This window comes from Luteibacter sp. KNZ12-1A (assembly GCF_056755675.1).
This window is the reverse complement of record NZ_JBPGXU010000001.1, coordinates 1-115343: the sequence shown is the minus strand read 5'-3', so window position 1 is coordinate 115343 and position 115343 is coordinate 1. Positions and strand designations below refer to the sequence as shown.

Genomic DNA, 115343 nt, shown 5'->3' with positions numbered 1-115343 from the left:
CCGGATCGCGCGGGGGCGTATGGCGATGGCCTGCCGCGATGGCCATGCTGACGCTCGCCGGCCTGTTCATGGCGTTACTAGGTAACAACGCGTTCTTTCGCATCGCGGCGTGGATCGCCCTGGCCGTGCCGATCGCCGTCATCGGCTGGAAACTGAGGGCAGGGCGGAAGTAACCACCGCCCATGAATTGGCCTACTATCGCGCGATGAATACATCGCAGTCACAGCGCGGAAGTCTCGCATGCGTCGGCATGGGCATGACCCTGGGCTCCCACCTGACGCCGCTGGCCCGCAGCCATATCGAGCAAGCGGACGTGGTGTTCGCGGCGCTGTCCGACGGCATCGTGGAGGCGTGGCTGCATCGCATGCACGGCGACGTGCGCAGCCTGCAGCCGTATTACGAGGAAGGCAAGTCGCGGATGACGACCTACCGCGAGTGGGTCGACCTGATGATGACCGAGGTACGAGCCGGCAAGCGTGTCTGCGGCGTCTTCTACGGTCATCCGGGCATCTTCGCCTGGTCGCCGCACAAGGCGGTCGAGGTCGCCCGCGCGGAGGGTTTCGTCGCGCACATGGAGCCCGGCATCTCCGCCGAGGACTGCCTGTATGCGGATCTCGGCATCGACCCGGGCCGCTTCGGCTGCCAGCACTTCGAGGCCAGCCAGTTGCTGTTCTATGAGCGCCGCATCGATCCCACGGCCTACCTCGTGCTATGGCAGGTGGGTGTCGTCGGCGACAGGTCGCTGGCACGGCTCCGCACGGACGGGTCTTACCGGCAGGTACTCGTGGACGTGTTGGGCCACGACTATCCACTGGACCACGAAATCATCGTCTACCGCGCAGCGACGCTCCCCATCCAGAAGCCGGGCATTCGCCGCGTCCTCTTGCGCGACCTGCCGCATGTTCCCCTGGCTCCCGAGGAAACGGTGGTCCTTCCACCGGCTGTCGCCTTGAAGGCGAACCTGGCCATCCGGAAGCGGCTGGCCGCCCTGGACGCGCTGGACACGTCGCCCGCGCGGTAAAGAAACGCCGGGGACTGCCGTCACAGTGTGAAAGCGCTCGCAGGGAGCAGGGAGAAGACCATGCCGGATACGATCGAATTGCTGGAGGCCATCGGCCGCGACGCGTCGTTGCGTCATATATCGGCCGAGGACCTGGCCAGCCTCCTGCGGCAGGTCCAGGCGAGCGAGGCTCTCACGAAGGCCGTGGTCTCGGGCGATCGTTCGTGGTTGTCCGGGGAATTCGGGTCGATCCTCATGCACACGACGCACATCTCCCAGTTCCCCGGCCACGAGGACGACGAGCCGGATCACGACGACGGTGACGAAGACGGCAACGAGGACGACGAGGGAGAGGGGCGCGGCGACGAGCCTTCCCGTCTCCCGGCGGTCGCCCGCGACGAACCGGGTCCGCAGCCGTAGCGATGTCGGCATGTCCCGGGCGATGAGCCGTCTCCGGTCACGCGCGACAGGCGTCGCGCTGGCCTGGTGCGTGCTGGTGTCGCCGGGACTCGCCACGGCATCCATAACCGACCCGGCGTCGTTCCTGGAGCAGACGGAAGCGCTGCGTACGAAGGACCATTCGCGATTCGTCGAGATGCTGCGGCAGATACGTCGTGAAGGCGCATCGCTGGGCAAGCCGCAGCAATGGCATCTGCGTTATCTCGATGCATGGGAAACCATGTTCGAGGGTGATTACACGCGGTCCGAGGCCCAGCTGCGCGACATCATCGACCATTCCGGCGATGTCACGCTCGCTGCCAAGGCGTCGGCATTGCTCCTGAGCAACCTGGGTGCCAATCGGCGCTACGACGAGGCTTTCGCGCTCGCCAATCGCCTGGTCGACGACCTGCCGCGGATCGACGATCCGCTGGCTCGCTCGATGCTGCTGATGAACCTGTCGCAGATGTTCAACCTGGCCGGCCAGACCGACCTCGCCATCCAGTATGCCGGCATGATGGAAAACGCCGTCCCTCCTGGCGAAACCCTGTGTTATCCCTTTTCCCTGCGGGCCGCGGCGCTGAACAACACCGGGCGGCTGACCTCGTCCAGCCCCGAGCTGACGAAGGCCATCGACACGTGTGTCGCGGCGCGGCAGCCTATCCTTGCCAACACCATGTGGCTCGTCCTCGGCGACCGCTTCATAGAGGAAGGGGAGCCGCGCAAGACCCTGGCCCTTCTGGAGCGTATCGGGCCGAGCATCCGCGCCAGCGATTACTACGCACACCTGCTTTCCTCGCAGGTGCAGCGGGCCAGGGCGAACGAGAAGCTCGGCAATGTGGACGATGCCAGGAAGGCGGCGCTCGCCGCCCTGGCGATGGGTGACGACGCCGAGATGAGCGAGTGGATACGGGACGCCTATGGCGTGCTTTACCGGATCGAGAAAAGGCAAGGCCACGCTGCGGCGGCATTGTCGTATTACGAGCGCTATGTCGCCCAGGACAAGGGTTATCTGGACGACATCACCGCGAGGGACCTCGCGTTCGAACTGAGCAAGCAACATCTGCTCACGCAAAAGCTCGAGACGGAGCGGCTCGCCCGGCAGAACAGCATGCTCCGCTTGCAGAAGGCGCTGGAGACCAAGGCGGTCGAGACCAGCCGGCTGTACATCGTCCTGCTGCTCCTGTTCCTGGCGTCCGTGGTGTTCTGGTTGTTGCGGACCAAGCGATCGCAGCTCCGCTTCAAGAAGCTGTCATGGCACGACGGCCTCACCGGCATCTTCAATCGCCAGCATTTCATGAGCGAGGCCGAGCGCATACTGCGCTTGCTGGAGAGGCGGTCTGGCGAGGCTTGCCTGGTCTTCATCGACCTGGATCATTTCAAGCAGATCAACGATACGCATGGCCATGCCATGGGCGATCTCGTGCTCAAGCACGCGGTGGCCATCTGTGGGCAGCAACTGCATCCGGGCGACGTGTTCGGCCGCCTGGGTGGCGAGGAATTCGGCATGTTGCTCGTCGGCTGTCCCAAGGAGCGGGGCATGCTCGTCGCCGATCGCATCCGCATGGCGATCGAAGCGTCGCCGGTCACCGAGGAAGGCTGTGTCGTGTCGTTCTCCACGAGCGCCGGCCTGGCCGCCACCGCGACGTGCGGCTACGACCTGCAACGGCTTTGCCGTGAAGCGGACATGGCCCTCTATAAGGCAAAGCGTGCCGGACGCAACCGCGTGATGGCGGATACGTCTGGCAGCTTTGCCGAATCCTAGGCGATCAGAGGTCGAACGACGCGGAGACGTAGAACGTACGCGGCGTGCCCTGGGTCAGGTAGCCGCCGTTGGCGGAGGCCCAGTAGCCCTTGTTGGTCACGTTCTGCACCGTGAAGCGGAAGGTCACCGGCACGCCTTCGAGGTGCGTCGTGGTGCGGGCGCCCAGGTCGTAGGTCGTCCACGCCGGTACGTCCAGCGTATTGGCGGTGTCCAGGTACTGCTTGCCCGTGCGTACGGCGCGGGCGCTGAGGGTGACGTCCGGCGTGTTCGGGATGTCCCACTCCACGCCCGCATTGGCCTGGAAGCGCGGTACGCCGATGCCATCGTTGCCGTCGTTCAGGCCACCCTGGGTCTTCACCAGCTCGGGCTTGATGTAGTTGGCCCCGCCAAGCACGCGCACGCCATCGACCGGCTGGCCGAAGAAGCTCCACTCGATGCCACGGTTACGCTGTTCGCCATCCACCACGAAGGTGTTGGCACCGTTGACATAGGCGCTGGGTTGCTTGATCTGGAACAGCCCGAGGCTGCTGCCGATCGTGCCCGCGTCCCACTTCACGCCGATCTCGTTCTGCTTGGACTTGTAGGGCGCGAAGACCTGGCCGGCATTGGTGACCGGCCGGTTGTTGAAGGTCTCCGGTGCCTGGTCGCCCTGGGTCAGCGCTTCGATATGGTTGGCGTAGATCGACCACTGGTCGGCAAGGCGGAAGTTCACGCCGGCGATGGGCGTGGTCGTGTACTGCTCGTATTCGGAGTTCTTCGCGCCATCCACGCCGTCGATCGCATAGGCATAGCCGATGGTATGCAGTTTCTGGCGCCGGGCGCCGAGCGTCACCTGCAGGCGGTCGTCCATGAAACCGAGCGTGTCGGACACGGCGAGGCTGCGCAGTTGCGTGCGGCCGGTGATGCCGGGGTCGCTGATCGGGCCGACGTCATAGGCGAAGTCGGGCACCGGCGCATAAGTGGGCGAATAGATGTTGGTATGGATCGGGTCGAGCGATCCGGCATAGGCGGCTTTCTTGCGGAAGCTCAGGGCCGAGAAGCCGATGTTCACCCGGTGGGTGACCTCGCCGGTGTCGAAGTGCGCGTTGAAGCCGGCTTCACCCGTGGCGGTGTCCGCGATGTACGGCACGGTGAAGCGCGATTCGGTCGCGTTGCCGGCGGTATCCACGAGCGTCGGGCTGACGTAGTCGCCGAACTCGTTGCCATGGTGCGCGCCCGCGGCCACGTATCCGGTGAGCCACGGGGTGAAATCATACTCGGCGCGGACCACGCCGAAGGTGTCTTCCAGCGAGGAATTGGACCAGGGCTGGGCATAGTTGGTCTTTGCGGACGGCGCACGCGGCACGCGATCGAGGCCGCTGGCGTAGACCACGGCGCGGCCGCCGGTGATGACCTGTTTCTGGTAGCCGATATCGGTGGTGACACGCAGCTTCTCGCCCTGGTAGTCGAACGCGACCGAAGCGGCCGTGACGCGACGCTGCTCGCCGTCGATGGCGGTGTTGCCATCACGATGGACGGCATTCACACGCACGCCGAAGGCATCGCCGGCGCCGAAGCGGCGACCGATATCCACGCTGCCGCCCACCTGGCTGTCGCTGCCCCAATCCAGGCCGACGCGGGTGATCGGCTGCGCTTCCGCGCGCTTGGGCGCGATGTTGATGTTGCCGCCGACGCCGGAGCCCCCGGGACTGATGCCGTTGAGGAATGCGCTGGCCCCCTTGAACACTTCCACGCGGCTGACCAGTTCCGGCGCGAGCAGTTGGCGGGGCAGCAGGCCGTAGAGTCCATCGAAAGCGATGTCGTCGCTATAGACCTGGAAGCCACGGATGGTGAAGGTCTGCGAGAAATTGCCATAACCGAAACCGGTGCGCACGGCGGGGTCGTTGGAGACCACGTCGCCGAGGGTGCGCGCCTGCTGGTTGCGGATCAGCGTGTCGGTGTAGCTGGTGATCGCGAAGGGGACATTCATCGAGTCCTGGTTGCCCAGCACGCCGAAACGTCCACCGCGGGCGACCTGCCCACCGGCGTATGCCGCGGTGGGCGCGGCGACGCTGGCCTCCACCTGCACGCCTGACAAGGTGGTGCTGTTGTCACGCGCCTTCTGCTGCGCGTCGGTGCCGTCGGCGGCATGGGCCGGGGGCGCCAGCAGCACGAGGCCGGCGAGGGCGGCCGAGACGGAAAGGGTGAGGACATGACGGCGGAACGGGACGGCGGACATGGAACTCCCAACGGACATCGAGTGTGTGAATGCGAATGTAAATGAGAACCGATCTCAATTATCGCGCATTCTTCACGTGCTGCAAAGCAACCCGATGTCGCGGGAGATTTTCAGAAGAACCTGTAGTTGAAGCTCACCGTGAAACTGCTCGGCGGGGCGTAGTAGAGGTTGCTGAACTCGTCGAGCACGAAGTACTTTCGATTCAGCAGGTTGTCCGCGTTGACCTGCACCGACGCCTGCTTGCCGATGGCGTAGCGGGCCATCGCGCCGAGCAGCATCACCGAGGACTGGTCGAGCCGTTGCGGGCCGTTCGGGCCGTCGACCTGGGCATGGCTGGCCGATTGCCAGTTGGCGCCCCCGCCGATCGTCAGGCGGTTCCATGCGCCGGGCAGGCGATAGGTGGTGAACAGGCGGATCAGGGTACGCGGCAACGCCGTGCGCAACGCGCCGCCGTTCTGGGGCGCCTTCACGTTGAAGTGCGACCAGCCGAACGTGCCGTTCCAGGATTCCGACATATCGCCCGAGGCTTCGAATTCATAGCCGCGTGACTTCGTCCCGTTCACCGCGTTGTATGCCTGCGTCCGCCCGTCGGGCAGGTACTCGCCCACCGCCGCCTCCGCCACGTTGTCCTGGCGCGTCTCGAACAGGGTCAGCGAGGTGTTCAACGCGCCGTCGAAATGCCGGCCCTTGATGCCCACCTCGCGGCTGCTGCCGAGCACGGGATCGAGGAAGCCGCCGTCGGCGCGGCGATTGCTTTGCGGGTCGAAGATCTGCGTGTAACTCGCGAACGCCGAGTAGGTGCCGTCGATGTCGTAGATCAGGCCGGCATACGGTACCGTCTTCGTATGTTCGTGGTGATACACGCCGCTGGTGCTGTCGTTGGTGTCGTTCTTCCAGCGGCTGTAGCGCGCGCCGAGGATCAGTTTCAACGGATCGGCCAACGACAGGCGCGCCGCCGTGTAGATACCGCCCTGGTCGGTATGCGTGGCGCTGTATGGCGTCTTGTCCACGGCGAAGTCGGGATAGGGATAGCTGCCGTTCCATTGCAGGAAGTTGCCGACGCCCGGCAGATCGCCGTGTTCGCGTTCCCACGAATCCTGCGTGTAGTGCGAGCCGCTGACGCCGACCACCAGTTCGTGCTCACGGCCCCAGGCCTGGAACGGCCCGGACGCGTAGACGTCGAGCAGGTTCTGCCTGCCGGCATCGGTACCCCGGTAGGCGAAGGGCGTGATGCCCTCGCCGGTTTCGCGGTTGGGAAACCCGTAGACGTAGAACAGCGCGTCGTCGCCATCGGTTTCGCGGCGGCTGGCCATGACACGCAACTGCCAGCCGTTGTCGAAGCTGTGCCTGAGGTCGGCGAAGGCGGTCCGCGTCGTGTTGTCCCAATAGGTCCAGTCGGCGGCGCTGGTGAAACCGCGCGGCCATTCGATGAATCCGCCGGTGTCGTCGAAGACGGGATAGGAGCCCCAGGTGACGCCCTTGGGCGTGGTGCGCTGGTAGTCGAAGCCGAGGCTGAGCACGGTATCGCTGCCCAGGTCAGCGTCGACGACGCCATAGAACACGCTCTTCTTGGTGCTGTAGCGGTCGAGGTACGAGTCGCCGTCCTCGTAGGCGGCCACCACGCGGCCACGCACGCTGCCGGAGGCGTTCAGGGGCGTGGATAGATCGAACGTGCCCCGGCGCGTGTCCCACGATCCATAGCTGAGGGAGGCATCCGCCTGGAGTGTACGGCTGTCGGCACGCTTGCGGACGAAGTTGATCATGGCCGACGGACTGCCCGCGCCGCTCATGAGGCCGGTGGCACCGCGTACCACCTCGACGCGTTCATAGATGGCGGTGTCCAGGCTGCCGTCGGCGGAGCTGGAGTTGAGTCCGGCAGCGATGGGCACGCCGTCGTACGCCATGTTCTCGATCTGGAAGCCGCGTGCATAGAACACCACGCGCTCGGTATCGTAGGCGCTCGACGAAACACCCGTGGTGTTGTCCAGCACGTCGCGCACGTTGGTGAGGTTCTGGTCCTCGATGCGTTGTTCGGTGACGATGCTGATCGATTGAGGCGTGTCCTGCGGCGTCAACGACAGGCGAGTGGCGGCGGAACTCTGTTCGGCGGCATAGGTGGGCGCGCGCTGGCCCTTGACGGCGACGGCATCGAGCGTGGTGGCGGCATCCGGGGCGGTGGTCGCCGATTGCGCGAATGCGCCGAAAGGCAATGCCGCGGACAGGCAAACGGCGAGCACGGTCGGCCGCGGCCGATGGGAGTGGGTCGGGAACATGATGGGTAGCCCCTAGGCGTTGGACGAAGGGCACCGATGGGGCCCGCGTGGTTCAGTCGACTGGCTCGCTAGGGGCTGGCTGGTCGTATCGCGGTGGTATTCTACATAATTCCCACAGGCTTCAACCCATGGCACTCAAATCCACGGTCTTCAAGGCCGACCTGCAGGTCAGCGACATGGACCGGCATTACTACCAGGCCCATGCGTTGACCATCGCCCAGCATCCGTCCGAGACCGACGAGCGGATGATGGTCCGGGTGCTGGCGTTCGCCCTGAATGCCGACGATGCCCTCGTGTTCGGCAAGGGGCTCAGTTCGGACGACGAGCCGGACCTGTGGCGCAAGGAACTGACCGGCGAGGTCGACCTGTGGATCGAGATCGGCCAGCCGGACGAACAACGCATCCGCCGCGCCGCTGGCCGCTCGAAGCGCGTGATCGTCTATACCTATAGCGGGCGCAGCGCCGAGGTGTGGTGGAAGAAGACATCCGCCGCCGTCGCACGCACGAAGAACGTCTCGGTGATCGACGTCGCGCCGTCCACCGTGGAAGCGCTGGCCGCGTTGACTCAGCGATCGATGCAGATCCAGTTCATGGTGCAGGACGGCCAGGCCCAGGTCATCGGCGGCGACGCGGTGGTTCCGGTGGAACTGAACACGCTGGCCTGACGCGATGCGCCGCGTCGAGCGGTGCGAACCCGGTATGACCCGCTAATACCTATGGGTGTAGTGCCTGGCCAAGAGGCCCTTGCTAAGCTCGCGAAGGCCGGCTGCCGCTCACGGACCAGCGGATCTCGAACCATGGAACCTGTCCATTCCCATTGCGTTCTCGCGATCGCGAAGAACCATCGGAGGAGTGTCGTCATGTCTTCAGAGTTCGCTTCATTCGGTCGTTGGCATTTCCTCACCGCGTCAGCCCTCCTCGGGGCGACAAGCATCATCCTTCCCTCCGTGACACACGCCGCCACGCCGCCTGCGGAAAGCGCGTCGATCCGGCCCTTCCCGAAAGTGCACATTCCCGATGAAACCCTCGCGGACCTGCGCCGGCGGATCGCCGCGACCAAGTGGCCCAGGAAGGAGACGGTGACGGACGCGACACAAGGCGTGCAACTGGCCACCATGCGGAAACTGGCCGCGTACTGGCAGTCCGATTACGACTGGCGCAAGGTGGAAGCGAGATTGAACGCCTTGCCGCAATTCGTGACCACCATCGACGGCGTGGACATCCACTTCATCCATGTCCGTTCGAAGAACAAGAACGCCTTGCCGATCATCATCACCCACGGCTGGCCGGGCTCGATCATCGAACAGCTGAAGATCATCGACCCGCTGGCCAATCCCACCGCGCATGGCGGCAGCGCATCGGATGCGTTCGACGTGGTGATTCCTTCGTTGCCTGGCTATGGTTTCTCCGGTCAACCCGAGACCACCGGCTGGGATCCCCAGCACATCGCGAGGGCATGGACCGTGCTGATGAAACGGCTGGGCTATAAGCATTTCGTCGCCCAGGGCGGCGACTGGGGCGACGCGGTGTCCGAGCAGATGGCGGTGCAGGCGCCTCCGGAACTGCTGGCCATCCACACCAACATGCCGGCCACCGTGCCGGATGACATCGCCAAGGCGCTTTCAGCGGGAGGGCCGCCGCCGGCGGGCCTGTCCGCGGATGAAAAGAACGCGTACGAGCAACTCGACTTCTTCTACAAGCATGGCCTCGGCTACGCCCAGGAGATGACGAACCGACCGCAAACCCTGTACGCCATCGAGGATTCCCCGGTGGGACTCGCCGCCTGGATGCTCGACCACGACGCGCGCAGCTACGAGTTGATCACACGCGTGTTCGACGGGCAGGCCGAAGGCCTGACGCGTGACGACATCCTCGACAATGTGACGCTTTACTGGGTCACGAACACGGCCGTGTCCTCGGCTCGCCTGTACTGGGAAAACAAGCTCGCCTTCTTCGAGCCGAAGCACCTGACGATCCCCGTGGCGGTGAGCGTCTTCCCCGACGAGATCTATGCCGCGCCGAAGAGTTGGGCGGAGAAGGCTTTCCCGAAGCTCATCCACTACAACCGGCTGGACAAGGGCGGGCATTTCGCCGCCTGGGAACAACCGGCGATGTTCGTCGAGGAACTGAGGGTGTCGTTCAAGGGCGTCCGCCAGGCCGGCGCGCGATGACGGCCAGCTGGCGGGACACCCAGGACAGCACCACGCAGGCGAGTCCCGCCAGCACCCAGCCCGACGCAGGCTCACCGGGCTGCTGGAATACCTGCCAGTAACGTGCACCATAGATCACGGCCGCGGCGACCAGCGCGACGGCGAACACGGCCAGGAGCACGCCGGAGAGCGGCCGCTCGATGCCTCCTTCATGGCGGGCGACGTGAGCCGCGGCCCGGGCGACGAAGTCGCCTGGCGGAGCGCCGACGGGATGGGATATCACGGCACGGGCCACCTTGCGGTACTCCAGCGCGAGAGGATCGAGATCGGCGGGGGCCTGTCCGCGTGCCGCGCGCATGCCGCGTTCCTGGGCTTCCCACTCTCGTTCGTCATTCATGCTCGTACTCCCATGCGCGATTCCAGTATCTCCCGCAGTATCCGGCGACTGCGGAAAAGATGGCTCTTGATGGTGCCCTCGGCCATGCCGGTCACCCGGGCGATCTCGCCGATCGGCATTTCTTCCAGATGGTAAAGCGTCAGCAGCGTGCGTTGCACCGGCGGCAGCGAGTCGATGGCCGCATGCAGTCGCGCACCCATCTCCTCATCGGCCACGGCGGCTTCCAGGTCGAACCCGTCGCCGACCCGTTCCGCCAGGGAGTTTCCTTCCTCGTCGCCCGAGGCCTCGACCAGGGGAATGCGCTTGCGCTCCAGATGCCGCTTGGCCACCGAGTACGCCACCTGCGCTATCCATGACTTCAATGCGCTTTCGCCACGGTACTGGTGAAGCGACTGGTGTATGCGCAGGAAGACGTCCTGGCAGAGCTCCCGGGTGTCGTCCGGGTGCCTGACCATGCGGTCCACCACGTGCCAGCACAGGTTCTGGTACTGGCGAACCAGCCGCTCGAACGCGCCGGGCTCGCCCGAAAGGACGGCGCCAACCAGGGCCAGGTCGGTGGCGATCGCATCGGCGAGGGGAGGGGGCTGGATGGACATTCCCCCATAGGGATACGTCGGGCAGGCCATCGGTTGCAATCGATTTACTGCAACCGGCGGCTTTCCCGCCGTATCTCCTTGGCTGTACCCATCCCACAGGACATCCGAACCATGGACTTCTCGCTACTTATCCCCATCACCATGTTCGTCTGCATCGCCTATTCGGTGAAGGTGGTCGTCGATGCCTACACCCGTCGCCGGATCGTCGAGTCGCGAGGCTCCGAAGACATGGTCCGCTCGCTGCTCGAAGGCGAAGCCGCGCGGCGGCGCCATGCCTCGTTGCATTGGGGCTGCGTCCTCGTCGCCCTGGCGCTCGGCTTCGGCCTCGTCGAGGCGACCGGCGTGGATCATGCGACGCCCGGCGTCATCGGCTTGCTGCTGGGTGCCACGGGCCTGGGCAACCTGGCCTATTACATCTTCGAGCGCCGCGGGGCCAAGGGCGGCGCATGAGACGCTTCCTGGCGCTCGGTTCCCTGTTGCTGGTCGCGACGCCATTCGCGTCGCTGGCAAGCCCGCCGCCCGATTTCGCCCCGTTGGCGACCCTCATCCAACAGACGAAAGACGCGACCGCGTTGCCCTCCGGAACGGCCATCGCCGTCATCAAGAACGGCAAGGTCATCTATGAAGGTTATTTCGGATATTCGGACATCGCGGCGCGAACACCGGTCACACGTGACACGGTGTTCTATATCGCCTCGGCGACCAAGCCGTTCTTCGCCTTGAACGCGCTGCTCCAGGAAGACGCCGGCCAGCTGGACACGCGCATGTCGTTGCACGACATGTTTCCCGCAGGACGCTTCACGGGCATCGACGCGAATGCGGTGACCATGAAGGATCTCCTGGTGCATACCACGGGAGTGGACAACCAGCCCCTGGTCTGGGCGACGGCGTACAGTGGCATCCATGATGCGCGTTCGCTTCCGGAACTGGTGTCCGCGTCGTATCCGGATGAGAAGGCGACACACGGGACCTTCAAGTACACCAACGTCGGCTACAACATCCTGAGTGTCTGGCTCGACCGCCATGGGCCGGTGCCCTGGCAGGAGCAGCTGGAACGCAGTGTCCTGCATCCACTGGGCATGCGGCGGACCTCGACCTCCATCGACAAGGCCCGGGCCGCGGGATGGACGCTGGCCAAGCCCTACTCGTTCGCCAGTGCCCGGCCGCGCCAGCCTTTGTATCTCGCCAAGTCGGACGCGACCATGCACGCGGCGGGCGGCCTGGTTTCCACCGCGCCGGACCTCGCGACGTTCCTGATCGCGGAACTCGCCTCGGGGCGGCGGCAGGCGATACCGGCGAAGGTGATCCGCCGTTCGCACGAATCGCAGGTCGCCTTGACCGCGAAGTACATGGATTTCCCGCGCACGGGCTACGCCTGGGGCTGGTACACCGGCGAGTACAAGGGCAGGACAATGCTGCACCACTTCGGCGGCTTCGCCGGCTTCCATGCGCATCTGTCCTTCATGCCGGACGAAGGCATAGCCCTGGTCGTGCTCAACAACGAGGATGTCCTCGGCGCTCAGCTGACCAGCCTCATCGCCGACTACGTCTACGGCAGCCTGCTAGGCGAGCCGGATGTCGCATCGACGGTGTCGCGGCGGTTCGATGCATTGCGGACGAAGGCGGCGGAGGTATCCCTCATGGCGGCTCGCCAGCGGGAGACGATCCAGGCGCGTGCGTGGGCGCTGTCCCGTCCGCGCATGGAGTACGCAGGGACCTATTCGAACGAGCTGCTCGGGGATATGACGGTCCATCTGGACGAAGGCCGCGGCATGGTGATCCGTTGGGGCAACGTGCAGGCCGTTGCCACCGGCGGTGAAGCACCGGATCGGGTCCGCGTGGAATTCGCGCCCAACTCGGGTGACTTCCTCGACTTCCGCACGGAGAACGGGGCGGTGACTGCCATCTCGTTCGAGCAGATGGTCTTCAAGAAGTCGTCAGGGGAAGGGTAGTCCCGTTACCCGGCGAATCCGCCACCATCGAGGTATGCCTGTTCCTCCGGCGTGGTTTCCCGCCCCAACTCACGATTGCGGTGCGGGAAGCGGCCGAAGCGTTCGATGATGTCGTGGTGGACCTGCGCATACGGCATGTAGGTACCACCCAGCGCGCCGAACAGTTGCAGGGACAGCCGCTGGTCGGCGGCGTCTTCGGAATGTTCGAAGGGCAGGTAGCAGAAGGCGCGCAGTTCCGCGTCGATGGCGCTGTCGAATCCGCGCTGTAGCATGTGCCGCGCCACGAATCGTGCGAGCGGGTCGGTGGCATACATATGCGCGCAACCGCGAAAGGCATTGCGTGGAAACTGGTCGAGCAGGATCAGCAGGGCGAGGCAGCCGTCGGCGCTGTCGAGCCAGGCATCCAGTTCACGCCGCGCCGCCGCCATGTGCGCCGCCAGGAAGTGATCGCGGAAAACCCGGTCGAAACCGGCATCGTTGGTGAACCAGCGATCGTAGCCGGCGTCGCGCCAGAAGCGCAGGACGCGTTCCGGTGTCTCCGGCGGGGCGAGGACGGGAAGGGGTTCGGTCATGTCGGTCACCTGCTCGTGGAACATGCAAGCTTACCGATAAATCGGCGAAGCCGGCGCCGGACTGTTGCGCCCCGGGCAACGCCATGTGTACGCTGGCGCATATACCGTGTCTTTCGTTGACGACCTAGCATCCCGGGGCCATGAACAAGCTGCCGGGAGAGACCGATGAACGAGTCGTTCGCCAAAGACATCGCACCACTTTTCACCGACGGCGATACCCGGTGCATGGGGGGCATGGGCGTCAGGCTGCGCGACTTCGATTATATGGCCGACCCGAGGGGCGATGCCGTGTATCCGGACCACGCGAATGCGCGCCATGTCCTTGCCCGTTTGAAGGGCACCGAGACGCCACGCATGCCGCCAGGGGGTGAACCGTGGAACGACGACAAGATCGAGCGGTTCGAGTCCTGGATGGTGGAATGGCTTCCTTGAGGAATACAGGTGACTGATACCGTCGTTTCCCAACCCGTCGCCGCGAAGCTCACCCACGCGGCGATCTTCCTGGTCGTGACGCTGGGCCCCGATCCGCGCGGTGACGAGGCCGTGCGCGAACTCTGCGGCGACATGGCCTCCCTGCTGCGCGGCATCGGTTTTCGCCATCCCGACCGCCGCCTTTCCTGCGTCATGGGCTTCGGCTCGACGGTGTGGGACCGGCTGTTCGGCACGCCCCGCCCCGCGTCGTTGCACCCCTTCCGGGAGCTCAAGGGCGTGCACCACGCACCATCGACACCCGGCGATCTCCTGTTCCATATCCGGGCGACGCATATGGATCTCTGCTTCGAACTGGCCAGCGAGGTGATGTCGAGGATCGGTTCCCATGTGACCACGGAAGACGAGGTGCACGGCTTCAAGTACTTCGACGAGCGCGACCTGCTGGGCTTCGTCGACGGCACGGAAAACCCCGTGGGCCACGACGCGGCCACCGCGACGATGATCGGCGAGGAAGATCCGGCGTTCACCGGCGGAAGCTACGTCATCGTGCAGAAATACCTGCACGACCTGAAGGCATGGAATGCGATCCCGGTGGAGCAACAGGAGAAGATCATCGGCCGCCGCAAGCTCTCCGATGTGGAACTCAGGGAGGCCGACAAGCCGCCCTACGCGCACAACGTGTTGACCAACATCGAGGAAAACGGCGAACAGTTGCAGATCGTGCGCGACAACATGCCTTTCGGCGAAGTGGGGAAGGGCGAGTTCGGCACCTATTTCATCGGCTACGCGCGTTCGCCCGCCCGCATCGAACGGATGCTGGTCAACATGTTCATCGGCAATCCGCCCGGCAACCACGACCGCATCCTGGATGTGAGCAAGGCGGTGACGGGCACCTTGTTCTTCGTGCCGTCGGCGACGTTCCTCGCGGGCGTCTAGGCCTGCGTCGTCGTGTCCTCTTTCCGGGCAACGTCACCATATCCTGACCCGTTGCTCCGGCGGAAGATATAAGGCCTGGCCTGGCTTTACATCGAACGCCTTGTACCAGGCGTCGATATTGCGCGATGTCCATACGCGTTGCGCCGCCGGCGCGTGGGGATTGGTCAACAGGCGTTTGCGCAAGTCGGCGTCGCGGTAGTTCAGGCGCCATATCTGCGCCCAGCCGAGGAAGAAGCGCTGGTCGCCGCTGAAGCCTTCGAGGATGGGCGCGGGCTTCCCCTGCAACGAGAGCCGCCAGGCGTCGTAGGCAATCACCAGTCCACCGAGATCGGCGATGTTCTCGCCCAGGGTGAGAGCGCCATTGACGTTCAGGTCCGGCAGTGGCCGGTACGCGTCGTACTGGCGCGCGAGGGCCTTCGTTCGCTTTTCGAATCCGCTCAGGTCCGATGGCGTCCACCAGGTGGCCAAGCGCCCGTGTTCGTCGTACTTCGAGCCCTGGTCGTCGAACTGATGGGTGATCTCATGCGCGATGGATGCGCCGATCCCTCCGTAGTTGATGGCGGGATCGGCATCGGGATCGAAGAACGGAGGTTGCAGGATCGCGGCGGGGATGACGATCTCGACGGCGGAAAAGTTGGCGAAGGCGTCGACCGTCATGGGCGTGACGCGCCACTCGTCACGGTCGAAGGGGTGGCCGAGCTTGTTCATCTCGCGGTCGAACGCGAAAGCGCGTGCCCTGAGCTGGTCGCCGAAGGCATCGTCGGCGCACATCTCCAGGCCGGCGTAGTCGCGCCACCGGTCGGGATAGCCGACCTTGGGATGGAATGCCGCGAGCTTCGCGCGAGCGCGGGCCTTGGTTTGTGGCGTCATCCAGTCGAGCGCCTCGATGCGCCGGTCCATGGCGGCGATCAGGTTGCGGACCAGTGCTTCGGCCGCCGCCTTGTGGCCCGCGGGGAAATAGCGTGCGACATATGCCTTGCCGACCTCGTCGGGAACGGAATCCACGGCGAAGGCCACGGCGCGTTTCCAACGCGGTTCCGGCTGCTCGGCACCGCTCAGGAGGCGTTCGTGGAACGCGAATCGCTCTTCCGAGAAGGCGCGTGGCAAGACATCGCCGTAGGCGTCGAGGACCGCGACGCGCATGGCGTCTTTCAGCACGGGCAGGGGCGTTGCACCGACCACGCCTGCGATGCCAGTGACGGCGCTGGGCTGGACGACGACCAGCTCGTTCGCCTGAGTGCCGATCCCGCCGAGGAAGGTATCCATGTCGAAGCCTGCGGCAAGGGACGCAAGCTGCGCGCGTGTCCGGCGGTTATACGTCTTGCCGGCGTCGCGACTGTCCACACGGTTCCAGCTGACTTTCGCGATATCGGCTTCCATGCGTAGCAGGGCATCTGCGCGGCGCGAGGCGTCCTGTGCGACAACGCCCGAGAGGACCAGCAGACGCGCGACATGGTCGCGATAGGCGAGGCGCGCCTGGGCCATCGATGCATCCGGCCGCAGGTAATAGTCCCGGTCGGGCAAGCCCAATCCCGCCTGGCCGAGTTTCAGTACGTAGGCATCCGGATCGCGGTCGTCCTGGGTGACGACGACGTCGAATGGTATGGCGACACCTTCGCGCGCGGCTCGCGCGGCGAGGCGCGCGTAGTCTTCACGCGTGGCGATGGCGTCGATGCGATCCAGCCAGGGACGAGCAGGCGCCAGGCCCTTGGCGTCGAGGGTCGCCTCGTCGAGGAAGGCGGCGTAGGCGGCGCCGGCCTTGCTACGCGGATCTTTCCGCGCTGCTTCGAGGATGCCCTTGACGCGCTCGCGGTTGAGGTCGTCGAGGCGCGTGAACATTCCGTAGTTGGATTTGTCCGCGGGAATAGGCGTGGCGTGCGCCCATGCGCCATTGGCATAACGGTAGAAGTCCATTCCCGGCGCGACCGTGCGGTCCATCCCGGCGATGTCGAAGCCGAACGGCCCGATCTCCGGTTGCCCGCGCGTCTGCGCATGAACCGAAGATGTCACGCAGGCCATGAGCAGCGTAGCGAAAACGACGACGTGGATTTTCGTCATGCGGGCCTCCCGGTTCAGCCTCTGGATGGTTATCGAGCGCCTGCGAAAGCGATAGGAAAGGGTGGTCCAGCGTAATCGGGCGCAACACAGGGTGCCAACCATGGAGTGATTTCCTTGAGCAAGCAACGCCTTTCCGTCATGACACTCAGCGCGACCCTCTGTATCGCCACCTTGGCCGCGTGCAACCAACGGCAGCCGGATAGCGTGACCGCGGCACCGTCGACCGCGCCGGCCCCCGCGGAGACCATCGCCCAGCCGCCGCAGGCACCCGCGTATACACCACCGACGGCCGATCAGCTCTACCAGCTGGTGGCACCTATCGCGCTGTTCCCGGACAAGCTGGTGGCCCAGGTGCTGGCCGGGTCCACATATCCCGACCAGATTGTCGCCGCCGACAACCTCGTTACCCAAAATCCGAAGCTCAAGGGCGCCTTGCTACAGACGGCGGTGGAGCCACAGCCATGGGATGCGAGCGTGAAAGGTCTTACTGCCTTTCCGTCGGTGCTGGAGCAGATGGCGAAGAACGTGGATTGGACGACCGCGCTCGGCCAGGCCTACGTCAACGATCCCACGGACGTGCTCAATGCGATCCAGGTGATGCGTGAGCGCGCCGCGCAACGCGGCAGCCTGCGTACATCGCCACAGCAACGCGTGACCACGCAGTCCGTCACCACCACGGAGGTGCGGCAGCAGGAGGACGATCCGATCGTGGTCCCGCCACCACGGCAGGTGATCGAGATCGAACCGGCGCAGGAAGACACCGTGTACGTGCCCAGCTATGACCCGGGGGTCGTGTACGGCGAGGAAGCCGTCTATCCCCGATACACCTATGTCCGTTCGTCCTATGGCACCGGCAACGTGGTCGCCGTGGGCGCGGTCAGCTTTGGCGTGGGTGTCCTGGTCGGCGCCTTGCTCGACCACCATGACGGCGGGTGGCATTCGTGGGGCGTGAATTGGCACGGTGGTTACGAGGACGGCGGCTACAACGGGGGTGGCTGGCATCGCCCCGCCGTGATCTACAACAACCAGACGTATGTCTCGCATTCCACGACCGTGGTGAACCGCTATACGACGAACAACATCAATAACGGCACCATCGTCAACAATCGCGATTCGTTCAACCGCGCGACCGCGACGGTGAACAACATCCACGACGGCCGGAACGTCACCAACAACGTCGACAATAGACGCTTCGACGGCCATGACAGTGTGCATCCCGCGCAGATGAGCGTTCCCGACTTCACCCGCGCCGGTTACCGGAGCGCGGCACCGGTTCCGGTGCCGCATCCCGGGCGGCCGGAGGGCGCCGGAGCAGCCCCCCGGCCGGAAGGCGCAGGAATAGCCGCACGGCCGGATGCCGGCTCGCGCTTCGCCGATCATGCCGCCGCGGAGAGGAAACCCCAGCCTGAAGCGCCGTCCGCGCCACCCCGCGCGTTCGAGGCCCGGCCACAAGAGATGCCGAGGGCGAGGGCGGCGAGCGAACCACCGCAACATGCCGGGGAAATGCAGCACGCCGTGAGAGAGCAGCCGCCGCAACCCAGGCCGGAGACGCCACCGCACCCGGCCGCACAACCGCGTGATGTCCAGGCGCGGCCTGAAGCGGAGCCGCGCCAGCCCCGGTTCGAGGAGCATCCGCCACGCGACGAGCGCCCGCGTCCCGAAGAACATGACATGTCCAGGGAAGCACGACCGGCACCGCAGGCGCACCCCCAGGTACACCGCCCGGAAGCGCCGCCACCGCATCGTCCCGAGCCGAAGAAAGACGAGAAAAACGACCGGTGAGCCTTATACCAAGCCTCACTTGAGCTTGACGACCACCTTGCCTTTCGCACGGCCCGATTCGACGTAAGCCAGTGCTTCGTTGGTCGACTCGAAAGGGAAGACGCGATCGAGGACGGGGCGGATGGCGCCCGCCTCGACCAGCGTGGCTATCTCGCGCAGTTGCGTGCCGTTGGCTCGCATGAAGAGGAACGAGTAGTTCAGGCGACGATGGACCGCCTTCTTCCTGACGCCAGCACTCAACAGCCGGATGATGAGCTGGACGAACCACGGCAGGCTCGTTTCCCGGGCGAAGGCGGGGTCGGGTGGACCGGAGATCGAGACGAGGGTGCCGCCCGGCTTGAGGATGCGCAGCGATTTGTCGAGTTCGGAGGGGCCCTGGCTATGCAGGACGGCATCGTAATCCTGCAGGATCGCCGCGAAGTCGTCTTTCTTGTAGTCGATGACGATGTCGGCGCCGAGGTTCTTCACCATGTCGATATTGGCGCCGCTCGTCGTCGTGGCGACCGTGGCGCCGAGGTGCTTGGCCAACTGGATGGCGAAGCTGCCGACACCGCCCGAACCTGCCTGGATAAAGACTTTCTCCCCCTTCTGGAGTTGCATGCGTTCCACCAGGGCCTGCCATGCCGTCAATCCCACCAGCGGCAATGACGCCGCCTCTTCCATGGTGGTGTTCCTGGGCTTGAGGGCGACATCGCTTTCGTTGACGGCAATGCATTCCGCGAACGTGCCGATGCGATGATCCGGTGGCCGCGAATAGACTTCGTCGCCGACCTTAAACTGCCGGACACGCGATCCCACGTCGGTTACGATCCCGGCCACGTCATGGCCGAGCACGAGCGGCAGCTGGTAGGGCAGGATCAGCTTGAACTCGCCGCTCTTGATCTTGGAATCCAGCAGGTTCACGCCAGCGGCATGGACCTCGATCACCACCTCGTTATCCCGTGGTTTGGGGCGCGCCGCGTCGCCAAGCCTCAGGTAGACGTTCTTGCCGTAACGGTCGATGAGGAATGCTTTCATGGCGGTCCCTTGGACGAGGAATTTCAGGCAGCCCGGGATGGGGTGACTATCATTATGATACTCATCATATATCATCCCGCCCAACGAGCGCCGCCCTCCGGCTATGCTTCCACCATGGTCACCCCCTTCCACGACGACGATCTGCTCCATCTCGCGGCGCATGGCGTTCCACCCCTTCCGGCGGAGGCCGTGAGCGGATATGTCGACAACGAGAACGCCCGCATCTGGTACGCCAGCATCGGCGTGGGGCCGCCGGTGGTCCTGTTGCACGGTGGCCTGGGGAACTCGGGTAATTGGGGATATCAGGTTCCAGCGCTGGTCGGGGCAGGGTACAAGGCCATCGTGATCGACAGCCGCGGCCAGGGCCGTTCGACCCGTGATGCAAGGCCCTACAGTTACGAACTCATGGCCTCCGACACCCGCGCCGTGATGGATGCGCTTGGCCTGACCAAGGCGGCCTTCGTCGGTTGGAGCGATGGCGCCGATACCGCGCTCGTCCTATCGCGGGAGACACCGGATCGCTCTTCCGGAGTGTTTTTCTTCGCCTGTAACGTCGACGGCACCGGTACCAAGCCGTTCCAGCCCACCCCCGCAATCGATCGCATCTACGGCCATCACGTCAAGGAGTATGCGGCGCTGTCGCCGCTCGTCGGCGGGTTCGAGGCGATGCGCGACGACCTGGGTGCGATGCAGGCCAACCAGCCGAACTATGCGGCCGGCCAGCTTCGGGAAGTCACCGTGCCGGTGTGGATCGTCCTGGGCGAGCGCGACGAGTTCATCGAACGCGAGCATGCCGAATACATAGCAAGGACCATTCCGGGCGCCAGGTTCGTCCTCCTGCCGGAGGTCGGCCACTTCGCGCCGCTGCAACGGCCGGAGGTCTTCAACCGCGAAGTGTTGGCGTTCTTGCGAGGGGTTCGGGGCAGTCCAACGGACGCTTGAGGCGACGGCCGGCTTTCGAGGTGTACGATGGCGGCAGCCCCTTTAAGACACTACTCCCATGCCCCGGAAAATGAAGATCGATTTTGTCTCGGATATCGCGTGCCCATGGTGCGCGATCGGCCTTGGTGGCCTCGACCGCGCGTTGGAGCGCCTGCACGGGGTGATCGAGCCGGAGATCGTTTTCCATCCGTTCGAGTTGAATCCCGGCATGCAGCCCGGCGGCGAAAATACGTTGGAACACGTGGTCGCCAAATATCGCATTCCTGTCGACGAGGCTCGCCAGAATCGCGAGCGCATCAAGGCACGTGCGGCGGCAGTGGGCTTCACCATGAACACGTCGGATGCGAGCCGCATCTACAACACCTTCGATGCGCATCGCCTGATCGCCTGGGCGGCGAAAGATGGAAAGCAACGCGAGCTTACCCGGCGATTGTTTGGTGTCTACTTCACGGATCAGACCGATCCCGGCGATCACGATGCGCTGATCGCGGCGGCGGAAGGTGTGGGGCTGGACCCTGCGGAAGCGCGCGAGGTGCTCGAATCCGACCGCTACGCCGACGAGGTACGCCGGGACGAGGCGCTCTGGCATGGCCGTGGAATCACGGGCGTGCCGGCCGTGATCGTCAACGACCAGTACCTGATTTCAGGAGGCCAGCCACCCGAGGAGTTCGAGCGGCAGTTGCGCGGGATCGCCGAGGCTATGTCCACGTAGCCCGCATCATTTCCATTTCAGGTTCACTCCCTGGCAGCCCGGCTCTCTTGAAACTGCTTCAGTGGCTCGTAGGTGGCCCGATAGCTGCGCGGCGTGATGAACGGCATGAGCAGGGTGCGAAGGGCGTGCGGAAGGCGCGCCGCCTTCGACAGCCGATCCGTCATCGCCTGCACATGGGCCACCCGGTCCCTCCGGGCTTGTTCGAAGCGCGGGCCGATCTTCGTCGCGTCATCGCTTTCGGCGACGATGGCGGCGAGTGCAAGGGCGTCTTCCATCGCCAATGCCGCACCTTCGGCCCATACCGGGGCCGTGGCGTGCGCCGCGTCTCCTACGAGGACGATCCGATCCTTCGCCCAGCTCGTCAGTCTCACTTCCTCGATGGGTGAATGGTAGACATCCTCCGGATGCGCCAGGGCCCAGTCCAATGCCTTGCGTACGCGCTCCGGGAACGTTCGGAAGGCTTCGCCCAGGTGGTGATGATCGTTGCCGGGAATACCTGTCGACCTGACGGAGACCCAGCCGTAGACCGTGGCATCGTCGACGGGAAGCAGGAGGATCATGCCGTGTTCGCCAGTCCATAGCGTCCAGCCGTCGATGCCACCGGGATTGGGCGCCATGAAGCGCCAACTCGCCGAAGCGAGCCGGGCCGTCATGACGCCCTGCGATCCCATCGCCATCTCGCGTACGGTGGAACGGACGCCATCGGCACCGACGAGCAGGCGGCCGGAGACCACGTCCCCACCTGTCAGGCCCACCTGCACGGCGTCGGTGTCCTGCCGAATGGCCGTGAGGGTGGTGCCGAGGCGGATGGCCGACGCGTCGAGCCCGGAGCCCAGCATCGCCATGAGATCCGCACGGCGCACGGCGCGTGGGCGCATGGTTTCGCCCCAGAAGGTGTCTTCGTCGATGGCGGCCAGGAGGCGGTCGCTGGCCGTACGATATTCACGCTTGCGCACGGGATGTCCCAGCCGCTCGATGGCGTCCGTCAGGCCCAGCCGCCGGAGCGCGGCGATGGCGTTGCCGGGAAGATTGATGGCAAGGCCGCCATCGGCCGCTTGCGGACTCCGTTCGAGCACCAGGGAATCGACCCCTCGCTGCCTGAGGGCGCGCGAGGTGGCCAGGCCGGCGATGCCACCACCTACGATGACGATCGGCTGCGAATCGTTGGACGCCATGGGAGGCTGCTTGCTGGGGACGACTCGCGATTCTGCCCCAACCATGCGCGACGGCACACACCCCTTTTGGGGCTGGACAAGCGGAAAGATCAGTACTGGTACTGCAAGGTCACCCCGATGGTCCGCGGCTGGTTGAGGGCGACGCGGCGCGTCGTCGGCAGGTCGGCCGAGATGGCGACCGGCAGGTCGGTCTCGCCGCGCTTGTCGAACAGGTTGGTGGCGTAGAACGAGATATCGAAGCCATTACGACCTTCCACGCCCACGCGGATGTTGGTGGTGGCGAAACCCTTGCGGCGGTAGAACGGGCTTTCCCGGTCGTACAGGAAGTTCGAATCGCCCACGTAGCTGACGTCTGCGCGCATGAAGCCATCGTATTGCGCGTTGACGCGACGGCGATATTCCGCCGCCAGCGAGCCGGTGAAGCGCGGCACGTTCACGAGGCGGTCGCCGTCCTTCGCCGAGGTGCCCGGCACGTCGTTCTTCAGGTGCGCGTCGTTGTAGCTGAAACCGGCACTCAACGTCACCGCGTTGATGGGCAGGAACTTCATTTCCAGCTCCGCGCCCTGGCTCACCGCCTTGCCGAAGTTGGCGGTGATGTTGTAGCCGCAACCGAGCACGATCTGCTGCTGAACGTGGTCCCAGTCGATGTGGTAAACGGATGCGTCGATGAGCAGGCGCCGGTCCAGCCACGCGCTCTTGAATCCCAACTCGTAGTTCCACAGCGTGTCGGGGTTGTACTTGTTCAACTGCGACTGGCTCAGGCCCAGCCCGGCCACTTCCGAGCCGCACAACGCGGCCGGCGCGGGATTGTTCGGGCCACCCGGCCGATAGCCTTCGGAGGCCGTGACATAGACCATGTTCTCGGGGCTGACCTGGTACTGCAGCGTGAACTTCGGCGTGCTGCCGTAATCCTTCGAGCTGCTGTGCACGGTGCTCGGGCCACCATTGAGCAGGCCGTCGCCACTTTGCGAAAAGCCCTGCTTGACCTCGAACGCGCGAATACCCGCGCTGGCCTTCAACTTGTCGGTGATGTTCCAGGACAACTCCCCGAACACGGCGTATTCCTTGAGGGTGGCGTTACGTGCCCCCTGGTAGATCGTCGAGTACGTGGGGAAGGGGTTGTCGAATGTCTGGTTGAACCCGCCGGGATACGGAATGGACGAGGCCAACGGCGCGCGGACATCGTGATAGAACGCACCGAGGATCGCCTGCACGGGACCGTCGAACTTGCTGGTCGCCCGCACTTCCTCGGTGAACTCCTTGTTCTTGTAGCTGCCGTACATCGTGGTCGGATAGACGCTGGGCAGGCCGAAGAAGTAGTTGATGACCTTGGAGCTGTCGTCCCGGATATTGACGTTGCGTGTGAAGTACGAACTGGACGACATCAGTTCGAACGCATCGAACTGCTTGTGGATGGCGATGTTCGAGATCGTCGATTCCTGCACGTTGGTTTCGTTGACGTCGCGCACCTGGTACGGGTTGTCGAGCGTCGCGGGAATCTTGTCGTAGGTGAACGGCGATCCCAGCTTGGAATGCTGGTAGATGACGCTGGGCGTGATCGTCAGCGTGTCGTCCGGCTTGATCAGCATCGCCACGCGCGCGCCATAGGTCGTGTATGTGTTGACGTTGTCCTTCTTCTTGCCGTCCGGATCGGCCTCGAGGTAGTTGGACGTCGAGATCGGGTAGCGGTCGATATAGCCGTCGTCGCGGCGGTAGTACGCGGACACGCGCAACGCGACCTTGTCCTTGAGCAGGGGGACGTTGAGCACGCCGTTGACGTTGGCGTTGGGGCCGCCATGATAGGTGCCCGATACATCGGTCTTGATGCGCGCCTCGACGAAATCCAAGTCCGGCTGATTGGTCACGTACTTGACCGTGCCACCCATGGAGCTGGAGCCGTAGATGGTGCCTTGCGGGCCGCGCAGCACTTCGACGCGCTCGATGTCGAACACCGAGGGATCGATGACACCTCGCGTCGACAGCAGCGCGGCGTTGCTCGATGCCGCGATGGGCACGTCGTCGAGGTAATAGCCGACCGTGGCGGCGGAGCCAGCGCTCGACGAGATGCCGCGGATGATCAGGTTATTCGAGCCGGGGCCCGAGGATGCGACGGTCAACGACGGCGCGATGCGCGCGAGGTCGACGAGGCTGGTCACGCCCTGGCGCTCCAGTTGTTCACCGGTCAGTGCCGTCATGCTGATGGGCACCTTCTGGATATCCTGTTCGCGCTTGGCGGCGGTGACCGTGATGCCTTCGAGCGTCTGCGGCGAATCCGAAGCCTGTGTCTTCTTCTTTTCGCTGGCCGGGACGGTCGCGTCCTGCGCATTCGCCAGGCCCGAGGTCAGGGCCACCGACAGCAGGGCCGTATAGAGAAGGCTGCGCTTGAGATCTTGGTTCATGGAGTTCCCCGGCCTGTGAAAACGTGCATACCCTTCGCGCACGCTCTCGAACGAGAGCGTGTTCTATGGTTCGTATGTGTTGCCCCCGGACGTCGAACCCACGGGTGAACCCCATGGGTGACGGTCCTTGCTCGGTTGATGCCAGATGTCCCTGACCGGCTGCGCCTTCGATCCCCTGGCACCGTATGTATAGCCGTCTGAACCGCGTTTGCCGCGGTGCACGCTTCCTGGTTTCGATGAGATCAAAAAGTTTTGATGGCGTCAAGCTTTTACGTTACGATCCGATGGCACCGCAAGATAGCTGCCTAAACGGGTCCCGCCGATACCGTCCGCTATGCTGGCCTTCCTCGGCGGAAGAGCGACTTCTCTCATGTTCCAGGGGTGTCATGAAAACCATGTCCGTGCTTTTCTGCGCATTGAGCGCAGTGGCGGCGACCGCCGCCGTGTCGGCTGAAACGCCCGCCGTGTCGGCCGCCCAGGCCATCAAGCAGACGCTCGACGCCAGCGCGGTGGCATGGTCGGCTGGCGACCTGAAGACGTTCATGGAGTGCTACGAGCGTGCCCCGGGTACGCGCTACGTCAGCGCGGGAGGCGTGGTCGAGGGTTACGAGGCGATCGAAGCGATGTATGCCTCGCGCTTCCAGAAGCCGGGTGCAAGCCTGGGCAAGCTCACCCTGGAACTGATCGACGTCAAGCCGCTGGGTACGCAGTACGCCTTCGTCATCGGCCGCTACCACCTGAAACCGGACACCGGCGCCGAGGTTTCGGGGCTCACGACGCTGCTCTTCCACAAGGTCGGCTCGCGTTGGCTGATCAGTAGCGACCACAGCTCGTAACCATGGCGGGCGCACAGGCGACGCCGGACAAGGCCGTCGGGCTGAGCATCGGGTCCGCGATTCGCGATCGACGCCGCGGCCTGGGACTCACCTTGCAATCCCTTGCCGACGCCTCGGGGCTTTCCATACCGTTCCTCTCGCAGGTCGAGAGGAATCTCGCCCACCCATCGTTGCTATCCCTGGAAGCCATCGCCAAGGCATTGGACGTGGATGTCGACTACTTCGTCGGTGTCCCCTCGCCGGGGCAGATTGTCTGCCGGGCGGGCGATCACGACCGGATCGACCTCGAGTCGCCGGTGGTCTACGAGCGCTTGAGCGGCCGGCATGCCGAACGCAAGATGGAGGCGCTTCGGCTGATCGTTCCGCCTGGCCTCTCGGCGCCGACGATCCATCGGGAAGGCGAGGGGTTCTGGTACATCCTGAGCGGCACGCTCGAAATGACGGTGGGCAGGAAGAAGTTCGTGCTGAACACCGGTGACAGCGCGCATTTCGACCAGAGGCATCCCTATAGCATGCGTAACGTGGGCAAGTCCGAAGTGCGCATGATCTGGGTCGGAACGCCGGCGATATTCAAGGACTGAGTCGTGCTTCACCCATGAGGCGCCGCCGTGTGAACGGCGGCGCCTCCACGAAGGCGTTTGCTTAGAAGATGCCCGGGTCCTCCGTCCGTGACGTGTCGGGCGAGCCATCCGGATGGGTGAACCACAGCAGCTGGTTCCGGTTCCCCGGGCAACCACCTCCATCGGTCGCCGCGGCCAGCACACCGGCACTGGTGCCGATGTCGCGACCGTAGCAGCTACCCAGGTTGTCCTTGAAGCGGAAGACCTGGGTGCTGCGCTGTCCGCTGTGTCCCGTCACCGCGCCACCACTGAAGGCCAACGTGTCCGCCGTATCGATGTTGTTGTCCACGTCGCTGCGGTAGAGAAGCAGGTTGCCGAGTTTCTTGGAGAACTGCCGCGAGAAGCCCTGGGTCACGGTGCTGGGAGCGGAAACGATGTTGCCTGCGTCGTCGAAGCTGTATTTGAAGCTGGCCAGCAGCGGGAAGTCGTAGTGCGTTTCCGTCGTTACCGCGAGGCCCAAGCGGCCCTGCCGGGTCTTTGTCGTGCTATCGACCGTCGACAGCTGGTCGATGGCTTGCTCGTAGCGCGTGGCGTCGATGGCGAAGGTCTGCGTGTTGCGGAAGGCGACCGTCTGCGTGATGTCGGTGACGATGCGGCCGTGCGATGTGTCCACGTAACCACTGGTGCGGAAGCTGCGCGATGCGCGGGTGGCGACCGCACCGCCGACCACGCCGGAGACGTCGGTCAGCGTGTTGTCGACGGTGGCGATGGCAGGCTGGTCCTTCAGCGTGTTGACGGTCACCGCACCGCTCAACACCTTGCGGCCACGATCGAGATAGACGAAAAGGTTGCCGGTCGCGGAAAAATAGCCATTCGCCCCGGTCACGCCAATGGATAGCGCATGCGGCCGGCCGTCATTGAGCAATGCGGCGAACGGGGTGATATCGACGCGGTAGGGCAGGAAGTTCAGCGTCTGCACGCCGGGCGTGGGTCGCCACATGTACGGATCGATGCCGCCGGTGAAGATCCACGGATACACCGGTGCGACGCCAGCCGGTTGTCCGTCGATCGACACCTGCACTTCGCGGTACGAACCGCCGCTACAACTCTGCGCCTCGTCGGCGACCTCGTTCGGGACGCACGAGTACCAGAACTCGTCACCGCCCTGGCCCTGGGCGAACACGTCGAGGTAGGCTCGTTCGATGTTGGTCGGCAGGGTGAACGTGCGGGTGAGCACGTCGGCACCCGTGTTGAGCGTCACCGTGCCGCCATCGGCCCCATCGGAAAGTGGGTAGACCGCGTCGGGCGCATCGGCCTTCGGTGCCAGGACGTTGGCGGGATAAAAGACCAGCCTGGCGGAGCCACTGATCACGCCCGTGTACGTCTCGTTGACGACGTTGCCCAGAATGGCCTGGCCGGTCTGCGGGTTGCCTAGCAGGCTGGCGAAGTCGCTGACGTCGCGTTCGACGTGCCAGTTCGGCGACACGGCGGAGGAGGGCTCCTGGGTAGTGCCGAAGTAGATGTTGGCGCCGCCCAGCCAGAGCGAAGCGGTGCGATCGAACTGACGTCCGGTCGTGACCGAGAAGTCCGCTTCGAGCACCACCTTCGACCACGACTTGCCGCAGCCCGCCGGTGGCGCATAGGTATAGGGATGATTCGAGAAATCGGTGAAGGTGAAACCCTTGAACAACTCGACCACGCAGGACTTGCCCGGTGGCCGGGGAGCGGACGGATCGGCAACCGCGACGTTCGCGGAACCTATGTCGAACCCCGGTGCCGCTGCCGCGAACGCCCCCTGTGCCGCGCACGCCGCGATACACCCAAGCAAACCCGACCGCAATTTCTTGCGGCCCACCCCATCGATGAAAGCCATGCGCACGTTCTCCCGTGACGTACCGTCCCCTGCGGCAGGGAACGTAGCATGAGAACGGTAGACTTCACCCTTCGACAGATCGAATGCGAATATGGCAGCAACGAAAGCACTCTTCTCGCTCCTTCTCGTCATGCCGTTTTCGGTGTTGAGCGATGACACGCCGCCCATGGTAACCAGCGAATTCGTCGCTGATCCCGCACCGACACCACAGAGCCACGCGGGCACGATCGTGGAAACCGATCATGGGCTGGTCGCGGCCTGGTTCGGTGGAAAAGAAGAACGCGATCCGGGCGTCGGTATCTGGGTGGCACGATACACCGAGGGACGCTGGTCGCCGCCGCGGGAAGTCGCCAATGGCGTACAAGCGGTTGGGGTGCGCCTGCCGACATGGAACCCCGTGTTGTTTCGATCCGCGTCCGGCACGCTCATGCTCTTCTACAAGGTCGGACCGGACCCCTCGCATTGGTGGGGCATGCTCATGACCTCCCGCGATGACGGCGGGCATTGGTCTGCGCCGCGCCGCTTGCCGCCGGGCATCCTTGGCCCTATCAAGAACAAGCCGGTGCAACTGGCCGACGGGACGATCGTCAGCCCGTCGAGTACGGAGGAAAGTGGCTGGCGTATTCATTTCGAGCGGTCCAGCGACGACGGCAAGACATGGTCGACAAGCGGAGACGTGCCGGCGAACGGCATCGATGCCATTCAACCGAGCGTGCTGGCCGGACCGCAAGGAGACCTGGTAGCTATCGGGCGCACTCGCCAGGGCAAGCTCTTCAAGACCCGATCTTCGGACGGAGGGCGCCATTGGTTACCGTTATATCTTTTGGATCTCGACAATCCCAACGCCGGCATCGATGCCGTATCGCTCGCGGACGGCCGTTATCTGCTGGTCTACAACCCGGGCCATCCCGGCCCGAACTGGTGGGACGGCCGGGGCACCCTGGCCATCGCGATCAGTGGTGATGGCGTGCGATGGAAGAGGGTACTCACGCTCGAAGACAAGCCGGGCAACGAGTATTCCTATCCCGCGGTGATCCAAACGAAGGATGGCCTCGTCCATGTTCTCTATACCTGGGAGCGAAAACGCATGCGGCATGTCGTTATCGACCCCATGAAACTCGGCCCATGACGCCCGGCTCGAAGTCGCAAGCCCCGGGCTGACTGTCCACTCGCCGGAAAGCCCGACGAAAGCCTGAATTCGTATTGCTTACGCCCACGAACACGCGTTTCCCGTTCGTGACGCGGCATTTGCTGCGGCGCAACTTGCATCGATCTTAATTCGGTTTATAAGGCTCTTTGTGACATATATGAACACATAGTTCGTATATGCACTTTCTTGCGAATCGAAGCTCCCGTGGGGGGAGACATACTCATGAACAGAATCCGTTTGCAGCGCGGAATGATCGCCAGTTCCGTCGCGCTCGCGCTTGTCGCGCCACATGTCTACGCGCAGTCGGCCACGCCCGGCAACGCCGATAAGGCCGTCGAGCTGAAGGAGGTCACGGTCACCGGTTCGATGATCCCGCGCGTGGAGATCGAGGGGCCCGCTCCCGTGATCACCATTACAGGCGAACAGATCAAACAACAGGGCTTCACCACGCTGTGGGAATTCCTCGATTCGTTGCCGCAGGTGGGCCAGCAGATATCGGATTCCGCGGCATGGGGTTCCAGTTCGGTCAATGCGCGCTCGGTCAACCTGCGCGGCCTGGGTCCGGGCTTCAGCCTGCTGATGATTGACGGACATCGTATCGTCGATTATCCGCAGCCGTTGAACAAACAGAGCAACTTCCAGAACTACAACAACCTCCCCACCGGCATGATCGACCATGTCGAGATCCTCGCCTCCGGTGCCTCGTCGATCTACGGATCGGACGCGGTGGCTGGCGTGGTGAACGTGATCCTGAAGAAGAACTACCAGGGTGACGATTTGCAGGTGACCGGTGGCGGCGCCACGCGCGGTGGCCGCGCGTATGGGGACATCAACTTCTTCGGCGGCAAGTCCGGCAGCAACTGGCATGTCGTCTATAACCTGGAGAAGTCCAATCGCACGGCGCTGTGGGGCATGGATCGTCCGTATCAGGATTCCGTGTCCGACGCCGGTTACGGCGCCTGGGGTCCGGCATCGCGCATGTTCGGCTACCAGTACGACGCGGCCGGCGCGGTGGCCCTTTCCGCCATGAATGGCAATGGCCAGTACATCACGCCGCCGGCGGGAACCTGCGGGAAGTTCACCAACTCGCAGTTGAGCCAGTCGCATACCGTCACCACCAATGGCACCCAGATCGCCAGCGTGACGAACAACGGCTATTACTGCTCGCAACCCGCGCTGTTCCAGAACTGGGTGCTGACGCCCGGTAGCCGTAGCAACAACGGTTACGTATCCGGCGAGTACGACTTCAAGAACGGTTTGCAGCTCTACGGTTCGGCGGCCCTGTACAGGACGGTGGGCATCTCCAACACCCAGTTGAATGTCTTCGGTACCGGCAAGTTCTACGACCAGACGACGGGGCAGGTCATCAGCCAGGCCATTCGCCAGTTGACCGCGCAGGAGATCGGCACGTCGGCCAATACCCACGATCGCGAGCAGAACTGGAACCTGCAGACCGGCTTGCGTGGCACGGTGTTCGACGGCGCCTTTCATTGGGACTTGAACCTCAATAGCCAGAAGTACACCGTCCGCGAAGACTTCACGGGCTATAACGCCCAGGCGATGAACAACTTCTTCCTCGGCAAGCAGCAGGGCACCACGGCCGATGGCTTGCCCATCTACGCCATGAACTGGCAGCAATGGTGGAATCCCATCACGCCGCAGCAATACAGCCAGTTCGCGGTGAACGGCGAGAACACCTCGTCGTCCTGGCTGGACCAGGCGCAGTTGCGCCTCAATGGCGACCTGTTCAAGTTCCCCTGGGTGGACGAGTCGGTGGGCTGGGCGGCCGTGCTGGAAGCGGCGCACAACGGCTTCAAGCTCTCGCCCGATCCGCGCGCCGCCGATCCCGACACCTTCCAGAATCCGTTCGGCGCGTATCTCACCGGTGGCGGTACCCGCCAGCGGTATTCGCTCGGTACGGAGTTCCGCGTGCCCTTGCTCAATACGGTGACCTGGACCATCTCCGGCCGCCTGGACAAGTACAACGACGCCAGCAGCGCCGACGTCGCCCGTACCTGGGGTTCGGGTATCGAGTGGCGCCCTTACGACGGTCTTCTGCTTCGGGGCAGCTACGGCACCAACTTCAAGGCGCCGGACATGCAGGCCATCTACCTGACCGGTTCCACCTCGCCGGTGGGTGATTACATCGATCCCCTGCAATGCGTGAACGCCATCAAGGCCGGGCAGAACAACAATACGTGGTGCAACCAGGTCCAGCGGCCAACGTCGCAGTACTACACGCTGTACACGAATGGCAGCCGCCTGCTGTTGCCGCAGACCGGTCATTCGTGGACTTACGGTTTCGTGTGGCAGGTTCCGGGCGTGCAGGGCTTGTCCGTATCCGCCGACTACTGGCACATGGGCGTGGACAACGCCATCCAGTATCTCGACCAGAACACCGTGCTGAACGACGAGGCGGGTTGTCTTACCGGCGTCAAGCCGAATGGTACCTCCGGGCTCTCACCGTATACGGCGCACGTACCGGATTCGGCGTATTGCCAGATGGTGACCCAGATGGTCAAGCGTAACGCCACCGGCCAGATCGTTTCGGTGCAATCCGGACCGATCAACGAGGCATCGCTCTACGTGGGTGGTATCGACGCGTCCCTGGATTACAAGTTCCATACCGACACGCACGGCGATTTCCGGGCGGGCATCAACTATACCGACAACCTGTCGTACAAGCAGCGCGTGCTGGCATCCGATGAACTGCAGAACACGCGTTACCAGAACGTGGCGAGCAGGGTCACCTGGATCGGTGACTGGAGCAAGGGCCCGTGGAACGTGTCGATTTCCGGCGTACGCGAAGGAAGCATGCGCGCGCCCAACTATGACGGCTGCAACGTGCTGCCAAACGGCATCCAGCCCGGCATGGTCACGGTGCCCAATGGTGGCCAGACGCTCGCCACCGGCATCTGCCAGGTGACGCTCGACGGTAACCAGGTCAACGTCGCCGACACGACGTACAAGGGCAGGACGCCGGTGTGGATCACCTGGAACGGCTCGGTCGGCTTGCAGATCAATGCGGAGACCCACCTGAAGTTCACGGTGTCGAACATCTTCAACAAGGTAGGGGCGATTCCTTATTACGCCGGTGGGTTCGAGTTCGTCACGACGGGGCAGACGGCGAGCGAATACAACGGCCGGGAGATGTTCGTTACGTTCGATTACAAGCTGGATTGATATCCGGTTTGTCGGTTGATGCAGGAAGCGCGGGGGGAGCGTTTGCTTCCCTTTGCTTCCTGCTTTCTTCTCAAGCATCGCAGGCTGAAAGGACGCCGGGCCGCGGTTCTTACCGAATTTGCCCATGCGCGCCTTCACGATTGCCTAATACTCGGGGAAGGGCAGGGGAACGGCCTTTCTGCAGTTCAGCGTCGGGTAGCGGGCAGCACCGTCACGTGAGCTATGTCTCGGCTTCATCGAGCCGGGCACGTGCGCCGTATTCCTCGTCAGACAAGCAACTACCGACGAAGGAAGGGCGGTTCGATGAAAGTGCGTGTGGTACTCGGAGACGACCATGCCATGTTGCGCGAGGGCTTGATCGCCCTGATGCAGCAGGAAACTGATATCGAAGTCGTGGGGCAGGCAAGCCATGGACTGGAATTGTTGAGGATGACTCGTCAGCTCATTCCCGACGTGGTGATCGCCGATGTCTCGATGCCCATGATGGGCGGTATCGAAGTGGCTCGGCGAGTGCGCGGCGAACTGCTGTCGAGCCGTGTGCTGTGCCTGTCCGCCGCGGCCTTGCATGGCCAGGTGCTGGAGGCACTCGAAGCCGGCGCCCTTGGCTATGTGCTGAAGAACAATGGCTACGGCGAATTGGCCCGTGCCATCCGGCACGCCTATCGACATCAGGTTTTCCTAAGCAGCGAACTGGTGGCTCCGGTGATGAACGCCTGCCGCGCGGGCCAGGCTTCCGCCAGCGATACGGCCGGCCAGCCCTTGACCTGGCGCGAACGGGAAGTCACGCGGTTGTTCGCCGAGGGTTGTTCGACCCGCGAAGTCGCGACCCGGTTGCATATCAGCGCCAAGACCGTGGCGACGCATCGCTCCCATGTGTTTCGCAAGCTCAATATCCACAGCGTGGCCGACCTGACCCGCTACGCGGTCAAGGAAGGCATGACTTCGCTTGGCTAGGAACGCGCCCTAAGAAAACGAAACCCCAATATCAGCATTCTGCTGATAGGGCGGCCGTCGCCGAAGGCGTAGCCTAGCACTTGACGTTTCGTTGGGAGCGTTCAAAGGGGCTGGACGCGTGATCGACCAGGTAATGGACCTGTTGGCTAGGCACCTCAACGGCCACCTGCGGCGCATGCTTCATGTGCCCGAAGATATGGTCGTCGTCTCCAACCTCCAGGAAATCGGCGGTGCGCCGGTCACCTCGTCGGCGAACAAGCTGGTCCTGTTTCTCAGTGGCATCGAGCGCGACACGCTGGCACACCGGCCGCGGGATGCATCCTGGGGCGGAGTCGGCGGCATCATGCAGCGCGCGGCGCCGGTTTACCTGAACCTCCTGGTGATGTGCGCCGCCAATTTCAGCGGCGCCTACTATCCCGAGGCGTTGAAATTCCTTTCGGTCGCCATCGCTTACTTCCAGGGAAACCCTTCGTTCGATCATCAGAATACGCCGGATATGGATGCGCGGCTGGAGGCATTGGCCTTGAACATGGAAAACCTCAGCAGTCATGAAATGCACAGCCTTTGGAGCATCCACGGTGGCCGCTACATGCCCTCCGTTCTCTTTCGGGTGCGCATGATCACGCTGCAGTCCGGCGCGGTGCGCGGTCGGGACGCCGCGATCTCCCAGGTCGACACCCAGGCACGGCCATGAATACGACGTCGCGCTTTCGCATGCTCATGCGCGTGGAAGTGCGGCACGACTTCTTCGCCGATGGCTACGCGCGCAACCTCGCCTTCAAGGCGCATGCCGGGACGGTGGCTTTCCTCAAAAAGTTCGGCGCGATCATCCGTCACGACGATGCCGCCCTGGCCATTGGCGTCGACGATGGCCGGATGGAAGGGATGTGGAGCGAACGCCTGGAGGACAACGAACCACGCCTGCTGCGCTTCGACCTGCATTGCGGCGATCCGGTGCACGGTTACTATACCGCGCCGGTGACGGCATCCTCCCCGGAAAAGGAAGACGACGGCGCCGTGGCGGCGGCCCTCGACCTTGCCGCCAACGAACCCGGACGCGTCAATCCACCGCTGGCCACGCTCACCTTGCCTCTCGTGCCGGACGGTGTCGATTGCCTCGACGCCTGGTCGTCCACGGCGGACACGCGCTACAGGTTGAGGTTGCGCAGCCCGCGCACCGTCTGGAAGTACGTGCTCACGGGCGACTGGCAGGATCGCACGTTGTCGATCGTGGACGCGAGCGGGGACGTGGAGTTCACCGCGGTGGAGCGAGAGCTCCTGCCTGACGGGCAAGCGGTCCTGGTGGCGCGTTCCATCTCGGCTATCGAACTGCAGGAGCGGCCGCCACAGCGCTTCCAGCTGCATGACGTTTCCACGTCGCCCGAACGAACCCTGATTTCCCGTTTACCAGGTGCCGCGCCACAGCGCCTGTGGCGCGAAACGGTGGAAGGCGAGCCGACCGTCGTGTCGGAAATCTTTGTCCATAGCTAGTTCACAGACAGGAGCCCGCGATGGGTGCAATGAAGACACCGGGTGTCTATATCGTCGAAAAGAATGCGTTTCCCAACTCGGTGGTGGAGGTCGCCACCGCCGTGCCCGCATTCATCGGCCATACCGAGATAGCCGATAACCGCAGCAAGCCGCTCGCATTCAAGCCCTGGCGCATCAGTTCGATGGCGGAGTACCACCAGTACTTCGGCTTCGGCCCGAGCCCGCGATTCAATATCGTCGAGAAAACCGATCCCTCGGTGCTGGCCGACTTCAAGGCGCTCGGCAAGGACAACAAGCCGACCGAGTACGTGCTCCAGCAGCCTGCCGGCAAGGAGGGGGGAGCCTATACGCTGTACAACGCCATGCGCCACTTCTTCCAGAACGGGGGTGGCCCGTGCTACATCGTCTCGGTGGGCGATTACGCCTCGGATCTCGACCCGGAAAAGTTCGCGCGAGGTATCGACGAACTGCTGAAGGAACAGGAGCCTACCATGCTCCTGATCCCCGAGGCCGTGCTGCTCAAGCAGCCGGAGTGCATCGGCCTCCAGCAGGCCATGCTGCAGCACTGCGGCGAGAAGATGAAGAACCGCATCGCCATCCTCGACGTGTGGGGCGGCGACAAGCCACGCAACGATCCGGCCGGCGATCCGGTGGATCTTTTTCGCAACGGCCTCGGCATCAACTTCCTCGCCTATTCGTCGGCCTACTACCCGTGGCTCAACACGACGGTGGTCGGCGACAAGGAGCTGAGCTACGAGAACATCGCCAGCGCCGACGTGCTGCAGATGCTGCTGCGCGGTGAACTGGGCCTGCCCGAGGCCGCGCCCGACGGCGCCTCGATGAAGGAGAAGGAACAGATCCAGGCCATCGCGGACATCACCAAGGACTGGAGCAAGGTCGATCCTGCCCCGGGCGCCGACGCCATCCTCGCCAACAAGGCCCTGCTCAACAAGACCCTGAGCACGATCAGCCCGCTGTTCGGCACGGTGATGGAACTGGTGAAGGGCAAGCTGAACCTGATGCCCCCGAGCCCGGCCATGGCCGGCATCTACACCATGGTCGACAACAGCCGCGGTGTGTGGAAGGCCCCGGCCAACGTCAGCCTCTCCGGCGTCGTATCGCCGTCGGTCTCGATCTCGGCGGTCGACCAGGAGGACCTGAACGTCACCACGCAGGGCAAGTCGATCAACGCGATCCGTTCGTTCATCGGCGAAGGCGTGCTGGTCTGGGGTGCGCGCACGCTCGACGGCAACAGCCTCGACTGGCGATACGTCAACGTGCGCCGGACCATGATCATGCTCGAGGAATCGTGCCGGCTGGCCGCCAAGGCCCTGGTGTTCGAGCCGAATGTCGCAAATACCTGGGTCACCATCAAGAGCATGATCCAGAACTTCCTCACCAGTATCTGGAAGCGCGGCGGACTCGCCGGCGCCGTACCCGACGACGCGTTCGGCGTGTATTGCGGCCTCGGCGAGACGATGACGCCGGACGACATCCTCGAGGGCATCTTGCGTGTCACCGTCATGGTCGCCATGGTGCGTCCCGCGGAATTCATCGAGATCACCTTCCAGCAGCAGATGCAGAAATCCTGATGCATTGATGGAGTATTCCCATGGCAGACGATGGTTCGCAGCAGTCAACAAGCATTTGGCCCTTGCCCAAGTTCTCCTTCCAGGTGAAGTGGGATTCGGCCGTGATGTCCTTCGAAGAAATATCCGGCCTGGATGTCGAGGCCCAGCCCATCGAGTACCGCCACGGCGACAGCCCGGCCTACACGACGATCAAGATGCCGGGGCTGAAGAAGTACAGCAACGTCACCATGAAGAAGGGCGTGTTCAAGGGTGATAACAAGTTCTGGGACTGGTTCAACAAGATCAAGATGAACACGATCCAGCGTGTTCCGGTGACGATCAGCCTGCTCGACGAGGCCGGGAAGCCCACGATGGTATGGACCCTCGCGAACGCGTGGCCGTCCAAGATCACAGGCACCGACCTGAAGGCACAAGGCAACGAAGTGGCGATCGAGACTATCGAGATCGTGCACGAGGGCCTGACGATCGCCAATGGGTGATCCCGCCGCATGGCCGGCCGATGTCCTGCAGGAAGACAAACTGGGAGCGCTGCTGCCGGCAGCGTTCCAGTTCACGGTCAGTATCGGCAGCGGTTCGGCCAGCGTCGACACGTCGTTCCAGGAAGTGTCCGGCCTGGAACTGGCCATGGAAGTGGACGAGCTGCGCGAGGGCGGCGAAAACCGCTTCATGCATCAGTTGCCCACCGGGGTGAAACAGACGCGATTGACGCTCAAGCGAGGCGTCGCGTCTACCGATTCACCGCTGGTCGGATGGTGCAAGAGCACCCTCGAAGGTGGCTTGTCGGTGGCGATCAAGCTGGCGCCCGTGACGGTGAAACTACTCGACGCGAAGGCCAACCCCCTGCGGACGTGGTCGTTCGCGAATGCTTATCCGGTCCGCTGGGAGATCGACAGTTTCAACTCGACGAAGAACGAGGTGGCGCTGGAAACCATTGAACTGGCGTACCAGTACGTGCAACGAAGTGATTGAGGCCGCATCGTGACGATCGAAATTCGACAGATGGTGATCAAGTCCAACGTGGGTTCGGCGGCGGAAAAGTCGCCGGCCAGGAGCGCGGGAAAAGCCAGGCCGGCGGCGGAAGACGACTGCGACTGCGGCGACGACTGCGCGGGCGGCGGTGGCCAGCAGGAGCGCCAGAAGATGCGCTCGGCGTTCGCCACGGAGTGGGAACGGATGCGGGAGCGGTAAATGGCGGCGAACCTTTCCTCCGGAAAATCCCAGCTCAAGATCACCATCTGCGACATCAGCGGCGATTCGCCCAAGGCGACCGGCGCCTCGATCTCGTTGTTGATCAACCCGTCGGAGATGACCTGGGTGCGCCAGACCGAGTTCGGCGGTTGCGTGCCGATGGGCGATACCGGCAGCGGACGCAACTTCGCGAAGATGCAGCCCGATACGCTGGATTTCTCCACGGTGTTCGACGGCACCGGCGCCGTGCCCATTCCCTCGAACATCCAGCTGCCCGCCGAGGTCGAGGACCAGCTCGCCGCGCTGGACAAGATCATCCACAAGTACAACGGTCCGCAGCACGAACCCAACGTGGTGCAGATCCTCTGGGGAACGCTGGTCTTCTATGGCCGGGCGACCAGTATCTCCACCGATTTCACGTTGTTCCGCCCCAGCGGCGCTCCGTTGCGCGCCAAGGTGACGATGTCGTTCCAGGGCTTCAAGAAGCCGCTCGAAGCGGCGCTCGAGGCCGACATGCAATCGCCCGACCTCAGTCATTCGGTGACAGTGCGGGATGGCGATACGCTGCCGCTGCTGTGCCATCGCATCTATGGCGACAGCCGGTACTACGTGGACGTGGCCAGGTTCAACGGCTTGCAGGCGTTTCGGGCGCTCGCGCCGGGCCTGACCCTGCATTTCCCTCCACTGGACTGATCCATGGCCGAGTCGCCCAACGCCCACGATCCCGGCCCGATCCGCCTGACAGTCGCGGTCGCCGGCAAGAAGCTGGCGAGCCTGCCTGTCGTCGGCGTGACGGTTCGCCGGGCGATCAACCGTATCCCGTGGGCGGAGATCGTGCTGAGCGACGGCGACATGCCCACGGGCAGTTTTGCGCTGAGCGATGCCGCCACCCTCGTGCCGGGCACGGCACTGACGATCAGCGCGGGATACGGGAACGACGAAGCCACGATCTTCAGCGGCATCGTCGTGCGCCATGGCGTGAAGATCGACGGCAGGGCCAGTTCGCGCCTGGTGCTGGAGTGTCGCGACGAGGCGACCAGGATGACCATCGGGCGCAACAACGCGAACTACCTGAACCAGAAGGACAGCGACATCATCAGCGGCCTGATCGGTGTCCATGGCCTGACGGCGTCGGTGACCGCGACCGATACGAGCTACGACGAGCTGGTGCAGTTCTACTGCAGCGACTGGGACTTCATGCTGGCACGTGCCGACGCCAACGGCCTGCTCGTGAATGTCGACGCCGGCACGGTGAACGTCAAGACCCCGACGACCTCGGGGGCGGCCGTGCTGACGGTTGGCTGGGGCACCGAACTCATCGCGTTCGAGGCGGACATGGATGCACGCAACCAGTACACGGCGGTGCAAGCCGTGTCGTGGGATCCCAAGCAACAGGCTATCGTCGAGGGCAGTCCGGCGGCCCCGGCAAGCCTCAACCCGCAGGGCAACCTGACCGGAGCCACCCTCGCGGAAGTCGCAAGTCCGGCGACATACATGCTGCAGACCAGCGCGGCGCAGCCCATGGCCAGCCTCACCGGATGGGCCAAGGCCACGCAGCAGAAGGCGGCGTTGGCGCGCATCCGCGGGCGCATGAGTTTCGTGGGCAGCGCGCTGGCGGTTCCCGACAGTCTCATCGAGGTGAGCGGGGTAGGGGCACGGTTCAGCGGTTCGGTCTACGCCACCGCCGTCGAACACACGATCGGCGGCGGACAGTGGACGACCCAGGTCGAATTCGGCATGCGACCCGAGTGGCACGTGGAACGCGAGGATGTCGCGGCGCCACTCAACGGCGGCCTGTTGCCTGGCGTGAGCGGGTTGCAGATCGGCGTCGTGATGAAGCTCGACGGCGATCCCATGGGCGAGCAACGGATACAGGTCAAGATTCCCGTGATGCAGGCGACGGCACCCGGCGTCTGGGCCCGGCTGTTGCAATTCCACGCCTCGAGCGGATTCGGTGCCTTCTTCCTGCCGGAAGTCGACGACGAAGTCCTGGTCGGCTATCTGAACGGCGATCCCAGCAGCCCGGTCGTACTGGGCTCGCTCTACAGCAGCTCGCACCAGCCGCCTTACACCATCGCGGCGGAGAACGACACCAAGGCGATCGTGACCAGGTGCATGCACAAGATCGAGTTCAACGAGAAGGACAAGATCATCACGGTGATCACGCCCGGCAACAACCAGATCGTACTCGACGACAAGAACCAGTCCATCACCGTCCTCGATCAGCACAACAACAGCGCCAGGTTTTCCAGCGCGGGTATCGCGTTGGACAGCAAGTCGGATATCGAGATCACGGCCACGGGCAACGTGACGATCACCGCGAACGGCACCATCGACATCAACGCCACGGCCGACCTCAATGCGACCGGCATGAACGTCACCTGCGAGGCGCAGGCGGCATTCACGGGGAAGGGCTCGGCTTCGGCCGAACTGTCCGCCGCCGCGACGACCACGGTCAAGGGCGCGATGGTCCTGATCAACTGAGGAGACCCGATGCCACCCGCCGCCCGCTTGACCGATATGCACACGTGCCCGATGGTGACGCCCGGTCTGCCGCCGATTCCCCATGTGGGCGGCCCGGTCGTCGGGCCTTGCGTGCCGACGGTGCTGATCGGCAAGCTGCCCGCCGCGGTGCTCGGCGACATGGCGACGTGCGTCGGGCCACCCGACAGCATCGTCAAGGGATCGTCCACGGTAATGATCGGCGGCAAGCCGGCGGCGCGTATCGGCGATACCACCGCGCACGGCGGCAGCATCGTCCTGGGCTGCTTCACCGTGATCATCGGAGGGTGAGCATGGCGAGTTTCCTGGGTAGGGGCTGGAGCTTTCCGCCACGGTTCGATCCACGGACCAAGGAAGCCGTGATGGTGGCCGACGCGACCGACATCGCCGAGAGCCTGCACATCCTTTTCTCCACCCACCCAGGGGAGCGGGTCATGCTGCCGAACTACGGCTGCGACCTGCGCCGCATGGTGTTCGAGGAAGCGAACGAGCAGACAGTCACGGAAATCAAGGAACTGATGCGCAAGGCCATCCTGTTCTACGAGCCGCGCATCGTCCTCGACAATATCGAAGCGCAACTCGTCGATCCGCTCAACGGCAAGCTGGAGATCCATCTCGACTACACGATTCGCGGCACCAACGCCCGGCACAACCTGGTGTATCCCTTCTACCTGCACCAGGCCACGCACCCGGTGGGAGCATGAACAAGGGAACGCAACAGGACGAACGCCTGGCCGACGCGCTCCGTCGAGGCTATGTCGTGCCCGACGAGTTCACGTTGGCCGAGCGCATCCACCTGATGCTCGGTTATGCCGCCCACGTGCGCTTCGCTACCGCCGACGGCAGCGACGCCGGGTGTTGGGACGACGCGCTGCTGCGCGATGAAAGCACCGTGCTCGCCGAGATGGCATCGTTCCCTCTGGCCCATGCGAAGCGGGCTTTCGCCGAGGTCTGGGCCTGGGCCGACGAACGGCACCTCTGGTGGCGCGTGCGCCAGGTGGTGTCGTGCGTGGACGGCTGGTGCCGCTGGCTGGCCCGGCATGACACACCGACCGCCGTGCACGTGTTGCAGGCGATCATGGCGGCGACCGGGGGCAACCTGCGCGCTCTATTGCACGATGCTGTTCGCAGTTTCGGAATCGACGAAGCCGCGGTGCGGGAGATGCATCCGGCCTGGCGGCTGGACACGGTGACCGCGCATGCGGGCGACGCGCCGCTGGACGCCGGCCGGCGCCGGTCGCTGCTTCGACGCCTGTGGGGTGCGCTGTGCGTGGCGCTTGCACGCCTGCAGCCGATCGCGCTTTCACAACTCCCGCTGAGCCTGGCCAACGCGAAGCACGAGCCGGCGATGGGCCTCCTCATGGCCGCCTTGCAGATATTCCAGGCCTCGCGGACCGAGGTGAACCGCTTTCCGGAACGCCTCACCGACTTCTATTTCCTCGACCTCCTGCGCATGCGTCCGAGGCGCCCCTCGCAGGAGCGGATTTACCTGCGCTTCACGCGGGACGCCACGTATGCCTCGCCGGTGCACCTGTCGCGCGGCACGCGTTTCGTCGGCGGGAAGGACAGGCAGGGGCAGGGCATCGAGTTCGCCGCGGAGCATGCGCTGGAGGTGACCGACAACGAGGTCGCCGCGCTTTACAGCGTGAGGATGGAGCACGACGCATTGATATCGCCGGAGCGCGAGTTCGGCTATGCCACCCGGGTTCTCACGCAGGAGATTCCCTTGCGGTCTCCCGACTCGGCCTATGCCGGCGAGCCGTCGTGGTGGCCGCTCATGGGCGGCGCGGCCAAGGGTTCCGCTGCCCAGGCGGCGCACGCCCGGATCGGCATGGCCCTGGTATCGCCGATGCTCGCACTGAAGGAAGGCAATCGCCGGGTGCGGGTGCTGCTTCGCCTGTCGCATCCTGCCGTGGACGACGACCACCTCGCTGCGATGCTGCGCCGCGATGCCGCTGCGCGCGATGCCGCTTGGCTGGCGGATGTGTTCCTCCGCCTCGACGATGCCGAGAAGCGCTTGCGCGCGAGCACCTTCGGACCGGCGTCCCGGTCCGTCGCCAGCCAACGCGCCGACGCGGCCTGGGCGCGCGCGCCACGTTCCGAGGGGGACGTGCGCCTGTGCTATCTGGTGGCCAACTGTCTCGCGCAGGACGACGCGGAACGCTTCAAGGCCAGCCTTGGCCGCCTCTTCGCCGTCTGGCTGATCGCCGGCAACGAAGCCTTGCTGCCGCAGGATACGGCCGCCTTGCGTGCCCATGCCGCCAGCCTGCTCGGCAATGGTGTCGCGCGGGCGGTCGAACTGGACGATCCTCTGATCCTGATCTACCCGCACGAGCACGACGACGGTCGTGGCGAGCCCGATCGCGAGCTGATCTTCAACAGAGTGTTTCGCGGCGTCTGGCAGGCCGAGTTCAGTGTCGCCGACGGCTGGCTGGTGCCGGGCGACGTGTTGATCGTTCGCCGGGCGAGCGAGGGATTCGGCTGGGGCGGATGCATCGAGCTGTCGATCCACCTGGGTCAGGAGCAGCCACCGATCGTGCCATGCAAGCCAGCCGTGCATGGGCCGGAATGTCCGGAGCATCCCGCGTTGCGCCTCACCTTGCAGACGCGCACGCGCCTGTATGCCTATAGCGCGCTGGAGCAGGTCGTCCTTCACGATCTCTCGCTGTCGACGCACGTCAGCGGGGTGCGCGGCCTCGTGATCTACAACCAGTTGGGACGGCTCGATGCCGGCAAACCCTTCCAGCCGTTCGGCCCGGTGCCGGCGGTGGGCGCCTATTGCCTGTTCGGCAACGAGGAACTGGCCGGCAAGCCGCTGCGCGAGCTTCGCCTCAATCTCCAATGGGGCGGGCTGCCCAGCGAGGAGGGCGGCTTCGCGGCCTGGTATCGCGGCTATCCGGGGTCCTGGCCGGCCGCCGGCTTTCAGGTGAAACCGGCGATCCTGCGCGACGGCCAGTGGCGAAGCGGGGAGGGCCTGCAGGGGCTGTTCCATGGCGAACGTCATCTGCGGCGGGACACGACGCTTTCGCTGCCGGAAGCCGATCTCTCGCTTTACCATCGCGCGCAGTCGTCGGTGCAGGAGCCATTCGTCTTCGGCACGGCCACACGCAACGGATTCTTCCGGCTCGAACTCGCCGGCCCTCCAGCCGCCTTCGGACACGCGTTGTATCCACGCCTGCTGTCGGAAACCCTCAGTACCAACGCGCGTTCGCGGCGTGTCGGCCTCATGCGGCCAATGCCGAACGAACCGTATACGCCGACGGTCGACCAGGTGTCGCTGGATTACGTGGCCAGCGAGCGGATCTCGCTGAAGCCGACGATGCCGTCGTCGCAGGGGAAGCTGCTGCATCTGCATCCCTTCGGATACGACACGCCGCGCGCCCGGCCCGGCATGGATGGCGTGCCCTTGCTGCCACGCTATGTCCACCAGGGCAATCTCTACATCGGCCTGTCTGGCTCCGATCCCTGCGGCGCGCTGAGTCTTTACTTCAGCTTGCGTGCCGAAAGTGCCGCCGAAAGCTGGCAGGCTCCGTTGCCGCCGACGGGCTGGGCCGTGTGGGGCGACGGCGAATGGCGCATGCTCGCATCCGAGCGCGTGCTGTCGGACGGCACCATGGGCTTCCTGCGCAGCGGCATCGTCGTCGTCGACCTGCCTGCGGGCATGACGCGCGACTGTCCGCAATGGCCGGGTGGGCTGTACTGGCTGCGCCTGAGCGCCGACGGCTGCCTGGAACGCCTGGCCGGCCTCTATGGCATCTACACCCAGGCCATGTCGGCCACGCGCGTGTATCCGCGCAGCATCGGGGAACCGACCGTGCCATTGCCGCCGGGAACCGTGCGCATGCCGCTGCATCCCATCGGCGGCCTCCTTTCCGTGCAGCAGATCGGCCCGTCGTTCGGCATCGCCCAGCCGGAGACGCCGGGCATGTTGCGCGTTCGCAGTGCCGAGCGATTGCGGCATAAGGATCGCGCGAGTACGCCGTGGGATTACGAACGGCTCCTGCTTGACGCGTTCCCGGACACCTTCAAGGCGAAGTGCTTCGTCAACGGCGAGGCCGACCACGCCGCGGTCTCGGGCACGCCCGGCGGTGTCCTCGTGGTGGTGGTGCCGAAGCCACAGCAGGGCATGCTGTTCCACAGCACGGAAGCACCCCATTTCGATGCGGCGGCGCTGGAAGAAATGATGGTTTACCTGCGCGAGCGCGGCGCTCCCGGATTGCGCATCGTCGTGCGCAACGCCGTCTACGAATACATCCAGGTGCGCTGCACGCTGCGCCTCGCAAACGGCGCGCATCCCGGCGCGGCGCTGTTCCGCGCGAACCGCGCGCTCGTGGAATACCTGTCGCCCTGGCACGAGGACGGATGCCGGCCCAGCTTCGACTGGGAAGTGCGCGCCGAAGCCATCGAAGCCCACCTGCGCAACCTGGACGACATTGAGGCGATCGGGTCGATGTCGCTCCTGCATATCGTCCGCCGCGACGACAATACCTACCGGCTTTACGACACCGGCCGCGTACGCACCGGCGCCCCGGTGCGCCTGGTACGGCCCGCGCAGTCCTGGAGCCTAGCCTTGCCCAGGCCACGGCACCTGATCGAGCTGGTCGGCGCCGGCGCCTCGCGCGACGAACAGCCCACGGGCGTGGGCAAGCTGGAAATCGGCGGCACGTTCATCATGGGCGAGGCCGCGCGATGACCATCCGCAACCGCGAATCACTGCGCAGCTACTTCACCGATGGGTCCTTGCCCACGCAGGCGCACTTCGCCGACCTGATCGACTCGATGCTCAACATGAGCGACGAGGGCTTCACCAAGTCGGTCGAGCGTGGCTTCGAGATCTCCGCCGCGTCGGGTTACGAGGCCTTGCTGAGCTTCTTCCGCGACCAGGACCCGGACGTGCCGCTATGGTCGGTCGGTTTCGGCGGCGCGCAAGGGCAGCTGCTCATCCGTTCCAGCCAGCCTCCCGCCGGCGACGTCGCGCCCGACGCGGTGCCGCCCCTGTGGACCCTCGACCCGACCGGCCGCGTGGGCATTCGCAATGCCCGGCCAGAAGCGGCGCTGGATGTCGACGGCGTGGTGCGCAGCAAGGGCCGTCGCGGCAGCTATGCGCGCTCGCCCGCCGTGCCTCTCCTCGCCGATGGACAGTGGCAGGACCTCACCGACGACCTGGACGGCTGCCAGGCTTTCGAAGTGACCGCGGGCGCCGGTCGGCAAGGCGAGGGTCATTTCGCCCTTGTCCACGCGATCGCGCTCAATACCTACAATCCCACCCTCGGCATCTTCGACTTCTTCAATCGCAAGCGTGGCATCAACGCCACCCATGCGTTCTATTCCCGCCGCTGCGACCGCCTGCAACTGCGTTGGCAGGGCACCCACGGACGGAACGCGGTGTACCGGCTGCAGGCCCGCACCGGTTGCGACTACGGGAAAGGTGTCGCCATCAATGCGCATGTCACCCAGCTCTGGTTCGATCCGCATATGGACGGGGAGCGGAAGTGAGTATCCCGGCCGAGGTTATCCCGCGACTTCGCGACGACGATCCGCTGGCGTACGACGCGCTGCGCGCACGCGCCCTCGATGCGTTGCAGGAACTCAGCGGCGAGCAGTGGACCGACTACAACTACCACGATCCCGGCGTCACCTTGCTCGACGCGTTCTGCTTCGCGCTGACCGAAGACATCTTCGGCGCGCGCCAGCCGCTCCTCGACCTGTTGACCGGTCCCGATGGGCGCATTCGTTATCGTGCCCTCGGGCTTCGCGCGGCCGAGGAGGTCCTGCCGTGCCGTCCCTGTACCGACATGGACTACACACGCTGGCTGCTCGATCGCGTACCCGGAGCGCTGCAGGCGCATGCCGAGTCGGCCACCGGTGACGGCTTGTGGCGGATCCAGCTGGAGGTCTCCACGCCAGACGACGCCGTCGCGACCGCGGCGCGGGCGTACTGGGCGCAGCGCAATTTGTGCGAGGACCTGGACGGGCTGCCCGGCGTGCTCGAGCCGCGCTGGTGCACCCTGAGCGTTGACCTTGGCATCGAGGGCACGCGCGCGCCGGAAGAGATCCTCGCCGAGCTGGTCGAGCGCTGTGCCAGGTACGTGGATGCCGCGCCGGAGCGTCGTTCGCTGTCCGCGCGACTGGCCGCGGAAGGGAATGATGTATCCCTTGCCGACGTACTCGACGGGCCACGCCTGCGCCAGGGCTGGATCGAGTCGGGGGACCTGGCGCTGGATCGCGACAGCCGGATCTATTTCGGCGACCTGGCGCGCATCGCGCTTTCGGTGGAGGGTGTCTTCGAAGTCGCCCGGATCAGCCTGGAAGCCGACGGCCTGGCGGGGTCCGGCGATGCCCTGCCGCGCAGGGGCGACGGCTGGGTACTGCGCCTGCGCTGGCCCGATCATCGCGAAGCCATGACGGACTGGAAGATCAACCGGCGCGGCAACCGCGTCTCGGTCGCGGCCGATGTTTTGCTGCAGCGGCTGGACGACCTGCGCCGCAACAGCCAAGGGCGTGCCACGGCCGACAGCGCGCCCGAGATGGCGGGATCGCCCCTGAGCCGGCCGCGGGGGAGATACGTGCCGCCGCGGACCTATGTGTCCCTGCACCGGCAGCTCCCGCATATCTATCGCGAGCGCTTCGATGCCGCGGCGACCGCGCAGTTCCATGCCTATGTGGCCCTGCTCGACCAATGGCTGGCCCATGGCGACGCGCAGACGTATTACCTGCGCGACCTTTACACGACGAAACCCCGGCCCCGCTCCAGCTACGCCTGGGACGTGCTCGGCGATGCCAACATTCCCGGGCTGGAGGCCTTGTACACGACCGACCGCGAACGCCTGCGCGAAAACGTCTTCGCGGCGGCCGACGACGCGATCGAACGGCGCGGCCGCGTGCTCGACCACCAGCTGGCGTTGTACGGGGAGGGTGTCTGGCAAGGCAGCATCCGTCCGTTCGGGTGGTACTTCAGCGCGGAAGCGTGGCGCCTGCACCTGTTCGAACAGAAGCGCCTGTTCCTCGTGCGCATCGCCACCCTGACGCGAGACCGCTATGGCGGCATCGACTACAGCCGGCGCTCGCTAGGGCGGCGCGGCAACACGCCGGCGTTGCAGCAGCGGGCAAGCCTGCTGCTCGGCTTCAAGTACCACCACAGCCGCCTGCTGATGACGCCCCTGGCGACAGCGGGCATCGCATTGGCGGCCAAAAGTGCGCCGTCGGCGTCCGTGCAGGAGGTTCCGGCTGAGGCGCATCCGCCCGTCATCTGGGGACCGGCGCGCCGTCGCGTGGTGGAAGCGATGGGTACCGACCTCGCGAGCGCCGCGCGTTCGCTGGCCCAGCATTTCCAGGCACTGGATCCGACCGCGCTGTCCCCGGCGTTGCTGCGCAGCGCGGTCCACGCCGAACGTTATCGTCACGCCGATGCCACGGCCATCTGGCTGGGCAGCGAGGAGCAGGGTCCCAGCTGGGTTCTTCCGCTGCGGTCACCGCGCGTGTCGCCGGAAGCCGCGGCGATCTGCCTGCATGAATTCGCCTGCCGTCTCCAGCTGGAATGCGAAGGTATGCACCTTGTCGAGCACACGTTGCTTCGGCCGCCCGCCGGCGCGGAAGCCGATCAGCCCGAGGATTTCTACCGCCACCGCCTGACGGCGGTATTCCCCGCCTGGACGGCGCGCGGGAAGCATCCGTCCTTTCGGCGCGTCGCCCTGGAGACGTTGACGTTGAATACCCCGGCACATCTCCGCATCGAGACGATCTGGCTCAACGCGCGATCGATGCAGCGCTTCGAACGGCGCTATGCGGCCTGGCTGGAAGCCGTGCAAACGTACTGCTCGCACCGGCTCGCCGGCTCGGAGCGGACCGATGCGAGCGCCCGTCGCGTGGAGCGCTGGGCGTGCAAGTTGCGCAAGCAGATCGCGAGGGAACGGCAGCGAGGCCAGGCGACATGAACGGCCACGTCATCGAGACCTTGCAGTGGTCCTGTCACGGCGACAGCCGGGAGCAGGCCGTCGTCGCGCAACAGCGGTTGCGGGACTTCATTCTTGGCGAGGGTTCGCGCCTGCTCGATCGCGCGCTCGATCGCCTCTCGTCGCGCGAGCACGTGTGGCGCATCGACCGGTTGGAAATCGACCTGGGCGATCTGCCCGTCGACGCGGACCAGGTCGTGTGGGGGCGACACCTGGAACTCGCGCTCGACACGGCGCTACGGCGAATCCGGCAGGACGACGAAGAAGGAACACCGGCGGGCAGCCCGGCGGGCGATCGCGACCTGGAAAATTTCCTGTACTACGTGCAACACGGCCGGCTGCACTGGTCGATGCCGTCGCTCGCCCATGCCTCGCTGGCCGACTGGCTGAGTCACCTGACACGGCGATGGGGGCCGCGTCTGTGGCCGGCCTTGCTCCGGCTGCCGCACCACGGGCGCGCGGTCCGTCGATTGAGCCAGATCACGCCACATCATGGCCTGCATGCCTTGCTGGCCGTGCGTCACGGCGAACTGGCAGGGGCCCTGGAAGACCTGGACGATACGTTGCTGGAGCCGCTGCGCGCGCAGGGACGCCTGAGCGCCTACCAGCTGGCGCAGATGCGGATGGCGTGGCGCGTGGCCGGGTTGCACGCGCTGTGGACCACCAACGGCAGCCATCTCGGCGTGATGCGGTTGCAACGCCTGATGGACGCGTTGCGCGACAGCCTGCTGACGATGGTGGGGAAGGGCGAAGCATCGGAATGGGCGCAGCGGCTGCGCTCGACCTCGTCGGCCCGGGATGCCACCGGACTGCGTCGAAGCCTCTTCCTTGGCCTGCAGCTGCGCTTCCTGGACGTCCAGTCCTCGCGGATCGACAAGGACATTGAAGGCTCGACGTCGCCCACCGACGGAGCGGAAGCACAGGACGGGAATCTCGCGGACACGCTGCCGGGTGCGTGGCATGAATCCTTGCGCCAGTTCGCCTTGCTCCATCAATCGGACCCCGGCGTACGCGATGCGGGACTCGGGTTGTCGGCGCTGCAGATCTACCTGTTCGACTACAGCCTGGCCTATCTCGGCGAAACCAGGCGCATCCCACAGGATCACGTCGCCTGGCACGGCGTCTGGCAAGAGGCGCTGGATGCCCTTGGCGTCGAGGAACAGGATCAGCCGTTCGTGGCGGAAGCGCAGTCAATGACCGCCGAGCGTGACCGGCCCCGGATCAACCGCGGCCGACGGGCCGACGGCACCGTGTCACCCGCCGACGATCATCCTGACAACGAAGCGATCTACATCGCCAACGCCGGCCTCGTGCTGCTGGCCAACTATGCGCCACGGCTCTTCGCGATGCTTGGCCTGACCAAGGACGACGCCTTCGTCGACGCGATCGCGCAGCAGCGCGCGGTGCATTGCCTCGTTTACCTCAGCGATGGACACACCGACAGCGAAGAGCACGAATGGGTGCTCAACAAGATGCTGTGCGGCCTGCCGATCGACGAGCCGGTACCGCCCGCGCCGCCGCTCGACACCTTGGTGCCTGTGCTCGACAGCCTGCCGCTCGCCGTCGTCGCGCACTGGCGCGCACTAGGCCAGACCTCACCGCATGGACTGCGCCAGACCTTCCTCCGCCGCATCGGCCGCCTGGTCGAGCACGAAACCTTCGATGGCGGTCACTGGCGCCTGAAAGTGCAACCGAACCCCTTCGACGTGCTGCTCGACCGCCTGCCGTGGTCGTACGGAACGATCCGCCTGCCATGGATGAAGGAGGTGATCCATGTCGAATGGCGATGACGATCGTCACGTGGTTCACGCGGCGGCGCTGGAGCAGGAACTGCTGTGGCTGGAAAGCATCATCAACCTTCGCCTGGAGCAGCACTTCCAGCAGCTGCCGGAAGGTTTCGAAGCGGCTGCCCCGCCGCCGGTCCTGCCACCGGAAAGCGCATTGGCGGCGCTGGTCGACGACCTCGGCCTGGAAGCGCGCGAACGCGCCGTGCTGGCCCTGGCGATCGCACCGCATGTGCGGCCGGGCGTGCTCGACCTGCTGTTCGTGCGCAACCAGAACCTCGATCGTGGCTTCACCGAGTTCGGCGGCTGGAAGGCCCAGCGCCACGGCGGCTTCCTGCCGACCGGCGAGACCGCGGCCTTCCTGGTCGCGGGGGATCGCCTGGTCGCACGCATCGCGCTGCTCGGCATGTTCGACCCGCACCATCCGCTCGTCGCGCGGGATATCCTGCGGCTGGACGGGGAGGGTACGGGCAACGAGCCGCAGTTGAGCGGAGCCCTCACGGTCAGTGCGGAATCGCTGCAACGCTTGCAGAACGGTGTCGCGGACAAGCCGGACTACAACATCCAGTTCCCGGCAAAGCGCATCACCACCGACCTCACCTGGTCGGACCTGGTGCTCTCGCCCGAGGTCATGGACGAGATCGACGTGATCCGCACGTGGTTGAATGAAGGGCCGCAGCTGATGCGCGACTGGGGCCTGGCCCGCGTGGTCAAGCCCGGCTACCGCAGCCTGTTCTATGGTCCGCCAGGCACGGGAAAGACACTCTCGGCCACGCTGCTCGGCCAGAGCACCGGCGTCGATGTCTACCGCATCGACCTGTCGATGGTGGTCTCGAAGTTCATCGGCGAAACCGAGAAGAACCTGGCCCGCGTCTTCGACCAGGCGCAGAGCAGGCGCTGGATCCTGTTCTTCGACGAAGCCGATGCCCTGTTCGGCAAACGCGCCGCGGTACAGAACAGCAACGATCGCCACGCCAACCAGGAAATCGCCTACCTGCTCCAGCGCGTCGAGGATTTCCCCGGCGTGGTGATCCTGGCCAGCAACCTGCGCGGGAACCTCGACGAGGCCTTTTCCCGCCGCTTCCAATCCATGGTGTATTTCCCCATGCCCGATGCCGGACAACGACTGCGGCTCTGGCAGAGCCTTCTTCCCCAGGTGGGCAGGGTGGCTCCGAATGTCGACATGGAAGCGCTGGCCGAGCGCTATGTGCTGTCGGGCGGCGCGATCGTCAACGCCTTGCGCTTCGCCGTGCTGCAGGCCGCGCGTACCGGCGCCGCGCAGATCGGTGCGACGCACTTGCGCATGGCCTTGGCGAAGGAACTGGGCAAGGAAGGGAGGACGCTCGGATGAGGCCCTTGGTGCTTCGTGCCCTCGGCATGGCGCTCGCGCTGTTCGTCAGCGCGCCGGCGGCTGCGGTGGCGTTGTCGTGCGCCGAAGTGCAGCCCTTGCGGCTTGGCGACAGCGTGACGACCTTGCCGAACGGCAGCGTGGGACAGCCTTATCGCTATACGCTGCGCGCCAGCGGTGGCGTCCCGCCGTACGCCTATAGCTCCGACAGTCTGCCGCCGGGTATCTCCCTCGCCACCAACGGCGAACTCTCGGGCCAACCCAGCAGCTTGCCGTTTGTCGCGGTATTCCTCGCTGGCGTGCGCGACCAGCACGATTGCTTCGCGCAACAGAGGTACAAGCTGTCGGTCCTCGGGCCACGACCCGCGCCGCCTGTCAGACCGGAATCCCGGCCGAAGCCGGCCCAGCCGGCGGAACCTCCGGTGAAAGCGGCGGAAAAACCCGTGCCGCCGAAGCCCGCGCCCCCGCAGCCGTTGACGACGGTACCGTTGATCGACACGCTCTCCGCGCCGACGTCGCCGCAATCGCAGGTGGACGTGTACATGCTTACCGAGGAGATCTTCAAGGACAAGGATGTACTTGCCGACCTCAAGCGGCGATCCGCCGATGTCACCGAGGCCGCCGGCCTCATACCGGCTTCCGAACCGGCTGCCGGGCCAGCCCCGTCCGGCACGAGCGCACCCGCCGCCGCCAGCACGGCCGCTCACGAGGAAGCGACGCCGCCGAGGAACGAATTCGTCGACCCCTCGGTGGACGTCGACGCGAAAGCACAGTTCCAGCGCATGCTCGCGCCGCTGATCGGCGTCGAGTTTCCCGGGCGCGATCTTTTCGTGGCGGCCCTGGACGAACGGCTCTGTACATTCTCCAGGGAGATGATCGGCGCGGCGGCGAGTCGACAACACCAGCCCCCGCCTGACATGAAGGAGTTCGCCTGTCCGCCCGACTGGTCGATGCTGGCCGACAATGACGACGCCGTGCCACCAAGCCAGCTGCCATGGCAACAGGTTCCCGCGTGGCTGATGAGCGCGTCCATGCATACGCTGCTGATCGAGAAGGCCAGGCAGTCCCATTCGCTGAACCATCCGCCCGCGCCGTCATGGTCCGGGGCGGGATGCGGTTGCGTTCGCTCGCTGAGCGGCCAGGTCTACGGTTTCTATCCTTTCTGGGACAACACCGCCACGCCGCGCCGGCTCGACTTCAGCATGCTCTCGCGCCTCAGTGTGTTCGCGCTCTGGTTCGCCGACAACGGCGACCTGATGGAGCCCAAGTGGACGACGCCGGAGGACACCGCCTTCATCCGCGAGGCGCAGCGGCAGAGAACGGGCCTGGATTACACCCTCTACCACAACGACTGGGGGTTCCTTAAGGACCTCACGGAGGACGATGTCAAGGACTCCGCCGAACGACTGGCGGTGCAGGCGGCGAACTTCATCGACACGCCGCTCTCCGACCTCGCGTCGCGAAGCCATGCCTGGGTTCCCGGCTTCGCCAGGGAAGAGCGGTACGGCAACGGTCTGACGCTGTACCTGGACCGGATGCCGGCATCCGACGATCCGGTAAGGCCGGCCTTCGAGCGCTATATGAACCAGCAGGTCCGCCAGCTGATCGTCGAGCTGCGCCGCCGTAAACACCCCTATGTGCTCAATATCGTGTTACGCGATACCGACCTGACCGGGCCGCAGGCCATCTGGAATCCCTCCCAGATGGCCGAGTACCTGCGCCAGGCCGAGGCGGTGTCACCGCAAGGCGACAACATGCCCGGCGAGAACGTCCGCGAGCGAAGCAGCACGAACCTTACCTTGCGCTACATGGTGCTGCTCACCCAGCCCAGTGCGAAAAGCATGCGCGAAGTACTTTCCACGATCGACCGCGACAAGGACATCACCGAAGAAGCCTGTCGCATCCTGTTGCGCCGGGTGATTCCCATCGTATCCACCGGCGCCTCGGCGGACGAGGATCTTACCGAGGACCTGTCGTATGCGTCGGACAACTTCGGCGGCGCCGGATTCTGGGCGGCGCCTGCGCTGGACGATCCTCCCGGAAGAATGACCGCCTCGCGGATCCGCCGCAGTTTCCTGCCGCGGCCATCCGCCACGGAGGGCCTGAACGGATGGGTCTGCGAAAACCGCTGGCCGCTACGCATGCTCACCGAGGCGGTCCTGCTGGTGTGGCTGATCGCCCTCGTCGTCTACCAATCCAGTTGCCGCATGCGGCAGATCGGCCTGCCGTTCCAGCTCGGCCTCCTGTTCGGCGCCGTCGTGTTCCTGGTCCTCGGCGCGCTCCTGCTCCTGGGGGATCCCGCACTGACCCAGGTACGGCAGGGGAACGCACTGCTTGCCTTGTTGTTGGTCGCGCTGGTCGCGACGATCGCTTATCACATGCTCAAACCAAGGGTGGAGAAGCCATGAAAACGGAACCTGTGAAGCAGGCGAAAGCCGCGGTCGAGCCGGCGGCCGCGTCCGCCGATGCGAGAAGCCCCATGCAGCGGAAAGCGACGAACAGCCCGAGACAGGCGGGAGAGGCGGCGCACATCGCGCAGCTGAAGGGAGAGGACAAGATGAAGGGGAAAACGACCGCAAAGAAGGGCAAGGGCGGTAAATAGCATCGGGGCCTGCGATGAAAGATTTCCTGACCAAGCCGGCCGATAGCGAAACGGCTGCGAAAACCCCGGCCGCCGAGGCGGCGTCGACGGGCGCCTCGGCGCTGGCGGCGCAGGTTCAGGCCAGCCCGAGGTTGGTGGCGCAGCGCAGGCAGCTTCAGAGTTTGCGGCCGCCTCCCGGCGGCGGCCTGCCAGCGCAACTGAAGTCCGGCATGGAAGCGTTGTCGGGCATGGATCTTTCCGATGTTCGCGTCCATACCAACTCCAGCAAGCCTGCACAGCTCAATGCCCTGGCCCACGCCCAAGGCAACCACATCCACCTTGGGCCCGGCCAGGAGCGTCATCTGCCGCATGAAGCCTGGCACGTCGTGCAGCAACGGCAAGGAAGGGTGGCGCCAACGACCACCATGGGCGGCACAAAGGTCAACGACGATGCCCGGTTGGAAGCGGAAGCCGACAGGATGGGCGCGATCGCCCAGAGAATGCGAGTCGATGCCGCAACCACCCGCGAATACCAGGGCACCGCCGCGACGGGTGACGTCGCCCAGCTGCAAACACAGGTGGACTACGAATCGCAGAACTTCGCTTATCCCGTAAACGGTGGGACGAGGACGGAAAAGATCGGCAAGACCATGGACGCCTATCTGGATCCGGCGGATCCGATTCGTGGCGCGCCCACCGATGCCAAAGAGATCGACGGCCTGATGAAGTACCTGGCAGATGCTTATCCGGCTGGCTCGCGCGGCTGGCATCGTGGCCACTTGTTGAATGCCAAATTAGGTGGCCTGAATATTCCCAGCAACCTCGCCCCGTTTACCAACGCCATGAACACCGGTGCTCATTCGGTGATCGAAGACTCGGTCAAGCGCCTCGTCGGCATCGGCATTCCGACGCGCTACCTGGTGGCCTATTCGCTGACCGGGAACGCGCAAGCCGTGACGCCGAAATTGACCATGAAGGTGGAACCGGTTCCGATCGACGACGATCAACAAGAGGACCTGGATATCCGCGAGATCCCTCCTGTCCAGGAGTACACGATTTCCGCCAGAACGCTGGCGTTCAACGTGAACCGTCGGCCACGTTCGCCGCAGCCGGCCCAGCTGGGTCTGGGCGACGGCACGTCGTTGATCCCGGTCCAGGACGACTATTCGAAGTTCCAGGACCGGCGCATCCTCGAAAAAGGCTGGGGTACCCTCGAGCGGGAAACGCGTTCGGGCAAAAGAAAAGCCGCGGCGCTCAAGCCCGAGGACCGTCAGCGTGTGGAGCAGACGCTGGACGACAACGGTGGCAGTCTGTTCGCCGATACGGTGATCGGTACGGCGGCCTATACCACCGATTTCTGGCTGAGCTATACCCGCGGAAACCATGTCTATAAGCGTAGCAACCGCGATACCGTCAATGAAGCAATCCACAAGGTCACCCACGTTCGCGAATACGTCACCCTGGACGCCAACGATTTGCTCACGCAGCGGTTTGGCCAGAATCCACCGCAGCGCATCGAGTGGTTACAGCGGATCTACACCCGCGCCAACGGTAGCGAGGTCTGGTACATGCACGACGGCCAACTGGATACCTCCGCCTACGTGACGCTGAGTCCGGACGGCCAGGCAATCCTGCAAGATCACGGGCAGGCGGATCCGGGTCGATACACCCTTGCCCGGCAAATCTACACGCGACTCAACGGCGACCAGGTGTGGGAGAGCCACGACGGTGAGCTCAACGCGACCGCTTATGTGACCACCGATGCCGGCGGAGGCACCGTGCTGCGGGATCACGGACCGACCGTTCCCTGGCGGTACGACTTGATCCGGCGGCGCTATACACGCAGCAACGGCGACGAGGTATGGGAGAGCCACGATGGCGCGCACAACGCATTGGCCTATCTGACCACCGACGCCGGCGGACACAACGTGCTGCAAGACCACGGACCGCTTCTGCCCGACCGTTACCAGTCGCGTCTGGTCTATACCCGGCTCAACGGAAACCAGGTGCATTTCAGCCACGACGGTCAGACCAACGCCAGTGGGTATATCACGACCGATCCGAGCGGCTCCCATACCTTGCAGGTGCACGGGCAGATCAAGCCGTCGCGGTACGAGTCCATCAGGAAGATTTATATCCGCCAAAACGGCAACCAGGTATGGGAAAGCCACGACGGCGAGCTCAACGCGACTGCTTACCTGACCACCGATGCCAGCAAAAGAATCGTGGAATATCACGGCGATGAGCTGCCCGATCGATACGAACCCATCCAACAGTTGCAGGACCTCGGTAACGGCCTGGAGTTGTGGACTGCGTATGACGGCGCGACCAGCCAGATCGTGCAACAACAGTTCATACGAAGCTAGTCACGAGCCTGCAAGCACCCATGGCAGATGACGGCCAACCATGGCGCCAACGACAGCAGCGTCTACGCCTTCTACCTTGAAGGCGACACGCCAGGAGCCAACGACGTACGGTAATTGCCCTGCATCACAAGCAATACCTCGCCAAGTCCCCCGTCGTGCGCGGTGCTCCAGGCGGCGATCGCGATGGTGTTATCGCCGTGCTGGTTCAACAGGCCGGGTGGCAGCTCGAAGTCGGTCTGCGGCCCGACGTCGCTGATATAGCGACCGATCTGCCAGCCGTTGATGAAGACGATGGCGCGGTAGTGGTGTGGGGCGAGGTCGTGGATACGCAGCGCGATCGGCACGTCCTGCCCAGCGGGCATGTCCAGGTGGAAGGTCGTGCGGTACCAGTCTAGGCCGGGTTTGTCGGTGCCATGCGGCAAGGTGGTGGTCTTCCATCCTCCATCGGCGAATCCAGGCAACTGCCAGCCCATGCGTTCGCCGTACAAGCCGCCGGCATTGAACGGGCCGCGCACGGGATCGGGCAGGTCCTCCCCGCCGGCATTGCCCTGGATCTTCCAGTGGATATCGGTGGGGGCGCCGGCGAAGGTTGCCGAGATAAGGCCGCGCGGTTCACGGAAAGCGCCGTTGTGCTCTTCCTGTAGATGGCCGTGGTTGTCGACCAGTACCGAGATGACGTTGTCGCCGTCTTTCTTCAGCCAGGTCGGATCGATGGCGAACTGCTGCGCGCCGCTGGGGTTGTTGCCGAGGAAATGGCCGTTGAGCCAGGCGGTGAAGATGCCATGGTTACCCAGGTGTACCCCTGTGTTGGCGGACAGGCGGATGCCGATCTCCTTGCCGGTGGCGCGGAAATGCCCGCGGTACCACACGTTGCCGTGGTGGAAGCCGTAGGCATCGCTGTCGAGGATCGGCAACTGGTGGTTCCAGTAAGGGTTGGGCGAACTGGTGCGCTCGGTGGCGAGCCATCCGCTGTCGTTGAAGGATGGCGCGATCTCGGGCGCACCATCGCTGACGCGCCACTTATCGAGCCCGGGAAGCGATACGGGTACGGGGCCCTCGACGTGGGCGAGCAGGCTGGCGGAAGGTGTCGTCACCGCGTCGACCGGCGCGTTATTCCAGGAGAATCCGCGGGTGTCGGGAAAGCCGAACAGCTCCACGTCGCTCGCCTTGTCGGTATCGCCGGTCAGCGCGACCTTGTCGCCCGAGCGAACGGCATGACGTACGAGGTAGGGACCGCGAACCAGCACCGGACCATCCGCCGTGTCCAGTTGCCAGAAACGGGTCGCCGCCGCGTTGTCGCCGATCAGCAGGAGCAGCGACGTATCGCCCTGGTCGATCGCCACCCGCACCAAGCCATCGTGCCGGTAATTGAGCCGCAGTGAATGCGTGGCCGCGTCCCAATGCGTGGCGATGTCGCCTTCGATGACCCGGATCTTCGGCTCGGCCGAATAACGCAGCACCGTCTCGCCGTCTTCGCCGTGACGGCCATAGAACAGGGCGACATCGCGCCCGCCCAGCCGCAGCTGGGTCATCAGTTCCGACGTGGAGTACGCGAGGCTCTGCCTACCGAAGCGATAATTGGCGAGCAGGACCTTGGCGTCGCGCCCGTCGATATGGATCGCCGTGCCGGCCTGCTGCGGAATCGTGGTTTCGCCCGCGCCGGCCAGAGTGATCTTCAGATGCGTGGCATCGTCGGTCGTGTCCTTGGCCTCGGCATGACGCAGGAAATAGAAGCGCGTGCCATCATCGGGATTGATGCGTCCGGTGACCTGCAAGCGCCGGTTGTCCGGCACCGACGCACCCATCGCATCGGTACGGGCCAATGGAGCGACGGCACGCGTCATATAGCCGATGAGCTTCTGCTGGTCGTATTTCGGCGTGAGCTGGCGACTAGCGGTAATCGCAGCGCCATAGTCGTACGACGTATACACGCCCGGTGACGACAACCAACCCCAGTTGATGCCGCCGTAGGTCATGTAGAAGTTCTGCATTGTCGAACCGGCCGCCATGATCGACTCGTAGAACACGCGTTCGAATGCCGGACCGGTGAATGTACGGCAGGCCTCGTATCCCGGGCCTCCCCAAACGTCGAAGGCGCCGCCCTGGTATTCCGGGAAGAACAGGGGCGTGTGCGTCAGTTCCCGACGCTCCGCGCTGAAGTCGTAGATGGCGTTCCAGCGTTCCGGACGCGTGCAGTCGAAATCCAGCGGGTAGGAGTCCTGGCCGGGGACATCGGTGGCACCCAGGCCTTCGACGAAATTGCTGTTGTGGTTGCCGGTGAGTGGCACCGTGATGCCGTCGGCACGTGCCTTGTCCTCGAGATCCTGCATGTAGCGACGGGTGTCGTCGGACTCGTCGTAGAGTTCGTTCTCGACCTGATAGAGAAGCACGCTGCCGCGGCCGTCGGTGACCTGGTGGCGCGCGATGATCCGGTTGATCTGCGTCATCCACTCCCGGTACGCGGCGGTGTATTCGGGTGAATCGGAGCGGGGCTTGCCCGCCGTGGTCACCAGCCAGCCGGGAAAACCGCCCGCGTCGGTTTCCGCGTTGATGTACGGGCCCGGGCGCGCGATGACATGGATGCCGACGTCACTCGCCATATCGAGCAGTCGATCCACGTCGCGGATGCCGGAGAAGTCGTAGACGCCGCGCTTGGGCGAGTGGTAGCCCCAGTCGAAGTAGATTTCCACGGCATTGAAGCCCGCCGCCTTCATCTTCTGCAACACGTCGAGCCAGGAATCGGGAGAGGGCAGTCGCCAATAGTGGAATGAGCCCGACCAGATGTACGTGGGCTTCCCATCGATCACGAGCGAGTAACGGTCATAGGTGACGGTATGCGCGGGCGCCGCTACGGCGCTCGACGCAGCCAGTACCGCCAGCGCAAGGCCGGCCCAGCGAAACGAGATCATGCGTACCCCTCCGATCGACGACAGCCTGCCTTGCGGCATCGCGGAAGAATGGGTGAGTTTGGGTACTTATGCAAGTTTGAGGTATTTGTCCGTGGCGCGGGGCAGGCGGCTAAACGGCCGCCGAATCCGACAGCATCGCATCGGCGATATCCAGCCCGTGCCTAAGCCCGGCGTTCGGGCTCCGGTACGTACAGCGTGCACAGGCCTGCGATGAGCAAGCTGGCCCCGCCCATGCCGAGCGCCCAGATGGGCTGGTTGTGAAAGCACAGTCGCAACAGCAAGCCGAGGATGCTGGCGGCGAGCACCTGCGGAATCACGATGAAGAAATTGAAGATGCCCATGTAGACGCCCATCTTCGCCGTCGGAAGGTGGTCCGACAGCAGCGCATACGGCAGCGACAAGATCGAGGCCCAGGCGAAGCCGACACCCACCATCGAGGCGAGCAACCAGCGCGGATCGCGGATGTACAGGAACGACAGCAGGCCCACTCCGCCAAGGCACAGGTTCACCACGTGGCTGACGCGCAGGCCCCATCGGCGCACCATCAGCGGGATGACCACGGCGGCCAGCGCGCCGAATCCGTTGTACGCGGCGAACAACACACCAACCCAGTTGGCCCCCTCGTTATAGGCGTACGAGCTGGTATCGGCGGTCGCGTACATCGTCTGCGTCACGCCGGCGGTGGTGTAGATCCACATGGCGAACAGCGCGAACCACGAGAACAACTGCACCCCGGCCAGCCGCCGCATCGACATGGGCATGCCGTAGAGGTCGCCCATCACCTCGCGCAGCATGCCGCGGCTGCGACTGCGGCTGAGCCAGGTGAGCAGGAGGCCAAACGCGATCAGGCCGCCGGCCAGCAGGTAAACCTCCTTTTCCAGCACGAAATGCCTGATCGCGAACAGCACCGCGATACCCGCCAGCAGCAGTAGCAAGCCCGGCCGCCCAGCGCGTGATACATCCACCGATGGCCCCTCGGGCACGGTGTCGGTGAACGATTGCAGCTGCGCGGGTGGGTATTCGCGCGTGGTCAGCATGGTCCAGAGCACGGCACCCAGCAGTACCGCCCCGCCGACGTAGAACGCGTACTTCACCGTGTCGGGGATGCCGCCATCCGGCGCCACGTTGGCGACACCGGCCCGCGCGAGTACCCAGGGCAGGATGGAGGCGATCACGGCACCCGCGCCGATGAAGAAGCTCTGCATCGCAAAACCGGCGGGGCCTTGTCGCGTGGGCAGCTGGTCGCCGACCAAGGCCCGGAATGGCTCCATCGACACGTTGATCGACGCATCCAGGATCCAGAGCAATCCGGCGGCTATCCACAACGCCGGCGCGTTCGGCATCCACAGGAGGGCCAGCGAGGCGAACACCGCCCCTGCCAGGAAGTACGGCCGGCGCCGGCCCAGGCGGTTCCAGGTACGGTCGGAGTAGTGACCGATGATCGGTTGCACGATCAGCCCGGTCAGCGGCGCGGCGATCCATAGGGCGGGAATGTCATTCACGTCCGCACCCAGGGTCTGGAATATCCGGCTGACGTTCGCGTTCTGTAGTGCGAGGCCGAACTGAAGGCCGAGAAAGCCGAAACACATGTTCCATATCTGCCAGAACGACAGTGCGGATCTCTCCGTCATCGGCGGTCTGCGCTGTGGTTGATCCAGGTCATGGGTACCTCCTCCAGCGACAGTTATGTCATGGGCCGTCCGATCCCGCATGCTGCGGTCGCAGCATCGGGGCCCGCGGCCACCCTTGTAAAGCGGAGGGCTCTGGCGGCATAGTCGATCGACAGTGTGAGGACAGCGGAGAATCCATGCGGGTACGCCTCGAAGATGTGGCGCGCGCGGCGAACGTGTCGCCCAAGACCGTCTCGCGCGTGCTGAATGACGAGGCCAACGTCACCGACGCCACGCGGGAACGCGTGCGCGCCGCCATGGAGGCCATGGATTATCGTCCGCATCCGTCGGCACGCAGCCTGGCGGGCAATCGATCGTTCCTGGTGGCGATGTTGTACGACAACAACGATAACCCGTCCTCGACCTACCTGGCCGAAATCCAGGACGGGGTGCTCGAGGCCTGTGACGCGCACCGCTACAGCATGATGGTACGGCCGCTGCGCATGCGCGATGGCGATTTCATCCGTCGCTTCGATGCGTTGATTTCCGACCATCACCCCGACGGCGTCGTCCTGACACCGCCGATCACCGACTATGCGCCGCTGCTGAAACGCCTGCGTGAGCGCAACGTGCCCTATGCCAGCGTGTCGCCGCTGCGGCGGGGCAAAGCCCTGGGTGTGACGATGGACGAACAGCACGCCGCGCGTGCGATCGTGGAGCATCTGCTGGAACTGGGCCATCGGCGGATCGCCCACGTGGTCGGCATCGCCGATCATGGCGCCAGCCGTTGGCGGTTGGCCGGCTATCGCGAGGCGATGGCCGCCGCTGGCCTGGCCGAGGACCCGGCCCTGGTGGTGCAGGGGGCTTTCACGTTCGGCTCGGGTGTGGAGGCCGCGCGACAGTTGTTCGCACTGGCCGAGCGGCCGACGGCGGTGTTCGCCGCCAACGACGACATGGCCACCGGCGTGATGTGGGCAGCGGGTGAGTACGGCTTGAAGGTGCCGCACGACTTGTCCGTCTGTGGATTCGACGACACGCCCCTGTCGCGACAGTTGTGGCCGGCGCTCACCACCGTTCAACAACCCAGCCGCGAGATGGGGAAGATCGCCGCCGAGCAGTTGCTGAGCGAGTTGCGTGGTCACGGTACCGGCCGGCTCGTGCAACTGCCTTTCTCCCTGCAGATTCGCGGCTCCACCGCCATCGCACCGTAGGCCCCTGACGCCACGGAGCGGGACAGGGTCATGCTGCAACGCAAATTGACAGCGCTGTCATTCCTGCCAGGATGCGGCTCGGAAGCGTACCGCCGGTGCGCCAGCAGGGAGCTTTGCCGTGCCATTGCTGCAGCGATCGAGCCTGTTTTTACGAAGCATCCCCATGGCGCTGTCCTTTTGTGGAGCGTTACTCATGACCGTTCCTGCCATGGCTGGCGATGGCACCGTCGTTCATCCGGAGCGGTGGCCAAAAGGCGAGTCGCCGCTGCCGCCCGATCCGGCGATCGAATCCCGAATCCAGGCTCTGCTGGCGAAGATGTCGGTGGAAGACAAGGTCGGCCAGATGATCCAGGCCGACATCAAGTACGTGACGCCGGACGATGTACGCGAGTACCGCCTGGGCTCGGTGCTGGCCGGTGGCAACTCCAAGCCGCCCGGACAGCCGTTCCCTGTCGCCTCGCAGTGGCAGGCGCTGTCCGACGCGTTCTACCACGCGTCCATGGATACATCGCGCGGCGGCCTGGCGATTCCGGTGCTGTTCGGTATCGATGCCGTGCATGGCCATAACAACCTGGTCGGCAGCACGCTATTCCCGCAGAACTCCGGGCTAGGCGCCACGCGCGATCCGCAACTGATCCACGACATCGGTGAAGTGACCGCGAGGGAACTGCGTGCCAGCGGCATCAGCTGGACGTTCGCGCCCACGCTCACCGTGCCGCAGGATGTGCGTTGGGGCCGTTCCTACGAAGGCTATTCGCAGAACCCCGCACTGGTAGCGCAATACGCCGCGGCCGTGGTCGGCGGACTGGAAGGCAAGCCGGGTACTCCCGCCTTCCTCGACGCAGGGCATGTGATCGCTACCGCCAAGCATTTCGTCGGCGATGGCGGCACTCACAACGGCAAGGACCAGGGTGATGCCCAGGTCAGCGAGGAGACGCTGCGCGATGTGCATGCGGCCGGCTATGTGCCTGCGATCAAGGCCGGCGTGCAGGTGGTGATGGTCTCTTTCTCCAGCTGGAACGGAGTGAAGATGGCCGGCAACAAGTCGCTGATCACCGATGTGCTGAAGGGGCGGATGGGCTTCGATGGCATCGTGTTGGGCGACTGGAACGCGCACGGGCAAGTGCCCGGCTGCACCAACGAGGATTGCGCCGCGGCCTACAACGCCGGGCTGGACATGCTGGAGGCGCCCGACTCTTGGAAGGGGCTGTACAAGAACACCCTGGCCCAGGTGAAGGCAGGGGTGATTCCGATGAGCCGCGTCGATGATGCGGTGACTCGCATCCTGCGGGTGAAGATGCGTCTTGGCATGTTCGAAGCCGGTTCGCCGTCGGCCAATGCGTTGGCAGTCAGATCGGCGGAAGTGATCGGGAGTCCTTCGCATCGTGCGTTGGCGCGCCGTGCCGTACGCGAGTCGTTGGTGCTGTTGAAGAACAACCGGGGGGTGCTGCCGATCGATCCGCGCAAGCACATCCTGGTGGCCGGTGACGGTGCCGACAACATTTCCAAACAGAACGGTGGCTGGACGCTGACCTGGCAGGGCACCGGCCTGACCAACGCGAATTTCCCGGGGGCCACCTCCGTCTGGGCGGGTCTCCAGGCACAGGTGAAGGCGGCTGGCGGCAGTGCCGAGTTGGCGCTGGACGGCGATTACAAGCAGAAGCCCGATGTCGCTATCGTGGTGTTCGGCGAAGACCCTTACGCCGAGTTCCAGGGCGACCTGCCGAACCTCGCATACCGCCCGGGCAACGACCGCGACCTCGACCTGCTTCGCAAGCTGCATGGACAGGGCGTTCCCGTGGTTGCGGTATTCCTGACCGGCCGTCCGCTATGGGTGAATCGCGAGATCAACGCCGCGGACGCCTTCGTCGTGGCGTGGCTGCCGGGCAGCGAGGGCGAGGGTATCGCCGATGTGCTGCTGCGTACCGCGGACGGCCGCATCGCACACGATTTCCAGGGCAAGCTGGCCTATGCGTGGCCGCGTAATGCGATACAGGTACCGGTCGCGGCCACCGCACGAGGTGAGCGTCCGCAGTTCCCCTATGGCTTCGGCCTGACCTATGCCGATCGTGGAAACACCGGCGCGTTGCCCGAGGATGCCGGCGTCGCACTGAGTTCCGGGCAGGCCGGCGTCTACTTCACCCGTGGCAAGCCGGCACAGGATTTCGTGGTGCGTCTCACCGGCGCGAACGGCAACACCGTGAATGTCGCCGCCATACCGGCCGCCACGCCAGACGGCAGCCTGCGGATCAGCGCGCTCGACTACAAGGCGCAGGAGGACGCGCGCAGCCTGACCTGGTCCGGTACCGGTGCCGCACGTATCGAACTGGTGGCGCCCGCGCCGCTCGATGTGGAACGCGAAACCAACGGCGACGTCTTGCTGGTGACCACGTTGAGGATCGATGCGGTGTCGCCAGGGGATACGTCGACCGTCGGCATCGGCTGCGGTGCAGGTTGCGGCGGCCAGGTATCCGTCGGCCCGCAGCTTTCCGCCTTGCCTAAAGGGCAGTGGTTGCGCGTGGGTGTTCCGTTGAAATGCTTCCGCGACGCCGGTGCGAACATGAGCAAGATCGATCGGCCCTTTGAATGGTCCAGTCATTCCGGCGGGCAGGTCGCTATCACCGACGTGTCACTGGGCACGGTAGCGGACCGAACGTTGACGTGCCCGACGCACGGCGACAAGCCATGACGCTTGTCTTCTTGGTTCGGATGCCGGGATGTTTATTTGCTTTGCACCATTATCAGGTAGTTGGAAGGCCCGGCAAGCGCCGCTCCGGGCCGTGCGGCATGAGTTTGTAATGCGTTGATGACGTGCTGCCATGCGGCAAGCATTCATCGCTATGGCGCTCTATCATCCAACAATGACAGCGCTGTCATTCTGGGTATGGGCGCCGTGGGGAAGTAGGGAAATCTTTGTCATGGCCGACATGTGCGGCGGACAACACTTATCCGAACGACTGTTGGGGAGAGCCAGATGAATCTGCATCGCAAGTTGTTGTATGTCGCCATGTCGCTCGCGTTCGCTCCGGGCACGCTGCTCGCGGCAGACCAGGACACGACAGCGCAAAATCCGGCGTCCAGGAATCCAGGGGCCGCTGACAAGAAAGTACAGAACCTGGATGCCGTGTCGGTCACCGCGACCAAGCGCGAGACGCCGCTTCAGAAGACGCCGGTGGCGGTCACGGCGATCACGGTCGACACGCTCGACAGAGAGCGCGTGATGACGGTGCAGGACCTGACCAAACTGGTGCCAGGCCTGCAAGGCACGTCGCAGGGCGATCATGGCGTGGTGACGCTGACCATGCGCGGCATCGGCAACGACAGCGCCAAGACCGAGTACGCCGACCCGGAAGTGGCCACCTTCGTCGACGGCGTGTATGCGCCACGCGCCGAGGCCGCGTCGGGCCTGTTGCTGGATATGGATGGCGTCGAAACGCTGCGCGGTCCGCAGGGCACCCTTTGGGGTCGCAACTCCACCGCCGGCGCCATCAGTTTCCAGACGGCCAAGCCGGATATCGGCGCGGGCTTCTACGGCAATGCGCAGGTCGAAGCGGGCAACTTCAACCAGAGCGGTGCGCGCGCCGCGTTCAACCTGCCCATCAGCGACACCTTCGCCATGCGTGTCGCCGTGGTGCACCAGCAACACGATGGCTACGTCGATTACCAGAAGCCGTCGGGCCAGTTGCCCACGGTGGCGCAGCAGCAGCAGGCGTATCTCGCTTCGCCCATCTCCGGGGGCTCGCTGGCCAACTTCAAGCCGATCGACCCGGGCCAGTACGTGCAGGGCGGCGACAAGTACAACTCGCAGGATCAGTCCGCCGCGCGCGTCAGCGCGTTGTGGCAGCCCAGCGACGCATTCAAGTGGAACCTGTCGTACGAGTATTTCCGCGATCGCGGCACGCCCAGCCTCAGTCTGATGCAGACGCCACGCCAGGGGCAGGATTTCTGGTCCGCGCTGATCGACACCGCGCCGTACCTGGACCGTACGTCCCATACGGTGCGCAGCCGCATGGACTGGAACATCAACGACGGCGTGCAGCTCAGCTACATTGCCGGCTACAACAAATACTCCGGCAAAAGCGACTTCGACCAGGACGTCGGTGTCAGCGTGCCTACCAGCTTCACCACCAATGGCGTCTACCAGGACGACCGCACCAACGATTCCAACTACAAGAGCTGGAGCCAGGAAATCAACCTGAAGTCCGTCGGTCCGCAGACGGTGGACTGGATCCTCGGTGCGTACTACGGCTACGAAGACAACGACATCCGCTTCGACATCCCCATCATGAACGGCACGCGCTACGGCACCGTGAGCTGGCAGGGTTCCTTCATCCAGCCGAAAGAGACGGTGGAGTCGTACGCGTTGTTCGGCCAGGCCACCTGGCATCTCAACGACCATTGGCGCCTCACCGGAGGCGTGCGCTGGTCGCATGACGACAAGGAGAACAAGGGCGGCATCAACTGGGGTTGGAACTACGATCCGAACGTGCCGCAGGTGCCGATCTCTCCGGACGTGTATCCGGACCCGTCGAACGGTTTCAACATCTCGCAGCGGAACAGCGCCAAGTACAGCAAGAGCAAGCCGACCTGGCTGGTGCGCCTGGATACCGACGTCGGCGAGAACGGCTTGCTCTACGCCAGCGTGTCCACGGGCTACAAGTCCGGCGGCACGCAGGACGCGGGCACGCTGTACAAGCCCGAGACGCTGACCAACTATGAAATCGGCAGCAAGTTCACCTTCTTCGATGGCCACATGACGTGGAACTCGGCCATCTATTACGAAGACTTCAAGAACTTCCAGCTTTCCGCGCCCATCGTTTATCCCGATGGCAACCACGGCCTGGGCTTCTCCAACGTGGGCGGCAGCACCAAGGTCTTCGGCATCGAGTCGGAACTGGCTTATCAGCAGAAGGACGATCGCTTCAACCTGATCTTCTCTGCCATTCCGAAGAAGGAGCTCGGCAGGCTGGTCTATGCAGGGTCCAACGACTACCAGGGCCTGCCGGCATGCCCGCCGGAGTCCAACCTCGCCAACTGCATGAACGTCACCGGCAACGACCTGCCGCATGCACCGAACATATCGCTCACCGGCATCTACGAGCACACGTTCCACCTTGCCAACGGCGGACGCCTCACGCCACGCGTCAGCGCGCAGTACCAGAGTTCGCAGTGGCTGAGCTACTTCAACCTGGGGTCGGGCGACCGGCAGAAGGCGTATACGCGTGGCGACGTGTCGCTGCGTTATAGCGAGCCGGGCGACAAGTGGTGGGTCAACGCGTACGTGCAGAACGTGTCCGACGAGAAGACCCGCACCAGTGCCGGCCGGTTCCAGATGTCCGACGGCTCGCTGCAGTACGTGTCGCAGTACCTCGCGCCGCGCACCTACGGCGTCCAGGTCGGTGTGTGGTTCTGACGTGATGCTTGGCGGCCCCCATGACGCACCTGCCGCCTGAGGTTTGCCGTTCTGCCGGCGACGCTCGGAAGAGCGTCGCCCATTCTCCCCGTGAATGGCGTTTTTGCCGGGTCCGCGTGGGGCGGCCCGGCAGTTCTTTCCGGGACACATCATGGCGCGTCTGAAGAAAGTGTTGATCGTGGGAGGGGGCACCGCCGGTTGGCTGGCGGCGTGCTATCTGGCCAAGGCGGTCAACGCGGTCGATCCCCGGAGCGTGCAGGTGCATCTGGTGGAATCGCCGGACATCGGCCTGCTCGGCGTGGGCGAAGCCACGTTTCCCTCCATTCGCGGCACGCTGTCGGCCATCGGCCTGGACGAGCGCCGCTTCCTGGTTGGTGCCACCGCGACATACAAGCAGGGCATTCACTATCGTCATTGGGTGCGGCCGCCCGGAACACCCGGCGCGGACCATTTCTTTCATCCCTTCAACGTACCCAGCCAGCGTCCGGGCGGCCCCGAGTTGTTGCCGTACTGGCTGCTGGGTGCCGCCCCGGAAGGCATGCCGTTCGCCGATGCCGTGTCGATGCAGAGCATCCTGGTCGATTATTCACGCGCTCCCAAGCGCGCAAGGGACGCGGACTACCAGGGACCGATGAATCACGCCTTTCACTTCGATGCCGCCTGCTTCGCACGCGTGCTCGCCGAGCACGGCCAGCAGGCGCTCGGCGTGGTTCGGCATGTGGCGACGGTGGAGCGCACGGAACTGGACGAGGACGGAGCCATCGCGCGCGTGGTGACGAAGGAGAAGGGTGAGCTGACCGCCGATCTCTACGTCGACTGCACCGGGCTACGCGGGATGTTGATCGGAAACGTGATGCAGTCCCCCTTCCGCAGCCGGGCGGACGTGCTCTTCGCCGATCGCGCCGTGGCCATGCAGGTGCCGTACGACACCCCCGATGCACCGATCCCCTCGTACACCATCTCCACCGCCCAGGAGGCAGGCTGGATCTGGGACATCGGCTTGCAGAAGCGGCGTGGCTCCGGCTATGTCTATTCGTCACGGCACACGACCGACGATCGTGCCGAGGAAGTCTTCCGGCGCTACCTGGGCCGTGCCGGCGAAGGCCTGAAGGCCATGCATATCAAGTTCGAGACGGGGTACCGCCCCGAGCACTGGCGCAAGAACTGCGTGGCGGTAGGCCTGGCCGGCGGCTTCGTCGAGCCGCTGGAATCCACCGGCATCGCGCTGATCGAGCTGGCGACCTATCTGCTCACGCACCTGTTGCCCGGCGATACCGACAATATGGAAAGCGCCGCGCGTCATTTCAACGAGATGATGGTGGCCCGCTACGACCGCATCATCGACTTCATCAAGATGCACTATTGCCTGAGCCAGCGGCGTGACTCACCGTTCTGGATCGACAACGCCGACTCAGCCAGCATTCCGCAAACGCTTCAGGAAAAGCTGGCGAAGTGGAAACGGCGTCCGCCGCACCGGTTGGATTTCATCAGCGACCTGGAAATGTTCATGACTTCCAGCTGGCAGTACATTCTGTATGGGATGGAGTTCAAGACCGATCTCGAGCCCATGCGCAGCGCTTATCCGCAGATGGAAGCGGCGCGCCAGGAGTTCGCGATGATCCAGCAGGCGGCCATTCGTGCGCTTGACGACCTGCCGGACCATCGTGCGCTTGTCGAACAGTTGTGCCGAGAGCATGTGCAGCGCAAGCCGTCGGATGCGGGCATCGTGGCTTCCGCTTCCCGCTGAAACGCGTCACAACAGCACTTGCCGTGTCCGCGCAAGGAACTGGTGGATCTCGGCCTCGGTCCTCGTATCGATCATGTACACCGGCCGCTTTCCGTTAGGGCAGGGCAACCGTGGTGTCGTGCCGAACAGGCGGCAGATCAGCGGGCGTTCCCCGTAAACCTCGCAACCATGCTTGCCCAGGTACGGACAGCTCAGGTCGGACAGTGCCTTGTCGTGTTCGGCCTCGGTTCGGGTCGGCAACCTCGCCACTTCTTCCGACGAAGCGGTCACCGGTCCGCAACAGTCATGGCAGCCCACGATGCAGGTGAACGTGGGGATGCGCCGGCGCAGCGACTCGATGGTCCGGTCATTTGGTGTCATCGGGTTCCGACCCTTTCTTGTTCTCGGCAGAAGAATGCCCGGCGCTCAGCTCTTGCGAGAGTGCCAACGCGGCCTCGTAGTGGTCGACGAAATACAACTCGCCCTCACGCGGGTGCAATGCCATGGCCCGGATCACCTTTTGTGGCTGCGGTTGCAGGCCGGAGACGACGAGTACGATGCCGCGCCTGCGACAGCGCTCCAGCAAGGTCTTGAGGGCATGGACACCGCTGGCATCGATGATGGGCACCAGCCGCATCCGAAGAATGAAGACGCTGGGTGGCTTCTGAAACTGGTCGAGCAGATCGTCCAGCCGATTGGCCGCACCGAAGAACAACGGGCCACTGATCTGGAACACCTCGACGCCGTCCGGCAGCCGGGAACGTTGTGAGGCGTCGTCACCCATGGTCCGTTCGTCACCGTTTTCATCCAGCAGCTTGATGCCCGTGTTGACCTCGACCGTCTTCGCCATGCGAAACATGAAGACGAAGGCCGATACCACCAGGCCCACTTCGATCGCGATGGTGAGATCGAAGAATACGGTGAGGCCGAAGGTCAGCAGCAACACCAGTCCATCGCCTTTGGGCGCCGACAGGGTATGACGAAAATGGTCGATCTCGCTCATGTTCCAGGCCACCACCAGCAGTACGGCGGCCAGGGCGGCGAGGGGCACGAACTTCATCAGGGGCGCCAGGGCCAGCATGAACACCAGCAGCAGGGCGGCGTGGATGATGCCGGCCAGCGGTGTCTTGCCACCGGCCCGTATGTTGGTCGCGGTGCGCGCGATGGCGCCGGTTGCAGGAAGGCCGCCGAACAAGGCGGAGCCGACATTGGCGATGCCCTGTGCCACCAGTTCGCCATTGGACCGGTGCCGGCCGCCCGTCATGCCATCCGCCACCACGGCCGACAACAGCGATTCCACGCCCGCGAGAAAGGCGATGGTGAACGCGCTCGGCAGCAGTTCGCGCGTGCGCTCGAAGGGAATATGCGGCAGGTCGAACGTCGGCAGCGCCGAAGGCAATCCGCCGAACCGGCTGCCGATCGTCTCGGCGGGTAGAGCGAAGCCCACGCACAACGCGGTGCAGACGAGCAGGGCTATCAGGAAGCCGGGCCATCCGGGCCGCCAGCGTCGTATCGCCGCGATCACGGCAAGACCGATCACCGTAAGCCCCACGGTCGCTGGCTGCATGGTGGGAAGCTGGTGCACATAGGCGATCCAGCGCTCGAGAAAGTCGGCGGGCACGGTGGCCATGGACAACCCGAGTGCGTCCTTGATCTGGCTGGAAAAGATGCTGACAGCGATCCCCGCGGTGAACCCCGTGATGACCGGTTGGGGCATGTACTTCATCAGGGTGCCGAGCCGCAAGAGCCCGGCAGCGATCAACATCAAGCCGGCGAGAAGCGTGCACAGGACCAGGCCGCCGAAACCGAACTTCTGGATGACCACGAACACCACGGGGATGAACGCCGCGGTGGGGCCGCCAATCTGTACGCGCGAGCCCCCCAGGGCCGATATCAGGAAGCCCGCGACGATGGCGGTGTAGAGGCCTTTTTCCGGCGTGGTGCCACTGGCGATCGCCAGCGCCATGGCCAGCGGCAACGCCACGATGGCGACGGTCAGGCCTGCGATCGCGTCGCCGCGAAGGTCGCGCCAGCGATAGCCTTCGGCCAGCACCGTGTAGAGCTTCGGCAGATACAGGCGCAGGTAGTTGAGAGCGGCCTCCGCGTCCATCGTTTCCCCTGGGGCAAGGCAAATAGAGTGTGAATCGTATTATAATGGAATACATACTCCATGTGATTCAGGCTGTCCGGGTATGCCCACCGAAAACCGTACCGCTCGACTAACCATCCTGATCGACCCACGCAAGAAGGCCGTTCTCGAACGCCTGTGCGCGGAAGCGGACACGACACCGTCCCAGGTCGTGCGCGGTCTCATCAGGGAATACATAGAGCGCGCCTCGGGGCGTCCCTGGCATGCGGAGGACGAGGCCTTGCCCGATGAAGCATCCGGGCCCCGCTCCAGAAAGAAATAACGTATCTGCCCTACCGATCAAGAGAGCCTTTGCATGGAAACCTCAGATATTCCGGCGTGTCCGCTTTGCGCCATGGAAAACACGTATCCCGACGGCGACATGTACATTTGTCCGGATTGCGCGCACGAATGGTCCCCGCTGTCGGCGAAGGTCGAAGAGGGGCCGGTAACGGTGCGCGATGTCAACGGCAACGTGCTCAATGACGGCGATTCCGTCGTGGTGATCAAGGACCTGAAGGTAAAAGGCTCGTCGCTCACCCTAAAGCAAGGGTCGATTATCCGTGGCATCCGCCTGGTGGATGGCGATGCCGAGCACATCGAAGGAAATTCGGAGAAGATCAAGGGCCTGGTACTCAAGGTGTGCTTCTTGAAAAAGGCCTGAGAGCCGCGCTGGCGCGAGCGTTCTTCTTCCGGAGGGCCTTATCCCCCAGGCAGGCCGGCGACCGGCGTTCATACGTCTATCGCCAAGGTGATTCCGTCATCGTTTCCGTTCCATTCCTGGCGGGTAACGCGCGAGAGCGTGACGGAAGTTTTGACGGATGCATCTTGACCAGGGGTGGAACACCAGCCGTTGGCACCGCCTGGCCGAACAAGTAGCCCTGGCCTTGTGTGCACCCATTTCGCTTGAGACAACTCAGTTGCTCGGCATTCTCGATGCCTTCGGCGACGGACGTCAGACCGAAGCCATTGGCCAAGCCGATGATCGATCGAACGACGACAAGGCTATCGTGATCGTGGACGACGTTCATGATGAATCGCCGATCAATCTTGATCTTGTCCAATGGAAACGACAGCAACTGTGCGAGCGTGGCATAGCCCGTTCCGAAGTCGTCAAGCACGATATGAACGCCTTGGTCACGCAACTGTTCCATGATGAACCGCGCCTCATCCACGTGATCCACCAAGGCGCTTTCCGTGATCTCGATTTCCAGTCGAGGGGGGCTGAGGCCATTCTCTTCGAGTACCGCTAGAATCCTGGAGGCGAGGTCTGCCTCGCGGAGCTGGATCGCCGAGACATTGAAGGCCATGAATAGATATCCCGGCCAATGGCTGGCGTCGGCGCAGGCACGACGAAACAACTGCTCCCCGAGCATGCCGATCAACCCGGTCTCCTCGGCAAGCGGAATGAATATCTCCGGCGGTATTTCGCCGAGTACATCGTCGTTCCATCGCGCCAATGCCTCGAAACCCACGATCGCGTCGTCATCCAGCGAGACTATCGGCTGATAATGGGTGGCGATATCGCCATTCGCCACCGCCTTGCGCAATCTTCCTTCGATCGCGATCCGTTGGTCGATATGCGCGTCCATCTCCGGTTCGAAGAACCGGACGGACGATCGATCGTCGCGCTTGGCACGGTAAAGGGCGCGCTCGGCATGTCGAGTCAAATCCTCGGACATCTTGCCATCGTTGGGTGCTATGGCGATGCCGATGCCTACACCGATATGCGCGGCCGTGTCGGCAACCGAAAACGCCTGTGAAGTCGCCATGACAATACGGCGGGCAAGCGCGGCTGGTTCGTCCAGCGCATCGATGGGCATGAGCAGCGCGAAGGCATCTCCCCCCGTCCTCGCGAGAATCGCACCATCACGAAGCAGTCCCGTCACCCGCTCGGCGAAGCCGATGATTATCTTGTCTCCGGCGGCATGACCGTGCAGGTCGAGAACGCGTTTGAATCCATTGATATCGATCGCCAGGATCGCCAGCCGGTCTCCATCGGCCATGGCCACGAGGCGCTCGTCCAGTCGTTTCGCGTAGAACGACGCGTTAGGAAGTCCAGTCAGATGATCATGCCCCGAGAGCAGGCGGGCTTCGCGTTCGGCATCGAGCCGCGCGGCCATTTCCCGGGTGAAATCCCGGTAACGGCGGATGCCGTAGATGGGGCCAGCGATGCTTAGCACTAATCCCACGAATAGCACGTCGTCGACGCCCCAATGCCGGTAAGTGAACGCCAACTCGGCTATCCGCCGGGGAAGGGCGAAGACATGTGCAAAGACATAGGTGGTGCCGGCCAATACAAGCAGGAAGAGGCCGTCTCGAACATCGCGCCGCCCCCACGACACGCGTACGACGATCCAGTGCAGGTCGCGCCATCGATCGATCCACTTCATCATGACTCGACTCCAGAGTAGAAGTGCGGTCCAGCTAATAATAAGTACGCGCGACGGGTGAGTATGGGCGCCCCGCGCCCCATTGACTGTGAATAGATGTGCCGTTGCCTCGACTGGGGAGTTGTCGTGCCGAATTGGTGCATCGGGGAGCCAGCCCTGTTTCATTTCACGCGCCCGCGACATCTCCGGCCGGGACAGGACTACAGTGGCTTTATCTCGCTCCCGGGAAAGAACGCTCACTAACCGTAACGGACAACCGGAAAAATCATGCTCAGAACGATGGCTGCCGCTTTGGCGATGAGCGTGGTGTTCCTGATTCCCGCCCGCGCTTCCGACCAGGGGTTGACCGAGTCCCGGATACGCCTAGGCATGGTCAATGCCCAGACAGGTGCGGCGTCCGGTCTCGGTCAGGGAATGCGTTCGGGTGCCATGGCGGTCTTCGCCGATATCAACGCCAAGGGTGGCATCCACGGGCGGCAGATCGAGCTTCTGGTCGACGACGACGCCTATGAGCCCGACAAGGCCATCGACGCGACCCTGAAAATGCTCGAAGACAAGAAGGTCTTCGCTTTGTTCGGTTTCGTCGGCACGCCTACAGCGAACGCCGTACTGCCGATCGTCAAAGAGACGAACACGCCGCTTATCGGCGTGTTCTCCGGAGCGATGGCACTTCGCCAGCCGGTGGTTCCAGAGGTGTTCAATATCCGCGCCAGTTACGACGACGAGTTGGACATGCTGGTGACGCGTTTCATCGAAGACAGGGGTGCCAAGCGGTTCGCTGTCTTTTACCAGGATGACAGCTTCGGCCTGGCGGGCCTGCATGGAACGGAAAGGGCGTTGAAGCGGCATGACTTGCAGGTCGTCGCGAAAGCCGCCTTCCAGCGAGGCACCAATGCGGTCAATGGTGGCCTGGCGACGCTGATCGACACCGACCCGGATGTCGTGATCATGGTCGGTCCTTACGCACCTCTAGCCGCCTTCATTGCGAGCGCCAGGGAACAGAAGCTCAAGGCTAGCCTCGCGACGGTGTCTTTCGTCGGTACCGACAATCTCGTGAAGCTGGTTGGCGCGGCAGGTAACGGCGTGGTCATATCGCAGGTCGTGCCTTTTCCCGGCGATCACAGTCTGCCGCTCGTTCAGCAATGCGAAGCGCTACTGGAAAAACAGGAGCCAAGGCAAGATCTGGGCTTCGTCAATTTCGAAGGATGCATCACCGCCAAGGTTCTGGCGACGGCGTTGGATAAGGCAGGTCCGGCGCTGACGCGTGCCGCCATGGTCGAAGCACTCGAATCGATTCACGACAAGGATCTCGGCGGCATCCGGGTGAGCTTCAGTCCACAAAGCCATCAAGCATCGACGGCGGTGTTCCTGACCATGATATCCGACGGGAAGATCATCGCGATAAAGACGATACCAGGGTTGACCGATCTCACTGCGCGATAGGAATCGAGGTGTTGTGCGCATCAAGAAAAAACTGATCGCCGGCACGGCTGTCCTGCTGCTCGGCATGATGGCGATCGGCGCTGCTGGCCTGATCGCGCTGAAAGATGTCGCCTCGAGCGTGGACAAACTCACGGGCGAATCGGTGCCGCTTCAGTTGGCGACCCACGAACTCGTTCGCACAACGGAAAAACTGTCGAGCGACTTTCTCAGGCTTGGTACATCCCAGGATGTCAGCCAGAAGAAGCAGTTCTCCGCCGTCATAGACGCGCATATCGCAAGCATCGAAACCATCAACACCGCCATCGTTCACATGGGGCAGCGGGACGACGACTTCCAGCCGCAGAAGTTCAAGGACATGCAGCGACTCATGGACAAGGCGGTCAGCGCGCGACTGAGCGATACGGACATTTTTCGGTCCGAGTCGGTCAACGTCAACGATTCGCTACACAAGATGGACTACGCGCTGGGGGTCATCGGGGCGCATATCGATGCACTCAATGCGCGCGCCGAGGCCGTCGTTTCGCAAGCGAAGCGGGAGAGCGTGGCCTCTGGCGACTCCACGAAACGGCTGACGGATATACGGTCGCACGTGAAGGACATGATCATCGTGGTCGGGGAGATCCAGTCCGTGGCGAACCGCTACCGGCTATCTCCACTGAAGGAACGCATTGCGGCCGCCGCGGGTGCCGTGGAAAACCTCGACCGTGGTCCGGCGGAAGCCAGCGTCACCGGGCAGGTGCAGGACATGGTGTCGACGATATCCTCCGGCGTCCTTGGCGACGATGGCCTGATCGCTTTGCGCAAGCAGATGTTCCTTCCGGGCGGCTCGGACACGAACTACCTTGCGAAGAAGGAAAAAGTCCTCGAAGCCCTCAATGCGGCGATCGGCCGCATTTCCGAAGAAATCGACGCCATCGACCTGCGTGCCATGAATGATCGACGGGCACTCGCCGCGGCCAACCTGTTCCTGCAGGACGCCGCCGAAGTCAAGCGGGCCGGGGCCCGGCTGGCCATCGACATCCTGGAGCTGCGCAACAATGTCACGGATCTGACGGCCAGCGAATCGGTCGACGAACTACACCTGCGGGAAGTCGCCGTAAGGACGGAAAACAACGAACTTCGAGCCAATGGGGCCCTTTTGACGTCGGCGCTGCTCAGAACGGGGCAGACAAAGTCCATCACGGACGCGAAGCAAGTCAACGATTTCATCACCACCGTCGAGCAAGCGACGGAGCGCATAACCACCGCTAAGTACCGCGCCCTGGTCAGCGACAGCGCGTTGCATGGCATCGTCGAGCGTGTGACGTCCATGTCCGATCAGCAGGTTCGCTACGGTGACATACGCATCAAGCGAATCAGTGAGCAACAGCACGCGGTCGTGTCTAAAGTGCAGCGTTCCGTGGCGCAATCGTTCGTGCTCATCCTGGGGACATCATCCTTGTTGGTCCTTGCCGGCCTCGTTGCCAACACCAAGTTAGGGACCACCATCGTTCGTCCGATCACCGCCCTGTCCGGCACGATCGAACGGATCCGTAGCGGCAGGAATCTTTCGCTGCGCGTACCCGAGCGTGGCACGGGCGAAATCGGGGTCCTGATTGACGGCTTCAACGCCATGTTGGAGACCATCGAGCAAAGCGACACGCAGTTGAAACTCGCCACCAAGGAAGCCGAGGCGGCCACGGTCGCCAAGTCGGAGTTCCTGGCCAAGATGAGTCATGAAATCCGCACGCCGATGAATGGCATTCTGGGCACGACCGAGCTTTTGTTGCTGACCGACTTGAACACGAAGCAACGCCGCTTTGTCGACATGGCTCACCGTTCGGGCGAGGCATTGTTGGCGATCATCGACGACATTCTCGACTTCTCGAAGATCGAGGCGGGGAAAATGAATCTGGAACGGGTACCGTTCGATTTGCGTCGTCTTATCGACGACACCATGACATTGATGAGCCACAGTGCCACCCGCAAGGGTTTGAGCCTCGTCTTCAGCATGGCTGAAGGGGTACCCGAAAGGTATTGTGGGGACCCAGGTAGAGTGCGACAGATACTCACCAACCTGGTCAGCAACGCGATCAAGTTCACCGAGCGTGGCGAGATCGTCATCGAGGTACGTCATGACGGGGAAGATACCGTGCGCATGTCGGTTTCCGATACGGGCATCGGTATCGATCCGGAGGTGGCCACCGCGTTATTCCAGCCCTTCCGGCAGGCCGATAGCTCAACGTCGCGCAAGTACGGCGGAACCGGCCTGGGACTTGCCATCTCCCGGCAACTGGCCGAACTCATGGGTGGCACGCTGACCCTGCGGACGACTCCGGGCAAAGGCTCGACCTTTTCGGCATCGTTTCAAATGGAACAGCCGACGGACGACGTGGACCTGCAGCCTTCCGCCGTACGCAGTTCGCTCGCCGGCATGAGCATGCTGGTCGTCGACGACGACGAAACGGATCGGGGCATCCTGGTGGAGTACGGTGCCGAGTGGAACATGCATGTCACCAGTGCAGGCAACGGTGTCGAGGCCTTGGAAAAACTCCTCGCTGCGGTGGCGGAAGGCAAACACTTCGACGTTGCGCTGGTCGACATGAGGATGCCGGTGATGGACGGCATTTCACTGGTGACGGCGATCAGGGCCGACCCCGTGCTTTCGCCCTTGAGGATCGTGATGCTTTCCTCGTTCGATACGGCTGACAGCCGTGGCGTTGCCAGTGATCTGGGCGTCGAGCAGTGTCTGAGTAGACCGCTTCGCGGTGTGGACCTGTATGCGAGCATTGCCGCCGCGATCGGTTTCGGTACCCCTGGCGCCGCGACGTCGGCATTTACGACCGGCACCGCACTCACGACCGCCACTACCACTACCACTGCCCAGGCCAGGCCCTCGCAGAGCGTTCGCGTCTTATTGGCCGAGGACAACATCGTCAACCAGGAAATCGCCATGGCTATGCTCGACGACACCGAGTATGGCGTGACCGTGGCCGAGAATGGGCTCGAGGCATTGAAGGCGATCGAGATGGCGGAGTTCGATGTCGTCCTGATGGATTGCCAGATGCCTGAAATGGACGGTTTCGAGGCAAGCATCGAGCTGCGAAGACGGGAAACGGAAGCCGGTTCGCGCCGTCTGCCCATCATCGGGCTGACGGCGAATGCCGGTGCCGGCTCCAGGGAGAATTGCCTGGATGCGGGTATGGACGATTACGTGTCCAAGCCATTCCGTCGCAATGTCCTCCTGGCGGCTCTCGCCAAGTGGACGCAGTCCATACCGTCCGGTCGCATGATCCCGCAAGAAGCGGTTGTGCCACCACCCCCATCGGTCGCGCCAGAGACCGATCCATTGGACACCGAAGCCCTACAGGCGCTGAGAGACCTGCAGCGGCCCGGTCGGCCGGATGTGCTGACCCGCGTCATCGATCTGTTCTCGCTCGACGCCCCTCGATTGGTCGCGGACATGCTCGAGGCTGTCAAATCCAACGATGCCGACGCTTTGCGGCATGCCGCGCACACGCTGAAGTCGACCAGTGCAAATGTCGGCGCCATATCGCTCTCGACCAACTGTCGTGAGATAGAGCAGCTCGCGCGCTCCACGGAAGTCGTCGCGGCAGGGGCGCGGGTCGACGATGCCACGAAGGAACTCGCCCGCGTTCTAGCGATGCTCGCCCTGGAAAGGACCGTAACATGACGATCAAGATCCATGAGTTTCCGTCCGTTCTCATTGTGGACGACGACCCGATGACGCGCATGCTGGTGGCCGAGGCGCTGGAGCCGGAAGGTTTCAACGTGCTGGAGGCCCAGAGCGGCCTGGAGGGCATAGAAGCCTTCGGCCATCGTAAGCCTGACATCATCCTGCTGGATGTCAGCATGCCGGGCATGGACGGATTCGAGTGCTGCCGGCGCATTCGCCGGTTACCTGGCGGCGGGCGCGTACCGGTGGTGGTTCTCACCGGCAACGATGACGACGAGTCGATCACCCGCGCCTTCGAGGCGGGCGCTACCGATTTTGTTTCCAAGCCGATGCGCTGGAAGCTGCTCGGTTATCGCGTGCGTTACCTTCTGCGCTCGAGTGCCGTGCTCGAGGAGCTTGCCCGCAGCGAGGCCAGCCTGGGATTTGCCCAGCAATTGGCCCACGTCGGCAATTGGGAGTGCGGCGTTCCCATCGCCGATGGCACGTGGTCGCCCGAGTTGTACCGGATATTGGGGTTGGAAGAGGGCACCGATGTCCCGGCTCAGGAATCGCTGATGCTATGCGTGCCCGACGAGGAGCGTTCACCCCTGTTGCGTTCGTTCATGAGCCTGCGTACCGACGGTACCCGGTTTGGACTGGAGCATCGCATCGTGCACCGGGATGGTAGCGAGCGATTCGTCTTTCACCAGGCGGAAGCGATCCGTGAGCAGAGCAAGATCGTATCGTTGCGGGGGACGGTGCAGGACATCACCGAGCGTAAGATGCACGAGGCGCAGATCGAATTCCTGGCCAACCACGATGCACTCACCGGCTTACCGAATCGCAACCTTCTCAGCGATCGTATCACCCAGGCGATCGCCCGCGCGCAGCGCGAGAATCGCCGCGTTGGGGTGATGATCCTCGACCTGGACCGGTTCAAGTTCATCAACGACAATTTCGGCCATCACGTCGGCGACGCGTTGCTCAGGGCGGTGGCGGCGCGATTGCGCACCGCCGTGCGCGAAGTCGATACGGTGGCGCGCCTAGGAGGCGACGAGTTCGTCGTCGTGCTATCGACGATGACATATCCGGGCGACGCCGAAATAGCGGCGCAGAAGGTCCTCGATGCGTTCGTTCCCCCCATCCTGATGGAAGGGCACGAACTGCATGTGACCACCAGCATGGGCATCAGCGTTTTTCCCGAAGACGGACTCAACGCCGAGGTGCTTCTCAAGACCTCCGACGCCGCGCTGTACATCGCCAAGGACAAGGGAAGAAATTGCTTCCAGTTCTATACCTCCCAGATGGGTGTCCAGGTGGAAGAGCAGGCCGAGTTGGTCAACGCCCTGACCCAGGCGGTGGCGCGGAACGAACTGGAAATCCACTATCAGCCGAAGGTGGACCTCACGAGCGGAGCGGTGAGCGGCGTGGAGGCTTTGTTGCGCTGGCGACGGCCGGGCATCGGCCTGATCTCGCCGGACATTTTTATCCCCCTGGCGGAGTTGACGGGTCTCATCATCCCGATCGGTGAATGGGTGTTGCGAACCGCATGCGTCCAGGCAAAGGCCTGGCACGATTCCGGGCATGCCGGTCTGACCATGGCGGTCAACGTATCGGCACGACAGTTCCGGATGAACAATGTTCATGAACTGGTTCGTTCAGCGCTTGCCGACAGCGGACTGAACGCGGCGTGCCTCGAGCTGGAACTGACCGAGAGCGTGCTCATGCACGACAAGGAATCGGCGGTGAAATCGCTGCAGCAACTGAAGGAAATCGGTGTCGTGCTGACGCTGGACGACTTCGGGACGGGTTACTCGAGTCTTTCCTATCTAAAGGAGTTCCCGATCGACGTGATCAAGATCGACAAGTCGTTTATTAACGACGTGACCAGCAGCGTTGACGGTGCATCACTCACCCGATCGATCATTTCCATGGCCGAGTCCCTGCACATGACCACGGTTGCCGAAGGCGTGGAGACGGAAGAACAGCTGAGTTTTCTCAATACGAATCGTTGTGACCGGATGCAGGGCCACTACTTCAGCCGGCCGTTGGCGGCCAGCGAAATGAATGCATTGCTTCGCGCGAGGACGCGCCTTCCATGGGACAGTTGCCGTCGTATTCCTCCCCAGCGCATGGCGGCTGTATCCGAAGTTCCGCTTGGCATGACAAGGTAATGGGCCGGCGTGGCCAAAGAGCCTCGCTGTCATGGGCGATCTTGTTCTGGAACGTCAATCAGTCCGTTTGAATGTCTCGGGCCACTTCGAGACAGAACTCGACGAACTTTTCAACCTTGAGCGGCGTGAATTTCCTCGAGGGCCAAACGATGTACAGCGGAAAGGTCTCGCCCGGCCATTCCGGAAAAAGGTCCACGAGCGTGCCGCGGCGCAGTTCGTCTCGCACACTGATCGCCAACACCTGAGTGACTCCACCCCCAGCCAGACACGCTCCGATCTTCGTATCCACGTCGGAGAAAGTCAGTTTGCCGGCCGTGCTGACGGGAAGTGTCTCTCCGGGACGCTGAAACTCCCAGTCGAAGGGGCGGCCGCTCTGGGGATCCACGAATTGCAGGCAGTTGTGGTTGGATAATTCCGACGGATGAGCAGGGCGTCCGCATCTCTCCAGATAGGCGGGAGATGCCACGGTGAGCACGCGCGTCTCGAGAAGGCGGCGGGAAATCATGCTCGATGACGGCTGGGCGCCGAATCGGACCGCGACATCCACCCCATCGGCATTCAGGTCGCCGGTGTCCGAATGCTGACTGATATGAAGATCGAGAGCCGGATGGCGCCGGGCGAACTCAGGCAGTCGCGAGCTCAGGATATGGCGTGCGAACGCAGCCGCCACGCTCGCGCGTAGTAGTCCGGTGACCTCCGACGCATTGCGTGAAGCAGCCGTTGCGGCTTCCTCGATGGCTGCCAGGTGAGGCGCCGCCATCTCATACAAGCGGCTCCCTTCGGCCGTCAGCTTCAGCGCGCGGGTCGAGCGGGCGATAAGCCGGACGGCCATGCGCGCTTCGAGGCGTGAAATGGCCCGACTCACACCCGAAGGCGAAAGGCCCAGAAGCGTACCCGCCCGCGTGAAGCTGCCGTGTTCCACCACGGCGGCGAGGATGGTTACGCCCGAAAGCAAGCGCGCGTCGATCGGCATGGGTGCACTCTTGAAAAAATGCAAAGAAAGCTTGAGCGATTTGCATCTAATCACAGGTGGTCCCCCGCGGCTACAGTCGATCGTTGGCAAGGCCTTCCCCGACCCGCCTTGCCCTATCCGCAATCGACTATTGAAAGGTGACCTATGTTCGCTATTACAGCCATTACCGGGCGCGTCGGCGGTGAGCTCGCCAACACCTTGCTCGGCGCAGGGAGGAGCGTTCGCGCGATCGTCCGGGACGAAAGCAAGGGCCAGGCATGGGCCGCGAAGGGCTGCGAGGTAGCCGTCGCCGACTTCGACGACGCGGAATCGCTCACCGAGGTGCTGCGTGGTGTGGAAGGGGCTTTTATCCTTTTCCCCCCGATCTACGACTCGGAGCCAACCTTCCCGGAGCTACGGCCCCGCATCGAGGCGGTTCGCCGCGCCCTGACCCGGGCGCGACCGGGCAAGGTCGTGGTGCTGTCGACGGTCGGTGCCGAGGCGACCCGGCCCAATCTCTTGAACGCGCTCGGGATGGTCGAAGCGGCCTTGGCGGACGTGATGCTTCCCATCACGTTTCTGCGCGCCGCCTGGTTTATCGAGAACGCGGAGTGGGATATCGCATCGGCGCGCGACGAAGGCGTGCTGCATTCCTATCTTCAGCCACTCGATCATGAAGTGCCGATGATTTCCACCGTAGACGTCGGCCGCACCGCCGCCGCACTGCTGATGGAACATTGGGATGGGCACCGGATCGTCGAACTGGAGGCCGCCGAGCGCGTGACGCCCGACCAGATGGCGGCGGCGCTCGGCCGCGCCTTGGGTCGGAACGTCCGTGCGCAGATCGTTCCGCGTGAGCAGTGGGAACGCATCTTCCGACAGCAGGGTATGCGTCATCCCACACTGCGCATGCAGATGATCGACGGTTTCAATGAGGGCTGGATCGACTTCGAGGACCGGGGAGCCCATGCCCGAAAGGGGCAGGTTTCCCTGGACGAAGCGATCACCCGCCTGGTCGAACGGAAGGGTTGAGGGATAGGCCATGCGGTCGACTGCCGCCTCGCGCATCTTTGGCATGTAATGGAACCGTCACCAGGCAGGGCGGCGCGCGCGAGGGGGAATCATGAACGTCATCGACGCCGGCCGCGTGCCGGTCATCGTCATGGGGCAAGGGGCCACGGCGCTCGGCATCCTGCGTGCCGTGACGATGGCCGGGATTCCCGCCTATGTGGCATGCCCGCCCGACGATCTCACGACGCGATCGCGCTGGTACCGTCCTGTCCCGGGAGCTCCATGGGATGGTCGCCCGGGCCCCGCCGCGGAGGATGCGTTGCGTGCGGTGCCGCTGGAGCGTGCGGTCCTGATCGCCGGCGCGGACGACATCGCCATGTGGCTGTCCGGCCTGCCGTCCGATCTCCAGGAACGATTCCCGGTATCCACCGCCAGTCGTGCGGTCCAGGCGCTCCTGCAGGACAAGGCCACCTTTGCCCGCCACCTCGAGCGCCTGGGCATTCCACACCCTCGAACCTTCCATCTGGGTTCGCTTGCCGAAGTCGATGCGGTTCCCATGGAAACGCTCCAGCGCGTTTTCATCAAGCCTGTGAATTCGCAGCGTTTCAGCGACGTCGTGGGTGTCAAGGGCGTATGGGTCCGCACTCGGGACGAGCTGAGAGACACGTGGGCCCGTCTGCATGCCCAGGGCTTCTCGCTCATGGCCCAGGAATACATCCCCGGACCCGCGACCGAGCATTTCTTCGTGGACGGATTCCGCGACGCCAGCGGCGCCTATCCCGGGCTGTTCGTTCGCCAGCGGATGCGTATGTCTCCGCCCGATTTCGGAAACAGCTCCTGCTCCTGTTCGATTCCGCTGGATCGGGCGGAGGAGGCGGTGGGGCAGGTGCGCCGCCTGCTCGACGACGTGGGTTATCGAGGCATCTTCAGCGCTGAATTCAAGCGAGATCCGCGAGACGGGCAGTTCAGGATCATCGAAGTCAACACGCGCGCATGGACGTATGTCGAATTCGCTGCCCGCCATGGGGTGAACGTGTGCGAGATGGCCTGGCGGGATGCGCTGGGCGAGCCGGTGCGAATGGCCTCACGACGTTATCCGACCGGCAAGTTGTGCGTCGATCTCCACCATGACCTGTCCAGCCTCGGGCGAACGCCAAAGCAGGAAATCGGCGGCGTCTTACGGTTGGCGATGCAGTGGGCGAGGGCGGATCTGCACGTATTCCGGTGGAGCGATCCGCGCCCCGCCTTGTACGTGCTCGGGTCCTTGCTGCACAAACGTGTCGTGCGCAAGCGCGACACGGCCTTGGCGGCAAGGCAAGGAACCTCGGCCTGAGACACGTCTGTCCTGACTAGTGCGACGCGAAGAGCGTCTGGCCAGGCCGTGACCGAACCCCTGGCTGTCATCAGGTCATCCGCTTGCAAGTCACCCATGCATGCCGTACAGTGAACCATATGGTTCACTATCAAGCCCGCCTCGACGCCACCTTCGCCGCACTCTCCGATGTCACCCGACGCGGGGTGCTGGAGCAGCTTGGGGATTCGGACGCCTCGATCACCGACCTTGCCCAACGGTTTCACATGACCCTCACGGGCATGAAGAAGCACGTCAGCATCCTGGAGCAGGCCGGGCTCGTGACCACCGAAAAGGTCGGGCGAGTACGAACCTGCAAGCTCGGACAGCGCCGGCTGGAAGAAGAGGCCGCCTGGATCGAGCGGCACCGCCAACTCTGGAGCGCGCGTTTCGACGCGCTGGACGAGCTTGTCGAACACCTGAAACGCAAGGAGAAGGCAGATGACAAACGCAAGAAAAGGTAGTGCCGCCGTGAACCAGACCGCCGTGAACCGCAAGTCCGATCGCGAGCTCGTCGTGACGCGAACGTTCGATGCTCCCGTGCACATCGTCTTCGAAGCATGGAGCAAGCCCGAGTTGTTCAAACTCTGGTGGGTTCCGAAGTCGGCGGGCATGTCGCTGGTTTCGTGCGACATGGATATTCGCACCGGAGGCACGTACCGGCTCGTGTTCAGCCATCCGACCTTCGATCAGCCGATGTCGTTCTTCGGTACCTACAAAGAGGTCACGCGAGACAAGCGCCTGGTATGGACGAATGAGGAGAGCGACCAGGGCGCCGTGACCACGGTCACGTTCGAAGAACATGCCGGCAAGACGCTGGTCACCCTGCACGAAATCTACCCCACCAGTGCGGCCCTCGACGAAGCCATCGCTGGTTCGGCGGAAGGCCTGCCCGAACAGTTCGCGCAGCTGGACGAGTTGCTCGCGGCCAGAGCCGCGTAAGGACGATCGTCGCTGGCCGGCATGCCAGGGGGAAGGGGGACCCCCCTGGCCACCGCCTGGGGTGACGAACCGCACTTGCCAGCGATCGCGAGGCTGCCTATCGTGCGCCCTCGGCATGCCGCTGACAGGGGAGGGGACGCTGTGGAAACCGTGCTGCTTCGTACGTCGATCTTGCTTTGCGCCCTGGTTCTGGCAAGCGTTCCGCTGCAACCTGCCGTTGCGCAGAGCGCTCCCGCCGCCGCGGCTCCCGCCATCACGAGCACGACGGAAACACCCGCGGCGCGTCCCTCGGATGTTGCTTCGATGGGCGCGATCATCGAAGCCGTCTACGACGTGATTTCAGGTCCCAAGGGCCAGGAGCGCGACTGGAACCGGATGCGTTCGCTGTTCGTGCCAGGCGCGCGCCTCATTTCAGCGCATACGGGGAAGGACGGTGTCACCTCGGCGCATGTCATGAGCGTGGATGACTACATCCGGCTGGGCGATCCTTTGCTGAAGAAGGACGGGTTCTTCGAGCGCGAGGCGCATCGCACGGAAGATCGCTTTGGCGACATCGCCCAGGTATTCAGCACGTACGAGTCGCGCCACGAGAAGGATGGCAAGCCCTTCCAGCGGGGCATCAACAGCTTCCAGCTTTTGTTCGACGGCAAGCGCTGGTGGGTCGTGACGATCTACTGGCAAGGCGAGCGGCCGGAGCTCCCGATTCCGAAGCAGTACGGCGGCTGATCGAACACGATTTTTCGTGCCCCGGTGCGAGAGCCTGGTGCCTATAAAGCAACTTGTCGAGGAACGCTGACGACTACGAACGGATGGATGAGCTGCTTATCCGCTCGCTTGGCATCGCTGCCTCCATCCCGGCGATGACGATGGCGCCACCCTCCGGCATCGGCGACTGGCAGGGTATCTACGTGCTTGCCCCCTCCCGCATGGGAACTTTTGCCTACCTGGACTGGGTGCTGAACTTTGCAACCGTACGTTTCTGGCAAGTGGGTTATTGGCAGTGGTGACAGGGGCATTGCCGCTCGCGATATCTTAGAAGGCGTGCCCAATAGCAGTGAATGTTTATTCATCGAAGAGGCCGAGTAGTCGCGCCCGATCGACTGCATGTCTACGCGTGCCCGCCGACAACTTCTGGAATAAATTCTTCAGGTGCCATTTGACGGTTTCGCTGCTGATATCCAGTGTGCGGGCGATCAGCTTGTTCGGCATGCCCTTGCCCAGCAGCTGGAGGACCTCGGCTTCTTTCGCCGTTAGCAGGCCCTGCCGTATCGAGACGGAGGGTGAGGCTTCAGTGCGGCCCGGGTATGCGGTGACTCGCTCACGGCCTGACGATGGCGGGAGTTCCTCGGCCATGTGCACCGCTTCCGGGTGCGTGTCGACCAGCAGCCGTACATTGCCGCCAAGATGGGCCAAGCCAATCGCTTCCGACATCAGCGCGGCCGCTTCGGCCGTGCCGCGCCGCCGTGCCAGTACCGCACGCAGCACCTTGAGTGCGTGCACATCCTGATTGCGGCTCAACTGGTGAGCGAGCGAGTCCGCGACTTTCAGCTGCCGCTCCACCTCGTCGAAATGATGCCGGACGAAGAATGCATATCCCTTGGCGATCGCGGACGCCAGGGAATATTGGGCCATAAACGGCTTGTAAGCCTTGCGCCGGAACATGGGGCCGAGCTGGTCCAGCGTCGCCACCAGCCTTTCCACCGTCTCGGCGCGTCCGCTTAATGCATGGATGCGTATCCGCTCGGCCAGGCCATGCAGCTGCAGACGTGGCGATTTGCGCTGCTTCGCCAGCTCGTCGAGACGGTCGAGCAAGGCCAAGGCGCGCCGCTCGTCGCCCTTGTCGAGTGCGATGCGGACCAACACGTAATACGCCGTCAGGATAATGTCGGGGTAGCAGCCGTCGATGACGTCGAGCCGATTGGCCAGAAGCGCCTGCGCCGTTTCCGGCTGTCCGCGCTGCAAGGTGGCGGCGGCGAGCACCGAGGCATATGTGCAAGCGATCGTGCTGCGCCGGCCTTCCTCCATCTCTGCCGCTGCCAGCAGGGGACTCAGCGTGAGTTCGGTGAGGTAGGCATTGCCATCCCACAAATGGCTGAGGCCGACCATCACCTTCGACAAGGCTGCGGTAAGCCGGAGGGATCCGCTCTCGCCCAGTGTCGCCACTTGCGCAGCCAGCTCGCGCACCTTGCCGGTAAGGCCTGCATGCAGCGCGACGATGGCGCTACCGGTCACCGGTGCGGCGAAGTACACCGGCTCATCGGACTGTGTCGCCGGCTGCGGCCATCGGGCGACCAGTTCGGGCACCAATCCGAGACGGTCGGTATAGATCGCCGCGGCGCCAGCCACCCATAACGCGACCATCAGCCGCTGTGGCGTGTTTGTCGGGTCGGCCGCCGCCTTGAGGCCGATCCGCAGCGCTTCCTCATGGCGCTCGCCGAGCGCCCAGACCCAGGCGGCGACCAGCTTGAACGACATGTCCCTGGCCAGCAGCCGTGGCGGAATGCGCGCCAGCCATTCCCGCGCCTCGGCCAGCCGCCCCTGCGTACCGAGCATCCACATCGCACGCATGGCATAGGCATAGGCCTGTTCTTCATTGCCGGTGGCCAGCGCGTGGCGCGCCGCTTCGTGGAAGCGATCGCGTTCGGCAAACCAATACGACGCGCGAGTGTGCAATTCGATCTGTTCGGAGCGAGGCAGGGCCTCGAAACGCTCCAGTAGGAATTCCCGCGCCAATGGATGCAGACGAATCCAGTCCTCCCGTCCCCCCATCATCATGAAAGGGGTTTCCCGGGCAAGCGTGTCGAGCAGGGTTTCAGCGCACGGGTGGCCGGTCACGGCTTTGCAAAGATCGGCGTGGAGGTAGTCGAGCATGGCGATGCGAATCAGGAAGTTCGCGTCCGCCTCGGAGAGACCGGAGAGCAGGGCGTCGGCGAAATAGCTCTGCAGGTCGCCGTGGCGGGCCGAGAAGGTAGAAGCCGCAAGTGCCGCATCGTCGGCGTATTCAATCCTGGAGATGGCGAATTGCAAGCCGATCGGCCAGCCCTGCACGGTATCGTGCAGCTTGGCGGACTGATGCACGCTCAGGCGGGCCCCCAGGCGTCTGTCGAGAATGTCGATGGATTCCTCGAGTCGGAAGCGCAGATCGTCGGCTTTCAGCACGGCCAGATTGCCCTTGGCCACCAGTTCCGCGATCGAAAGAGGCAGTAGCACGCGCGATCCGATCACCACGTGCAGATTCGCCGGCGCGTTGAGCAGCAGGTATTGGAGCGAGGTGAACACAGTCGGCTCAGGCAGGCGTTCGGCGTCGTCGATTATCAGCACCGTGTCGGTGCCTAGTAGCGCGATTTCTCCCAACAGCGCGGTGAGGATCGCCACCTCTTGATCGCTGCTGGCCTGGCATTCGGCAGCGAGCCTGCCAAATACCGCTTTCCCACTGACAAGGCCGACCGCGTGCAGCAGACCGAGCGTAAAACGCATCGGTTCGTCCTGGCGATCGATGCTCAGCCAGGCGACCAGCGCGCCCTGTTCCATCCACTGGCGCCGCCACTGCAGCAGCATGGTGGTCTTGCCGAAACCGGCGGGAGCCGCCACCAGGATTGCGACGCGTTCGCGGGCGGACGCCCAGAAAGGTTGAAGCCGATCACGTTTCGCCGCATCACGCAGCAGGCGCGGGGGCGTCGTCTTGAGAACCAGCTCGGGCTCAATCATGGGCTGGGGGGACACCGCAGCTCATGAGCCAGATGGCCGACGTGGAACCGCCCGCTTGCGTCGGTCGCCTTACCGGGAAAAGCCATGACACACCCCCCTATGAGCCCCCCGGCGCGGCACCGCCCCTGGGACGTCCGACAGCCGTGTTTAAAACGCCTTGTCAATCGCTGGCGGAATGATAATCTCCGCCGACAAGAAATTGCGAGGTAGCGCTTCCAGTATCCGGAGCAGGCAGATTCATCATGCGCCACGCCGTCGCTACGCCGTCGCTATCGCATCCCCCCCTTTATGGGTGGGGGGCGTGGGCACATTTTCGGCCAGACCAAAGGCAGAATGAAGCCCGACATTTCAGGCATGAGATCACCGCTTCGATGGATACAGGCGACCCCGGCATGAGTTAGGAGCGCTGGAGTAGAGGGTGTGCGTTCGCGGATCGACCAGGGTAGATGCCGATCCACAACCTTGCAGGTGCGCACTTCGGGGGAGGGGGACAATGAGGTTCCTGATTGCCGACGTTCATCCCATTATTCTTGTGGCGTTATCCGACATGCTGCGGACGGAATTTCGCGACAGGATCTCGCGGATCGATACGGCTGCCGGTGAGTCCGGCTTGCTGCGCCAGCTGGAGGCAACTCGTTACGACTACCTTGTCCTGGAACCGGACATCGCGACGGCATCCAAAGGCGTTCCGCTGTTCGACGCCGTGCGGGGTGCGGGTCCACGATTGAAGCTGATCGTCTATACCGGCAACACGAGCTCCTGCGCGGCGTTGGCGGCGCTGGACCACGGTGCAGTGGCGTACATTTCCAAATGCAGCGAGCCGCGGTCGGCCATTGACGCCATCAAAGCCGTTGTCGCGGGCAAGACCTACATCGATCCGTCGATCGATGTAGAAGCGGCCCGCAATCATCCCTGGTACCGCCTCAGCCAAGCCGAACGCCATGTCATGCTCGCGCTCGCCAGGGGTGAAAACATGCAAGCGCTCGCCATTGATAGCCAGCGCAGCTACAAGACGGTATCGACACACAAATACAACGCCTTCAAGAAACTCGGCCTGCGCTCGAAGGCCGAGATCGGTCTATTCCTCAATCACCACGGACTGGGCTTCCTCGTCGAACGACCGAGCGGTCATGTCATCCATGCGAACTGAAAACATCGAACGAAGGGGAAGCATGCCACCTGTCCATTTCATCTCCGGCCTGCCCAGGTCCGGCTCCACGCTGCTGGCGGCCCTGCTGCGCCAGAACCCGAGGTTCCACGCCCACATGAGTGGTCCGCTCGCCGGCATGGTCGACGCCATGTTGGGCGAGATGAGCGATCGCAACCAGTATTCGGCCTTCATCACGGACGAACAGCGCCGGCGTGTGCTCCGCGGCCTGTTCGCCGGGTACTACGGCGCGGAATACACCGCGGAGGTCGTCTTCGATACCAGCCGCACCTGGTGCGCGAAGATGCCGGTGTTGCGCGAGCTATTTCCGGATTTCAAGGTCATCGCCTGCGTGCGCCACGTTCCGTGGATCATCGACAGCCTGGAAAGGGCAGTGCAGAAGAACGCCTTGCGCCCATCCTTCATGTTCAATTTCCAGACCACCGGCACCATCTATCACCGGGTCGAGGGCTTCGCCACCGGCGAGGGCATCCTCGGGTATTCCTACAACGCCTTGAAGGACGCCTTCTTCGGCGACCACGCCTCGCACCTCATGCTCTTGCAGTACGAGACGCTGGTGCACGATCCGGCCATGGCCATGGCGGCGGTCTACGACTTCATTGGCGAGCCGGGCTTCCGGCACGATTTCGACAACGTACAGTTCGATGCCGGCGAATTCGACGAGCGCACCGGCATGCCGGGCCTGCACGCGGTTGGCAGCAGAGTCCTGGCGCGCGAACGCGCCACCGTGCTGCCCCCGGACATCTTCCGGCGCTTCGAGAACGATGCCTTCTGGCGCCACGCGTCTTCGAACCCCAGAGGAGTGCGCGTGGTGTGATTGGCGGTGGGCGATCACCCTAAGAGTTTTCCCAGTAGCCCGGCGAGGATGTCGAACCCTAGCCTTTGCGTGCGGCCCGTTTGCCACTGGGCCCTGCAGGGGAGGAAGGGCTCATGAACCGTGTTTTCCGCATCATCTGGTCCCGGGCGTTGCATACCTGGGTCGTGGCGTCCGAACTGGCGACGCGTCGCGGCAAGAGCGGCAGCTGTGTCGATGAGCGTGGCGCCGCCGGCGGCAAGATTTCCGATCGGCTCGCCGTGGATCGCGCGGCTTCGCCGTGGCCGCTGCGACTGGGCATCCTGGCCGTCCTCCTGGCGCTGCACGCCCCGGCCCGCGCCGTCGATCGATACTGGGACGTCAATGGCACCAGCCTCGGCAATGGCGGCACCGGCACCTGGAACACCACCAGCCCGTTCTGGAGCCCGAGCAACGACGGCGTCAGCGGTCCCTACAGCGCCTGGAACAACGCGGCGCTTTATGACGCGTACTTCGGCGGGACCGCAGGCACGGTTACCCTGGGTGGGGCGATCACCGCCCACAACCTCACGTTCCAGACCACGGGCTATTCCCTGACGGGCGGCAGCCTGACCCTCGGCGGCACCAACCCGACCATTTCGGTGGCTACCGGCAGCGTCACGATCGCGTCCCCGATCACCAGCACCAGCGGATTGACCACGACCGGCGGCGGTACGCTGACGCTCAACGGAAGCAACAGCTTCGGCGGGGGGCTCACCATCAGCGGTGGCGCACTGGCGTTGAACGCGGCCAATAGCTTCACCGGCAATATCAACGTTACCGGCGGCAACCTGAGCATTGGCGCGATCGGCGACGCGGCACTGGGCAATTCCGTCAATCAGATCTATCTGGCGGGTGGGCGATGGTTCTCGTCGGCAGGCACGATCGCGACCAGCCGCACCGTCAACCTCACGGGCGGCATCTCCGGCATAAGCGGCGCTGGCGTGGGGGGCGTGCGCTATACGGGAGCCGGCGGGTTGACCCTTGCCGACGGCGTAGCGCTCACCAACAACGCGAACGACTACCTGGGGCAAACCCTGTTCACGACCCAGACCGGGTGGTCGGGCAGCTCCAACTCTTTCAGCTCGATCGCCGACTTGGGCGTGGCGAGCGCGCTCGGCGCTCCGACCACCGTGGCCAACGGCACCATCGTGATCGGCCCCGGTGGCGGCCAGTCGCTCGGGCCGAATCAGGTCTTCTACACCGGTACCGGCAACAGCTCCAACCGCAATTGGCAGATGAACCCGGGCGCCTACGCCGGCTCCGCCTATCTGTACAACGCCGGCAGCGGCACGTTGCGGCTGACCGGCAATATTGCCGGCGGTGGCGCGGGTGGGCATGTCTTTGGCTTCATTGCCCAATCTGCCGACATGGAATTGCTGGGCGTAATCAGCGCCAACGACACTCGCCCCGTCGTATTCAATGCCGGCAGTGGGCATGCGATCCGGCTGGGTACGGCCAATACCTTTACGGGCCAGGCGAATATCAACGGTGCCGGCAAGGTCGAAGCGACGCTGATTGCGAATGCCGGCGTCGCCGGCTCTCTCGGGGCCGGCTCGATCTTCATCAATGGTGGCAATCTTTCCTATCTCGGCACCGGCGAGTCGACCAACAAGAACTGGGCCATCTCCAACGGGGCGTTGAACAGCAATGGTACGGGAGCACTAGCGCTTAACGGCACGGTGGTCATCGGCGGCACCGCGACCCTTGGCGGAAGCTTCACCGGGGCCGACAACATCATTTCAGGCATCATTTCCAGCACGGGCAATCTGCGCAGCGCGGGCAGCGCCACCTGGACGCTGACCGGCGCCAACACCTATACCGGCAACACCATCGTCGACTCCGGCATTCTCCGCGCCGGCACGGCCGCCGCCTTTGGCGCGTCGGCCAGTGCGCAGGTCAACGGCGGCACGCTGGACCTCAACGATTTCGACCGGACCTTCACCACGTTGACCGGTACGGGCGGTACGGTGGATCTTGGAAGCGCCACCCTGACGCTGCAGGCGGTGGCGGGCACCACGGCGACCTACGCCGGCAATATCACCGGCAGTGGCGGCCTCACGAAGCAGGGTGCCAGCACACAGACACTGACCGGCGCCAACACCTACACCGGCGCCACCACCGTCGGCGGCGGCGTCCTCGCCCTCGATTTCAGTCCCGCCGGCGGCCCGGCCAGCAACATCGTCAGCGCGAGCTCGACGCTCAACATGACGGGTGGTCGACTCAATGTGGTCGGGGCGGCGGGCGAGAGCAATACACAGACCTTCAACGGCCTCAACGTCACCGCGAGCAACAACACGATCGACGCCAAGTCCGGCACCGGCGGCAGCCTGAGCGTGAACCTGGGCGCGATCAACCGCACGGGCGGCCTGATCAACTTCAACCTGCCGACGAGCGGCAATATCACCACCACCAGCACCACGCTCGGAGGGTGGGCGACCGTCAACGGCACGGACTACGCCAAGGTGGTGGGCGGCAACATCGTCGCCTTCGCGCCGCTGGACTACACCAACAAGGACAACGCAGCCAACTGGTTGAACGGCGAATACATCACCGATTCCACCGGCTTCTTCAATACGGTGTCCGGCACCAAGCAGCTGGGCGGTCTGCGCTATACGGTGGCCAAGTCCACGACGGTGACCGTGAACCCCGGCCAGACCCTGGGCGTGGACGGCACGATTATCGTCGCGCCTTCGGTACTCAATACCAACCAGCTGATCACCGGCGGCATGATGACCGGCGCCAGCGGCGGTGACCTGGCCGTGCAGCAGAACAGCACCGGTAACTTCACCATCGCTTCGCAGATCGTCGATAACGGGACGGGCACGGGCTTCGTCAAGGCTGGCACTGGCCTGGTGACGTTGAGCAATAACGGCAACACTTACACCGGTGCCACACGCGTGGCCCAGGGCACGCTGTCGGTGGCCAGCATCAAGAACGGCGGCGTCGCCAGCGGCATCGGCGCCTCGTCCGCCGCGTCGTCCAATCTGTCGCTGGAAGGCGCCACGCTGAGTTACACCGGAGCGGGCGACACCAGCGACCGCGGTTTCACCTTCGCCAAGTCCGGTGCCATCGTGGAAAGTGGCATCCAGGTGACCAACGCCAGTGCCAACCTCACCTTCAGCGGACTGGTGAGCAGCCCGGACGGTGCCAATTTCGCCAAGAGCGGTCCCGGAACGCTCACGCTGGCCAATCCCGCCAATACGTTTACCGGTATCGTCACTGTCAACGGCGGCCTGCTGGGCGCGACGACGTTGGCCAACGGCGGGCAGGCGAGCAGCATCGGCGCGGGAGGCAGCGCCTCGAGCAACCTGGTCCTCAATGGCGGTGGCCTGCAATACACCGGCGGCACGACCGTGACCGACCGCGGCTTCACCCTGGGCAGCAGCGGAGGCATCGTCGACGTGACCGCGGCTGCCACGACGCTGACCGACGGCGGCATCGTGGCCGGCAGCGGCCGCCTGACCAAGAATGGTGCCGGCACGCTCGTGCTGACGGGTGCCAACACATATACCGGCGGAAATACGGTCAACGGCGGCATCCTGCGCGCGGGTGCGGCGAACGTATTCGGAGCGTTGACCGCTTCGAGCACAGACCTGGCTAACACGGCCGGTGTGGTACTCGACCTCAATAACTTCAATAACCTGATTGGCCCGCTCAACGGTGGCGGGGCCAATGGCGGCAACGTGACGCTCGGCTCGGGCACGCTGCGCATCGCCGCCGGCAATGGCAACTACTCGGGCGTGATCAGCGGCACGGGCGGTGTCTGGCGGACCGACGGTGGCAATCAGACCTTCAACGGCTGCAACAACACGTATACCGGCGCGACCACCCTGCAAGGCGCCACCATCACGACCGACTGCCTGGCCAACGGGGGGCAGGCCAGCGGCATCGGCGCCTCAAGCAGCGCATCGGCCAACCTGGTGTTCAATAATGGCAACTTGAACTACACCGGCGCGACGGTCAGCATCGATCGCGGGTTCAATCTCTTGGGCTACGGCGTCATCGACGTATCCAACGCCGCCACCACGCTCGGCTTCAGCGGCCAGGTGGTCGGCGGAGGCGAGTTGTACAAAGACGACGTCGGCACGTTGGTACTGTCCGGCAACAACACCTACACCAACAACACCCACGTACGAGGCGGCGTCCTGCGCGCGGGCTCGGCCACGGCCTTCGGCACGACCAACTCGTTCTGGATGGACAATACCGCCGGCGCATCGCTGGATCTGAATAACTTCAACGCCAACGCGGGAGCCCTGGTCGGCGGCGGAAGCGTGGGTGGCAACATCGCCTTGGGTACGGGCGCGCTGACCATCAGGGATGGCCTGGGCCAGACGTATGCCGGTGCGATCTCCGGCGCCGGCAGCCTGATCAAGAACGGAACGGGGACGCAAACCTTGTCCGGCTGCAATAGCAGCTATACCGGCGCGACGACGATCAACGCCGGCGTGCTGGCGGTCAACTGCCTCAACAACGGTGGCGTGGCCAGTTCGATCGGCGCGTCCGGTGCCGCACCGGCCAATCTGACCATCAATGGCACGCTGCGTTACTTGGGAGCCGGCAGCAGCACCGACCGCCAGTTCACCGTGGGCACCAGCGGCGCCACGCTGGATGCGTCCGGCACAGGCATCGTCGAGTTCACCAGCACCGCCCCGATCACGCTGGCCGGCGCGAATACCGCCCGCACGCTGACCCTGGCCGGCACCAACACCGGCTACAACCTGCTCGCCGCACAATTGGACAACAACGGCGCAGGCGTCACCTCGCTGACCAAGACCGGCACCGGCACCTGGCGACTGACCAACGCCAACAGCACCTATACCGGTGTCACCCGCATCAACGGCGGCGTGCTCAGCGTCGACCAGATGGCCAACGGCGGCCAGGCCAGCAGTATCGGCGCCTCGTCGAACGCGGCTGGCAACCTGGTGATCGGCAACGGTTCCACGCTGCGCTACACCGGCACGGGCGACAGCACCGACCGTCAGTTCACGCTCGACACCGGCGTCACCTACATCGAGTCTTCCGGCACCGGTCCGCTGCAGTTCACCAATACCGGCGCGGTGGCTCTGCTCGGCACCAACGCCACTCGCACCATAGCCCTCGGCGGTACCAACACTGGCGCCAACACCATGGGCGGCGCCATCGGCGACAACGGCACCGGCAAGACCACGCTGGCCAAGAACGACAGCGGCACCTGGATCCTGACCGGCAACAACACCTATTCCGGCAACACCGTCATCAACAATGGCAACCTGATGATCGGCAACGGCGGGACCACAGGCAACGCCGGCGTCGGCAACGTGATCGTGGATTCGCCCACCTCCACGCTCTCACTCAATCGCAGCGACACCTTCACCTTCAGCGGCACGCTGAGCGGTCCCGGCACGCTGGCGCAGGTCGGCACCGGCACCAGCGTGCTGACGTCGGCGGGCAACCAGATCGGCGCCACCACGATCAGTGCCGGCACGCTGCAGATCAATGGCGGCCTGACCACGCCGACCATCGGCATGACCGGCACCTCGGCACTGACCGTCAATGGTACGGTGCAGGCGGGCGTTGGCACGCCGGCCGTGGTCACCGGCGATACCGGCAGCCAGAGCGTCACCGTCAACGGCGGCGGCACGCTGCGGGCCAATGGCGACCTCGGCGATGGCAGCGACACGCTCAACATCACCGGCCAGCTCGACACCGGCACCGCTGCGCTGGGCCTGGGCAACGGCAATGACGTTATGACGCTGCACGACGGCGCGTCGATCGCGGGTACGGGCGTGGACGCGGGTGCCGGCACCGACCAGCTGGTGATCGACAACGCCAACCCGTATGTCTTCAGCGGCGCGGGTACTGCCGGTTTCGAGCAGCTGACCAAGCAGAACAGCGGCGTGCTCACCCTGACCGGCACGCAGGCCTATAGCGCCGGCACCACGGTCACCGGCGGCACGCTGGACGTGGACGGCACCCTGACCACGGCAAGCTTGGCGGTGTCCGATAACACGCTGCTCAATGTCGATGGCACGGTCGAGGCGTCCGGCGGCGCACCAGCTCTTCTTATCGGCAGCGGTGGCGTCAATACGATCCAGGTCAATAGCGGCGGTGTGTTGCGCGCCAATGGCAGCCTGGGTCTCGGCAATGACACGGTGACCCTGGCGGGCACGCTGGATACGGGCGGCAGCATCCTTGGCCTGAGCGATGGAGACGACGTGCTGACGCTGCGCGACGGCGCGACGATTGCCGGCGTCGGCGTGGATGGCGGCACCGGCCTGAATCAACTGGTGCTGGACAACGCCGGCGCGCTGAGCTTCAACGGTGGCCAGACATCCGGCTTCGGGAGCCTGCTCAAGCAAAACACCGGCACGGCCACGATGACCGGCACCCAGGGCTTCGCGCTGGGCACCGCCATCGCCAATGGCACGCTGGACGTCGATGGCAGCCTGACCACGCCAACCGTCAGCCTGGCCGACGGTACCCGCCTGAATGTGGACGGCGTCGTGCAGGCGGCCGGCGGAACGACGACGACCATCACCGGCAGTGCCGGCAACAATACGGTCAGCGTCGGCACCGGCGGCACTCTGTTGGCCAACGGCGACCTGGGCACCGGCAACGACGTGCTCGATGTCGCCGGCACCCTCGACACCGGTGCTGGCGTACTTGCGCTCGGCGATGGCGACGACACGCTCACCATCCACGAGAACACCAACATCATCGGCACGGTGTCGGCGGGGGCGGGCAACGACACCTTCGACACGCATATCGACACGGTCGCCAATCTCGGCGCGGTGCAGGGTTTCGAGACGCTGGCCAAGACCGGCACCGGCACCCTCAACATCAATGGCCCACTGAGTTCGGACTTCAACGCGGTAAGCGTGCAGACGGGCACGCTGAACGTGACCGCCGCCGGCAGCGTGGTGGGCAGTCCCGGCATTCCGTTGACCACCACCGTCGCTGCGGGAGCCACCCTGAACGTAGACGGCAGTTACGGCTGCAGCGCGGGCAACGACACCATGACCGTCGCCGGCGCCGTGTCGGGCAGCGGCAGCATCGATCTGTGCGACGGCGACGATACGTTGACGTTGCAGGATGGCGCGGTGCTCGACAACACGATCAGCGGCGGCACCGGCACGGGCGACACGCTGGTATTGGACACGGCCACCGCGCTTGCCTTCAACGCCAGCCACACCACCAACTTCGAGTTCCTCCAGAAAACCAGCACCGGCACCGCCACGCTGGCCGGCTTCCAGGGCTTCGTCGGCGGCACCACGATCAGCGGCGGCACGCTGGACGTCGATGGCACGCTACGGACGCCCACCGTGAACCTCGCCAGCGGCACCACCTTCAACGTCGATGGCACCGCTGACGCCGGTACCGGCAATCCCATCGTGATCAGCGGCGATGCCGGCAGCAATACCGTCTCCGTCGGCCTCGGGGGCGACCTGCTGGCGACCGGCGATCTGGGCGCCGGCGTCGACACCCTCGACGTGACCGGCACGCTCGATACCGGCGGCGGCGTGTTCGCGTTGGGCGACGGCGACGATACCTTCACCGTGCACGACGGCACCACGGTCATCGGCACCGTCGATGGCGGCGCCGGCCTGGACACGCGCACCTACGACATCAACGGCACGGCGGCGCTCGGTGCGCTGCTCAACTTCGAAGGTGTGACCAAGACCGGCACCGGCGTGCTCAACGTCATCGGACCTGTCGCCACCGCGCTGCAGGACGTGCAGGTGCTCGGTGGCACGCTCAACGTGGCCGCCGGCGCCAGCATCGAGGCCGCCGCGGGTGGTCCGCTCGCGACCACCGTGGGCAGCGACGCCACGCTGAACGTGGACGGCACCTATGGCTGCGGCACAGGCAACGACACGATGAGTGTCTCGGGCACGGTGTCCGGCAGTGGCACCATCAACTTGTGCGGCGGCGACGACACGCTCACCCTCAACGATGGCGCGAACCTGGCCGGCCTGGCCAACCCGATCGACGGCGATGCGGGCACCGGCGACAAGGTGGTGCTCAACAATGCTGGCTCGCTGACGCTGGACGCGGGCCATGTCGCCAACTTCGAGATCCTGCAGAAGGACAACGCAGGCGAGGCGATTCTTACCGGTACGCAGGCCTTCAGCGGCGGCACGCTGCTCAACAGCGGCACGCTGACCGTGGCGGGCCAGCTCGATACGCCGACGATCGCCATGGCCGACGGCACCGTGCTCAACGTGGATGGCCAACTGGACGGTGGCGTGGGCAGCGCGGCGGCGATCACCGGCAGCAGCGGCGTCAACACGGTCAACGTGGCGGCCGGCGCGCTGCTGGTCGCTACGGGCGACCTGGGCGACGGCAACGACGTGCTCAGCGTGGCCGGCACACTGCAGACCAACGGCGGCGTGTTCTCGCTGGGCGCGGGCGACGACACCTTCAAGGTGTTCGACACCACCAATACCGTTGGCGCCACCATCGACGGCGGCCTGGGCAACGACACGCTGGACGTCAATGTCAGCGACGGCCATACCGTGCCGCTTGGCAGCCTGCTGGGCTTCGAGTCGCTGGGCAAGTCCGGCCAGGGCGCGCTGGAGATCCAGGGGTCGTCGAGCTTCATCGACGTCAACGTCAATGAGGGTGTGCTGCGCGTGACCGACACTGGCAGCGTCAGTGCCATCACCACGAACATCCTGGCCGGCGCGACGCTCGAACTGGCCGATGGAGGCAGCTACACCGGCACCAGCGGCGCGGACAGTTTCACGGTGGCCGGCACGGTGCTCAGCAGCGGCAACCGCAGCGGCACGATCAATCTCGGCGATGGCGACGACACCTTCACCATCAAGGACGGCGCCGATCTTTCCGGCTTGGCCACGCCGATCACCGGCGGGGCAGGGAACGACACCTTCGTCGCCGACCTGGCCGGCCACGCGGTGCTCGGCGGTGCCACCGACTTCGAGACACTGGCCAAGACCAACACGGGCACGCTGACCGTCGCCGGTCCGGCGCCTTCGTCCTTCACCACGGTCAACGTCGATGGCGGCACGCTGGATGTCGGGGTGGCCGGCAGCCTCAGTGGCGTGGTCACCACCACGGTGGCCAATGGCGCGACCCTGCATGTCGATGGCAGTTTCAGCGGCTCGGCCGGCAACGACAGCATGACGGTCGCCGGCGCACTCAGCGGCAGCGGCGTCATCGCGTTCGGCGACGGCGACGACGTCCTGACCTTGCGTGATGGCGCCGACCTGAGCGGCTTCATCGGCACCCTCGACGGCGGCCCGCACGGTACTGGCGATGCGGTAGTGCTCGACAACGCACAGGCGCTGACCTTCGGCAACGGCACGGTCACCAACTTCGAGTTCCTCGACAAGACCAATAGCGGTACCGCGACACTGACGGGCGACCAGACCTTCAGCGGCGGCACCACGTTGGCGGCCGGCGAACTGGCAGTCAGCGGCGGCTTGCACACGCCGGGCGTGGCGATGGGCGACGACACCACGTTGACGGTCGCCGGCAGCCTGGATGCCGGCAGCGGCACGGCGGCCGCCATCACCGGCAGCGCCGGCGTGAATACGGTGAACATCGCCGGCGCCATGCTGGCTACCGGCGACCTGGGCGCGGGCAACGACGTGCTCGACGTGCGCGGCACGCTGGACACCGCGGGCGGCATCTTCGCGCTGGGAGACGGTGACGATAGCTTCGTGGTGCACGACGGCACGGTGGTGCAGGGCACGGTGGATGGCGGCGCAGGGGTCGACACCCGCGTGTACGACATCAATCTCACGGCCGACCTGGGCGCCCTGGTCAACTTCGAAGGCGTGACCAAGACCGGCACTGGCGTGCTCAATATCAACGGCCCGGCCATGACCCATCTGCAGCAGGTCAGCGTGCTCGGCGGTACCTTGAACATCGCCCCGAACGCCACCGTAGCGGCGATTGCCGGCGGCCCGCTCGACACCGTGGTAGCGGCCGGAGCCACCCTGAAAGTGGACGGCCATTTCGGTTGCGGCGACAGCGCCGACACGATGACCGTAGCCGGCACCGTCTCGGGCACCGGCACGATCGACCTGTGCGGCGGCGACGACACGCTGACGCTGAAGGATGGCGCCGTGCTCGACAACACCATTAGCGGCGGCGGCCACGACCTCGGCGATACGGTGGCGCTCGACAACGCCGGCGCATTGAGCTTCGATGCGTCGCGCACGATCAACTTCGAGTTCCTGCGCAAGCTCAACGCCGGCGAAGCCACGCTCACCGGCAGCCAGGGTTTCAGCGGCGGCACCGCCATCGACGGCGGCACACTGACTGTCGCCGGCCAGCTGGAGACACCGACCGTAGCCCTGGCCGACGGCACCACGCTCAACGTCGAAGGCACCGTGCAGGGCGCCGGCGCCACCACGGCCGTGCTGAGCGGCAGCGCCGGCATCAACACGGTGATGGTGGGCGAGGGCGCCACCCTTCGCGCGACCGGCGACCTCGGCGCCGGCAACGACGTACTCGACGTGGCCGGAACGCTGGATACCGCCGGCGGAACGCTGGCGTTGGGCGACGGCGACGACACGCTGACCATCCACGACAACACCCGCATCCTCGGCACGGTGGAAGCCGGTGCCGGCAATGACACCTTCAACGCCGACATCGCCACTGTCGCCAACCTCGGCGCGGTGCAGGGCTTCGAGACGCTCAGCAAGACCGGCGCCGGGCTGTTGAATGTCAACGGCCCGGCCAGTTCCGATCTCACCGCGGTGAATGTGCGCGAAGGCACGCTTGACGTGACCGCCGGCGGCAGCATCACGGCGCAGGCGACCACCGTGTCCGCCGGCGCCACGCTGCAGGTCGAAGGCCGCTACGGCGGCACCGGTGGCGACGACAGCTTCACCTCGATGGGTACCGTGCGCGGCGCATTTGACTTCGGCACCGGCAACGACACGGTGGCCTTCGTCGGAGGCGACATCAGCGGCGTCGCCGCGCTGAATGGCGGCGAAGGTGGGGATCGCCTCAGCTTTAGCGGCCTTGCGCTGGAGAGCGGCAAACTACCCTTGTTGAGCGGCTGGGAGCGCATGGAGCTGTTGAATACCAGTAGCTTGAGCCTGAACGGACCACTGAACCTCGAGGGCGGCACGCTGGCGATCGACGGCACGTCGAAGCTGCTCGCTCAGGCCGGCGCGTCCTTCGGCGGCAGCATCGAGAATGCCGGCCTGATCGACGTCGGCAGCAACCGCCTGCCGATCAGCGGCAACTACGTCGGCAATAACGGTACGCTGCAACTGGACGTGGCGCCGGAAACGCTGAAAGCGGGCGGCCTGAACGTCGGCGGCGACGTCAGCGGCGTCACCCGCGTGGCGTTCAATAGCGACGGCGCCACGCTCTCCGGCGCGGGCAAGACGTCGATCCTGGTCATCTCCAGCCCGCACGACGATCCGAGCACCCCTGGGAGCTTCGTGCCGGCCAACGCCGTCGATGGCGCGGTGCGCCTGAGCGGCAGTGCCTTCCCGTGGACCTTCGGCCAGGAAGCGGATCACAACTGGTATCTGGAAGCCCAGGCCGGTTTGCTGCCGGAACTGCCTGCCTATGCCGTACTGCCGACCTTGGGTGCACTGATGGCGCGGCAGAACGACGACCTGATCCACCAGCGCCTGGCCGGCATGCGCAGCACCGAGCATCCGCAGTGCGGCAACAAGCCGGAACAGCGCGAGAGCGAACAGGCCGACACGCGCTTCGTCGACGACTGCCACGGCTTCTGGGTGGCGGCGACGGCGAGCAGCACGGACCTCGGCGCCGACCCCGGCGTTGCCGCAACCGGCAGCGACGTGGGCATGTACATGGGCTACGACTATGTGGGGTCGGACAGCGGTGGCAGCGGACGCATCGGCGCGTTCGTGGGCTATCTGCACGGCAACTACTGGACCACGGGCAGCAACTCGACCGGCCTGCCCGGCATAGGCAAGGCCGGCATCCGCCTCGATACGCCGGTGGCCGGCTGGTACGGCAGCCTGTACTGGAACGACGGCAGCTATCTGGACACCGTGGTGAGCGGCCAGCGTGCACGCGCCCGCATCCGAACCTCCGATGGTTTCACGCAGTCGCTCAGCGGCGGCAGCGTGACCGTCAGTGCGAAGATCGGGCACCGCTACCTGCTGGACAGCGGCTGGACCTTGGAGCCGCACGTCAAGCTTGCAGCCACCCAGGTGCACTGGGACAGCACGGTCGACGCCAACCAGCGCGAGCTGACCTTCGACAATCACTGGATGGGCACGGCCCTCGCGGGTCTGCGCATGGAGAAAGTGTTCACCACCGACCGCGGCGCGACGATCAGGCCGTGGGCGACGCTTGCCATGCACCGGACGCTCAATCAGGCGGCCGATGCCCTGCAAGTGGTCGAGCCCGGCGTGGGCGGCAACGCCTTGATGCTGCCCAACCAGGACCTGGGCACCACGGTGCGCCTGGACGCGGGCGTGGAAGCCCGGCTCAACCCGAGCGTGAGTCTGTTCGGCGTGCTCTCGGCCAGCCGCGAACTGAGCGGGAGCAAGTATCGAGAAGAATCGGCCAATGTAGGGGTGCGGGTGCGCTGGTGACGCACCCGTGGCGCCATCGGGCGGGGCCATGCATTATGAGCACGGCCAGCGATAGTCGACCCTTATCGCGATCTTCGGAAGATCAGCAGGTGGATGGAGAACATGAGAGCTTCTGGCGAAGAAGTGGCGAACGAGCTGGCCCAGGGCGTAGGCGATCAGGCGATATCCGGACTCCACCGAAACCCGCCACATGGTGGCCTGCTCGTCGACCTGCTTCCTGCGCGGGGTGAGGCCGCGGTGCTCCGCAGGCACAGTGCGACACTGCCCGCGATAGGACTCGACCACAGACAGATCTGCGATCTCGAACTTCTTCTCAACGGCGGTTTCTCGCCATTGAAAGGCTTCATGGCCGAAGCCGACTACCTGAGCGTTATCGAAAACCTGCGTCTGGCGGACGGCACGCTGTGGCCGATGCCGGTCACCTTGGACGTCACTGCGGCCATAGCGGACGGCATCCGACCTGGACATGAGGTGGCCTTGCGTGACGACGATGGCACGCCACTGGCGGTCATGACAGTGGAAGATGTGTTTCGCCCCGACTTTGTGCGTGAAGCCCTGCGCGTGTTCGGCACTCTCGACTCTGGCCATCCCGGAGTTGCGGAGGCGCTGGCCAAAACTGGCCGGGCCTGTCTGGGAGGGCAGATCCGCGGCATCCAGCTACCGGCGCATGCGGACTTCACAGCTTTGCGCGACACGCCGCGCAGCCTCCGGGCCTGGTTCGACGCGAATGGATGGCACAGCATCGTCGCTTTCCAGACCCGCAATCCGATGCATCGCGCGCATTTCGAGTTGACCATGCGCGCCATGTCCCATACCGGCGCAAAACTGCTGCTGCAACCCGCTGTTGGCCGTACCCGAGCGGGGGACGTGGATCATTTCACCCGCGTGCGTTGCTATCAGGCCTTGCTGCCTTATTACGACCACGCCTGCGCCAGGCTTTCACTGCTTCCACTAGCCATGCGTATGGGTGGCCCGCGCGAGGCACTTCTCCACGCCATCATCCGAAAGAATTACGGCGCCACTCACTTCATCGTCGGACGCGACCATGCCGGGCCGGGCATGGACGCGCGTGGAACACCTTACTACGGGCCATATGACGCTCAGGCTCTGGCGCTGTCGCATGCCGACGAACTCGGCATGCGCATCTTGCCTTACCAGGAGATGATGTACGTCGCCAACAGGGGCACTTATGTGGCGGCCGATGAATTACGCAAGGAGGATATCGCCCAGGCAATCAGCGGAACCGAATTTCGCCGGCGCCTGGCCAGCGGGGAAGGGGTGCCCGACTGGTACAGTTTCCCGGAGGTCACGAATATCCTGCGCGAGGCCTTCCGGGCGCGCGCGCGACAAGGGGTCGTCGTTTGGCTCACTGGCCTGCCCGGGGCAGGCAAGTCAACGCTTGCCAAAGCGCTCGCCACGTTGCTCATGGAGCACACGAATCGCACCGTCAGCATCCTCGATGGGGACGAAGTGCGAAGGCATCTTTCAGCAGGGTTGGGTTTCTCCCGCGAGGACAGGCATGCCAACGTACTGCGGGTCGCCTACGTTGCGAGCGAAATCGCGAAGCATGGCGGGATTGCCATTTGTGCGATGGTTTCGCCTCATGCGGACGCCAGGGAGCAGGCGCGAAGAATGATCGAAGTGCATGGAAACTACGTGGAAGTTCATGTGGCGACAGACATTGAGATCTGCGAATCGCGCGACGCGAAGGGACTTTATATGCTCGCCAGGTCAGGCAAACTGCCCCTTTTCACGGGCGTCGGTTCGCCTTATGAAGTGCCGGAGACGCCCGCGGTGAGGGTCGATGCGGGCACCGGCTCCCCGGCGCAGCTGGCCACGGATGTCTTCGCGGTCCTTGCCCGGGTGGCCTCCATTGATGACCTTGGAGCTTTTCTTCAGCCCGGTCAAAAAGATGCCTGATTCCTACGCGCCGACCGGCGGTGGCGGTGGTGGATACGTGGAAGGCCTCTGCCGCATCGGAGGATACGTGTAGCGACCGGGCGCCCGGCCTCCCAGAAGATGCACGAAGGGGATTGCAAATAGTCTTATGTGAGACTAATATGCCTTCAACGAGGCAACGTGACCTGCCATGAATACCCGTGCGACTAACACCAAACCCGCGCTGCGGTGCAATTTCACTTCATTGCGCCAGGCCGCCAGGCATGTCTCGCGCTTCTACGACGCCTGCCTCGCACCCACCGGAGTGGGTACAAACCAGTACACGATGCTGGCCAACCTGGTCCTTCGCGGTCCGATGATGATGGGTGAGATGACGTCATTGCTGATTCTCGACCGCGCGACGTTGGGGCACAATTTGCGACCCCTCGAGCGCGACGGCCTCGTGACTATCACGGTCGGAAAGACCGACCGACGTGAACGCGAAGTGCGACTTACAAAAAAGGGCGAACGCCTTGAGGCGGAAGTGCGTCCGTACTGGGAGAGGGCACAAGCACTATTCGAACGAGAGTTCGGCGAAGATCAGGCGCTTTCCATGCGCCAGACCATGTACCGAATCGCTCGGATGGGGCTGGTCGAGCCCGACGGCACGCTCGCTGTAGCCTGATGTCGCCCACCTTCCGTCGTTCTATTACGGGCATATAAGACTATGTGGTTCGTGTAATTCAATCTGACGGTGAGGTGATTGCGATGACGATGAAAGCAGCGGTGTATTACCAGAACGGCGGTCCTGAAGTTTTTCGTTTCGAGGACGTTCCCGTGCCTCGATGCGGGCTTGGTGAAGTGCTCATCGAGGTGGCCGCCATTTCCATCGAAGGGGGCGACCTGGTTAACAGGGAGATCCGCCCGTTGGTGCACGTCCCCCACATAGTGGGCTATCAGTGCGCGGGTACGATCGTCGAAGTGGGCGCAGACGTTACTGACCGACACATTGGTCAGCGTGTCGTAGCCATTGTGTCATGGGGATCGCATGCGCAGTTCTGCGTGGCACCCGTGGAGGACACGTGGGTACTTCCGGATGGCATGGACATCGACGTTGCCGCGGCGATTCCGGTGGCATGGGGGACGGCGCATGAATGCTTGTTTGAGTTTGGCCAGCTGAAAGCCGGTCAGACGGTATTGATCCATGCGGCCTCGGGTGCGCTTGGCCTCGCCGCGGTGCAATTGGCGAAGCGCGCTGGAGCGCGAGTGATGGCGACCGCCTCTAGCCCTGGAAAACTCGAAGCCCTGCGTACTTACGGCGTCGATGTCGGGATCGACTATGTACACGAGGACTTCGTCGCTGCCAGTCGGACTGTTACGAACGGGCAGGGTGTGCACCTGGTGATAGACAGCATCGCTGGCGAAAACCTGGCCCGCAGTATTCAGGCGCTCGCTTACCGTGGTCGGGTGATCACAGTCGGCGTTTCGGGTCGCGACGAAACACGGCCCGATCCGGTCGCGTTATGGCGAGGCAACAACAGTATGCACGGTGTCTATTTTCCCAGTTCGCTGGATCTGGAGCATGAGCGAGTTCACAGCGTCGTGCAAAAGATCATCGACGAGGTGGCGCACGGCGATCTCACTGTCGTCATCGATGCGGTGTATTCGCTGTCCGATGCTGCCGAAGCTCACCGCTACATTGCGGACCGCAAAGCGTTTGGACGGGTGATCCTTCGACCGTGATCGACACGAGTGACCGGGCCAGCACATTTCCCGCTGAATGCGCGACCAAGCTCCGTGCATGGCGTGACTAACGTATCGTCCGACCTATGCGACCGATGCCGACGCCGCCCGTGCCGAAGCCTTTCCAACTTAGCCAGATGAGGAACGCTCTACCCACGAGATGGTCCTCCGAAAGGCAGCCCCACCAGCGACTATCCAGGCTGTTGGTGCGGTTGTCGCCCATCACGATGTAGCAGTTCGGGGGTACCTTGGCGGGGATGGTCGGACTCGGAATCTCGTAGGGAGCCCTTGGCGTGCCCCGGGTCATGGTTACGGCGTGCTCGACGGCGGCGGTGCTTCCGCCGGGCAGTCGCTCCGTGTAGACCGCGGCGTTGCCGTCCAGCAGCTGGCGATCCTCGAACAGGCGTGGGTCGCCCTGGTAATCGTGTGCGAAGACTTTCGGTACCTCGCGGCCGTTGATGAAAAGCTGATCGCCTCGCGTCTCGATCGTGTCGCCCGGCACACCAATAACGCGTTTGATGACGTTTTCGAAGTCGATCTTCGTCGATGGATTGGCACAGGTGACGTCGCCACCACGGACGATCCGGCCCGACACATCGCACAGATAGCCGGGAAAGCGGAAGACGACGACGTCGCCACGTTGTGGGTGCCCGGTGTCGATGAAACGCCAGTTGAAGCCGGGTGCACGCAGCCCGTAGGCAAACTTGTTAACCAAGATGAAGTCACCGACTTCGAGCGTCGGCATCATGGACCCGGACGGGATACGGTAAGGCTCCGCGACAAAGGAACGAAGCACGAGTACAAGGAGGAGGACGGGGAACAACGAACGCGCCCAATCGACGATGACGGGTTCGCCAGGCTGGGCGGGAAGGGCAGTCGGGGCGGGGCGAGTCCGCCGATACACGGCATGGCCAAGCCAGATGATGCCCGCGAGACTGGTGGCCCCGAGAAGAACAAATGAGAAGTCGAAACCCATGGTCAGTCCCTGCGTGGCCACGACTGGAGGCCGATGGCACTGTAGCGGTCACGGGGGCAAAGCTGAACATGACTGATGGGTAGGTGGCCGCACGTCCGTGGCACGGGTTTATCGTAGCGTCGGCTTGAAAGTTCTCGACTCGATCACGAACGACGCCTGATCATCCAATCGCCACTTCGTTCACCAGGCACAACTTCCCACTCCGGTTTCAGCACGAGGTGGCCAGGCGAATAGGCGAGGGGAGCGCAATGCATGGGGTGGGTCGCAGCCGGTGACGAACCAGGATGCGGCGGTCGTCTCAAGCTTTCATGTAGACCTATTCAAGATTTCATCGAGACGGCCGGCCCATGTCGCCTCCATCAAATCTTGAAGAAGCGTGGATGCCACCTTGAGATGGCGGTTCTAACGTCCGTCCCACCACTCCAATCCCACCCCATAGCCAGGTCCCCATGCAACGATATCTTCATTCCCGTTCCGCTCGCGCCGCCGGCGTCGCTTGCCTCTTCGCGATGGTTGCTACCGCACGCGCCGACGAGTCACCGACCGCTCCTGCCGCCGGAGCCCTGCAAGCATCCTTCGGCGTAGCCGCCATCACCGCCCCCCGATATGCAGGCTCGGACAAGACCTTCGTCCAGGCCGTGCCATTGATCTCGGTCCAGAAGGGTCCTTGGTTCATCGATTCGCTGCGTGGCGTGGGTGCCCAATACCAAAGCGAAAGTGGCTTCTCGGCCAGCGAGGCCTTTCACTATGACTTCGGCCGCGTGGACCGGGACAGCAATCTGCGCCCCGGCTCGCGCACCCTCAGGGGAATGGGCGACGTTACGGGGGCAGTCGTGAGCCGCACGACCGTCGCCCAACGATTCAATTCGATCCTGTCGGCCAGCGTGGAAGCCGAATACTCGCTCAAGGATGGAACGCATCGCGGTCGATACCGCGCGGGTGTCGAACTGGGGCTCGTGCAGGAAGAGACGGACATCGTGACCGTGAACGCGGACCTGCATGCGGGAAACGCCGCGTTCAATCGCGCGTATTTCGGCGTGACGCCGGCGCAGGGTGCCAGAAGTGGCTTTGCCGCTTACAAAGCTGCCTCCGGCCTCTACGCGTATTCAGCGAGCGCGACCTGGACGCACGTCTACAGCCCGCATTGGTCCAGCAGCATCGTGTTACGAGGCACGCATTACATGAACGAGGCGGGCGACAGCCCCATCGTCAAGCGGCATACCTCCCTGGGGACGGCGCTGGCGATGAACTACTCCCTCTGATGCGTGGGCGGCAGGGTCAGGCTCACGACCAGTCCCCCGCCGTCCCGATTGTGAATCGCCATCGAGCCCCCGTGCGCCTCGACGATCACGTTCGCGATCGCCAAGCCCAGGCCACTACCTCCTGAATGACGACCGCGCGAGTGCTCGGCCCGCCAGAAACGGTCGAACGCGCGTGGAAGATCGTCGGGGGCGATGCCAGGACCACGATCCTGCACGTCGATCGTGAGCGCGTCCTCAGTGCTACGCAGGCGGAGCAGCAGCTCCTTTCCCACGGCGGCGTAGCGAAGCGCATTCTCGATCAAGACGGAAATGACTTGCCCGATGCGGTCCCGGTCGCCATGCCACAGGATGGCCGGAGCCGCATCCAGTGTCGCCATCATGCCGGCTTCCTCCAGGGCGAGCGATGACCAGGTCACCCGCTCGACCATGAGTTCGGTGATGTCGAAGGGCTCTTGCACCAGACGAAGTTCGCCCGCCCTGGCCATCGACAGGAAGTGGAGATCGGAGATCAGCCGGTTGAGCTGGGCGAGTTGCCGATGGATGAGCGTGAGCTGCGTGGCTTCCGGCGCGAACACGCCGTCGAGAATGCCCTGGACGCGTCCCATCGCGGCGTTCAGTGGCGTGCGCAATTCGTGCGCCAGGATGGCGCTGGATTCGAGCACCTCTCGCTCGTAGCGGGAAAGTTTTTCGCACATCGCATTGAAATCTTCCGCCAGCCGATTCAACTCCAGCGGCGCACCCGGAACCAACTCGGCGCGTGCCGAGAAGTCGCCGCCGGTGACGCGCCGCGCCGTGGCGGCGACGATCGAGAACTGGCGGGACAGGGGACGCGAAGCGACGAAGCCCAGCACGACAATGAGTGGAATCGAGGCAAGCACCAGGCCGTAGAAGATCAGCCAATCCGTACTGAGAAGGCCAGGTACGAGATCCTGGGCCTTGTAGTACTGGCGTAAGTATCCCCACAGCGCCTGATCGTTTTCCTCCGGAGCCTTACTCAATTGCGCGATTTTCGCCAGGGTCTCCGGGGGAATCCTTCGCTCGATGGCATACGCCGCCAAGGCGAAGCGCAGCCACATCATTAGCGCGATGAGGAGCACGACCCCAACGGCGAGCAGGCTCATGCGCACGGCCACCCAGCGCCACAGGGAACGGGGGCGTCCCGATCGCCATCGTGGTTCGTGTGTCATCGGTACCGGTATCCGACCGACCGTACCGTTACGAGGACGCCGCGTACGTCCACCGCCTCCAGCTTTCGGCGCAGGTTGTGCACATGGGTGTCGACCACGCGTTCCAACGCATCGCTGTCGGGCAGGCAGGCTTCCAACAGTTCGACACGGGTGAACGCCTTGAACGGCGTCTTGACCAGGAGGGCGAGGATGCCGAATTCGGTGGGGGTCAGGTCCAGCGTCACCTTGCCGCGCACCGGATGGTCCACGACGGCCGTCACGGCTTGCATGTCCACGACCAACGGACCATCGCTGAAGGCGGTGCTCGGGGGCGACGGCGGAACGGCACGTCGCAGCACGGCATGCACGCGAGCCACGACTTCCCTCGGGCTGTACGGTTTGACGATGTAGTCGTCCGCGCCGTAGCGCAGCGCTCCGATCTTGTCCGGCTCATCGCCAAGGGCGGTGAGCATGAGGACGGGCGTCTGGCTGGTGCGACGGATCGTGCTGAGCACATCCGTGCCACTCACCTCGGGCAGCATGATGTCGAGCAGCACGATGTCCGGCTTCCATTGTGCGTGGGCATCGATGCCCTTTCGGCCGTCCGAAGCGATGTGGACGTCGAAGCCGTCCTTCTCGAGGTAGGCCTGGAGGATGCTTGCGCTATCGGCATCATCCTCGACGACGAGCACGCGTCGGCGCATGGAAGGCTCCCTTGATCATATCTTGAAGAAAGGCCGATGAAGCCTTCAGAAAGCTCCACAACAATGCGCGCAGCTTATCATTCAAGGGCTACCCCGTGCGCCGCTGCCAACCTGTCGACCGCTTGCTCTGGCCCCATTCGATTCCCCTGGTTCTCGTGGCTTTGGCCTGTGCATGCCTCTCGGCCTGCTCCCTCGCACCCGCCTACGAGCGGCCCGCCGCGGCCATCCCGCCGACCTTCAGCGCGTATCGTGCACCGGCGGGCCTCCGCGTCGGAGAGGTGCCGCCGGACACCATGCTCACGCCTGACGAAGCACGGTTCATTGCCTCGTTTTCGCCCGATGGCGAGGGCGCGCACATCGTCGCCGTCGCCTTGGCCAGCAACCCTGACATGCGCAAGATCGCCACCGAGGTGGCACAGGCCCATGCGCAAGCGGCATCCGCGCGGTCGTCGAGTTTCCCTCAGGTAGGGATTGTCGCCCAACGAGATCGCGTGCACCTGGATGATCCCCATGCCCAGGCGCTGTTGGGCCGTGATTTCACCTCGGCCACGCTCGACCTGCACGATGAACTGGACTTCTTCGGGCGATTGAACTCGCTCTCGGAAGCAGCCGCGCATGAGTACCTGGGCAGCCAGGCAGGGCAGGTCGAGGCGCGCGGCGCGCTGATCGCCGAGGTGCTCAGTGCCTATGTCAACGAGCGGGCCGCCGCGGAGATCGGTACCAAGCTTCGATACGCCGATCAGGCGGCGGATGCGCTTCTGGCCAACGCGGAAAAACAGCAATTCGTCGGCACACTGTCCGCTGACGATCTGCAGGCGCGACGCGACCAGGCGATGAAGGTCCACCTCGCGCGCATGGAGGCCGATCGCAAGCAGGCCGAGGCACTGCGCTATCTGCAATCGCTCAGTGGCTACCGCCTGGCATCGCCGGCGTCCGATCTGGCCTCACTGGGGCGGGTCGATTCCGAGTCCGAGCGTCTGGCGTCGCTTCCCTCGGACGTACTCCTGTCACGGCCGGATGTCGTTCGCGCGGAAGAGCGCTTGCGCGCGGCCAACGCGAACGTCGGTGCCGCCCGCGCGGCATTCTTCCCGTCGATTCAGTTGTCGTCATCCGTGGGACACGTTTCGTCGGACCTGGACCACCTGTTCAGTGCGAACACCGGGGGATGGACCTTCCTTCCCCAGCTGAACCTCCCCTTGTTCGACAGCGGCGCGCGCCGCGCGGACCTGGATCTTGCCAAGGCGCGTAAGGATTCCGCGGTCGCCGATTATGAGTTGACGGTGCAACACGCCTTCCGCGAGGTGGCCGATGCGCTGGACGCACGGGAGTCAGCCACCGCACGTATGCGCCGGATGCAACCGATGTGTCGTGCGGACGCCGAGCGCCTGGCGAAGGCCCTCGCCAGGCACGCCGAGGGACTCGAAGACCCGTCCGGGTTGCTAGCCCACAGTATCGACGCCGCCCAGGTCCAGATGGACTGCCTCTCGGCGCAGCGTGATCAAGCGCTGAGCCGGCTGGCCGTTTTCCGCACTTTTTACGGCGTCGTCCTGCCTTCGCATCCTCCTTCAGATCCCGCACGCGGGTAGGCCGCGTTCCGCCCTTCACCTGCTTTCTTCTTCCATTCGGAGTCTGGTTTCATGATGCGTTCTCTTCTTGCGGCTGCCGGCCTGGTCGCCGTTTGCCTGCTCAGTGCCTGCGACAAGCCACCGAGGCAGCGGCCCACCGAACGCTCGGTCCTGCTGGCGGAGGTGACGCCGGCGCCAGGTGCCATTGCATCGGCCCTGGGCCAGGTGCGTCAGGCACGACGCGCGACGCTGAGTTTCGATCTGGCCGGCCGGGTAACTTCCGTGGGCGTACATCCCGGGGATCGATTCGTGGTGGGGCAGGTGCTGGCGACGCTCGATCCGGTGCCTGCGCGTCTCCGCCTCACGCAGGCACGTTCGGACGCGCTGGCGGCCCATGGCGAGCGTCTCGAACGTGCCGAGCAATTGCGTCAGCAGACGGCACTGTTCAATGACGGAGCCGCCTCGGCATCGAGTCTCACCCAGGCACGCGCCGCCGACCAGGTGGCGCGTGGCAAAGCGGCCGCAGCCGACGCCGCCGTCGAACTCGCGCAGCGCGATCTGGAACGCAGCCGCATCCTCGCACCGTTCGCAGGAACGGTCGTTACCCGCATGGCGGAGCCAGGCAGCGATTTGTCGGCCGGTCAAGCGGTGCTCGCCGTGGAAGGCGAGGGCGAACTCGAGGTGGTCGCCTCCTTGCCCGCAGCGCTCGCCTCCGGCCTCGTCGTCGGCGATACCGCGCAGCTCGTCGATCCCGACGCCACCACGGTACCGATGCGGTTGAGCCACCTGTCCGGACACCTGGAGCGGGGCGCGACAGTAGAAGGCATCTTTCGCGTTCTGGCTGCTCCGGTGCGGTTGTCGCCGGGCCAATGGGTACGACTGAGGCTGGCCGGGAAATCGGCGAGCACGAGTTCCGTGGCGATTCCCCTGGCCGCCGTGGTTCCGGAAGCTCCGGCCGGGAATGCGACCGTCTTCGTCTTCGATGCCGCGCATGGGCAAGTCATGCGCCGGCCCGTCACCGTGGCGGCCACCAGCGGCGACCGCGCCTTGATCAGCACGGGGCTATCGGCAGGCGAGCGCGTCGTGGGGGCGGGTACCGCGTTCCTGACCGATGGCCAGGCCGTACGTGAGTTCGAAGGCGACAGCGGACTGGAGCGCCACTGATGTTCCTGACCCGATCGGCGCTCCAGGCCAACCGCCTGACCCTCTTTATCGCCGCACTCATACTCGTGGCCGGCACGTGGACGTTCCTGCACTTCCCCTCGCAGGAAGAGCCCTCGGTCACCGTGCGCGATGCCATCGTCTCCATCAGCCATCCCGGCATGCCGGCCGACGAGGTCGAGAACATTCTGGCCAAGCCGGCAGAGGAAGGGCTACGCGAACTGGACGGCCTGAAGACGATCGTCAGCAATGTCCGGCCGGGTTCCGTGGTGATCCAGCTCACCGCCTACGACCGCGTCACTGATTTGGATGTCATGTGGCAAAAGGTAAGGTCGAAACTCACCGAAGTGAGCCAGGGCTATCCCGCGGGCACTGTGGGACCTTTCCTGGATGATGATTTCGGAAGCGTGTCGGTTGCCTCGATCGCCGTGACCGCTCCCGGTTTTTCTCCAGCCCAGATGCGCGAGCCACTCAGGCAGTTCCGGTCGGCGTTGTATGGTCTCAACGGTGTCGAGCGCGTGAGCTTCTACGGCTTGCAAGACACCCGGCTTTACATACAGTTCGACCGGACGAAGCTGGCCGCGCTCGGACTGAGCCCCGCCGCTGCCGCCCAGCAGTTGGCCGCCCAGAATGCCTTTGCCTCGGCGGGCGAACCCACGGTGTCGGGACTGGCGCTATCGGTCAGCGTCGGAGGAAGGATTCGTTCGGTGGACGATCTTCGTCAGTTCCTGCTGTCGGTGCCTCGCGAGGAAGGCCATGCCGACGTGCCGCTGGGTGATGTGGCCACCGTGCAGGCGATGCCGGAGGACCCGCCCCAGGTGGCGGCTGTCTACCAAGGCCAGACGGCCGTGGTCGTCTCCGTCTCCATGGAGGACGGCCTGGATATCGCCACGTTCGGCAAGGCACTGAAGAAACGCATCGATCAGGCGTCGCGCCAGTTGCCGGCGGGATTCCAGGCCCACGTCGTGACGTTCCAGGCCGATGTCGTCGCTCGGCAAATGAGCAAGATGCACCACGTCATGGGCGAGACCATCGTCATCGTGATGGCTGTGGTCATGCTCTTCCTCGGATGGCGCATGGGCCTGGTGGTAGGCTCCATCGTGCCATTGACCATCCTGAGTTCGCTGTTGGTCATGCGCATGTGCGACATCGAGCTGCAGATGGTGTCGATGGCCGCGATCATTCTCGCCCTGGGCCTGCTCGTGGACAACGGCATCGTGATCGCTGAAGACATCGAGCGGCGATTGAAGATAGGCGAGGAGCGACGGCAGGCGTGCATCGAGGCCGGGCGCACGCTGGCGGTTCCCCTCCTGGTGTCGACCCTGGTCATCGTGTTCGCTTTCTCTCCGTTCTTCCTCGGCCATACGAGCACGAATGAATACATGCGCTCGCTGGCCGTGGTGCTGGCCGTGACCCTCTTGGGGTCGTGGGTCCTGGGCCTAACGGTGACGCCCCTGTTGTGCTTCCACTTCGCCCGTGTGCACGTGGACGAGCAGGTGGATAGCCCGCACGAGTCGCGGTTCTATCGAGCCTATCGGTGCGTGATCGG

81 protein-coding genes (1 of these 81 running past the window's edge) are annotated in these 115343 nt (G+C 64.3%); 61 read left to right on the top strand and 20 right to left on the bottom strand.

The window, feature by feature from the left end; all coding sequences use genetic code 11:
* The 4 genes in view from ACR9ZJ_RS00405 to ACR9ZJ_RS00390 are tightly spaced (at most 60 nt apart) and all read left to right on the top strand, a layout consistent with a single transcriptional unit that may run on beyond the window.
* Positions 1–173, top strand: partial view of a hypothetical protein gene (locus ACR9ZJ_RS00405; protein WP_481280360.1) — the 3' portion only. It extends 13 nt beyond the left edge of the window; only the last 173 of its 186 coding nucleotides appear in the window; its start codon lies beyond the left edge, outside the window; the stop codon is at positions 171–173.
* A 32-nt stretch (positions 174–205) separates the two neighbouring features.
* Entirely contained in the window at positions 206–1021 is an 816-nt protein-coding gene (locus ACR9ZJ_RS00400; protein WP_481286464.1) for an SAM-dependent methyltransferase, read from the top strand.
* A gap of 60 nt (positions 1022–1081) precedes the next feature.
* Positions 1082–1420: a hypothetical protein gene (locus ACR9ZJ_RS00395; RefSeq protein WP_481286463.1), complete on the top strand. Its 339-nt coding sequence runs from the start codon at positions 1082–1084 to the stop codon at positions 1418–1420.
* Positions 1421–1442: 22 nt separating this feature from the next.
* Entirely contained in the window at positions 1443–3203 is a 1761-nt protein-coding gene (locus ACR9ZJ_RS00390; protein WP_481286462.1) for a tetratricopeptide repeat-containing diguanylate cyclase, read from the top strand.
* Positions 3204–3207: 4 nt separating this feature from the next.
* Here ACR9ZJ_RS00390 and ACR9ZJ_RS00385 read toward each other — a convergent pair whose 3' ends face one another.
* A complete protein-coding gene (locus ACR9ZJ_RS00385) occupies positions 3208–5421 on the bottom strand; it encodes a TonB-dependent receptor (protein ID WP_481286461.1) in 2214 nt (737 codons plus the stop codon).
* A gap of 110 nt (positions 5422–5531) precedes the next feature.
* Positions 5532–7694, bottom strand: a complete 2163-nt coding sequence (locus ACR9ZJ_RS00380; RefSeq protein ID WP_481286460.1) for a TonB-dependent siderophore receptor — start codon at positions 7692–7694, stop codon at positions 5532–5534.
* Positions 7695–7822: 128 nt separating this feature from the next.
* Between ACR9ZJ_RS00380 and ACR9ZJ_RS00375 the strand changes: the two genes are divergently transcribed.
* Positions 7823–8359 (top strand): YaeQ family protein, encoded by a 537-nt coding sequence (locus tag ACR9ZJ_RS00375; protein WP_481280366.1) that lies wholly within the window; start codon positions 7823–7825, stop codon positions 8357–8359.
* A gap of 195 nt (positions 8360–8554) precedes the next feature.
* Positions 8555–9865, top strand: a complete 1311-nt coding sequence (locus ACR9ZJ_RS00370; RefSeq protein ID WP_481286459.1) for an epoxide hydrolase family protein — start codon at positions 8555–8557, stop codon at positions 9863–9865.
* Here ACR9ZJ_RS00370 and ACR9ZJ_RS00365 read toward each other — a convergent pair.
* Together ACR9ZJ_RS00365 and ACR9ZJ_RS00360 are read right to left on the bottom strand one after the other, a co-directional pair.
* Positions 9834–10241, bottom strand: a complete 408-nt coding sequence (locus tag ACR9ZJ_RS00365; RefSeq protein WP_481280368.1) for a hypothetical protein — start codon at positions 10239–10241, stop codon at positions 9834–9836. The genes ACR9ZJ_RS00370 and ACR9ZJ_RS00365 overlap by 32 nt on opposite strands.
* Positions 10238–10837: an RNA polymerase sigma factor gene (locus ACR9ZJ_RS00360; protein ID WP_481286458.1), complete on the bottom strand. Its 600-nt coding sequence runs from the start codon at positions 10835–10837 to the stop codon at positions 10238–10240. The genes ACR9ZJ_RS00365 and ACR9ZJ_RS00360 overlap by 4 nt, the downstream gene beginning before the upstream one ends.
* A gap of 111 nt (positions 10838–10948) precedes the next feature.
* On the opposite strand from ACR9ZJ_RS00360, the gene ACR9ZJ_RS00355 reads away from it, so the two are divergent.
* Entirely contained in the window at positions 10949–11287 is a 339-nt protein-coding gene (locus ACR9ZJ_RS00355) for a hypothetical protein (RefSeq protein ID WP_481286457.1), read from the top strand.
* Entirely contained in the window at positions 11284–12789 is a 1506-nt protein-coding gene (locus ACR9ZJ_RS00350; RefSeq protein ID WP_481286456.1) for a serine hydrolase domain-containing protein, read from the top strand. Before ACR9ZJ_RS00355 ends, ACR9ZJ_RS00350 begins: the two co-directional genes overlap by 4 nt.
* A 5-nt stretch (positions 12790–12794) precedes the next feature.
* On the opposite strand, the gene ACR9ZJ_RS00345 is transcribed toward ACR9ZJ_RS00350, so the two are convergent.
* Positions 12795–13361 (bottom strand): DUF924 family protein, encoded by a 567-nt coding sequence (locus ACR9ZJ_RS00345; protein WP_481280372.1) that lies wholly within the window; start codon positions 13359–13361, stop codon positions 12795–12797.
* Between the two features lie 165 nt (positions 13362–13526).
* Here ACR9ZJ_RS00345 and ACR9ZJ_RS00340 point away from each other — a divergent pair, with 165 nt between their 5' ends.
* Together ACR9ZJ_RS00340 and ACR9ZJ_RS00335 are read left to right on the top strand one after the other, a co-directional pair.
* Positions 13527–13793, top strand: a complete 267-nt coding sequence (locus tag ACR9ZJ_RS00340; RefSeq protein ID WP_481280373.1) for a hypothetical protein — start codon at positions 13527–13529, stop codon at positions 13791–13793.
* A 9-nt stretch (positions 13794–13802) separates the two neighbouring features.
* Positions 13803–14729 (top strand): Dyp-type peroxidase, encoded by a 927-nt coding sequence (locus ACR9ZJ_RS00335; RefSeq protein WP_481286455.1) that lies wholly within the window; start codon positions 13803–13805, stop codon positions 14727–14729.
* Between the two features lie 33 nt (positions 14730–14762).
* On the opposite strand, the gene ACR9ZJ_RS00330 is transcribed toward ACR9ZJ_RS00335, so the two are convergent.
* Positions 14763–16787 (bottom strand): M13 family metallopeptidase, encoded by a 2025-nt coding sequence (locus ACR9ZJ_RS00330; protein ID WP_481286454.1) that lies wholly within the window; start codon positions 16785–16787, stop codon positions 14763–14765.
* Positions 16788–16901: 114 nt separating this feature from the next.
* Here ACR9ZJ_RS00330 and ACR9ZJ_RS00325 point away from each other — a divergent pair, with 114 nt between their 5' ends.
* Entirely contained in the window at positions 16902–18569 is a 1668-nt protein-coding gene (locus ACR9ZJ_RS00325) for a DUF3300 domain-containing protein (RefSeq protein WP_481286453.1), read from the top strand.
* A gap of 15 nt (positions 18570–18584) precedes the next feature.
* Here the strand turns inward: ACR9ZJ_RS00325 and ACR9ZJ_RS00320 are convergent, their stop codons facing one another.
* Positions 18585–19586, bottom strand: a complete 1002-nt coding sequence (locus tag ACR9ZJ_RS00320) for an NADP-dependent oxidoreductase (protein ID WP_481286452.1) — start codon at positions 19584–19586, stop codon at positions 18585–18587.
* Between the two features lie 9 nt (positions 19587–19595).
* On the opposite strand from ACR9ZJ_RS00320, the gene ACR9ZJ_RS00315 reads away from it, so the two are divergent.
* Both ACR9ZJ_RS00315 and ACR9ZJ_RS00310 read left to right on the top strand, forming a co-directional pair.
* Positions 19596–20528, top strand: coding sequence for an alpha/beta fold hydrolase (locus ACR9ZJ_RS00315; protein ID WP_481286451.1), 933 nt, complete (start codon positions 19596–19598; stop codon positions 20526–20528).
* 70 nt (positions 20529–20598) lie between these two features.
* Positions 20599–21240, top strand: a complete 642-nt coding sequence (locus tag ACR9ZJ_RS00310) for a DsbA family oxidoreductase (protein WP_481280379.1) — start codon at positions 20599–20601, stop codon at positions 21238–21240.
* Between the two features lie 23 nt (positions 21241–21263).
* Here the strand turns inward: ACR9ZJ_RS00310 and ACR9ZJ_RS00305 are convergent, their stop codons facing one another.
* Together ACR9ZJ_RS00305 and ACR9ZJ_RS00300 are read right to left on the bottom strand one after the other, a co-directional pair.
* The gene (locus ACR9ZJ_RS00305; RefSeq protein ID WP_481286450.1) at positions 21264–22415 is read right to left on the bottom strand and encodes an FAD-dependent monooxygenase; all 1152 of its coding nucleotides are present in this window, start codon (positions 22413–22415) and stop codon (positions 21264–21266) included.
* A gap of 89 nt (positions 22416–22504) precedes the next feature.
* On the bottom strand, positions 22505–24814 hold the full coding sequence (locus ACR9ZJ_RS00300; RefSeq protein WP_481286449.1) for a TonB-dependent receptor: 2310 nt from the start codon (positions 24812–24814) through the stop codon (positions 22505–22507).
* Between the two features lie 386 nt (positions 24815–25200).
* Between ACR9ZJ_RS00300 and ACR9ZJ_RS00295 the strand changes: the two genes are divergently transcribed.
* Positions 25201–25650, top strand: a complete 450-nt coding sequence (locus tag ACR9ZJ_RS00295) for a YybH family protein (protein ID WP_481286448.1) — start codon at positions 25201–25203, stop codon at positions 25648–25650.
* Positions 25651–25652: 2 nt separating this feature from the next.
* Complete coding sequence (locus ACR9ZJ_RS00290) at positions 25653–26231, top strand: helix-turn-helix domain-containing protein (protein ID WP_481280383.1); 579 nt, start codon at positions 25653–25655, stop codon at positions 26229–26231.
* A 61-nt stretch (positions 26232–26292) separates the two neighbouring features.
* Here ACR9ZJ_RS00290 and ACR9ZJ_RS00285 read toward each other — a convergent pair whose 3' ends face one another.
* On the bottom strand, positions 26293–28083 hold the full coding sequence (locus ACR9ZJ_RS00285; RefSeq protein WP_481286447.1) for a peptide-N4-asparagine amidase: 1791 nt from the start codon (positions 28081–28083) through the stop codon (positions 26293–26295).
* A 130-nt stretch (positions 28084–28213) separates the two neighbouring features.
* Between ACR9ZJ_RS00285 and ACR9ZJ_RS00280 the strand changes: the two genes are divergently transcribed.
* From ACR9ZJ_RS00280 to ACR9ZJ_RS00180, 21 genes are all read left to right on the top strand, one after another.
* The gene (locus tag ACR9ZJ_RS00280) at positions 28214–29212 is read left to right on the top strand and encodes a sialidase family protein (protein ID WP_481286485.1); all 999 of its coding nucleotides are present in this window, start codon (positions 28214–28216) and stop codon (positions 29210–29212) included.
* Between the two features lie 243 nt (positions 29213–29455).
* Positions 29456–32416: a TonB-dependent receptor plug domain-containing protein gene (locus ACR9ZJ_RS00275; RefSeq protein WP_481286446.1), complete on the top strand. Its 2961-nt coding sequence runs from the start codon at positions 29456–29458 to the stop codon at positions 32414–32416.
* A 303-nt stretch (positions 32417–32719) separates the two neighbouring features.
* On the top strand, positions 32720–33370 hold the full coding sequence (locus ACR9ZJ_RS00270; protein ID WP_481286445.1) for a response regulator: 651 nt from the start codon (positions 32720–32722) through the stop codon (positions 33368–33370).
* Positions 33371–33488: 118 nt separating this feature from the next.
* A complete protein-coding gene (locus tag ACR9ZJ_RS00265; protein ID WP_481286444.1) occupies positions 33489–34064 on the top strand; it encodes a Pvc16 family protein in 576 nt (191 codons plus the stop codon).
* Entirely contained in the window at positions 34061–34861 is an 801-nt protein-coding gene (locus ACR9ZJ_RS00260; protein WP_481286443.1) for a hypothetical protein, read from the top strand. Before ACR9ZJ_RS00265 ends, ACR9ZJ_RS00260 begins: the two co-directional genes overlap by 4 nt.
* 20 nt (positions 34862–34881) lie before the next feature.
* Positions 34882–36453: a phage tail sheath family protein gene (locus tag ACR9ZJ_RS00255; protein WP_481286442.1), complete on the top strand. Its 1572-nt coding sequence runs from the start codon at positions 34882–34884 to the stop codon at positions 36451–36453.
* Positions 36454–36473: 20 nt separating this feature from the next.
* Positions 36474–36932: a phage tail protein gene (locus ACR9ZJ_RS00250; RefSeq protein ID WP_481286441.1), complete on the top strand. Its 459-nt coding sequence runs from the start codon at positions 36474–36476 to the stop codon at positions 36930–36932.
* The gene (locus ACR9ZJ_RS00245; RefSeq protein WP_481286440.1) at positions 36925–37422 is read left to right on the top strand and encodes a phage tail protein; all 498 of its coding nucleotides are present in this window, start codon (positions 36925–36927) and stop codon (positions 37420–37422) included. The genes ACR9ZJ_RS00250 and ACR9ZJ_RS00245 overlap by 8 nt, the downstream gene beginning before the upstream one ends.
* 9 nt (positions 37423–37431) lie before the next feature.
* Positions 37432–37641 carry a hypothetical protein gene (locus tag ACR9ZJ_RS00240; RefSeq protein ID WP_481286439.1) on the top strand — a complete coding sequence of 70 codons (210 nt, stop codon included), beginning with the start codon at positions 37432–37434 and terminating at the stop codon, positions 37639–37641.
* Positions 37642–38334: a LysM peptidoglycan-binding domain-containing protein gene (locus ACR9ZJ_RS00235; protein WP_481286438.1), complete on the top strand. Its 693-nt coding sequence runs from the start codon at positions 37642–37644 to the stop codon at positions 38332–38334. It begins immediately after the preceding gene.
* 3 nt (positions 38335–38337) lie between these two features.
* The gene (gene vgrG / locus ACR9ZJ_RS00230; RefSeq protein WP_481286437.1) at positions 38338–40125 is read left to right on the top strand and encodes a type VI secretion system tip protein VgrG; all 1788 of its coding nucleotides are present in this window, start codon (positions 38338–38340) and stop codon (positions 40123–40125) included.
* Between the two features lie 9 nt (positions 40126–40134).
* Entirely contained in the window at positions 40135–40434 is a 300-nt protein-coding gene (locus tag ACR9ZJ_RS00225) for a PAAR domain-containing protein (RefSeq protein WP_481286436.1), read from the top strand.
* A gap of 2 nt (positions 40435–40436) precedes the next feature.
* Positions 40437–40847, top strand: a complete 411-nt coding sequence (locus ACR9ZJ_RS00220; RefSeq protein ID WP_481286435.1) for a GPW/gp25 family protein — start codon at positions 40437–40439, stop codon at positions 40845–40847.
* Entirely contained in the window at positions 40844–44836 is a 3993-nt protein-coding gene (locus tag ACR9ZJ_RS00215) for a hypothetical protein (protein WP_481286434.1), read from the top strand. The genes ACR9ZJ_RS00220 and ACR9ZJ_RS00215 overlap by 4 nt, the downstream gene beginning before the upstream one ends.
* Complete coding sequence (locus ACR9ZJ_RS00210) at positions 44833–45639, top strand: hypothetical protein (protein WP_481286433.1); 807 nt, start codon at positions 44833–44835, stop codon at positions 45637–45639. The genes ACR9ZJ_RS00215 and ACR9ZJ_RS00210 overlap by 4 nt, the downstream gene beginning before the upstream one ends.
* Entirely contained in the window at positions 45636–48077 is a 2442-nt protein-coding gene (locus ACR9ZJ_RS00205; RefSeq protein ID WP_481286432.1) for a hypothetical protein, read from the top strand. Before ACR9ZJ_RS00210 ends, ACR9ZJ_RS00205 begins: the two co-directional genes overlap by 4 nt.
* The gene (locus ACR9ZJ_RS00200; protein ID WP_481286431.1) at positions 48074–49885 is read left to right on the top strand and encodes a contractile injection system tape measure protein; all 1812 of its coding nucleotides are present in this window, start codon (positions 48074–48076) and stop codon (positions 49883–49885) included. The genes ACR9ZJ_RS00205 and ACR9ZJ_RS00200 overlap by 4 nt, the downstream gene beginning before the upstream one ends.
* Positions 49869–51230 (top strand): ATP-binding protein, encoded by a 1362-nt coding sequence (locus ACR9ZJ_RS00195; protein WP_481286430.1) that lies wholly within the window; start codon positions 49869–49871, stop codon positions 51228–51230. The genes ACR9ZJ_RS00200 and ACR9ZJ_RS00195 overlap by 17 nt, the downstream gene beginning before the upstream one ends.
* 5 nt (positions 51231–51235) lie before the next feature.
* Positions 51236–53635, top strand: a complete 2400-nt coding sequence (locus tag ACR9ZJ_RS00190) for a hypothetical protein (protein ID WP_481286429.1) — start codon at positions 51236–51238, stop codon at positions 53633–53635.
* Positions 53632–53829 (top strand): hypothetical protein, encoded by a 198-nt coding sequence (locus ACR9ZJ_RS00185; protein ID WP_481286428.1) that lies wholly within the window; start codon positions 53632–53634, stop codon positions 53827–53829. Before ACR9ZJ_RS00190 ends, ACR9ZJ_RS00185 begins: the two co-directional genes overlap by 4 nt.
* Before the next feature lie 14 nt (positions 53830–53843).
* A complete protein-coding gene (locus ACR9ZJ_RS00180; protein WP_481286427.1) occupies positions 53844–56174 on the top strand; it encodes an eCIS core domain-containing protein in 2331 nt (776 codons plus the stop codon).
* Positions 56175–56245: 71 nt separating this feature from the next.
* Here the strand turns inward: ACR9ZJ_RS00180 and ACR9ZJ_RS00175 are convergent, their stop codons facing one another.
* Complete coding sequence (locus tag ACR9ZJ_RS00175; RefSeq protein WP_481286426.1) at positions 56246–59083, bottom strand: beta-galactosidase; 2838 nt, start codon at positions 59081–59083, stop codon at positions 56246–56248.
* A 161-nt stretch (positions 59084–59244) separates the two neighbouring features.
* Positions 59245–60714, bottom strand: coding sequence for an MFS transporter (locus ACR9ZJ_RS00170; protein ID WP_481280387.1), 1470 nt, complete (start codon positions 60712–60714; stop codon positions 59245–59247).
* Between the two features lie 176 nt (positions 60715–60890).
* On the opposite strand from ACR9ZJ_RS00170, the gene ACR9ZJ_RS00165 reads away from it, so the two are divergent.
* The 4 genes from ACR9ZJ_RS00165 to ACR9ZJ_RS00150 all read left to right on the top strand — a co-directional run bounded on the left by ACR9ZJ_RS00165 (position 60891) and on the right by ACR9ZJ_RS00150 (position 69064).
* On the top strand, positions 60891–61904 hold the full coding sequence (locus tag ACR9ZJ_RS00165) for a LacI family DNA-binding transcriptional regulator (RefSeq protein WP_481280388.1): 1014 nt from the start codon (positions 60891–60893) through the stop codon (positions 61902–61904).
* Between the two features lie 193 nt (positions 61905–62097).
* The gene (locus tag ACR9ZJ_RS00160; RefSeq protein WP_481286425.1) at positions 62098–64593 is read left to right on the top strand and encodes a glycoside hydrolase family 3 protein; all 2496 of its coding nucleotides are present in this window, start codon (positions 62098–62100) and stop codon (positions 64591–64593) included.
* 285 nt (positions 64594–64878) lie between these two features.
* The gene (locus tag ACR9ZJ_RS00155; RefSeq protein ID WP_481280390.1) at positions 64879–67317 is read left to right on the top strand and encodes a TonB-dependent receptor; all 2439 of its coding nucleotides are present in this window, start codon (positions 64879–64881) and stop codon (positions 67315–67317) included.
* A gap of 151 nt (positions 67318–67468) precedes the next feature.
* Positions 67469–69064: a tryptophan halogenase family protein gene (locus tag ACR9ZJ_RS00150; protein WP_481280391.1), complete on the top strand. Its 1596-nt coding sequence runs from the start codon at positions 67469–67471 to the stop codon at positions 69062–69064.
* A gap of 6 nt (positions 69065–69070) precedes the next feature.
* On the opposite strand, the gene ACR9ZJ_RS00145 is transcribed toward ACR9ZJ_RS00150, so the two are convergent.
* Both ACR9ZJ_RS00145 and ACR9ZJ_RS00140 read right to left on the bottom strand, forming a co-directional pair.
* Positions 69071–69424 carry a YkgJ family cysteine cluster protein gene (locus tag ACR9ZJ_RS00145; protein ID WP_481280392.1) on the bottom strand — a complete coding sequence of 118 codons (354 nt, stop codon included), beginning with the start codon at positions 69422–69424 and terminating at the stop codon, positions 69071–69073.
* Positions 69411–71153, bottom strand: a complete 1743-nt coding sequence (locus tag ACR9ZJ_RS00140; protein ID WP_481286424.1) for a SulP family inorganic anion transporter — start codon at positions 71151–71153, stop codon at positions 69411–69413. Before ACR9ZJ_RS00140 ends, ACR9ZJ_RS00145 begins: the two co-directional genes overlap by 14 nt.
* Positions 71154–71235: 82 nt before the next feature.
* On the opposite strand from ACR9ZJ_RS00140, the gene ACR9ZJ_RS00135 reads away from it, so the two are divergent.
* Together ACR9ZJ_RS00135 and ACR9ZJ_RS00130 are read left to right on the top strand one after the other, a co-directional pair.
* Positions 71236–71454 (top strand): CopG family transcriptional regulator, encoded by a 219-nt coding sequence (locus tag ACR9ZJ_RS00135; RefSeq protein ID WP_481280394.1) that lies wholly within the window; start codon positions 71236–71238, stop codon positions 71452–71454.
* 33 nt (positions 71455–71487) lie between these two features.
* Entirely contained in the window at positions 71488–71835 is a 348-nt protein-coding gene (locus tag ACR9ZJ_RS00130) for a zinc ribbon domain-containing protein YjdM (RefSeq protein WP_481286423.1), read from the top strand.
* A 76-nt stretch (positions 71836–71911) separates the two neighbouring features.
* On the opposite strand, the gene ACR9ZJ_RS00125 is transcribed toward ACR9ZJ_RS00130, so the two are convergent.
* Positions 71912–73567 carry a putative bifunctional diguanylate cyclase/phosphodiesterase gene (locus ACR9ZJ_RS00125; protein WP_481286422.1) on the bottom strand — a complete coding sequence of 552 codons (1656 nt, stop codon included), beginning with the start codon at positions 73565–73567 and terminating at the stop codon, positions 71912–71914.
* A gap of 264 nt (positions 73568–73831) precedes the next feature.
* On the opposite strand from ACR9ZJ_RS00125, the gene ACR9ZJ_RS00120 reads away from it, so the two are divergent.
* From ACR9ZJ_RS00120 to ACR9ZJ_RS00110, 3 genes are read left to right on the top strand one after another with little or no spacing between them, the layout of a single operon-like run.
* Positions 73832–75007 carry an ABC transporter substrate-binding protein gene (locus tag ACR9ZJ_RS00120; RefSeq protein ID WP_481286421.1) on the top strand — a complete coding sequence of 392 codons (1176 nt, stop codon included), beginning with the start codon at positions 73832–73834 and terminating at the stop codon, positions 75005–75007.
* Between the two features lie 13 nt (positions 75008–75020).
* Entirely contained in the window at positions 75021–78680 is a 3660-nt protein-coding gene (locus ACR9ZJ_RS00115; RefSeq protein WP_481286420.1) for a response regulator, read from the top strand.
* A complete protein-coding gene (locus ACR9ZJ_RS00110) occupies positions 78677–80836 on the top strand; it encodes a two-component system response regulator (protein ID WP_481286419.1) in 2160 nt (719 codons plus the stop codon). Before ACR9ZJ_RS00115 ends, ACR9ZJ_RS00110 begins: the two co-directional genes overlap by 4 nt.
* 58 nt (positions 80837–80894) lie before the next feature.
* Here ACR9ZJ_RS00110 and ACR9ZJ_RS00105 read toward each other — a convergent pair whose 3' ends face one another.
* A complete protein-coding gene (locus ACR9ZJ_RS00105; RefSeq protein WP_481286418.1) occupies positions 80895–81809 on the bottom strand; it encodes a LysR family transcriptional regulator in 915 nt (304 codons plus the stop codon).
* Between the two features lie 144 nt (positions 81810–81953).
* Here ACR9ZJ_RS00105 and ACR9ZJ_RS00100 point away from each other — a divergent pair, with 144 nt between their 5' ends.
* The 6 genes from ACR9ZJ_RS00100 to ACR9ZJ_RS00075 all read left to right on the top strand — a co-directional run bounded on the left by ACR9ZJ_RS00100 (position 81954) and on the right by ACR9ZJ_RS00075 (position 86099).
* Complete coding sequence (locus tag ACR9ZJ_RS00100) at positions 81954–82820, top strand: NmrA family NAD(P)-binding protein (RefSeq protein ID WP_481286417.1); 867 nt, start codon at positions 81954–81956, stop codon at positions 82818–82820.
* A 91-nt stretch (positions 82821–82911) separates the two neighbouring features.
* Positions 82912–84132, top strand: a complete 1221-nt coding sequence (locus tag ACR9ZJ_RS00095; RefSeq protein WP_481286416.1) for a carboxylate--amine ligase — start codon at positions 82912–82914, stop codon at positions 84130–84132.
* 119 nt (positions 84133–84251) lie between these two features.
* Positions 84252–84614 carry an ArsR/SmtB family transcription factor gene (locus ACR9ZJ_RS00090; RefSeq protein ID WP_481286484.1) on the top strand — a complete coding sequence of 121 codons (363 nt, stop codon included), beginning with the start codon at positions 84252–84254 and terminating at the stop codon, positions 84612–84614.
* A gap of 7 nt (positions 84615–84621) precedes the next feature.
* Positions 84622–85092, top strand: a complete 471-nt coding sequence (locus ACR9ZJ_RS00085; RefSeq protein WP_481286415.1) for an SRPBCC family protein — start codon at positions 84622–84624, stop codon at positions 85090–85092.
* A 150-nt stretch (positions 85093–85242) separates the two neighbouring features.
* Entirely contained in the window at positions 85243–85818 is a 576-nt protein-coding gene (locus ACR9ZJ_RS00080) for a hypothetical protein (protein WP_481286414.1), read from the top strand.
* Between the two features lie 83 nt (positions 85819–85901).
* A complete protein-coding gene (locus tag ACR9ZJ_RS00075; protein WP_481280401.1) occupies positions 85902–86099 on the top strand; it encodes a hypothetical protein in 198 nt (65 codons plus the stop codon).
* Positions 86100–86154: 55 nt separating this feature from the next.
* Here ACR9ZJ_RS00075 and ACR9ZJ_RS00070 read toward each other — a convergent pair whose 3' ends face one another.
* Positions 86155–88800: a winged helix-turn-helix domain-containing protein gene (locus ACR9ZJ_RS00070; RefSeq protein ID WP_481286413.1), complete on the bottom strand. Its 2646-nt coding sequence runs from the start codon at positions 88798–88800 to the stop codon at positions 86155–86157.
* Between the two features lie 493 nt (positions 88801–89293).
* Between ACR9ZJ_RS00070 and ACR9ZJ_RS00065 the strand changes: the two genes are divergently transcribed.
* From ACR9ZJ_RS00065 to ACR9ZJ_RS00040, 6 genes are all read left to right on the top strand, one after another.
* Complete coding sequence (locus ACR9ZJ_RS00065; protein ID WP_481280403.1) at positions 89294–89950, top strand: response regulator; 657 nt, start codon at positions 89294–89296, stop codon at positions 89948–89950.
* Between the two features lie 22 nt (positions 89951–89972).
* A complete protein-coding gene (locus tag ACR9ZJ_RS00060; protein WP_481286412.1) occupies positions 89973–90785 on the top strand; it encodes a sulfotransferase family protein in 813 nt (270 codons plus the stop codon).
* A 113-nt stretch (positions 90786–90898) separates the two neighbouring features.
* Positions 90899–103339, top strand: a complete 12441-nt coding sequence (locus tag ACR9ZJ_RS00055; RefSeq protein ID WP_481286411.1) for an autotransporter-associated beta strand repeat-containing protein — start codon at positions 90899–90901, stop codon at positions 103337–103339.
* A gap of 102 nt (positions 103340–103441) precedes the next feature.
* On the top strand, positions 103442–105259 hold the full coding sequence (locus ACR9ZJ_RS00050; protein ID WP_481286410.1) for a bifunctional sulfate adenylyltransferase/adenylylsulfate kinase: 1818 nt from the start codon (positions 103442–103444) through the stop codon (positions 105257–105259).
* Positions 105260–105428: 169 nt separating this feature from the next.
* Positions 105429–105902 carry a MarR family winged helix-turn-helix transcriptional regulator gene (locus ACR9ZJ_RS00045; protein WP_481286409.1) on the top strand — a complete coding sequence of 158 codons (474 nt, stop codon included), beginning with the start codon at positions 105429–105431 and terminating at the stop codon, positions 105900–105902.
* An 83-nt stretch (positions 105903–105985) separates the two neighbouring features.
* Positions 105986–106960, top strand: coding sequence for a quinone oxidoreductase family protein (locus ACR9ZJ_RS00040; RefSeq protein ID WP_481286408.1), 975 nt, complete (start codon positions 105986–105988; stop codon positions 106958–106960).
* A gap of 67 nt (positions 106961–107027) precedes the next feature.
* Here the strand turns inward: ACR9ZJ_RS00040 and lepB are convergent, their stop codons facing one another.
* Positions 107028–107936: a signal peptidase I gene (gene lepB / locus ACR9ZJ_RS00035; protein ID WP_481286407.1), complete on the bottom strand. Its 909-nt coding sequence runs from the start codon at positions 107934–107936 to the stop codon at positions 107028–107030.
* A 449-nt stretch (positions 107937–108385) separates the two neighbouring features.
* Here lepB and ACR9ZJ_RS00030 point away from each other — a divergent pair, with 449 nt between their 5' ends.
* Positions 108386–109198 (top strand): MipA/OmpV family protein, encoded by an 813-nt coding sequence (locus ACR9ZJ_RS00030; RefSeq protein ID WP_481286406.1) that lies wholly within the window; start codon positions 108386–108388, stop codon positions 109196–109198.
* Here the strand turns inward: ACR9ZJ_RS00030 and ACR9ZJ_RS00025 are convergent.
* Together ACR9ZJ_RS00025 and ACR9ZJ_RS00020 are read right to left on the bottom strand one after the other, a co-directional pair.
* Positions 109186–110385: a sensor histidine kinase gene (locus ACR9ZJ_RS00025; RefSeq protein WP_481286405.1), complete on the bottom strand. Its 1200-nt coding sequence runs from the start codon at positions 110383–110385 to the stop codon at positions 109186–109188. The genes ACR9ZJ_RS00030 and ACR9ZJ_RS00025 overlap by 13 nt on opposite strands.
* The gene (locus ACR9ZJ_RS00020; RefSeq protein WP_481286404.1) at positions 110382–111068 is read right to left on the bottom strand and encodes a response regulator; all 687 of its coding nucleotides are present in this window, start codon (positions 111066–111068) and stop codon (positions 110382–110384) included. The genes ACR9ZJ_RS00025 and ACR9ZJ_RS00020 overlap by 4 nt, the downstream gene beginning before the upstream one ends.
* 95 nt (positions 111069–111163) lie before the next feature.
* On the opposite strand from ACR9ZJ_RS00020, the gene ACR9ZJ_RS00015 reads away from it, so the two are divergent.
* From ACR9ZJ_RS00015 to ACR9ZJ_RS00005, 3 genes are all read left to right on the top strand, one after another.
* Positions 111164–112654: an efflux transporter outer membrane subunit gene (locus ACR9ZJ_RS00015; RefSeq protein ID WP_481286403.1), complete on the top strand. Its 1491-nt coding sequence runs from the start codon at positions 111164–111166 to the stop codon at positions 112652–112654.
* Positions 112655–112705: 51 nt separating this feature from the next.
* A complete protein-coding gene (locus ACR9ZJ_RS00010) occupies positions 112706–113797 on the top strand; it encodes an efflux RND transporter periplasmic adaptor subunit (RefSeq protein ID WP_481286402.1) in 1092 nt (363 codons plus the stop codon).
* A partial coding sequence (locus tag ACR9ZJ_RS00005) for an efflux RND transporter permease subunit (RefSeq protein ID WP_481286401.1) occupies positions 113797–115343 on the top strand: 1547 nt, incomplete at its 3' end. The genes ACR9ZJ_RS00010 and ACR9ZJ_RS00005, both read left to right, overlap by 1 nt.

Excerpts from the sequence above, each read along its gene's own strand:
- ACR9ZJ_RS00285 (WP_481286447.1), bottom strand. The coding sequence starts at position 28,083 with ATGGCTTTCATCGATGGGGTGGGCCGCAAGAAATTGCGGTCGGGTTTG.
- ACR9ZJ_RS00185 (WP_481286428.1), top strand. The coding sequence starts at position 53,632 with ATGAAAACGGAACCTGTGAAGCAGGCGAAAGCCGCGGTCGAGCCGGCG.
- ACR9ZJ_RS00065 (WP_481280403.1), top strand. The coding sequence starts at position 89,294 with ATGAGGTTCCTGATTGCCGACGTTCATCCCATTATTCTTGTGGCGTTA.
- ACR9ZJ_RS00050 (WP_481286410.1), top strand. The coding sequence starts at position 103,442 with ATGAGAGCTTCTGGCGAAGAAGTGGCGAACGAGCTGGCCCAGGGCGTA.
- ACR9ZJ_RS00300 (WP_481286449.1), bottom strand. The coding sequence starts at position 24,814 with ATGAACCAAGATCTCAAGCGCAGCCTTCTCTATACGGCCCTGCTGTCG.
- ACR9ZJ_RS00175 (WP_481286426.1), bottom strand. The coding sequence starts at position 59,083 with ATGATCTCGTTTCGCTGGGCCGGCCTTGCGCTGGCGGTACTGGCTGCG.
- ACR9ZJ_RS00155 (WP_481280390.1), top strand. The coding sequence starts at position 64,879 with ATGAATCTGCATCGCAAGTTGTTGTATGTCGCCATGTCGCTCGCGTTC.
- ACR9ZJ_RS00375 (WP_481280366.1), top strand. The coding sequence starts at position 7,823 with ATGGCACTCAAATCCACGGTCTTCAAGGCCGACCTGCAGGTCAGCGAC.
- ACR9ZJ_RS00245 (WP_481286440.1), top strand. The coding sequence starts at position 36,925 with ATGGGTGATCCCGCCGCATGGCCGGCCGATGTCCTGCAGGAAGACAAA.
- ACR9ZJ_RS00355 (WP_481286457.1), top strand. The coding sequence starts at position 10,949 with ATGGACTTCTCGCTACTTATCCCCATCACCATGTTCGTCTGCATCGCC.
- ACR9ZJ_RS00390 (WP_481286462.1), top strand. The coding sequence starts at position 1,443 with ATGAGCCGTCTCCGGTCACGCGCGACAGGCGTCGCGCTGGCCTGGTGC.
- ACR9ZJ_RS00385 (WP_481286461.1), bottom strand. The coding sequence starts at position 5,421 with ATGTCCGCCGTCCCGTTCCGCCGTCATGTCCTCACCCTTTCCGTCTCG.
- ACR9ZJ_RS00120 (WP_481286421.1), top strand. The coding sequence starts at position 73,832 with ATGCTCAGAACGATGGCTGCCGCTTTGGCGATGAGCGTGGTGTTCCTG.
- ACR9ZJ_RS00145 (WP_481280392.1), bottom strand. The coding sequence starts at position 69,424 with ATGACACCAAATGACCGGACCATCGAGTCGCTGCGCCGGCGCATCCCC.
- ACR9ZJ_RS00195 (WP_481286430.1), top strand. The coding sequence starts at position 49,869 with ATGTCGAATGGCGATGACGATCGTCACGTGGTTCACGCGGCGGCGCTG.
- ACR9ZJ_RS00400 (WP_481286464.1), top strand. The coding sequence starts at position 206 with ATGAATACATCGCAGTCACAGCGCGGAAGTCTCGCATGCGTCGGCATG.
- ACR9ZJ_RS00235 (WP_481286438.1), top strand. The coding sequence starts at position 37,642 with ATGGCGGCGAACCTTTCCTCCGGAAAATCCCAGCTCAAGATCACCATC.
- ACR9ZJ_RS00170 (WP_481280387.1), bottom strand. The coding sequence starts at position 60,714 with ATGACGGAGAGATCCGCACTGTCGTTCTGGCAGATATGGAACATGTGT.
- ACR9ZJ_RS00290 (WP_481280383.1), top strand. The coding sequence starts at position 25,653 with ATGGCGGGCGCACAGGCGACGCCGGACAAGGCCGTCGGGCTGAGCATC.
- ACR9ZJ_RS00100 (WP_481286417.1), top strand. The coding sequence starts at position 81,954 with ATGTTCGCTATTACAGCCATTACCGGGCGCGTCGGCGGTGAGCTCGCC.
- ACR9ZJ_RS00165 (WP_481280388.1), top strand. The coding sequence starts at position 60,891 with ATGCGGGTACGCCTCGAAGATGTGGCGCGCGCGGCGAACGTGTCGCCC.
- ACR9ZJ_RS00340 (WP_481280373.1), top strand. The coding sequence starts at position 13,527 with ATGAACGAGTCGTTCGCCAAAGACATCGCACCACTTTTCACCGACGGC.
- ACR9ZJ_RS00345 (WP_481280372.1), bottom strand. The coding sequence starts at position 13,361 with ATGACCGAACCCCTTCCCGTCCTCGCCCCGCCGGAGACACCGGAACGC.
- ACR9ZJ_RS00055 (WP_481286411.1), top strand. The coding sequence starts at position 90,899 with ATGAACCGTGTTTTCCGCATCATCTGGTCCCGGGCGTTGCATACCTGG.
- ACR9ZJ_RS00180 (WP_481286427.1), top strand. The coding sequence starts at position 53,844 with ATGAAAGATTTCCTGACCAAGCCGGCCGATAGCGAAACGGCTGCGAAA.
- ACR9ZJ_RS00025 (WP_481286405.1), bottom strand. The coding sequence starts at position 110,385 with ATGACACACGAACCACGATGGCGATCGGGACGCCCCCGTTCCCTGTGG.
- vgrG (WP_481286437.1), top strand. The coding sequence starts at position 38,338 with ATGGCCGAGTCGCCCAACGCCCACGATCCCGGCCCGATCCGCCTGACA.
- ACR9ZJ_RS00030 (WP_481286406.1), top strand. The coding sequence starts at position 108,386 with ATGCAACGATATCTTCATTCCCGTTCCGCTCGCGCCGCCGGCGTCGCT.
- ACR9ZJ_RS00060 (WP_481286412.1), top strand. The coding sequence starts at position 89,973 with ATGCCACCTGTCCATTTCATCTCCGGCCTGCCCAGGTCCGGCTCCACG.
- ACR9ZJ_RS00215 (WP_481286434.1), top strand. The coding sequence starts at position 40,844 with ATGAACAAGGGAACGCAACAGGACGAACGCCTGGCCGACGCGCTCCGT.
- ACR9ZJ_RS00350 (WP_481286456.1), top strand. The coding sequence starts at position 11,284 with ATGAGACGCTTCCTGGCGCTCGGTTCCCTGTTGCTGGTCGCGACGCCA.
- ACR9ZJ_RS00360 (WP_481286458.1), bottom strand. The coding sequence starts at position 10,837 with ATGTCCATCCAGCCCCCTCCCCTCGCCGATGCGATCGCCACCGACCTG.
- ACR9ZJ_RS00225 (WP_481286436.1), top strand. The coding sequence starts at position 40,135 with ATGCCACCCGCCGCCCGCTTGACCGATATGCACACGTGCCCGATGGTG.
- ACR9ZJ_RS00070 (WP_481286413.1), bottom strand. The coding sequence starts at position 88,800 with ATGATTGAGCCCGAGCTGGTTCTCAAGACGACGCCCCCGCGCCTGCTG.
- ACR9ZJ_RS00220 (WP_481286435.1), top strand. The coding sequence starts at position 40,437 with ATGGCGAGTTTCCTGGGTAGGGGCTGGAGCTTTCCGCCACGGTTCGAT.
- ACR9ZJ_RS00105 (WP_481286418.1), bottom strand. The coding sequence starts at position 81,809 with ATGCCGATCGACGCGCGCTTGCTTTCGGGCGTAACCATCCTCGCCGCC.
- ACR9ZJ_RS00130 (WP_481286423.1), top strand. The coding sequence starts at position 71,488 with ATGGAAACCTCAGATATTCCGGCGTGTCCGCTTTGCGCCATGGAAAAC.
- ACR9ZJ_RS00150 (WP_481280391.1), top strand. The coding sequence starts at position 67,469 with ATGGCGCGTCTGAAGAAAGTGTTGATCGTGGGAGGGGGCACCGCCGGT.
- ACR9ZJ_RS00310 (WP_481280379.1), top strand. The coding sequence starts at position 20,599 with ATGAAGATCGATTTTGTCTCGGATATCGCGTGCCCATGGTGCGCGATC.
- ACR9ZJ_RS00200 (WP_481286431.1), top strand. The coding sequence starts at position 48,074 with ATGAACGGCCACGTCATCGAGACCTTGCAGTGGTCCTGTCACGGCGAC.
- ACR9ZJ_RS00125 (WP_481286422.1), bottom strand. The coding sequence starts at position 73,567 with ATGATGAAGTGGATCGATCGATGGCGCGACCTGCACTGGATCGTCGTA.
- ACR9ZJ_RS00370 (WP_481286459.1), top strand. The coding sequence starts at position 8,555 with ATGTCTTCAGAGTTCGCTTCATTCGGTCGTTGGCATTTCCTCACCGCG.
- ACR9ZJ_RS00365 (WP_481280368.1), bottom strand. The coding sequence starts at position 10,241 with ATGAATGACGAACGAGAGTGGGAAGCCCAGGAACGCGGCATGCGCGCG.
- ACR9ZJ_RS00160 (WP_481286425.1), top strand. The coding sequence starts at position 62,098 with ATGACCGTTCCTGCCATGGCTGGCGATGGCACCGTCGTTCATCCGGAG.
- ACR9ZJ_RS00330 (WP_481286454.1), bottom strand. The coding sequence starts at position 16,787 with ATGACGAAAATCCACGTCGTCGTTTTCGCTACGCTGCTCATGGCCTGC.
- ACR9ZJ_RS00090 (WP_481286484.1), top strand. The coding sequence starts at position 84,252 with ATGGTTCACTATCAAGCCCGCCTCGACGCCACCTTCGCCGCACTCTCC.
- ACR9ZJ_RS00280 (WP_481286485.1), top strand. The coding sequence starts at position 28,214 with ATGCCGTTTTCGGTGTTGAGCGATGACACGCCGCCCATGGTAACCAGC.
- ACR9ZJ_RS00010 (WP_481286402.1), top strand. The coding sequence starts at position 112,706 with ATGATGCGTTCTCTTCTTGCGGCTGCCGGCCTGGTCGCCGTTTGCCTG.
- ACR9ZJ_RS00135 (WP_481280394.1), top strand. The coding sequence starts at position 71,236 with ATGCCCACCGAAAACCGTACCGCTCGACTAACCATCCTGATCGACCCA.
- ACR9ZJ_RS00255 (WP_481286442.1), top strand. The coding sequence starts at position 34,882 with ATGGGTGCAATGAAGACACCGGGTGTCTATATCGTCGAAAAGAATGCG.
- ACR9ZJ_RS00395 (WP_481286463.1), top strand. The coding sequence starts at position 1,082 with ATGCCGGATACGATCGAATTGCTGGAGGCCATCGGCCGCGACGCGTCG.
- ACR9ZJ_RS00320 (WP_481286452.1), bottom strand. The coding sequence starts at position 19,586 with ATGAAAGCATTCCTCATCGACCGTTACGGCAAGAACGTCTACCTGAGG.
- ACR9ZJ_RS00250 (WP_481286441.1), top strand. The coding sequence starts at position 36,474 with ATGGCAGACGATGGTTCGCAGCAGTCAACAAGCATTTGGCCCTTGCCC.
- ACR9ZJ_RS00270 (WP_481286445.1), top strand. The coding sequence starts at position 32,720 with ATGAAAGTGCGTGTGGTACTCGGAGACGACCATGCCATGTTGCGCGAG.
- ACR9ZJ_RS00305 (WP_481286450.1), bottom strand. The coding sequence starts at position 22,415 with ATGGCGTCCAACGATTCGCAGCCGATCGTCATCGTAGGTGGTGGCATC.
- lepB (WP_481286407.1), bottom strand. The coding sequence starts at position 107,936 with ATGGGTTTCGACTTCTCATTTGTTCTTCTCGGGGCCACCAGTCTCGCG.
- ACR9ZJ_RS00045 (WP_481286409.1), top strand. The coding sequence starts at position 105,429 with ATGAATACCCGTGCGACTAACACCAAACCCGCGCTGCGGTGCAATTTC.
- ACR9ZJ_RS00210 (WP_481286433.1), top strand. The coding sequence starts at position 44,833 with ATGACCATCCGCAACCGCGAATCACTGCGCAGCTACTTCACCGATGGG.
- ACR9ZJ_RS00140 (WP_481286424.1), bottom strand. The coding sequence starts at position 71,153 with ATGGACGCGGAGGCCGCTCTCAACTACCTGCGCCTGTATCTGCCGAAG.
- ACR9ZJ_RS00075 (WP_481280401.1), top strand. The coding sequence starts at position 85,902 with ATGGATGAGCTGCTTATCCGCTCGCTTGGCATCGCTGCCTCCATCCCG.
- ACR9ZJ_RS00295 (WP_481286448.1), top strand. The coding sequence starts at position 25,201 with ATGAAAACCATGTCCGTGCTTTTCTGCGCATTGAGCGCAGTGGCGGCG.
- ACR9ZJ_RS00040 (WP_481286408.1), top strand. The coding sequence starts at position 105,986 with ATGACGATGAAAGCAGCGGTGTATTACCAGAACGGCGGTCCTGAAGTT.
- ACR9ZJ_RS00260 (WP_481286443.1), top strand. The coding sequence starts at position 34,061 with ATGAATACGACGTCGCGCTTTCGCATGCTCATGCGCGTGGAAGTGCGG.
- ACR9ZJ_RS00110 (WP_481286419.1), top strand. The coding sequence starts at position 78,677 with ATGACGATCAAGATCCATGAGTTTCCGTCCGTTCTCATTGTGGACGAC.
- ACR9ZJ_RS00380 (WP_481286460.1), bottom strand. The coding sequence starts at position 7,694 with ATGTTCCCGACCCACTCCCATCGGCCGCGGCCGACCGTGCTCGCCGTT.
- ACR9ZJ_RS00275 (WP_481286446.1), top strand. The coding sequence starts at position 29,456 with ATGAACAGAATCCGTTTGCAGCGCGGAATGATCGCCAGTTCCGTCGCG.
- ACR9ZJ_RS00020 (WP_481286404.1), bottom strand. The coding sequence starts at position 111,068 with ATGCGCCGACGCGTGCTCGTCGTCGAGGATGATGCCGATAGCGCAAGC.
- ACR9ZJ_RS00095 (WP_481286416.1), top strand. The coding sequence starts at position 82,912 with ATGAACGTCATCGACGCCGGCCGCGTGCCGGTCATCGTCATGGGGCAA.